Source organism: Micromonospora sp. DH14, assembly GCF_029809455.1.
Taxonomy (GTDB): Bacteria; Actinomycetota; Actinomycetes; order Mycobacteriales; family Micromonosporaceae; genus Micromonospora; species Micromonospora parva.
Window position 1 is genome coordinate 1 of record NZ_JARVKT010000017.1, and the last position, 115,343, is coordinate 115,343.

The following is a 115,343-nucleotide window of genomic DNA, read 5'->3' on the forward strand; positions in this document are numbered from 1 at the left end:
GCACAGACCCACACGGCCCGCTCGGCGAGATGCGTGTCAGCGGCGCGGTTTGGGGGCGACGCGGGGCAGGACGTACGGCGGCCCAGCGAAGATCAGGTCGGACTTCAACTCGTGGTAGGCCCGCTTGGGCTGGTAGTTCTCGTCGTAGATGGTGGCCAGGCCCTCCGGCGGGTCGCTGAACCAGCCGGGCACCCACGAGTGGTTGTCACTGAAACCCCAGACCGTGTACGACAGGCAGCTCCGCACGGCGAGGCACGCCTTCATCAGCACGCTGAAGTTGGCGGCCGACGCCTGGAGCCGCGGGTTGATCTCCTCCGAGTTGCCCGCCTGGACGCCTGCCGTCAGTTGACTGCGGACGTCGACCTCGGTGAACGCCGTCGCGACACCGAGCCCGCTGAACTTCTTCAGCGCCGCTGTCACCTGGAGGGTGTCGAAGTTGCCGTACTGGGTGCCCAGGTGGCCCTGGGCGCCGACGCCGTCGATCGGGACACCCTGAGCGCGCAGGCTCTTGGTCATGTCGTACACGAACTGGGTCTTGTCGTCGGCGTCAACGGTGAAAACTTCCGGAAATTCATCACATGACCTGCGCAACCCCGGGCAGCCAGGGGTCGAAACTTCCGGGATCAGCTTCCGGCCCCGGCGCACGCCGCTGGCATCGTCGACGCGGTGGTCGACGATGCCCCGGTGCCGCCGGGTAGGACCGGTCAGCGCAGGCCGGCGAAGAGGTCGTCCTCGGGGATCGGCGCGCCGGTCCGGTCCCGGACCCGCAGGAAGGTCTCCACGCCCATCAGCTCGGTGAACCGCTCCTGACCGAGTTGCAGGAAGAAGATGTTCTCGGTCTGACTGGCGTGCGTGGCCAGCGCGTTGAACTTCTGCGCGCCGAACTTGCTCGTGTCGACCCAGGTGGTGATCTCGTCGTCGGGGAGGCCGAGCTGCGGCTGCGACGCGTCCGGCTCGGCCCAGTCGACGCCGAGCTCCTTCATGATCCGACCGAACTCCGCGAACGCCGTACGCGGCACCGTGGTCCAGTAGACCTTCGCCGGGACGTCCGTCTGCTCGACGGCGGCCATGGTGATCCGATGCGCCTGGATGTGGTCCGGGTGGCCGTAGAAACCGTTCTCGTCGTACGTGACGATCACGTCCGGCTGGTACTGCCGGATCAGCTCCGCGAGCCGGGTCGCCGCCTCCGCCACCGGGGTCGTCCAGAACGCGCCGGGCTGGTCGTTGGTCGGCCAGCCCATCATCCCGGAGTCGGCGTAGCCGAGGGTCTCCAGGTGGGTGACGTTCAGCGCCGCGCAGCTGGCCTCCAGCTCGGCCTGACGCATCGCCACCACGGCGGCCGGATCGTGTCCCTCCTCGCCCGGCTTGACCCCGCCCGGGCCGTCCCCACATCGCCCGTCGGTGCAGGTCACCAGCACGGTCGTGACCCCCTCGGCGGCATAGCGGGCGAGGACGCCGCCGGTGCTCGTCGCCTCGTCGTCGGGGTGGGCGTGCACCGCCATCAGGGTCAGAGGTCGCTCAGCCATGCCAACACCCTACGTTTCCGCGGCCACCACCCCACGACCTCCACCGGCAACGACGGCGGGGAGCGGGCATCCTACCCAGTTCGGCATCCGCGCAGCGGTCCTTGTGTGAACGGTGATCACGCCCCGGGCGGGTCGCTAGATTCGGCCGTGATCAGCCCAACCGCGCAGGTCCGGACGTGGGGAGAGAGCCGATGGCAAGGGCCGCTGGCGGGTTCACCGACCTGCGACAGGTCGAGGCCGGACTCCTGAACGTGGGGTACGTGGACGCCGGACCGCCCGACGGGGACGCGGTGATCCTCCTGCACGGCTGGCCCTACGACATCCACAGCTTCGTCGACGTCGTACCGTTGCTCACCGCTGCCGGTCACCGGGTCGTCGTCCCGTACCTGCGGGGTTACGGCACGACCCGGTTCCTCTCCGACGACACCACGCGCAACGGCGAACCGGCGGCGATGGGGCTCGACGTCATCGCCCTGATGGACGCCCTGAGGATCGACACCGCGAAGCTGGCCGGCTTCGACTGGGGCGCGCGGACCGCCGATGTCGTGGCCGCGCTGTGGCCCGAACGCTGCCGAGGGCTGGTCTCGGTCAGCGGTTACCTGATCGCCAGCCAGGAATCCGGTAAGGCGCCGCTGCCGCCGAAGGCGGAGCTGGCGTGGTGGTACCAGTACTACTTCGCCACCGAGCGCGGGCGGGAAGGTTACGACAAGAACCGGCGCGCCTTCAACAAGCTGATCTGGCACACCGCGTCCCCCCGGTGGACGTTCGACGACGCGACCTACGACCGCAGCGCAGCGGCGTTCGACAACCCCGACCACGTCGACATCGTGATTCACAACTACCGGTGGCGGATGGCCCTCGCCGACGGCGAGAGACAGTACGACGAGATCGAGCAGCGCCTCGCCGGGCAACCGAAGATCAGCGTGCCCAGCATCTCCATGGAAGGCGACGCCAACGGTGCGCCCCACGTCGAGCCCACCGTCTACGCGAAGCAGTTCACCGGGCCGTACGAGCACCGGACCGTCGGCGGCGGCGTCGGGCACAACCTGCCGCAGGAGGCGCCGCAGGCCTTCGCGGACGCGGTGCTGGAGGTCTGAGTCGCTAGCCTCCCGGCCGCCGGGACGTCGGACGTTCCACCCGCACCGGGTCGCCGCGGACCAGCCCGTCGTGGATGCGCCACCGGGCGGTGGTGACGGCCCGCCGGGCCGCCTCGTCGCCCTGCTCGACGCGCTGGCGCAGCAGCTCCACCGCGATCCGGCGGTTGAGACTGAACTGCCGCTCCTCGTCCACCACGACCACGATGCCCGAGGGGCGGTGCGTCGCGCGTACCGCGGTGCTGGCCTTGTTCCGGTGCTGACCACCCGGCCCGCCGGTGCGGCAGGGGACGACGTCGACGTCCGCCTCGCGGAACGTCGTGGGTCGGGCGTCGCGTTCGGGTGGCTGGGCGGTGACGTACCAGTTCTTCCGGCCGCTGCCCGACCGGTACGGGCTGGGGGCCTGCCAGCACAGCGTCCCGGTCCACGACGCCGCGAACGCCTCGGCGTCGGCGCCGGAGATCCGGATCAGCACCGACCGGTAGGTGCCGGCGCGGTCACCGGACACCGCGCGCACCTGCTGGATCGTCAGACCCCGGCGGGTGCCCTCGCCGCGCAGGCGGTGCAGCAGCTGACCCAGTGCCCAGGCGCACTCCTGCGGCCCCCGGCCGGCCGACAGCAGCAGGAACACGTTCACGACCGCCCCCGCCTGCCGCGGTGTCCCCGCCGGTCCGCTCGGGCGGCGGACCCGGGATCGGGCGTCTTGTAGGTGACCAGTGGCGTCGTGGCGAGCACCGGCGTGGCCAGGCGGTGCTCGACCAGGTCGGCGATCACCTGCTCGATGCGCTTGTACGCGGTGGGCGCCTCCTCGAAGAGCAGCTGCCGGTCACCGCACACCACCAGCGACCCGACCGGGGTACGCCGCAGCTCCTCGACGGTGTGCTTGGCCCGGCCCCGCCGCAGGGCGTCGGCGCGCGACATCTTGCGGCCGGCGCCATGGGCCACGGAATGGTTGGCGTCCGGCCCGGCGTGCGCGGCCACCAGGTAGGACGCCGTGCCCCGGGTGCCGGCGATCAGGACGTCGCGCCCGTCACCCGGCGCCGCGCCCTTGCGGTGCAGGTAGACCCCGTCCCGAACCTCGACCAGGTTGTGGCACTGGTCGACGATCGGCGCGGTGGGCTCGGCCCCCAGCGCGTGCGCCACCCGGGCGGCCAGCACCCGGCGGTTGAGCGATCCCCAGCGCACCGCGTCGTCGTGGCTGCGCAGGTAGGCGGCGGGGTCGACAGCCGGCCCGGCACCGTGGACCTCCGTGTGCGCGCGCAGGATCCGCTCGCCCAGGCCACGGGAACCGCTGTGCACGATGAGCACGAGGTCGCTCGCGTCGAGCCCGAGCCGGCCGGCGTGCCGCCCGTCGAGGATGGTGTCGACCCGGGCCAGCTCCACGAAGTGATTGCCCCGGCCGACCGTCCCGAGCCCGTCCAGGTGACCGGCCGGAACGTCACCGTCAACGGCGGCCCAGGCCGGGTCGTCGGCGTCGCGTACCGGGTCGAGCGCCTGGTCGAGGTCGGGGAACCGGGCGGCGAGCCGTTCCGGTACGGCCCGTTTGAGGTTGATCGGAAACACGGCGATGCCGCAGCCGATGTCGGAGCCCACCAGGAACGGGTACAGCACTGTCGACGCCATGGCCGCGCCGATCGGCGCGCCCTTGCCGGGATGCAGGTCCGGCATCGCGGCGACGTGCCGCATGCCGTCCAGGGCGGCGACCTGTCGACACTGGGCGATCGCCGCGGACTCGATCCAGCTCGTCGGTGAGGCGAACACCGTGACGGTGGCCGGGGCGGACGGGGGCAGGTGCTCCCGAGGGAGGTGGTGCTGGGACAAGGAGGCTCACTTCTCGCTTGCGAACGTGGGAACGGACGGCGTCACGGCCCCGGGAGGCGTCACCGGTGGCGCGGAGCAGGGGATGGTGTCCGTCAGTACGTCATGGCCGCCACTGTGGCCCAGGCGGGTCGGGCCGACAACTGATTTTCCTTCACGACGTACGCTGCCGCGATGAGCGCACCGCGTCGCGTCCTGGTCTACGGGGTGTACGGCTCCGGCAAGTCCACCCTCGCGGCGCGGCTGGCCGACCACCTCGGACTGCCCTGGTATCCGGTGGACGATCTGCTCTGGCAACCGGGCTGGGTCGAGGTGCCGGTCGATGAGCAGCGCAGACGGATCAAGGAGATCTGTCGACGGGACCGCTGGATCATCGACGGGGCGTACCACGGGTGGCGGGACGTCCCGCTGGCCCGCGCCGATCTGGTCGTCGGCCTGGACTATCCGCGGTGGTGCTCGTTCGGGCGGTTGCTCCGCCGCACCGTGCACCGGGTGGTGACGGGCGAGGTGATCTGCAACGGCAACCGCGAGTCGCTGGGCAGCGTGCTGTCCCGGGATTCGATCCTGCTGTGGCACGTCACCGCGTTCGGCCGGGCCCGACGGCGGATGCGGGCCTGGCAGGCCGACCCGTCCGCGCCGCCGGTGGTGTTACTGCGCTCCCCGGCGGAGCTGGACGTCTGGCTGGCCGGGCTGCCCCACCGGTGAGACCGCCCGGCCGAGGACGCAGGGGGAGGACGGGCTGTTGCTGGTGGCCGGGAACCGGAACCGGCGCAGCTCCGCCACCTCGAAGCCGGCCGCCGCGATGGCGGCGACGGTGTCCCGGGCGGGGTGGCAGCCGCCGAACAGCGTCGGCCACAGTGTGGCTTCGGCGAACCGTTGGGTGCGGCGCAGACGGCTGCCCTCCTCGGCGGCCACGTGCTCGAAGAACCGCACCTGGCCCTCGGGGCGCAGCACCCGGCTGATCTCGGCCAACGCGCTCGCCTGATCGGGCACCGTGCACAGCACCAACGCGACCACGGCCGCGTCGAACTCGCCGTCCGCGGCGGGCAGCGCCTGGGCCAGACCGTCGACGACGGTCACCGGAACCGGCGCGTCCGCGGCGGCGCGCTCGGCGGCGGCCCGCAGCCGCCGCTCCGGCTCGACAGCGAGGACCTGGGTGACAGCCGGCGGGTAGTGGGCGAACATCAGCCCGTTGCCCGCACCGATCTCGATCACCCGGCCGGACAGGCCGGCGACCAGCTCCCGCCGGAACGCCGCCGTGCCGGCGCGGTCCATGGCGACGCTGAGTCGCTCGTACACCCGGGCGAACACGGGGTGGGACACCGTGGCCACGTCGACCTCCTGATCTCCGTCGAAGTGTTCTCCGGCGATTGTCCTGCATCCGCGCACGCTTTCCGTCTTACTGGTTGGCGGGCACGATTTCACCCAGCGTAGACAGGACGGTTCGACCATGAAGATCGTCGTCATCGGCGGCAGCGGCCTGATCGGTTCCAAGCTCGTGGCCCGCCTCGACGAGCAGGGCCACGAGACGGTGGCGGCATCGCCGAAGACCGGCGTGAACACCCTGACCGGCGAGGGGGTGGACGATGCGCTCACCGGCGCCGAGGTCGTCGTGGACGTGTCGAACTCGCCGTCGTTCGAGGACAAGGCCGTGCTGGAGTTCTTCGAGACGTCCACCCGCACACTCCTCGCCGCCGCGTCGGACGCCGGGGTGCGGCACTACGTGGCGCTCTCCATCGTGGGGTGCGACCGGATCCCCGACAGCGGGTACATGCGCGCGAAGGTCGCCCAGGAGAAGCTCATCGTCGCGTCCGGAATCCCGTACTCGATCGTGCACGCCACCCAGTTCTTCGAGTTCCTCCAGGGGATCATCGACGCCGCCACGGACGGCGACACCGTGCACCTCGCGCCGGTGCTCATTCAGCCGATGGCGGCCGACGACGTCGCGGCCGCGGCGGCCGAGGTAGCGCTCGGCGCTCCGACGAATTCCGTGGTCGAGGTCGCCGGCCCGGAGCCGTTCCGCCTCGACGAGTTGGGCCGGTCCCTCCTCGCGGACCAGCAGGACCCTCGTTCGGTGGTGGCCGACCCCGACGCCCGGTACTTCGGCGCCAAGCTGGGCGAACGCTCGCTCGTCCCCGCCGACGGCGCCCGCCTCGCCGGTACCGGCCTGGACGACTGGCGTACGCGGGCGAGCCGCGGGCGGTGAGCCGGCCCGCTACCTCGGCGGCCCGGGCGGGTCGCCCCGCCGTTCGAGGCGCTGCGCCAACTCCCGTACCACCGAGGTGAACGGCTCGTTGGACTCGTCCGGCCAGTGTCCGTGGATGGGTGGGGCGACGCTCTCGCCGGGGGGTGCCACCAGGCCGTGGGGATCACGCTGTCGGCGATCCACTCCGGTTGCCGGGTCCCCGGTGCTGACCGACGCGGGTGACCGGCTCTTGGAGAAGATCCAGCCGCCGATGGGGTCGGTGTCGCGCCACAGGTTCACCCAGCGCCACCCCACCTTGCGGCCGATCTCGCGCAGTGCCACGTCGTCCAGGTAGGCGGGGAAGGGCCGTGTGCAGAAACGGCGCAGCGGTGATCCGTGGGTGAGCAGGGCGACCCGGCCGCAGATCTGCGGCGGCAGTTGAAGCACCGCGGCGGCGAGCAGAATCGAGCCGTGGCTGTGTCCGGTCAGCACCACCGCGTGGCCGCGCTCGACCAGGTAGGTGATCCGGCGGGTCAGCTCCGGCACGGCCCGCCTGGAGTAGCAGGGCGGCGCGAACGGGTGTGCGGCCCGGGGCCAGAACGTGCCGAGGTCCCAGAGGACACCGATGTAGCGGCGGTACGGCTCGGTCCGGTACGCGAAGATGGCGCCGATGATCAGGCCGAGGAGTACTGCCGCGATCACCCAGCTGCTGAGCGCGATGATGAACGTGGTCGCCTCCGCCGGCAACCCGATGTTTCGCTCGATGACGTCGCCCGGTTGTTGCCCGAGCAGGCCGACCGTGGTGGTGGCCGTGCCGAGTCCGGCGAGGCAGCTGTAGACCACGGCCAACGGCACCAGCTTCTCGGTGAAGCGAGCCCGGGCTATCGCGTCTCGGACCTGCCTCAGTCGGGGCTCGGCCTCGGCCGGCGGGTTCGGGAAGTCGCGCGCGAGGATCGCCGCCGCAGCCCGGCGTCGACTCCGGCGGGAGATCAGGATGACGAGGCCGGCGACGATCGTGGTGATCAGCACCGCGCGGAAGAAGCCGTAGATGGCCCAGGTGAAGGCCCGGGGCGGGCCGGCGGTGATGCCCTCGGTGGTCGCCACACCGCGATCCAGGTAGTCCGCCACCCGGCAGACCAGCTCCGCGGAGTACGCCACCGCCATGCTGATCCCGGTGGCGGCGACAACGAGAGCACCGAGCCCGAACAGCGGGGTGGTGCCGCGCTCCCGGCGCCGGTGCCAGAGCAGCGCCACGCCCAGGGCGGCCAACAGTGTGGTCTGCGCCGCGAACACACCGACCAGGGCCGGGTCGTAACCGGGCAGCCCATGCTGCTGCGGCCACGGCTGCGTACGGGTCGGCAGGTGCGCCACGACGACCACGGTCAGGACGATGGCGGCGTTCCGGAGGATGCGGGTGATCCCATCGAGCCGCTGGTCGGCGGGGTACCGGTCCAGCAGCTGCGGTGTGCAGAGCAGCCCCACGCAGACCGTGAGGATCACCGCCGTGATCGCCGTCAGCGCGACGCTGACGCCCGACGCGTGGCTCGTGCCCTGGGCCAGGAGCAGGACGAGGGCCAGCGTCGCGAATGCCGCCGCGACGTGGATGGCGCGCAAGCGGCCCACCAACGGCTCGGCGTCCCACTGGCCGACGGCGTCGAGCCGGGACGCGGAACTGCTGTGATCGGGTGCGCGAAACGCCTTGAAGGCTCGCCCCGGACGACTGCTGACCCGCCAGATCGCGCCGATCGCGGCGGCCGGGACCAGCGCGAGCACCGCCAGCCGCAGCCCGATCGTCCGCCCACCCAACCAGGACAACCAGCTGCGTCCGGCGAGGCAGTCCGGTGAGGCCAGGCATTTCCATCCGACGAGATCCAGGGCGACGCCGGCGACGGTGAGCACGTACAGCACGGTGAGCGTGAGCCCCAGCACCCGGCACAGTGACTTGACCGTCGCCTCGGACCCGGGGCTCGCCGGGCGCATCCAGATCGCGACGTTGACCAGCATGAAGGGGAGCATGAAGACCACCGCCAGGGTGCGGGCCACGGTGCCGGAGGGCAGGTCGCCCCAGCGGTACGCCTCCAACGTCACCCCGGGCGTGTCGGTGTCGGAACACGGGGGGCGCGGCCGGTAGAACCCGCCACTGCGGTCACCGGCGACCTGCCTGGTCTGCTGCAGGCCCAGCACCTGCGCGGGGCTCGCGCCGGAGACCCCGTGCACCCGTAGCTCCACGACGCCACCGGAGCGGTCCGGCCCGTTCAACCGCGCTGATCCATCCGACGTCCCCCCGAGGCGTTCGCCGCGCTTGTCCCGACACCCCGCCTCGACGGCACGCGCCAGGGCCGGCGGCCGAGCGGGTCTACCCGAACCGGACCCGCTCAATCTCGGCCGTCCGGGGTGCTGCCACCCGACCGGCGCGCTGTGGTCGACCGGCCCGTGCGTGCGAGGGTTGATCCGGTCCTGGCGGGGTAGGTGCCGCCATGGTCGCTGCCGGTCGGCGCGGAGCGGACGCGGGCCCGTCGACAGCGCGGCGCTGGGACCGCCTGCTGGCCGCCGGGCACGGCCGGGTCCGTCGGGTACGCGCCATCGGCGGCCTCGCCCTGCAGGCCGGCCTGGCAGCGGCGCTGTCCTGGTTGGTGGCGCACTCGCTGCTGCACGTGTCGCAGCCGGTCTTCGCGCCGATCTCCGCCGTCTCGACGCTCGCCGCGTCCGTCGGCCAGCGGTTGCGTCGCACCATCGAGCTGATCATCGGTGTGACCGTCGGGGTGCTGATCGGCGACCTGCTGCTCCTGGTGATCGGCACCGGGTGGTGGCAGCTCGCCCTGATCGTGGTGCTGGCGATCGTCGTCGCGCTCTTCCTCGCCGGCAGCGCGGCGGTGGTGATCCAGGCCGGGGCGACGGCGGTGCTCATCGCCACGCTCAGCCCAACCGTGCGGGACCTGGAGATCCCGCGGTTCGTGGACGCGTTGGTCGGGGGAGGGGTGGCGCTGCTGGTCACCGCCGTGTTGCTGCCGTTGAACCCGCTACGGGTGCTCAACCGGGCCGCCCGGCCGGCGTTCGATCTCCTGATGACCCAGCTCGACGCCACCGCCGGGGCGCTGGCCGAGCGGGACGCCGCCCAGGCCCGTGCCGCCCGGGGTGAGCTGCGGCAGAGCGCGGGCCGGTTGAAGGCGTTCGTCGAGGCGACCCAGGGCGCCCGGGAGGCGAGCACCCTGTCGCCGGTGTACTGGCACCAGCGGCGCGGACCGGTGAGCCGGTACGCGCAGGCGGCGGAGCTGATCGACCGGGCGACGCGGAACAGCGGCACCCTGATCCGACGGTCGGTGACGCTCATCGAGGACGGCGAGCCGGTGCCGGAGTCGTTGCCGAGGGCGGTGGCCGAGCTGGCCGAGAGCGTCCGCCTGCTCAAGGGGCAGTTCGCCGCCGGCGCGGAGCCGAATCGGTCGCGGGAGCAGGCGCTGCGGGCGGTCGGGACGGCCGGGGACGCCTATCGGGACGGTGTGGGCTTCTCCGGTGCGGTGGTGGTGGCGCAGGTCCGGACCACTGTCAGTGACCTGCTGGTCGCCACCGGCCTGACCCAGGAGGACGCGAATCACCTGGTCCGGAGGGCTTTCGGCGATCTCTGAGGGTCAGGCGGCACCCACTGGTGCCAATCGTTGGCGCATATCTGAGCCATCGCTGTTGCTGGCTGAGCCAAAGTGGTGCCATCATGGTGCCATGGAGCTGAGGTCGTACGTCGAGAACCTGCGTAACGAGTTCGCCGTGGCGGCGGAGGGTGTGGACCCGGAGGCCCGGGTGCTGGCCGAACGGCTCTTCACGCAGTTGGAGGCGGCCACCCGTCTCACGCTGCTCGAAGCGCTCTCCGACGCGGCTGACGAGATCACTCGTGACCTCGCGCCGGGCTCGGTGCACGTCCGGTTGCGCGGGCGCGAGCCCGACTTCGTGGTGACCCCGGCCAGCCCGCCGGGCGAGGTGGCGAGCGAGGCCAGCGGCCCGCCACCGCTGGCGGTGCCGGTGTCCGCGCCCGACGGTGACGAGGGCGGCACCTCGCGGATCAACCTCCGGCTGCCCGACCACCTGAAGGCCAGCGTCGAGGAGGCTGCTGGGCGCGCCGGGCTCTCGGTCAACGCCTGGCTGGTGCGCGCCGTCGCCGGCGCCGTCGGGGCGGGCGACCCGGAACGTCGTCCGCCGCGCCGGGTGGAGCCGACCTCCGGCCAGCGCTTCACCGGCTGGGCCCGTTAACTTCCCGCACCCCCTTCCGTCGCGCCGCTGACCAGCGGCAACCTTCGCCGACCACCTTCCGGGAGACCACCATGCCTGTTTTCGAGACGCCAGAACCGATTTCCGTCCAGATCGAGCTGCCGATCGGCGACGCCTGGATCGCCGCGAGCGACCGCACCGACACGGTGGTGACCGTGCGCCCCCGCGACCCGTCGAGCAAGGCCGACGTGAGCGCCGCCGACCAGAGCACCGTCGAGTTCGCCGCCGGGCAACTGGTGATCCGGGTCCCCAAGAGCTGGCGTCGCTACGGGTTCGGCCCCGGGCCGTCGGTCGACGTCCTGGTCGAGGTGCCGACCGGGTCGCGGGTGCACGCCGAGGCGTCGTGGGCGGCGTTCCGCTGCGAGGGCCGGCTCGGCGAATGCCGGATCAAGACCGGCAGCGGCATCCGGCTCGACGAGACCGGGCCGTTGGAGATCGACAGCAGCCACGGCGAGGTCGCGGTCGAGCGCGTCCTCGGACCCGCCCGGGTGAAGGCCTCGTCCGGCAAGGTGCGCATCGGCGCTGTCGACGGCACCGCCGAGATCAAGAATTCGTCCGGCGACTGCTGGATCGGCCGCAGCGGCGGCGACGTCCGGATCAACACGGCCTACGGCGACATCACCGTGGACGCGTCGCTGGCCTCGGTGACGGCGCGTACCGCCTACGGCAACCTTCGGCTGGGTGAGGTCGCCCGCGGCGCGATCGACGTGCAGACCTCCTACGGCGCCATCGAGGTCGGCATCCGTCGCGGGACCGCCGCGTGGCTCGACGTCAGCTCCAAGCACGGCCGCGTGCACAACGCGCTGGAGTCGACCGGCAGCCCGGCGCAGACCGACGAGACGGTCGAGGTCCGGGCGAACACCTCCTACGGCGACATCATGATCCGCCGCGCCTGACCCCCACCGCGCCCGATCCCGAATGAGGAGACCATGACCAGCTCCATGAACCCCGCGATCGTCGCCACCGACCTGCGCAAGTCCTACGGCGACAAGGTCGTCCTGGACGGCGTCGACCTGATGATCACCGAGGGCACGATCTTCGCGTTGCTCGGTCCGAACGGGGCCGGCAAGACCACCACCGTGCAGATCCTCTCCACCCTGATCAGGGCCGACGGCGGCGATGCGCGCATCTTCGGCCACGATCTGACCCGGGAGCCCGACGCGGTACGCGCGCTGATCGGCGTCACCGGCCAGTTCTCCGCCGTCGACAACCTGCTCACCGCCCGGGAGAACCTGACCCTGATGGCCGACCTGTGCCACCTGGGCAGGGCCGCCGGACGGCGTCGGATCGCCGACCTGCTCGACCAGTTCGACCTGACCGAGGCGGCGGCCAAGCCGGTGTCGACGTACTCCGGTGGCATGCGCCGGCGGCTCGACCTGGCGATGACCCTGGTCGGCGAGCCCCGCGTCATCTTCCTCGACGAGCCGACCACCGGCCTCGACCCGCGCAGCCGCCGGGCCATGTGGCACATCATCCGGGCGCTCGTCGCCGAGGGCGTCACCATCCTGCTCACCACGCAGTACCTGGAGGAGGCCGACCAGCTCGCCGACCGGGTGGCGTTCCTCGACCACGGCCGTCTGATCGCCGAGGGCACACCACGCGAGCTCAAGCGGCTCATACCCGGCGGTCACATCGTGTTGCAGTTCGCCGACCAGGAAGGGCTCGACTCGGCGGCCCGGACGTTGCGGGCCGCCACCCGGGACGACGCGGCGCTCACCCTCCAGGTGCCCAGTGACGGTGGGGTCGGGTCACTGCGATCCCTGCTCGACCAGCTCGACAGCGCCTCGATCAGCGTGGCCGGGCTCTCCGTGCACACCCCCGACCTCGACGACGTCTTCCTCACCCTCACCGGTCAGCCGGACACCCGGGTCGGCCGGACCCATCACGAAAGGGCTTCCGCGCGATGAGCACCCTCTCCCTCGCCGTCCGCGACTCGAGCACCATGCTGCGGCGCAACCTCCTGCACATGCGGCGGTACCCGTCGATGACGTTCCTGCTCATCGGCATCCCGATCATCATCCTGCTGCTCTTCGTCTACGTCTTCGGCGGCACGCTCGGCGCCGGCCTCGGCCCGTCCGGCGACCGCTCCCAGTACGCCAACTACGTCACCCCCGGGATCCTGCTCATCACGGTGGTCAGCGCCGCGCAGGGCACCGCCATCTCGGTCGCGATGGACATGACCGAGGGGATCATCGCCCGGTTCCGGACGATGTCGATCTTCCGACCGTCGGTCCTGACGGGTCACGTGCTGGGCAGCCTGGTCCAGACCATGCTCAGCCTCGCGGCCGTCACCGTCGTGGCGCTGCTGGTCGGGTTCCGGCCCACCGCCAATCCGGTCGAGTGGCTCGCCGCCATCGGCGTCCTCGCCATGGTCACCTTTGCGCTCACCTGGTTGTCGGTCGCCCTCGGTCTGGTCAGTGACAGCGTCGAGACGGCCAGCAACCTGCCCATGCCGCTGATCCTTCTGCCGTTCCTCGGAAGCGGGTTCGTCCCCACCGACTCCATGCCGGCCGCCGTGCGGTGGTTCGCGGACTACCAGCCCTTCACGCCCGTCATGGAGACCCTTCGCGGCCTGCTCCTGGGCACCGGGATCGGGAACAACGCCACCATCGCCGTCGTCTGGTGCGCCGTCATCACCGTGGCCTGCTTCCTCTGGGCCAAGGCGCTCTACAACCGCAACCGGACGAGCTGACCCGACCGGCGCGCGGTCTCGTCATCAGCACGCGGAACCGGCGGCTCGGCCCCAGGGGGTCGGGCCGCCGGCTCGTGGTGCCGCGAGGCCTGCGGGTGCGGCGGCGCGCGCACCTGAGCGGGCTGTGGACCTTGTGTCCCGCCACGGTCCGACCCGGGCGGCGAAGACGCCTCAAGACGTTGAATGTTATCGATAACACGGCCGCGTCGGCCGGTTGCGCGCGGCGCGGGCCGCCCGTGCGGAGCGCTCACCCATGAGCCCGCATGGTCATTGCCGGCAGTGGCGCGGATCCGAGCGGGGGAACGCGTGGGCCCGATGATGTTATCGCTGCCATTGCCACCGAAAGTTTAGGTGGTCGCTATCGGACGGTCGTCCCGCAGTGTCCGGCGCGCCGTACCCGTCGCCCCGCCCGTCGACGGCCATCCGGTGGGTATCCGTCCCGCGCCGAGGCCCCGTTCGGCACCTGGTCGGCGCACTTGCCGTCGGAATGGTGCGCTTTGCACCGGTCCGCTATCAACCCTCCCGAGTCGGTCCGCCTTCCGCGTTCCGTTACGGAGCTGTTGCGGCTAGATGTCTTGACGAGGCTGGATGTGAGCGTTAACACTATCCCCGTTAACGGTGGAGGTGAACATGAACCGTGTGGACGGAGCTGACGACCGCTATGTCGTCGGTGTCGATTACGGCACCCTGTCCGGGCGAGCTCTGGTGGTCCGTGTCGGCGATGGTGCCGAACTGGGGACCGCGGTGCACGAATATGGCGATGGCGTGATCAGCACGGCGCTGCCGGGAGGTCGAGCGCTACCCCCGGACTGGGCCCTGCAGAACCCGCAGGACTACCGCGACGTGCTGCGGTACGCCGTCCCGGCGGCGGTGTCCGCCGCGGGGGTGGACCCGGCGGCGGTGGTCGGCATCGGCATCGACTTCACCGCCTGCACCGTGCTGCCGACGCTCGCCGACGGCACTCCGCTGTGCGAGACGCCCGAGCTGCGCGACCGACCGCACGCCTGGGTCAAGCTGTGGAAGCACCACGCCGCGCAGCCGCACGCCGACCGGATCAACGCGCTGGCCCACGAGCGGGCCGAGCCGTGGATCGGCCGGTACGGCGGCAAGATCTCCGCCGAGTGGCAGTACGCCAAGGGCCTGCAGCTCCTGGAGGAGGACCCGGAGGTCTACGACCGGGCCGAGCGATTCATCGAGGCGGCCGACTGGATCGTCTGGCAGCTCTGCGGCACCGAGACCCGCAATGTCTGCACGGCCGGATACAAGGGCATCCTGCAGGACGGTCAATATCCCGCCAAGGACTTCCTGACCGCGCTCAACCCCAACTTCGGTGACTTCGTGGCCAAGTTGGACGGCCCGTTGCTGCCCCTCGGTGCCCGCGCCGGCTCGCTCACCGCCCAGGCCGCCGCATGGACCGGTCTGCCGGAGGGGATCGCGGTGGCCGTCGGCAACGTCGACGCGCACGTCACCGCGGCGTCCGCGCAGGCGGTGCAGCCCGGTCGGCTGGTCGCCATCATGGGCACCTCGACCTGCCACGTGGTCAACGGCGCGGAGGTCGCCGAGGTGGCCGGCATGTGTGGTGTCGTGGACGGCGGCATCAGCCCCGGCGCGTGGGGTTACGAGGCCGGGCAGAGCGGTGTCGGCGACATCTTCGGCTGGTTCGTCGAGCACGCCGCCCCGGCCGGCACCGACTCGCACGAGCGCCTCACCGAGCTGGCCGCGAGTCAGCCCGTCGGCGCGCACGGCCTGATCGCGCTGGACTGGTGGAACGGCAACCGGTCCCTGCTGGTCAACCACGACCTCAGCGGCATGATCGTCGGGATGACCCTGGCCACCCGGCCACAGGACATCTACCGGGCCCTGCTGGAGTCCACCGCGTACGGCACCCGGATGATCATCGAGGCGTTCGTCGACGCCGGAGTCCCGGTGAACGACCTGGTGATCGCCGGTGGTCTGACCAACAACGCGCTGCTGATGCAGATCTACGCCGACGTGACCAGGCGTCCGCTGAACATCATCGCCTCGTCGCAGGGGCCGGCACTGGGCTCGGCGATCCACGCCGCGGTCGCCGCCGGTGAGTTCCCCTCGATCCACGAGGCGTCGCAGGCGATGGGTCGGGTGCACGAGGCCGTCTACCGCCCGGACCCCGAGCGGGCCCGCGCCTACGACGCCCTCTACGCCGAGTACCGGGCGCTGCACGACCACTTCGGTCGTGGCGGCAACGACGTCATGCTCCGCCTGCGGGCGATCCGCAACGCGGCGGTCGAGACCGCCGCCACCCCGCACGAGACCCCGCTGGAGGTGGTGGCGTGAACGCCGAGGTGACCCGACAGATCGCCGAGCTGCGCGAGACCGTCGCCCGCCTGCACGCCGAGCTGACCCGGTACAACCTGGTCGCCTGGACGTCCGGCAACGTCTCCGCGCGGGTTCCCGGCCAGGACCTGATGGTGATCAAGCCGAGTGGGGTGAGCTACGACGACCTCACCGCGTCCACGATGGTGGTGTGCGACCTCGACGGCGTTCTCGTCGAGGGCGACTTCGCCCCGTCCAGCGACACCGCCGCCCACGCCTACGTCTACCGGGCCATGCCCGAGGTCGGCGGTGTCGTCCACACGCACAGCTCGTACGCGACCGCCTGGGCGGCGTGTGGCGAGCCGATTCCCTGCCACCTCACCGCGCAGGCCGACGAGTTCGGCGGGGAGATCCCGATCGGTCCGTTCGCGCTGATCGGCGGTGACGACATCGGCAAGGGCATCGTGGCCACGCTCGCCGGGCACCGTTCGCCGGCGGTGCTGATGCGCAACCACGGCGTGTTCACCATCGGCCGCGACGCCCGCGCGGCGGTCAAGGCGGCGGTGATGTGTGAGGACGTGGCCCGGACCGCGCACCTGGCCCACACCCTCGGGCGGCCGGTCCCGATGGCACAGGCCGACATCGACTCACTCTACGACCGCTACCAGAACGTCTACGGCCAACAACCAGTCGCACCGGCGGGTTCCTGACCCTCACCGAACCCCGGGACCCGTCGGTCTGCACCACGCGCACCAGCACGCACCACCCGCGTACGCCGCTCTTTCGCACCTCGGCGGTCGGCGCGGTCACCCACCACATCCACCAAGGAGATTCGATGGGAAAGATGCGAACGCAGTCCGCTCCGTGGCGTGCTGCCGCGGTCCTCGCCAGCGTGCTGCTGGTCGGCGGCGTGGCGGCCTGCGGTAACAGCGACACCGGCGGCGGCGGGTCCAAGGACGACGGCAAGATCACGATGGGCTTCTCCCAGGTCGGTGCGGAGAGCGGGTGGCGTACCGCGAACACCACCTCGATCAAGGAGTCCGCCGCCGCCGCGGGGATCGAGCTGAAGTTCGACGACGCTCAGCAGAAGCAGGAAAACCAGATCAAGGCGATCCGCAACTACATCCAGCAGAAGGTCGACGTGATCGCCTTCTCGCCGGTGGTGGAGTCCGGATGGGACACCGTGCTCAAGGAGGCCAAGGACGCCGACATCCCGGTCATCCTGACCGACCGCTCGGTGGACTCGGCGGACAAGTCGTTGTACAAGACCTTCCTCGGCTCGGACTTCGTCAAGGAGGGCCGGCTCGCCGGTGAGTGGCTGGTCGAGCAGAAGAAGAGCGCGTCGGGCCCGGTGAACATCGTCGAGCTGCAGGGCAACACCGGCGCGGCGCCGGCGAACGACCGCAAGAAGGGCTTCGGTGAGGCGATCGCCGCCAACCCGAACCTGAAGATCATCGCCTCGCAGCCGGGTGACTTCACCCGGGCCGGCGGCAAGCAGGTCATGGAGCAGTTCCTCAAGGCGTACCCGAAGATCGACGTGCTGTTCGCGCACAACGACGACATGGGTCTGGGCGCGCTCGAGGCGATCACCGCGGCCGGCAAGACGCCCGGCAAGGACATCACCATCATCACGGTCGACGCCGTCAAGGATGGCATGCAGGCTCTCGCCGACGGGAAGTTCAACTTCATCGCGGAGTGCAGCCCGCTGCTCGGCCCGCAGCTGATGGACCTGGCCAAGAAGGTCCACGCGGGCCAGGAGGTGCCGGCTCGGATCGAGACCGAGGAGACCACCTTCACCCAGGAGCAGGCGAAGGAAGCTCTGCCCAACCGTAAGTACTGATCGACGACGGGGCCGCCGCGCTCGCGTGGCGGCCCCGCCGCGTCGCCTCCCTACCCGAAACGGACCGGGCTTGGCCCGCGACGACCTCCTTACCACGCCCGCCCGAGCGACCCCAGAGGCGACCGGGCGGGCGTCGCGGGGGCGTGGCGGCCCTTCCGTGTCGACAACCCAGAAGAGGTCTGATGGGATGACGGATAGCCGTCCGGTCCTGACGATGACCGGGATCAGCAAGTCCTTCCCCGGGGTGCGCGCACTCCACGACGTCAACTTCCGGCTCTTCCCCGGCGAGGTGCACGCCCTGATGGGCGAGAACGGCGCCGGCAAGTCGACCCTCATCAAGGTGCTCACCGGTGTCTACGACACCGACGAGGGCGCGATCACCCTCCACGACGAGCCCGTGTCGTTCACCGGGCCGATGCAGGCGACCGCCGCCGGTGTGAGCACCGTTTTCCAGGAGGTCAACCTCTGCACCAACCTCTCGGTGGCGGAGAACATCTTCATCGGCCGTGAGCCTCGCCTTTTCGGCGCCGTCCGCTGGGGCGAGGTTCGCCGCCGCGCCCGAGCCCTGCTGGCCCGCCTCGACCTCGACCTCGACGTCAGCGCGCCGCTCGGCTCGTACTCCCTGGCGATCCAGCAGATGGTCGCCATCGCCCGCGCGATCGACATCAAGGCCCGGGTGCTGATCCTGGACGAGCCGACGTCCAGCCTCGACGCCGACGAGGTGGCGCAGCTGTTCCGGATCATGCGGCAGCTGCGCGACGAGGGCATCGCCATCCTGTTCGTGACCCACTTCCTCGACCAGGTCTACGAGATCGCCGACCGGATCACCGTGCTGCGCAACGGCGGGCTGGTCGGCGAGTACCTCACCACCGAGCTGCCCCAGCTCTCCCTGGTCGAGAAGATGATCGGCAAGGAGCTCGACGTCCTGGAGGGCATCGAGGAGCACTCCCGGCGGGACCTGGCCACCCTGGAGGAGGGCACCCCCCTGGTGGCGGTGTCGAACTTCGGTCGGGCGGGCGCTGTCGAGCCGTTCAGCCTCACCATCCACGCCGGCGAGGTGGTGGGCCTGGCCGGCCTGCTGGGCTCGGGGCGTACCGAGGTCGCGCGGTTGTTGTTCGGGGCCGACCGGAGCGACGGGGGTCAGGTAGCTGTCGACGGCACGGCGAGCAGCCTGCGCACCCCCGCCCAGGCGATCGACCACGGCGTGGGCTTCTGCTCGGAGAACCGCCGAGCGGAGGGGATCGTCGCCGACCTGTCGGTGCGCGAGAACATGATCCTCGCCATGCAGGCGTCGCGCGGCTGGCTGCGGCCCATTCCGCGTCGTCGCCAGGACGAGCTGGTCGACAAGTACGTCAAGGCCCTCAACATCCGGCCCGCCGACCCGGAGGTTCCGGTCCGCAACCTCTCCGGCGGCAACCAGCAGAAGGTGCTCCTGGCGCGGTGGCTGATCACCGAGCCCCGGCTGCTGATCCTCGACGAGCCGACGCGGGGCATCGACATCGGCGCGAAGACCGAGATCCAGAAGCTCGTGACGCAGCTGTCCGACGGCGGCATGGCGGTGCTGTTCATCTCCGCCGAGCTGGAGGAGGTGCTGCGCCTGAGCCACAAGGTGGCCGTGATGCGGGACCGGCAGATGGTCGCGCAGCTCGCCAACGACGAGAGCCTCGACGCCGACCGCGTCATGCAGACCATCGCCAGCGGATCCCACCGGGAGGAGGCAGACCGATGAACGACACCATGAGCCGCTATCGGACGATGACCGGACACCGGCTGTTCTGGCCCGCCGCCGTGCTGTTCGTCATGCTCGCCGCGAACACGATCTACCGGCCCGGGTTCCTGTCCATCGAGCTCAAGGACGGGCACCTGTACGGGACGCCGATCGACATCCTGCGGCTGAGCGCACCGCTGATCCTCGTCGCGCTGGGCATGACCCTGGTCATCTCGACCGGCGGCATCGACCTGTCGGTCGGCTCGCTCTGCGCGATCAGCGGCGCGATCGCCTGCATGTACATCAGCAAGCAGCCCGACCAGAGCAGCATTGCCGTGGTGGCGACCGCCCTCGCGATGGCGATGGGGGTCTCGCTCGTGCTCGGCGCCTGGAACGGCGTGCTGGTGGCCGTGATCGGCATCCAACCGATCATCGCCACCCTGATCCTGATGGTCGCCGGCCGGGGCCTCGCCCAGTTGATCACCGAGGGTCAGATCATCACCATCAACTCCGAGCCGTACCGGGCGATCGGCCTGGGCCACGCGTTGACCCTGCCGCTGGCCATCTTCATCGCTCTCGCCGCGGCACTGCTCGTCGCCGCGTTCACCCGTCGCACCGCGCTCGGCATGATCATCGAGTCGGTGGGCGGCAACTCGGTGGCCAGCCGGCTGGCCGGCATCCGGTCCGGCCGGGTCATCTTCCTCGCGTACGTGATCAGCGCCGCGTGTGCCGCGGTCGCCGGTTTCATGATGACCGCCAACGTCTCCAGCGCCGACGGCAACGCCGCCGGCCTCTGGGTCGAGCTGGACGCGATCCTCGCTGTCGTCATCGGCGGCACCTCCCTCGCAGGTGGCCGGTTCTTCCTCAGCGGCACCATCATCGGCGCGCTGATCATCCAGACCCTGACCACCACCGTGTACGCGATGGACATCTCGCCGCAGACGTCGCTGCTGTTCAAGGCGGTCGTCGTCATCGCCGTCTGCCTCATCCAGGCGCCGGCCTTCCGGGCCCGGTTCACCCGCCGCAGGCGCAACGCCCCGCCGCCCGCCCCCGTCGCCGACAAGCCGAAGGAGCAGGTGCCGGCATGACCACTGGAACGCTTACCGCCGGTCGTAACCGGTTCCGGCTGCCGAGGAAGCAGATACCGGTGCTGGCGACGCTCGCCCTGCTGCTGGTGATGTACGGCATCGGTGTCTCGCAGTACACGGCGTTCTCCAACGTCCAGGTCATCTTCAACGTGTTCATCGACAACGGCTTCCTGCTCGTCGTCGCGGTGGGCATGACCTTCGTGATCCTCACCGGTGGCATCGACCTGTCGGTCGGTTCGGTCGTCGCCATGACGGCGATGGTGTCGGCCGCGCTGCTGCAGGACGGCATGCCGGCGGCGCTGGTGCTCGTCATCGCGCTGCTCATCGGCCCGACGCTCGGTCTGCTGATGGGCTGCGTCATCCACTTCTTCGAGATCCAGCCGTTCATCGTCACGCTCGCCGGGATGTTCTTCGCCCGGGGCATGTGCACGTTCATCTCCGGCGCGTCGATCCCGATCACCGACGGTTTCTGGACGGCGATGTCGCAGGAGCGGATCGGGAACCCCCGCGGCAACTTCGTGTCGATCAGCGTGCTGATCGCCTTCGTGGTGGTCGCCATCGCCGCGTACGTGCTGGCCTACACCCGGTTGGGGCGCAACGTGTACGCCATCGGCGGCAACCCGCAGTCGGCGCTGCTGATGGGCCTGCCGGTGGGGCGGACCCGGATCGCCGTCTACACGATCAGTGGTCTGTGCTCGGCCATCGGCGGGATCCTGCTGTCCTTCTACACCCTCTCCGGCGCGCCGCTGATCGCCGTGGGGATGGAACTGGACGTCATCGCCGCCGTCGTCATCGGTGGCACGGTGCTCACCGGCGGCGCGGGTTACGTCTTCGGCACGGTACTCGGCGTGCTGGTCCTGGGCGTGATCCAGACCCTCATCACCTTCGATGGGAGCCTCAACTCCTGGTGGACCAAGATCGTGATTGGCGGCCTGCTCTTCGCGTTCATCCTCCTACAGCGCCTCATCGGAATCCGTTACAAGTGACCGCCCCTCTCGCGGAAGGCAACCCCATGGCACCACACACCGAACCCGAGATCTGGTTCCTCACCGGCAGCCAAGGCATGTACGGCGAGGAGACGCTCCGCCAGGTGGCTGAGCAGTCCCGCCAGATCGCGGCAGCACTCGACGACTCACCGCAGATTCCCGCCCGCGTGGTCTGGAAGCCCGTCCTGACCAACAGCGGTGAGATCCTGCAGGTCTGCCGGGATGCCGCCGCCCAGGGTGCCGTCGGGGTGATCGCCTGGATGCACACGTTCTCGCCGGCCAAGATGTGGATCTCCGGTCTGGACGCGTTGCAGACACCGCTGCTGCACCTGCACACCCAGGCGAACGTTCTGCTGCCGTGGAACGACATCGACATGGATTTCATGAACCTGAACCAGGCCGCCCACGGCGACCGCGAGTTCGGGTACATCCAGACGCGCCTCGGTGTGGCGCGTAAGACGGTGGCCGGGCACGTCAGCGACCCTCGGGTGACCACCCGCATCGGGGCGTGGGCGCGGGCCGCGCTGGGGTGGTCGGCGATGCGGTCGCTGCGCCTGGCCCGCTTCGGTGACAACATGCGCGACGTCGCCGTGACCGAGGGCGACAAGGTCGAGGCCGAGCTGCGGTTCGGGGTCTCGGTCAACACCTACGGCGTCAACGACCTGGTCGAGGTGGTCGGCGAGGTCACCGACGCGCAGGTGGACGACCTGGTCAAGGAGTACCAGGACACCTACCGCATCGTCGGCGGGCTGCTGCCCGGCGGTGATCAGCACGACGCGTTGCGCTACGCCGCGCGCCTGGAGTTGGGAATGCGCGCCTTCCTGGACGCGGGCGGGTTCCGGGCCTTCACGACGAACTTCGAGGATCTCGGTGGGCTGCGTCAGCTGCCGGGCATCGCCGTGCAGCGGCTGATGGCGGACGGCTACGGCTTCGGCGGCGAGGGTGACTGGAAGACCTCGGTCCTGGTCCACACCCTCAAGGCGATGTCGGTGGGGGCGAGTGGCGGCACCTCGTTCATGGAGGACTACACCTACGACCTCACCCCGGGCAACGAGCTGGTGCTCGGCGCCCACATGCTGGAGGTCTGCCCGACCATCGCGTCGGACGTGCCCAACGTGGAGATCCACCCGCTGAGCATCGGTGGCCGGGAGGACCCGGTCCGGCTGGTGTTCGACGCCGCGCCCGGTCCGGCGGTGGTGCTCGGGTTGGCCGACATGGGGGAGCGGTTCCGGCTCGTGGCCAACGAGATCGACGTGGTGTCCCCGCCGCAGCCGCTGCGCCGGTTGCCGGTCGCCCGGGCGGTGTGGCGTCCGCGCCCCGACCTGCCGGTCTCGGCCGAGGCGTGGATCACCGCCGGCGCCCCGCACCACACGGTGCTGTCGCAGGCGGTGGGCGTGGAGGAGCTGCACGACCTGGCGGAGATGAGCCGCACCGAGCTCGTCGTCATCGACGCCGAGACGCAGCCGCGCCGCTTCGCCGACGAGATCCGCTGGAACCAGGCCTACTACCGGCTGGCCCGCGGCTTCTGATTCGCGCGCCCTGATCGCGCTCGACACGGGTGGTCCATCCCTGCCTGCGGCTGGGGTGGACCACCCGTTCGCGTGTGGTCCCGGCGTGCCGCGAGGCGGCCGTGTTACGGCTTGACTAACAGCATGTTATCGCTCACAGTCTATAGCCAAGATGGTCGATGTCATTGACTGTCCGGCCACGCGCTCGTTCCACCTCTCCCGGTTGCGGCAGCTCATCGCCGCAACCGTCGGGCTGACGGTGTTAGCGATCACATGGCCGGACGTCGGTCAGCTCGGTGCCCCGCCCGGTGCCGCGGACGCGACCCAGATCGCTCGGTTGACGTCAGCAGAGGAGGATCATGCTTTCCATCGGTCGGGTTCCCCGGGGTGCGCCGCGTCGGCGCGGGTGGCTGTCGAGACTTGCTGTCGCCGCGATGACACTGGTGGTCGGTGGCGCGGCCGCAGCCGTCGCCTCGGCGCCCGCGTCAGCGGCGACTGTCGACACCAGTGCCTGGTACGTGTTGGTGAACCGCAACAGCGGCAAGGCCCTGGACGTGTACAACCTGGCGACCAACGACGGCGCGCGGATCACGCAGTGGACCCGCAACAACGGTAACCAGCAGCAGTGGCAGTTCGTCGACTCCGGTGGTGGCTACTACCGGGTGAAGTCGCGGCTCTCCGGCAAGGTGCTCGACGTCTCGGGCTTCTCGACCGCCAACGGCGGCAGCATCGTGCAGTGGAGCGACACCAACGGCACCAACCAGCAGTTCCGGTTGGCCGACTCCGACGGCGGCTACGTCCGGCTGATCAACCGGAACAGCAACAAGGTGATGGAGGTGCAGAGCGCCTCGACCGCCGACGGCGGCAACATCGTGCAGTACGACGACTGGAACGGCACCAACCAGCAGTGGCAGTTCGTCCGCGTCGACGGCGGTACCAACCCCACCACGCCGCCGCCGTCGAACGGCACGTACTCGAACCCGGTGGTCTGGCAGGACTTCGCCGACGTCGACATCATCCGGGTGGACAACGCCTACTACATGTCGGCGTCCACCATGCACTACTCGCCGGGCGCGCCGGTCCTGCGCTCCTACGACCTGGTCAACTGGGAGTTCGCCGGCCACTCCGTGCCCCGGCTCGACTTCGGGTCGAAGTACGACATGAGCGGCGGTAACGCGTACGTCGACGGGATCTGGGCGTCGACGCTGAACTACCGGCCGAGCAACCGGACGTACTACTGGGCCGGGTGCATCGACTTCGCGCAGACCCACATCTACACCGCGGCCGCCGTCGACGGCGCCTGGAGCAAGCACACCACCATCCCCAACTGCTACTACGACGCCGGGATGCTGATCGACGACAACGACACCATGTACGTGGCGTACGGCAACGGGACCATCAGCGTCGCCCAGCTCTCGGCCGACGGGAAGTCCCAGGTGCGCGCGCAGCAGGTGTACCAGACGCCGTCGAGCATCGGGACGCTGGAAGGTGCCCGGTTCTACAAGCGCAACGGCGCCTACTACATCTGGCTCACCCGCCCGGCCAACGGCCAGTACGTGCTGAAGTCGACGAACGGTCCGTTCGGCCCGTACGAGCAGCGTCAGGTCCTGCTCAACCTGCCCGGTCCGATCTCCGGCGGCGGTGTGCCGCACCAGGGCGGTCTGGTGCAGACCCAGAATGGCGACTGGTACTACATGTCCTTCGTTGACGCGTACCCCGGTGGTCGGATGCCGGCCCTGGCGCCGATCACCTGGACCGGCGACGGTTGGCCGGTGTTGCAGACGGTCAACGGCGCGTGGGGCAGCTCGTACCCGAAGCCGAACCTGCCGGCGCCGCCCCGGGCGGTCAAGCCGCTCACCGGCACCGACACCTTCGCCGGCACCACGCTGGGCCCGCAGTGGGAGTGGAACCACAACCCGGACAACAGCAAGTGGTCGGTCAACAACGGCCTGAACCTGCAGACCGCCACCGTCACCGGCGACCTGTACAAGGCGCGCAACACGGTGACCCACCGCATCCAGGGCCCCACCTCGACCGGGACCATCGAGTTGGACTACTCCACCATGCGCGACGGTGATCGCACCGGCCTGGCGGTGCTGCGCAACTCGTCAGCCTGGATCGGCATCCGCCGGGACAACGGGTCCACCCGGCTGGTCATGCAGAACGGCCTGACGATGGACGGCAGCTGGAACACCACCAGCACCGGCAGCGAGGTGGCGAGCACCGCCATCTCCGGTGGCCGGATCTGGTTGCGCGCCAACGCCGACATCAGACCCGGCTCCGGCCGGCAGGCCCGTTTCTCGTACAGCACCGACGGGGTCAACTTCACCTCGTTCGGCAACGCCCTGACGTTGGAGAACAACTGGCAGTTCTTCATGGGCTACCGGTTCGCCATCTTCAACCACGCGACACAGGCGCTCGGTGGCGCGGTCACCGTGCGGCGATTCGACCTGACGACGCCGTGACACCAGTCACACGACGTCCGGTCTGACCGGTGGCGCCGGCCGCGCACGCCGTACGGCATGTCGAGTCGGCGCCACCGTGTCGGGCCCGCGCCGGCCTGCTCCACGCTCTGTCCAGGAGCGCGGGCGGGCCGGCGTCCCACGTCGGGGGCCGTGCGCCGCACCGGCTGGCGCGCACCTCCGGCGGGGACCGGGTGGTACGGCGTGGGCGGGTTGCGCAGACCCGACAGAGCCATGCCGTGTTCAGGACGGTTGCTGGCGTAGACTGTCGGCGATCCAGCGCTGGTCACCTGGGATTCAGCACCGGCGTGGTGACTGAGCGAGGGGGATCGGGCCGGGCCGCTCCAGTCGACGTCGACGGGCCGCGGGCCGGAGATGTAGCGGGGGGAGTGAAATGGCCGTCCACGGTCCCGCGATGACGGACGTTGCTCGTCTCGCCGGTGTCTCCCATCAGACGGTGTCGCGGGTGCTCAACGGGCATCCCAACGTCCGTGAGCAGACCCGGCTTCGGGTACGAGCGGCGATCGCCGAACTCGGCTACCGCCCCAACGGCGCGGCGCGCGCCCTGGTGACCGGCCGATCACAGGTCATCGGCGTGGTCGCGCAGAACACGACGCTCTACGGTCCGGCGTCGCTGCTGGCCGCGTTGGAGCAGACCGCCGCGGAGGAGGGCTTCGCGGTCAGCGTCGGCAGCGTGCGCAATCTCGACCACCGGTCCATCTCGGCGGCCGTCGAGCGGCACCTGTCGCACCGGGTCGCCGGCATCGTGGTCATCGCCCCGGTCGAGTCGGCCGGTGAGGCGTTGGAGCGCCTGCCCAAGGACGTCCCGCTGGTCACCGTCGACGGCGACCCGAGCCGGCCGGTGCCGCTGGTGACTGTCGACCAGGTGGCGGGAGCCCGGGCGGCCACGCAACATCTCCTCGACGCAGGGCACCGCACCGTCTGGCACGTCTCCGGGCCGACCGACTGGTTCGACAGCGTCGGCCGGATCGACGGCTGGCGGCAGGCGCTGCTGGCCGCCGGGCTGGATCCGCCGCCGCCGATGCCGGGGGACTGGTCGGCCGCGTCGGGCTACCGGTGCGGGCAGATGTTGGCGCGGATGCCGGAGGTCACCGCCGTCTTCACCGCCAACGACCATCTCGCGTTGGGCGTGCTGCGGGCGCTGCACGAGTTCGGCCGGCGGGTGCCGGACGAGATCAGTGTGGTCGGCTTCGACGACGTGCCGGAGGCGGCGTACTTCATTCCGCCGCTGACCACCGTCCGACCGGACTTCGACGCGGTGGCGCGGGCGAGCCTGCAGATGTTGCTGTCGCAGATCGAGTCGGGCACCGGCGGGGCGCTGCGGCAGACCGTCGCCCCGGCTCTGGTCGCCCGCCAGAGTGTCGCCCCACCGCGCTGACGACCAGAGGTGCCCCTGCGGCGGGAATCGCTCCCGCCGCGGCTGCCCGCTGAGCGGGTGCGGGTGCGGCCGGGGGTGCGGGCCGGCGTCGGCGTGCGGCAATTTCCGGCTTCGTGACCGATAAGACGCGTCTCGATGCGTGGCGGAGTGTAGTCAATCGACCTCGGACGATGCGGCGTCGTGAAGGTATTGAACCTCGTGAAATGTCGCCGTAACATGATGGGCGTCTCTGTTAACGCTAACAAAAATTGGCGTACGACTATCGGCGCACCAACCGGAGATCGTAGTCACGGCCGGGCGCCACCGACAAGGAGGCTCGATGAACCGCACTACCCGAGGTCGTCGCTGGGGGAGCGTACTGGCCGCCGGAATACTGCTCGCCGGCGCACTGGTCGGCCTTCGCGCCACGACGGCGCAGGCACTGGACAACGGCGTGGCGCGCACTCCCCCCATGGGGTGGAATTCGTGGAACTCGTTCGGCTGCAACATCAACGAGGCGCTGATCCGGCAGACGGCGGACGCGATCGTCAGCAGCGGTATGCGGGACCTGGGCTACAACTACGTCGTCGTCGACGACTGTTGGTTCAACCCCAACCGGGACTCATCCGGCAACATCCAGGGCGACCCCGGTCGGTTCCCCAGTGGCATGAAGGCGCTCGGCGACTACCTGCACGCCCGGAACCTGAAGTTCGGCCTCTACCAGGTGCCGGTCGACAAGACCTGCGCGCAGTACTTCGGCGCCTACCCGGGCGCGACCGGCAGCCGCGGTCACGAGGTGCAGGACGCGCGCCAGTTCGCCGCCTGGGGCGTCGACTTCCTCAAGTACGACTGGTGCTCGCCGGAGGGCAGCATCAACGACCAGGTGGCCACCTTCGCCAAGATGCGTGACGCGCTGGCCGCCACCGGCCGGCCGATCGTCTACAGCATCAACCCCAACAGCATCCACGCCAAGACCGGCCCGCAGCGCAACTGGGGCGACGTGGCCAACATGTGGCGAACCACCGAGGACATCACCAACGCGTGGGACACCGGCCAGACCAACGGCTACCCGATGGGCATCCAGAACATCATCAACGTGACCGTTCCGCTGGCGTCGTACGCGAGGCCGGGTGGGTTCAACGACCCGGACATGATGGAGGTCGGCCGCGGTGGCATGAACGACACGGAGATGCGCAGCCACTTCGCGATGTGGGCGATCATGGCGTCTCCGCTGATCGCCGGCAACGACGTGCGGAACATGAACGCCGCGACGCAGACCATCCTCAAGAACGCCAACCTGATCGCGATCAACCAGGACTCGCTCGGGTTGCAGGGGACGCAGGTGTCGTTCGACGGCACGCGTCGGGTGCTGGCCAAGCGGCTCGCCAACGGTGACGTCGCCGTCGCCCTGTTCAACCAGGGCGGCTCGACGACGACGATCTCGACCACCGCCGCGGCCATCGGCAAGTCCGGCTCGTCGTTCACGCTGGTGGACGCGTGGACCGGCGGCACCAGCTCCAGCAGCGGGACCATCAGCGCCAGCGTCCCGGCGCACGGCACCGTGGTGTACCGGGTCAGCGGTGGCGGGACGACTCCTCCGACGACGCCGCCGCCGACCACGTCGAGTGCGTACGCCAGCGCGGCCTCCGGGCGCTGCCTCGACGTGCCGAACAGCAACACGACCAACGGCACCCAGCCGGTCATCTGGGACTGCAACGGCGCCGCCAACCAGCGCTGGACCCGCAGCGGTCAGACCCTGCAGGCCCTCGGTAAGTGCCTGGACGCGCCCCTCAACGCCACGGCCGGCGTCAAGGTGCAGATCTGGGACTGCAACGGCGGGACCAACCAGCAGTGGGCGGTCAACGCCAACGGCACGATCAGCGCCACGCAGTCGGGGCTCTGCCTGGACGTCAACAACAACGGCACCGCCAACGGCACCACGGTGATCCTCTGGACCTGCACCGGTGCGGCGAACCAGCGGTGGTCGCAGCGGTAGCCGATCGGGTCCGCCGGCCGACGGGGCCCCGGCGACCCACCTGACCCGGCGGTAGTGCTGGTGCCCGCGGACGGCAGACGTCGTCCGCGGGCACCGGTCTGTCGGTGCCGTGGACGACCACGCTGAGTTGTCGCGTCCTGCCCTTCCGGCTGGTCGGTCGTATGGCTACGCTCGCCTGGATGCTCCGTTACGAGACCGTGACACCGGTATTTCGGATCAGGTGTTGACGCAATGTTTGTGAGCGCTAACACTACCCGAAAGATGACAGTTGGCCCCGGGCAGTCGGCGGGGGAGTCCTGAGAGGAGAAGCCGGTGGGCAGGAAATTCCTGGTTGCTCTCGGCGGCGCGGCACTCGCGCTGAGCTTGGCGGCATGCAGCGGCGGGGGTGCGGGCAGCGGTGAGAAGACCGGCGACGAGAAGCCCAGCGATCTGACCATCGGCGTGTCGATGCCGACCCAGACCTCGGAGCGGTGGATCGCCGACGGCAACGCGGTGAAGTCGAAGCTCGAGGCCAAGGGTTACAAGGTCGACCTCCAGTACGCCGGCGACGACATCCCCACGCAGTCGCAGCAGGTCGACCAGATGATCACCCAGGGCGCGGATGTCCTCATCCTCGCGGCGATCGACGGCACGGCGCTCAGCAGCCAGCTGCAGGCCGCCGCGGCCGCGAAGATCCCGGTCATCTCCTACGACCGGCTGATCCGCGGCAGCAAGGACGTCGACTTCTACGTCAGCTTCGACAACTACAAGGTCGGCGTCGCCCAGGGCACCGCCCTGCTGGTCGGTCTCGGCCTGCTGAACAAGGACGGCACGAAGGGCACGGCCAAGGGGCCGCTGAACGTCGAGCTCTTCGCCGGGTCGCTGGACGACAACAACACCCAGTACTTCTTCAGCGGCGCGATGGACACCCTGAAGCCGTTCATCGAGGACGGCACGCTGGTCGTCAAGTCCAAGCAGACCACCCCCGAGCAGGTCGCCACCCTGCGGTGGCAGCAGGAGACCGCGCAGAAGCGGATGGAGAACCTGCTCACCTCCAGCTACAACGACGGCTCCAAGGTCGACGGGGTGCTGTCGCCGTACGACGGCATCTCCCGGGGCATCATCACCGCCCTGCAGAACGCCGGCTACGGCAAGGGCGCGAAGAAGCTCCCGGTCGTGACCGGCCAGGACGCGGAGATCGCCTCGATCAAGCTGATCAACGACGGCGTGCAGAGCTCCACGGTCTTCAAGGACACCCGACTGCTGGCCGAGCAGGCCGTGAACGCGGCCGAGGCGTTCCTGCAGAAGAAGCAGCCGCAGGCCAACGACACCGAGACGTACAACAACGGCGTCAAGGTCGTCCCGGCGTACCTGCTGCCGATCGCGACCGTCTACAAGGACGACATCAAGGCGACGCTGATCGACTCCGGCTACTGGACGGCGGAAGAGGTCGCCGCCGGTCAGGCCAAGAAGTAAGCCACTCGTCGGGCCCGGCGGTCATCCGCCGGGCCCGACGCCTGGGCGTGTACCGCGTCCAGACCTGACGGAGGACAGTGACCATGGACGACACCATCCTCGAGATGCGTCGCATCACCAAGACCTTCCCCGGCGTGACCGCGCTGGAGGACGTCACCCTCGCAGTGCGCCGCGGCGAGATCCACGCCATCTGCGGTGAGAACGGCGCCGGCAAGTCCACCCTGATGAAGGTGCTGTCCGGCGTCTACCCGTCCGGCTCGTACGACGGCGAGATTCTCTTCGACGGCAAGCCGATGCAGTTCCGCGGCATCCGCGACAGCGAGGCCAACGGCATCGTCATCATCCACCAGGAGCTCGCCCTGGTGCCGTACCTGTCGATCGCGGAGAACATCTTCCTCGGCAACGAGCGGCGTGGCCGCAGCGGGCTCATCGACTGGAACTTCGCCAACGCCGAAGCGGCGAAGCTGCTGGCATCCGTCGGGCTGCACGAGAACCCGGTCACCCCGGTCATCCAGCTCGGCGTCGGCAAGCAGCAGCTGGTGGAGATCGCCAAGGCGCTGTCGAAGAAGGTGCGCCTGCTCATCCTGGACGAGCCGACGGCCGCGCTCAACGACATCGACTCGGCGCACCTGCTCGACCTGCTGCGGGCCCTCAAGGAGCAGGGCATCACCTGCATCATGATCTCGCACAAGCTCAACGAGATCACCGCCATCGCCGACTCCACCACGGTGATCCGCGACGGGCGCGCGGTGGAGACCCTCGACATGACGTCCGACGACGTGAACCAGCAGCGGATCATCCGGGGCATGGTCGGGCGCGACCTGGACAGCTTCTACCCCGACCGCGAGTCGTCCCCCGGTGACGAGGTCCTGCGCATCGAGGACTGGACGGTGCGGCACCCGGTCCAGGACCGGATGGTCGTCGAGGGCGTCGGCCTGTCCGTACGCGCCGGCGAGGTCGTCGGCATCGCGGGCCTCATGGGAGCTGGTCGCACCGAGCTGGCGATGAGCGTGTTCGGTCGGTCCTACGGGCGCGACATCCGGGGCCGGCTCTTCGTCCACGGGCGGGAGGTGCAGGCCCGCACGGTCGCCGAGGCGATCGACAACGGCATCGCCTACGTCACCGAGGACCGCAAGCACTACGGGCTCAACCTCATCGACGACGTGCGGCGCAACGTGTCCGCCGCCGCGTTGGACAAGCTGTCCCGCCTGGGCTGGGTGAACGGCAACGAGGAGATCAAGGTTGCCGAGACGAGCCGCAAGGAGATGAACATCCGTACGCCGAGCGTCATGGCGGTGGTCGGGAAGCTCTCCGGCGGCAACCAGCAGAAGGTCGTGCTGTCGAAGTGGCTGTTCACCGACCCGGACGTGTTGATCCTCGACGAACCGACCCGCGGTATCGACGTCGGCGCCAAGTACGAGATCTACACGATCATCAACCGGCTGGTGGCGGCCGGTAAGGCGGTGATCGTCATCTCCTCCGAGCTTCCCGAGCTGCTCGGAATGTGCGACCGCATCTACACCCTCGCCGCCGGCCGGATCACCGGCGAGATGCCGGTGGCCGAGGCGACTCAGGAGAGCCTCATGGAGCTGATGACCAAGGACAAGGAGCTCGTCGGATGACCAGCATCAAGACCCCTTCGACGGAGCGCCCCACGCCCCCGGACAGCACACCCACCACCGCCCTGCACAGCGGGACGAACGACCTGCGGTCGCTGGTGTTGAACAACCTGCGGCAGAGCGGCATCTACGTCGCCCTGGTCGTCATCGTCGCTCTCTTCGCGGTCCTGACCGACGGGGTGTTGCTGAGCCCCGGCAACATCACCAACATCGTCCTCCAGTACTCGTACATCCTGGTCCTCGCGATCGGCATGGTCATCCTGATCATCGGCGGGCACATCGACCTGTCGGTCGGATCGGTCGTCGCGCTCACCGGAGCGGTCTCCGCCGTCCTGGTGATCCAGCAGGGCCATCCCTGGTGGATCGGCGTCGTGGCGGCGCTTGTCGTCGGCGTCGCGGTCGGCGCCTGGCACGGGTTCTGGGTGGCGTACGCCGGCATTCCGGCCTTCATCGTGACCCTGGCCGGCATGCTGCTGTTCCGGGGTCTCACCCTGCGGGTGCTCGACAACATCTCGCTGTCGCCGTTCCCCTCCGAGTACCAGCAGGTCGCGGCGGGCTTCCTCAACGGCCTGCTCGGCGGCGAGGGCTTCGACGCCTTCACGTTGCTGATCGGCGCCATCGCCGTGGCCGGCTACGCGGTCAGTGGCTTCCGCACCCGCGTGGCGCGGATCCGCTACCAGCAGCCGGTCGAGTCGTTCCCGCTGTTCGTCGCCCGGGTCGTGCTGGTCGGCGCGGTCCTCATGTACTTCGCCTGGCAGCTGGCGCACGCCCGAGGCCTGCCGATCGTGCTGATCATCCTGGCGGTCCTGGTGCTGGTCTACGGCCTGCTCACCCGGCGTACGGTCTTCGGCCGCCAGGTCTACGCGATCGGCGGCAACCTGTCGGCGGCGGCGCTGTCCGGGGTGAAGGTCCGCACCGTCAACTTCTGGATGTTCGTCAACATGGGCTTCCTGGCGGCGGTGGCCGGCGTCATCTACTCGTCGCGGTCCAACGGCGCCCAGCCCGCCGCGGGCAACATGTTCGAGCTGGACGCGATCGCCGCGGCCTTCATCGGCGGTGCGGCGGTCACCGGCGGCGTGGGCACCGTGGTGGGCGCGATGGTCGGTGGTCTGATCATGGCGGTGATGAGCAACGGCATGCAGCTCATGGGCATCGACCAGTCGACCCAGTCCGTGGTGAAGGGCCTCGTCCTGCTCGTCGCGGTCGCCTTCGACGTCTACAACAAGCGTCGCGCGGGCACGTCCCGCTGACCCGGAGGTACGGACCGTCCCGGTGAGCCCGACGTGGATCAGGCCGCCGGGACGGTCCGTTTGAGCATGGATCGTGACCGTAATACTTGTCATTGACCAACCCCGATACGCGGATGCGATCATCTCGCCACGCCCGCGTCGCCGGTCACGAGCCGGCGTCGCGACTGGAGAGGAGCCCGTATGCATCCCCGTTCGATCCGGCTCGCCGCGTTGTCGCTGGCACTGGCGGTAGCCACCCTGATCGCCGCGACCCCCGCCCAGGCCCGTCCCGCCGGCACCATCCCGGCCGCCGACGTCACCCCGTCCGACACCGGCCCGGTCTACTCGGCGACCGACCGACTCGCCCGCGAGGTGGCTGGTGCGCTCGCCGATTCCGCCACCCGGGGCCGAGTGCTCGCCGGCACGACCGCCGGTCCGGTGGACCTGCTGCGTGCCCGGCTGGGCTCCCGGGCGGACCGTGCCGCCCAGGCCGCCAACGAGGCGGTGCTGGCGGCGAAGGGCCTTCCGGCAGCAACCGGTTCCGTGCTGCAACTCCGGCTCGCGGACTCCGCCACCACGGCTGCGTCTGCGGCCCTTCCGCTCGTGGCGGCGGCCCCGACTGATGATGCGGTGGCCAGCGTGGCCGCGTACGACCCGGCCGGCGCACGGATCCTGCTGGACCCGGTCCGGGTGCCCGGCCGCGCGGTGCTGGTGGTCGAGGTCAACGTGGCCAGGGCGATCGAGCAGGGTCTCGCGCAGGTACGGCAGGAGTTGGCCGACCGAGGGCTGACCGGCGCGCGGGCCGCCCGGACGACGCAGGCCGGCTACTGGGCCACCAAGGTCAATGCCATCCGGCTCAGCAACGACCAGGAGACCTGGATCAAGGGCAGTGCGGAGATCTTCAACGTCGTGGCCGGGTTCGGGCTCGACGGCCAGCCGACGGTCAACCTCGTGGAGATGCCCTACCTGGACAACGACGGCACGGTCTACTACCCCAACCAACTGCTGGTCCACTTCAACACTTACAAGTACAACCTGGCCGACGTGGTGATGTGGGAGGACGACGGCGACACCAACTACCGCGACCTGGCCACGGCACTGATCACCGCCTTGCTGACCATCGTCGACTACGGCACCTACACCCCGCTGGTCACCGCAATCATCAACGCGATGCCGGCTAGTTGGTGGACCGACGACCCGGATTACGTCGACTCCTGGTACACCCTCAGCACCGGCAGCTCCGGCCGGCTCAACGGTGCGGCCGCCAACGGCTGGATGGACGTCACCCCGTACTGGGTGCAGCAGCTCTGAGCGAGAGTCGCCTCCCCCGGGCCGACGCCCGGGGGAGGCGACCGAGGACGATCGCGCTGCTGAGGGGTCCGGTACGACCACCACCGCTCAGGTCGCCGACGACGCGCCGAAGAGCAGGTCCAGCTGGGCGTCCAGCGCGCCCAGCGCCTGCTCGGCGGTGTACTGCCCGCCGAGCAGGTAGACACCCAGCCCTTCCATCAGCGCCAGCAGACCGGAAGCGGCGGCGTCGTCGTGCCGGTCGGGCAGGAGACCGGCGATGAACTCGGTGAGCTGCCGGGTGCCCTCCCGCAGGCCGGTCGCGGCGGCCGGACGCACCGCCGTGTACGCGAGGAACGCCAGCGCCACCCGACCGTCGTCGCGGGTGTGCGCGTCGACCGGCAGCAACGCGGCGAGCAGGGTCCGCAGCAGCAGTCGGGGCGGTGGGTCAACACCCAGCCGGGCCACCGCCTCGGTGACCCGGATCTGGCTGCGCTCGCGGACCACGCTCAACGCGAACGCCATCATCTCGTCCTTGGTCCGGAAGTAGTGCTGGACCATGCCGGCGGACACGCCGGCCGCGGCGGCCACGTGTCGGAGGCTGACCGCTTCCAGCCCCTGAGCCGCGGCGACCCGCATCAACGCGTCCGCGATGAGGGTGCGTCGCTCCTGGTGGTCGACCTTCTTCGGCATGGCCTCGATCGTTTCACAGTGGTTGGCCCGGGCACCCCGCCAGCGGCGGTGGTCACCGGCTGACGGTGCCGCCCGTGGGGGTGCCCCGGGCGCTGCGCAGCAGGCCGTCGGGGTCGTCGGCGTACAGTCGCAGCTCGTTCGTCGGCGCTGACCCGCCCCTCGGCAGGTCGAAGGTCAGCGGCCGGCGCAGCAGGACGTCGACGCTCGTCTGGCTGCCGACGGCGATGGACACCACCCGGCGGTCGCCGTCCTGCTCGACCTGGACGGACCTGCTCGACGGCAGCGAACGGTACCGCTTGCGCAGCGCCTCGACGTCGGTCCACGGGATGAAGATGTCGATGCCCGAGTTGAGCCGCACCCGCAGGCCACCGTCACCCACGACGTGGGGGTGGATGGTCATGCCGGCGTACAGCCCGATCATCCAGAGCAGACCCCAGACGCCGAGGCCGAGCACGATCCAGCGGGCGGGCCGCCAGGGCACCACGTGGGTGACCACGACATCGAAGATCGGGATCTCCACGGCCGACAGCCCGATGAAGATGCCCAGGATCGGCTTGACCACGCCGAGGTAGCCGAACGGCTCGTCGCCGGGCCGCAGCGGCAGCGTGCGCCGCCGCGCCCACGCGTAGAGGTTGCGCCACGTCGCGGCTTCGGCCTCGGCCGCGCGACGCAGCAGCGGGCCCACCCGCGCCCTGGTCGTCGCCGTGGTGTCGCTCATCGTCGTCCTTTTCGGTAGCGGGTGGACGGTCAGTGGACCGTGACGGTGCCGGCGCCGCCGTCGACAGTGACGAGTTGCCCCGTGGTGATCGTCCGGGTGGCGTCCGGCACGCAGATGACGGCGGGAATGCCGTACTCGCGGGCCACCGTCGGGCCGTGCGCCATGATCGCGCCGGTCTCGGTGACCAGCGCCGCGGCGGTGAGGAACAGCGGCGTCCACCCGGGGTCCGTGGTCGCGGCCACCAGGACGTCGCCGGGCTCGACGTGGGCGGTGCCCGGGTCGTGGACGACCCGGGCGGGGCCGGTCACCCGACCGGCCGACGCGCCCACGCCGGCGAGCGTCCCGTCGCCGGCCGCCGTGGCGGGCAGGACCGCCTCGACGTCGGTGCCGTCGGAGAGCAGCGCCACCGGCACCGTCCTGCGGCCTAGCTCCCGCCGGTGCACGGCCCGCCGGGAGGTCACTGTCGCTCGCGGGTCGACACCCTGGTGTACGGCGGCGTGCACCTCGTCGAGGGTCAGGAACATGATGTCGTCGGGTTGGTCCAGCAACCCGGTGCCGTGCAGGTCGGCGCCGATGAGCAGCAGTTGCCGGCGGGTCTCGCGCAGTGGGTACAACCCGGCGAACTTGCCCGTCTCGCGCAGACCGGCCAACGACCGCGCCCGGCGCAGCAGGAAACCGGCGATGGTGCCGCGCACCGGCCGCCGACGGCGGGCTCGCCCGATCAGCTCCGCCAGCGCCCGCTCGGCGGCGACGGCGGCCTGTCGGAAACGTTCGTCGGGACCCTGCCGCGGATCGGTGACCCGCAGGTAGTTGGCGACAGCGGCGAAGACCGGAGCGGGGTCCTCCTCCCAGCGCGGCACGCCGAGGTCGACTTCGGCGACGCCCCGGTGGCCGTAGGCCTCCAGGAAGGCGGCCATGCCGATGTCGGGCAGGGTTCCGCGCAGGTAGCGCGTGGCCAGCTCGGCCGGCGGGGTGTCGAGGAGGAGCCGGCGGTGCTCGCCCGCGCCCTGGGCCAGCCGCCACAGCGCCAGGTCCATCTCGATCGTGACGTTGTGCGGCATGCCGCCCAGCACGGTGTGGATCTCGTCCGGCCCGGCGAGGCCCTTCAGCAGCGCGGCCGGCAGTGCGGCGGCCAGCATTCCCGCGACGATCGGCCACATGATCGCGTCAGCGCTGTCGTCGGCCTCCTGCGCCACCTGCACGAAGCGCAGCCGGTCGGCGGCGGTCCGCAGGTCGGCGGGGGCTGTCGACCGGGTCCTCAGCCGCTCGACCGCCTCGAACATCCGAATCCGTGCGGTGTCGGGACGGGCCAGCGCCCGCAGGATCCCGACCACCGCACGGCGGGCCGTCCGCAGCGAGGCCGCCCCCGCCGCCCCGCCGCGGCGGGGGCCGCCGTTGGTCGGGGCGAAGCGGGGGTCGTCCAGCACGTGCTGCATCACCGCCTGGGCGCGCGGCCCGAAGTCGACAGCCATGAGCTTGACCAGCCGTTTGCGCGACGACCGGTCCCGGGTCAGGTCGGTCAGGTCGCCGTAGAGCCGCCCACCGATGTCCACGATCTCCACCCGCACCCCGAGCGCGGCCAGCATGGCGGTGATCTGCGTCCGCAGTGTCGCCATGCCCATCGGGGTGACCGGTCGCAGCATGCCCTGGACGTGACCGAACTCCAGGTAGACGCGGGGGAGGGGCTTGTCGGTGGCCGGCGGCTGCGGAAACATCGTGGTGATCGGCCGGGACTGCAGGAGCCACTGGACGTCGTGCGCGTCGATCGCCCACTCGATGTCCTGCGGGCAACCGAAGTGGGCCTGCAACCGCTCGCCGGTGGCGCGCAGGTCGGCCAGGTGCGCGGAGGTCAGGCAGCCGGTGTCGGGTCGGCTGACGCCGTCGAGGACGTAGTGGTCCACCGTCGCCGCGCCGTCCACCACCGCCGTGCCGAGACCGGGGGCCGCGTCGACAGCCATCTCGTCGCGCCGCCCGGTCAGCGGGTTCGCGGTGAACAGCACCCCGGCCACCGTGGGCGTGATCATGCGTTGCACCACGACGGCCATCCGCACCTGCCGGTTGTCGATCTGCCGGGCGTCGCGGTAGGCGGTCGCCCGGTCGCTGTGCAGCGAGGCCCAGCACTTCTCGATGGCGGCGATCAGCTCGGGGCCGCCGACGACGTCGAGCACGGTGTCCTGCTGCCCGGCGAAGCTCGCGTCGGGCAGGTCCTCCGCGGTGGCGCTGGAGCGCACCGCCACCGGGCCCGCGCCGAGCCGCTGGTACGCGGTGACGACCTCGGCGGCCGGTACCACGCCGAGTCGGTGTGCCTCGGTGGTGACGCAGAAGCCCTCGGGGACCCGTTCGCCGCGCCGGATCAGCTCGCCCAACCCGGCGGCCTTGCCACCGACCAGGTCGAGCAGGTCGGTGGTCGCCTCGGACAACGGGATCACGTGCATGGGGTCCCACTCTCTTTGCAATACAACTGCATTGAATGCGACGGTACCTCGTTCGCGATGCGACTGCAATGTCACCGCTCGGGGGTGCGACCGGGCGTCGAGGCGCTGACCCGGCGTCGTGGCGTTGCCGGGATCTGCCATGCTCGGGCCGGTGACGACCGGCCGCCCCGCCAGAGCCCGTACCCACCGCCGCCCCCGACGCCGTGCCATCCGCGTCCTGCTCGCGCTCGTCGCGGTGGCGGCCGTCCTGGGCATCGCGGTGGTCGCGGTGCCGATGCTGCGACCGGCCGGGCCGCGCCCGCTCTTCCAGATGCCGGTGACCTGCGGGGAGACGTGGCAGCTCAGCACCTATCCCGGCCACGACGACTACGACGTCGACTTCTTTCCCGTCGAGGGCGAGACGTGGGGGCGGCCGGTGCTCGCGTCCTATGCCGGAACTGTCACAGTGGCGGGCGTCAACGGGTCGCTCGGTGGCCGCAACCCGGAGAACCCGGACGGCCCACGGGGGCGCGGCGGCGGCTACTGGGTGAAGATCGATCACGGCGGCAAGTGGGAGACGCAGTACCTGCACCTGCTCGAACCGCCGCTCGTCGAGGTGGGTCAGAAGGTCGCCCAGGGCGAACAGATCGGAAAGCTGGGCAGCACCGGCAATTCCGGTGCGCCGCACCTGCACTACGAGCAGCGTCGAGGCTGGGAGAAGGTCGAGACGCACTTCGACGGCGAACCGTCGGGCATCACCACCGACGAACGCGAACAGATCCTGCGGCGGGTGAGCAACAACTGCCCGGCCGTCTCCTGAGGGCGGCGGTTTGCCCCGTGCTTCTCGGGGCACTGATTCGGGGAACAGTTCGGACCCAGGGAGGAGCCGGCCATGGTCAAGGGTGACGTTGACACGTACCACGAGGACGGGCAGTGGAAGAACAAGCCGGAGGGCAACGAGCGGGCCAGCAGCACGCATGACGTGAAGGCCGACGCGCAGGCCCAGGGCCGCGAGATGGCGGCCGACCGGGGCGTCGAACACGTGGTCAAGAAGCAGGACGGCACGATCGGGGAGAAGAACACCTACCCCCGCAGCCGTGACCCCCGCGACATCGAGGGCTGACCGCCCTCGTCCGGAATCTCGCACGGACCGACCCCTTCGGCAGGAGTGCCGGCGGGGGTCGGTCCGTTTCCGCTGGCGGTCGTCGGCCTGCCGCGGTCATCCGAGTACCGAAATTGTGGGTGTTTTGGGGGCTATAGTCCGAATCGGTGCTGAAGTGAAAGCTGGGAGTGGGCATGTCGTTGTGGAACCGGCGTGGTCCGTCGAGCGCCGGGGCGCTGGTCATCGTCGTGCTCGCCGGGGGGCTCGTGGTCGGACCACTCCCGGCGTCGGCGGCCGGCTCCGTCCTGTTCGACCAGCCCTTTCACCAGAACACCGGGAACGGCATCGGCGCGGTGTCGCTGCCAGCCGTGCCCGGCACCGGGTCCACCAACGCCGCCTGCCTGAGCGCGGCCGGCAACTCCACCGCCGGCCCGCTGCTGAGTTGCACCACCTCCACCGATTCGCAGGGTACGGGCAAACTGCGCCTCACCCCCACCACCGTCAACCGGCAGGGTGGGGTGTTCAGCGCGGTGAGCGTGCCCACCTCGCAGGGCCTGCACCTGACCTTCAACACCTACCAGTACGGCGGCAGCAACCCGGGCGCGGACGGCCTCGCCTTCGCGCTGGCCGCCGTCGACCCGGCCAACCCGCGGTCCCCGTCCACCCTCGGCCCGTCGGGCGGCTCGCTAGGCTACTCGGCGGCCTTCAACGGAGTGTCGGCGGGACTCTCCAACGGCTACCTGGGCATCGGCCTGGACGTCTTCGGCAACTTCAGCAACAGCACGTACCAGGGCACCGGCTGCACGAACCCGCCGTACATCTCGACCACCAACGGGCGGGTCACCGGCCAGGTGGTGGTCCGTGGACCGGGCCGCAACGGGGTCGGCTACTGCGCGCTGAACAGCACCGCCGAAAGCACCTCAGCTCCTGCGCTGCCGCTGCGGGCCAGCACCCGGGCGGCGTCAGTGGTGCCGGTCGAGGTCGTCGTCAACACCACCTCGTCGTCGTACACCACCGACACCGGCATCACCACTCCCGCCGGCCAGTACCGGGTCAGATTCACCCCGGTCGGCGGGCAGGCGCGAATCCTGGAGGGCCCGCTCCCGGTCGTGTCGCCCAGCCTGTACCCGTCGTCGACCTGGCTCAACGCCAACGGCTACCCTCGGCAGCTCGCCTTCGGCTGGGTGGGCTCGACCGGCTCGGTCACCGACTTCCACGAGGTCGACGACGCCCGGGCGGTCAGCTTCAACCCGGTACCCGACCTGAACGTGGCGCAGACCAGCGCGGTCGGTGCCACCCCGCAGCCCGGTGACCCGGTGACCTACTCGATCACCGCAGGAGTCGACGCCGGAGCCACCGAGACCGCACCGATCTCGGTCACCCAGACCCTCCCCGCCGGTGTCGTCCCGCGCGGTGCGTTCGGCTCCGGTTGGATCTGCGCCGCACCCTCCGGGCAGAGCGTCACCTGCACGAACAGCAACGGCCCGTTCTCCGGCGGAACCTTCCTGCCGCCCATCACGGTCGCCGCGACCGTCACCGGCACCGGCGTGACGCCGGCGCAGATCCAGACCGCGACGGTGGCAACCTCGTCGTCGATCGACGCGAACCCGGGTCTCGCCACCGGCGCCACCCCGGTCGCGCCGGCCACCGCACCGAGCGGCGTCACCGTCACCCCGGCGCAGAGCACGGTCTCCGGGGGCATCCCGGTCACCGTCGGCGGCAGCAACCTCACCGGAGCGACAGCGATCACCATCGGTACGGCCGCCGAGCAGCAGGCCGGCACGTCGGTGCTGCTGGTGCCGTGCACCTCCGGCCCGGCCGCCGGCTGCTTCACCGTGAACCCCGACGGCACCCTCGGCATCTCCGCCATGCCCGCCCGGTCCAGCCCGGCGACGGTCACGGTCAGCGTCGTCACCCGAGGCTCCGCCGGATCGGCGAGCTACGTCTACGCGTCCGCGCCCGGCACGCCGACCACGCCCACCGCTGTCGCTGGTGGCGCCAGCGCCACCGTGAGTTGGACCGCGCCGGCGAACAACGGCAGCCCGATCACCAGTTACCTGATCACCCCGATCCGGGACGGCGTCACCCAACCGACCCTCACCTTCGACGCCTCCACCACCAGCCGCACCCTGACCGGGCTGACCGTCGGCGCGTCGTACACCTTCCGGGTGGCGGCGGTGAACGCCTACGGCACCGGTGCGGCCAGCCCACCCTCGGCGGCGGTGGTCCCGTACACGGTGCCCGCGGCCCCGACGAACACCTCGGCCACCGCGGGCACCAACGCCGCCACGGTGAGCTGGACGGCCCCGGCCAACGGAGGATCGCCGATCACCGGATACACGGTGACGCCCTACCTCGGTGCCGTGGCGCAGACCTCCCGGGTCTTCACCGGCACCGCCACGACCCAGATCGTCACCGGGCTGACCGCCGGCGCCTCGTACACCTTCCGGGTGGCCGCGACGAATGCCGCCGGCACCGGTCCACAGTCGGCCGCCTCCGCGTCGGTGACCGTCAACTCGCCGCCGACGCTGACCTTCCCACCGCCCCCACCCGGCAAGGCGTACGACCCGTACCAGTACCAGCTGACCGTCACCGGAGGCACCGGCCCGTTCACCTGGGCGGTCAGCGCCGGGAGCCTGCCGGCCGGGCTGACCCTCGACCCGGTCACCGGCCTGCTCTCCGGCACGCCCACCGAGGCCGGGACGTTCCCGTTCACCGTGCGGGTGACCGACTCGTTCGACCAGTCCGCGACCCGACCGGTCGACCTGGTCATCACCCCGCTCGGCGGGCTCTCCATCAGCGTCCCGGCGGTCTCCGCACTCGGCACCGTCACCTCGGGCACGACCGGCCTCTCAGGCCAACTCGGTTCGGTGACCGTCACCGACGACCGGGGTCCGTTCTCCGGAAACTGGGTCAGCGTCGTCTCCAGCACGAGCTTCACCACGGGTTCCGGCTCGGGCGGCGAGACCATCCCCACCAGCAACATCACGTACGCCTCCGGGCCCGCCCTGGCCAGCACCGGGATCGGAACCTTCGTGCCGCAGCCCGGGGCGTCGCTGAGCACCCCGCGCACCGCCGCCGGGTGGTCCGGTCAGGCGGGGGGCCCGAACGCCGCCACCTGGAACCCCACCCTGTGGGTGGCCATCCCGTCCGGGGTGGTGGTCGGCGACTACGTGGCGGTCGTGACCCACTCCGTCATCTAGGGTCGCTTCGCTGGCGGGACGCCGCTGCCCGGCCGTTGGAAGGAAACGGCCGGGCAGTCTCTGCGGTGGTGCGGGCGTCAGGCCGACCGGGTCCGGTGCCTGCGGACGAGATGCCAGCCACCAAGGGTGCCCAGCACCAGCAGGGCGATCCCGCCGACCAGGTAGACCAGCCAACTCGGCCCGCTGGAGGCCGAGACCGTCATCGGCGCCGCGACGGGAAGGACGATCTTCCCGGTCGCGGTGCGCTGCACAGTGCCGCTGGCGAGCGTCGCGTGCACGTCCCAGGTCCCTGCGGGCAGCGTCTGGTTGACCTCGATCCGAACCTGACCGCTCTGGCCGGGCAGGATCGTCACCCCGTTGGTCACCTTGAACGGTCCGGCCTGGACCGCGGTCTTGGTCAGCGACAGGGTGCCGGTCATGTCCAGCGCGCGTCCACCGGTGTTGGTGACCTTCGCGGTGACGACGGGGAACTCGCCGGTGCCCGGCTCCGCGGCCAACCCTTCGATCCGGAAGTCCGTTGGCGGCTCACCACCGGGACCGACGTCGAGGTAGACCCGGATGCCCACCCGGTGGATCTGGGTGACGTTGCCGGTGCCTTCCGTCGCGCTGGTGACCTGCGCCCAGATCGCGGCGTACCGCTCGCCCTTCGAGGCCTTCTCCGGCACGGCGACGTCGATCTCGACCGGTCGTCGCTCGCCCGGGTCCAGCCGCATCGCGGCGGTCCTCAGCCGGATCCACCCGCTGAGTTCGTTGCCGGTGCGCCCCTCGGGCACGGCGAAGGCGTTGTTCTCGACCGACGCGGCGCCGGCATAGAACTCGATCTTCTGCGTCTCGGCCGAGGTGTTCTGCACCTCGACCCGGCGGTTGATCGTCGCCCCGGGCTTCAGGTGGTCCACGATGTAGACCCGGGCGCGGGGATCCTGCACCCGACTCGCCGGGATGTCCAGCATCCGGATGCTGATCGCGGCCTCCTCGGCCGGATCGTGTCGCTGCTCCTGCACGGCAACGGCCGGTGCCGCCGAAACCCCGAGCGCCACGAGGGCGACCGAGGCCAGCAGCACCAGCCGGCCGAGCGGCTCAGAACACCGAATGTGTCACCGTCCCGGTGTAGACACCCTGGACGGTGCCGACGGGCACGTTCACCACCAGGGTGGGGTTCCAGGTGGCGAAGTTGTTGCCGGTGCCGCCGGTGTGGGTCATCGCCGTCCGGGGCACGTTGATGATCACCGCGTCGGCGGCGGTCGGCTGGCCCGGTGTGAAGGTGCCGCCGCCGGCGGTCGCCGTCGCGTTGCCGGACCAGTACAGGACGTTGATGTTCGGGATCGTCTCGCCGGAGCTGCCGCCGCCGGTGGTGAAGTCGGTGGAGATGACGTTGGCGGTCCAGTTGGGGGTGAGCGACCCGCGTTGGTCCAGCACGGTGACCGGGCCGAGTTGACCGGAGACGGTCGCGCCCTCCACGCCGTTGCCGATGTTCGCCGTCGACGGCACCGTGATCGACAGACCACCGGCGGCGTCGACGGTGAGGGTGACGACAGTGTTGCCCGTGGTGTCCGCGGCGGCGGGTCCGGCGAGCGCGGCGACGGCGGCAACGCCGGCCAGGCCCGCGAGAATCTTTCTGCGCATCGAGTCTCCTTCGTCCTAGAAAACCTGGGAAGCGCTTCCGAGACTAACTACGCAAAACGCCCATAACGGGCTGAACGACGCGAACGTCACCCGGTCGTCGGCCGGTGGTCGTGTTCGGTCCCGGCGATGGTGGGGCACCGCGCACGGCAGGGGCCGGCGCCCTGCTGATCAGCGAGCCCCGCGTGCAGCCTCAGGCCGGAACCACGTACGGGAACGTGGCGGAACGGGCGGCCTTGGTGACGTCCGAGGTGAGGCCGGAGGTGGTGGCGGTGTTGAGAACCAGGGAGAACATCACCTCGGGCGCGTTGTCGGCCAGGCCTCGGCCGTTGCGGCCCGCGAAGCCGAAGTTCGCTGCCGTGCCGACCGTGTACGACAGCAGGTCGGGGTAGAGCTGCCGGGCGACGCTCCAGCCGTACGCCTGCGGGTCCGGCGCGGTGCCGTTCGCCTTGACGACCCCGGCGACCGCGTTCGCGATCTCCTCGCCGCCTTCGGCGAGGTCGCTGCCGGGGTGCCGGAAGTTGGCGGGGTTGGAGAAGTCGGTGTCGTGGGGCCAGAAGATCGGCCACATCATGGGGTGGCCGGCGCGGTTGATCTGGCGCCATCCGCCGGCGTCGGTGGCCAGCAGGGTGCGACACCACACGCCGATCTCGGTGCCCTCGCGCAGCAGTGGCTCGTCATGGGAGACCTCGAGGACGATCGACTCGACGGTGGTGCCGGCGAAGCTGTTCCTGGCCTGGTCGGCCCGCCACGCGGAACGGTCCACCACTGAGCCGTTCTTGACCGCGCCGTTGATGATGGCGAGTTCGTCGAGGTCGATGAAGAAGGGGTCGGTGATCCGGCCGGTCCAGATCCGCACGTTGCCGCCGGCCTTCACCTCGCCGGTTCGCCCCTCGGCGATGGGGGTGCCCATCGCGGCGTCGTCGCGGGCGTCGGCCCCGGTGAGCTCGTACAACTGGAAGGCCTGCCGGGCGTCGCCGTCCGGCTCGCCGAAGGCGAACCGGTAGGTCAGGTCCTCCACCTCGGCGCCATTGATGTGAATCTTGATCTCGTAGCGCGCCTCAGCGTGGAAGCCGCGCTTGATGTCCGCCCTGGTCACCGAACTGTTGACGTCCATGACGAAGACGGTGGCGCGGTCGCCGTTGAAGACGAAGAGGTCGTCGATGTACAGCTGGCCGCCCTGGGCGGCGAGGGGCGTATCGAGGTGGTGCGACATGAGCTCACTCCCGGAACTGCCAGATTGCGAATTAATCAGAACATAGAGGGCGTAAGCCTGGCCGCTGCGTTCATCGAGCCAATCGGTCTGCCGAGATACCCGGACACACAGCGGTGGGCCGCCCGAGCTGCGCTCGGACGGCCCACCGGTGAGCGGGTGGTCAGATGCGAGACCACTTCTGGTTGGCCGCGCCGAGGCAGTCCCACAGGTGCAGCTTGCCGCCGTTGTTGGGGTTGGCCTCCCGTACGTCCACGCACTTGTTGGCGTTCAGGTTGACCAGGTCGCCGGCGGCGTTGAGGGTGAAGCGCTGGGCGCTGTTGCCGTTGCAGCTGACCAGGTTGACCTCGGTGCCGTTGGCGGTGCCGGCCCAGGCCGGGTCCATGCACTTGCCCATCGCGCGGATGGTCCCGTCGGAGGCGAAGGTCCAGCTCTGGGCCGCCGTGGTGTTGCAGTCCCAGATCTGGAGTTTGGCGCCCTCCACCGGGTTGGCGCCGGGGATGTCGATGCAACGACCGCTCTGCGCACCCCGGATCCGGCTGGTGCCGGGAGCCGGGTCGCCCCCGCCCGAGGTGTAGCTGGACACCCGGACGTAGTCGACGAGCATCTGCTGCGGGAACTGGGTCGAGCCGTCCGGGTAGCCGGGCCAGTTACCACCGACCGCCACGTTGAGGATCATGAAGAAGGGGTGGTCGAACACCCAGCGGTTGCCGCCGAGCCGAGCGGGATCGACCCGGTGGTACTGCACGCCGTCGATGTACCACGTGATCACGTTCGGTTCCCAGTCCACCCGGTAGGTGTGGAAGGTGTCGGCGAGCGGCGCGCCGAGGGTGCGGCTGCCCGTGATGCCGCCGCCACCGGAGTAGCCGGGCCCGTGCACGGTGCCGTAGACGGTGTTCGGCTCCCGGCCGATGTTCTCCATGACGTCGATCTCGCCAGCGTCGGGCCACCCGCCACCGGTGCCGAGCATCCAGAAGGCCGGCCAGATGCCCTGGCCGCGCGGGATCTTGATCCGGGCCTCGAAGCGCCCGTACGTCTGGGTGAAGGTGGCCGCCGTCAGCAACCGCGCCGAGGTGTACTCGCAGCGCCCGTAGTGGCACTGGTAGTTGGCGGGGTTGTCCCGACGGGCGGTGATGACCAGGTTGCCCTGACCGTCGTGGACGGCGTTGCTGGTGCTGTTCGTGTAGTACTGCCGCTCGTTGTTGCCCCAGCCGCCGCCGCCGATGTCGAATCGCCACTTGTTCTGGTCGACGGGGGTGCCGGCGGGGGAGTTGAACTCGTCCTGCCAGGTGATGGGACCGATGGCGGCCTCGGCCCGGTCGGGGTGCGCCGGGAGGACGAGCGCCGTCGTGGTCGCGACGAGGGCGACCGCCAGGAGTACGAGGGGGCGGAAGCGGAGGCTGGGCCGGGCTGTGAACACGGGAGGCTCCTCAGCGTGGGGGTGGTGGAGGCGGTTGACCAGGATAGAGAGCGCTCTCTAAAGCGAAGCATGTCGATATCGTGGCTTTCTGTCAATAGTGTTTCCAATACCACGACCGTCCGTTACCGCCCGATGCTGACCAGTGAGCGGCAAGCGCCGGACCGCTGGCGTCGAGCTGCGGTCGATCGATGCCTCCGAGATGGACGGCGCTGAACCGTCGACGGAGTTCGGCGGCGGCACGACTGTTACTCGATAGCGGTCGAATCGACCCTTCCTATTGCCGTGGGGCGTCCACCCGCGACAGGATGGCGAGGCGTGCCGGAAACGTTTCCGTAACCTGCGCGCTGCTGGTCTCTGTCACAAGGAAGTGGGAGTCAGTCATGAGCGAGGCGTCGACGGCGCTGGGTGTGCGCCTTTACCCGGACCTGGTCGAGCGGGGTGGCCTGGCCCCCGCGCTCATCGACACCGCTGCCCGACACGGGCTCGATGTCGGCCGGGTGACCGCGCCGGAGCAGGGGCGGGCCCGGTTCACCTGCGCCGAGCTGCACTCCGACGAGGGCGTGGTCTGCGTGGGCCTGGGATCGCAGGCCCGATACTTCATGATCGACCTACGGGTCTCGGGAGAGGTCCTCGCGCGCGGTGACGTCATGGACCTCGCGCAGGTCGCCCACGTGGCCGCGGCCTGGCGGGCCGGCCTGACGATCGCCCAGCTGACCGCCCGGTTCCCGTTCATGGAGGAGATCAAGCACCGCCCGGCACCGGTGGCCCAGGTCGGCTGACCGGCCGGCCAGGTCAACAGCGCAGCCGAGGGGGCAGTGGTGACTCGGCACCGGCCCCACGGTTGAGGTAGGTCGACTGGACGAAGGCGACGAAGCGTTCCGCGTCGGTCGCCGTGGACGCCAGTCCGAACGAGACGCGGACCGCGCCGCCCGTCGGCAGCCGCAGCGCCGCGAGGTACTGGTCGATCGTGTCGACCCCCGCCAACAGCCGCTGCCGCGTCGCGGCCCGGCTGATCCCGAACGCGCCCTCGCCCGCGCCGGGATTGCAGAAACAACCGGTACGCAGGGAGAAGCCGGCAGCTGCCGCCTCCCGCGCCACGAGCCGTTCGTCGACCACCGTGCCGTCCGGGTGGCGCAGGTTGAACGTCACAGTGCCACCGCGCCCCGCACCCGTCGTCGGCCCGTACACCTCAACCAGCGGCCCGCCCGTGTCGTGCCGCAGGGTGGCCAGCCGCTCCAGCAGCCAGGCGGTGAGCAGGCCGACCCGGGAGTGGATGAGGTCCACGCCGATCGAGTCGAGCCAGCGCAGGCCGAACTCCACGTCCGGGATGCTCAGGAAGTTGAGCGTGCCGTCCTCGAACGCCGACTCGTCGTCCATCGGCCGGTGCCAGTCACCCTGCACACTCACCGCCCGGATCGTGCCGCCGGCGAACCACGGCCGCCGCAACCGGGCCAGCGCCGAACGGCGGGCCAGCAACGCGCCGACGCCGGTCGGGTAGCCGAAGAGCTTGTACCAGCTCAGGCACACGAAGTCCGGCCGGACGACGCTGAGGTCCAGCCGGTTCGTCGGCGCGAAGGCGGCAGCGTCGAGCAGCACGTCGTAGCCCCGCTGGTGGGCCAGCTCCACCCAGCCCAGCGGGTGCTGCACGCCGGAGAAGTTGCTCTGCGCCGGATAGGCGAACAGCCCGCGCCGACCGGACCGACGGGCCAGGCGGCCCCGGCCGGCGTCGAGCGTCGCGACCAGGTCCGACTCGGCGACCCGTAGCTCCGGCCCGTCCAGCGGCACGTAACGCACGGACCCGCGGGCCGACCGGGCGTACTCGCGGATGCCGTTGACCGAGTTGTGATTGTCCCAGGTCAGCACCAGTGGCGCGGTCCGGCCGAAGTCGTACGCCTCGCCGACCAGCCGGCAGGCGCCGCTGGCGTTCGGGGTGAAGACGACCGCGTACTCGGCCGGGTCGGCGCGGAAGAAGCCGAGCACCGCGCGTCGCGCCGACTCCACCAGCGAGCCGGCCGCCGCGCTGGTCGGGTTCTCCGAGTGCGGGTTGCTGTACAGGCCGGCGAGCAGTCGATCGTGGTGGGCGCGCACCTGGGCCTGGGCCGTCACCCCGGCCCCGGCGTAGTCGAGGTACACCCGCCCGTCGGTGTCCAGGTGTCGGTACTCGGTGGCGCGCAGCTCGTCGATCCGGCCGGTGGCGGCGTACCCCGGCAGCGCGGTGGGGGAGGTGTTCGGGACCGGCTCACTACGCACGACGGAAGTCCCTCCGGACCAGCACCGCCCAGGCCGCGCCCAGGAAGAGCAGCACGAAGCCGCCGAGCACCAGCCAGTCGACCCACACCGGTCGGGAGAAGCTGTCGCCGTACGTGGCCAGCAGCGGCGGGCCGAGCGGGGAGCCGCCGTCGCGCCAGAGCCGCTCCACCCCGGCGGTGTGCCCCAGGCCCTCGAACGCCCACCGGTTCGACATCGCGTAGCTGAGCCACTGACCGCCGACAGCCATGGCCGGCACCGGCAGGATCGCGCCGACGAAGAGTACCTGCGGGAAGCAGAGCATCGGCAGCATGAGCGTCGCCTGCGCCGCGTCGGACACGGCCGCCGAGCACAGCAGGCCGAGGGCGAGCGCCGCCGCCGAGGAGAGCAGCAGGGTCGCGTACAGGGCGGCGAAGTCGGCGCCGCCGACCGGCGGGAGCCGGTCCATGCCGCGCAGCACCCCGAGCAGCGCCAGGTCCACCAGGGCCAGCAGCGGCAGCAGCACCGCGACCTTCGCCAACAGGTACGGGACCAGACGGACACCGGCCAGCCGCTCCCGGCGCAGGATCGGCAGCTCGGTGCAGATCTGGAGGAGCCCGTAGGTCAGCCCGAAGAAGAAGCCGCCGAACGCGATCCAGAACAGGATCATCACGGTCACCGTCGGGCTGGGACTGCTCGGCTCGAACGCCCCCGGCTTGAACAGCAGCGCGAACATGCCGAGCACCATCAGCGGGGAGCCGAGCAGGATCGCCAGCGTCAGCCGGTTGCGGGCGACGATCTCCGCGTTGCGCGCGGTGAGGACCGCCCACTGGCGCAGCCGGCCGGCGCGCCGGGGCGGCGGCACGGCGACGCCGTTGTCGGCGGTGCTCCGGGCCGGCTGGTCGGCGGTGCTGCGGGCCGGCTGGTTGGCGTCGCGCTGTTCGGCGAAGCGGTCGGGCCACTCGGCGGGCCGGGTGGTGTCGTCGAGTCGGAGGTGCAGCTCGACGAGGGACCGCAGGCCGAAGAACTCCCGGGCGGCGGCCGGGGTGCCGGTGAAGGCCAGCCGGCCCTGACGGGTCACCACGACGACCCGGTCGCAGTGGTCCACGTCGGTGACCTGGTGAGTGGTCAGCACGACAGTGGCTCCCGTGTCGGCCAGCGCGCGGAGCACCCGGAGCAGCTCCACGGCGATCGCCGGGTCCAGTCCGGAGGTGGGTTCGTCCAGGAAGAACACGCCGGGTCGGGTGAGCAACTCGACGGCGATGCTGGCGCGCTTGCGTTCACCGCCGCTGAGCAGGCCGACCGGCGTGCCAGCCCGCTCGGTGAGTCGCAGCTCGGCGAGCACCTGTGCGACCCGGTCACTGATCTCCTCCGGCTCGGTGGCGGAGGGCAGGCGCAGTCGGGCGGCGTAGCGCAGGGTGCGGGCCACCGGCAGCTCGCGGTGGATGATGTCGTCCTGCGGCACCACCCCGATGGCGCCGGTCGCGGCGGTGCCGTCGTACGTCACGGTGCCCGCTGTCGGGTGCCGCACCCCGGCGAGGATCTCCAGCAGGGTGGTCTTTCCGGCGCCACTGGCGCCGACGATCGCGACCAGCTCGCCCGGCGCGATGCTCAGGGAGATGTCGGCCAGGATCTGGCGGCCGCCTCGCACGCTCTGGCCCAGCCCCTGAGCGGCGATGCCGACACCGGCTCGCGGGGGAGACGTGGTCTGCTCGGTGGTCATGGCGAGTGCTCGATCCGGTCCGGGAGTCCGCGTGAAAATCGTGACTCGTCGATGCTACTGAGTGGCCGCGCAGTGTTGCCCGGAGTGGACGGTCAGTGACCGTTGTCCGGTCGGCCGATGGTGGTCCGCGCCTGCGCCGGCACCTGCAGGAGATCCAGGCAGTTGCGCCACAGCGTCTCGAGCTGGGTCGGGTCGTTGAGCAGCTTCGCGAGGAGGACCCGCCCCTCGATCTGCGCGACGATCGATCGGGCCGCCTCCCGGCTGTCGACCGCCGGACCGGCCAGGCCGCGCTGCTGCGCCTCGACGACGACGTGCTCGATGAGGCTGATCTGCTCCTCGAAGATCTCCTGGAGCCGGCCGCGGATCTCCTCGGCCTGGTTGCTGAGTTCGAGGGCGAGGTTGCCGAACAGGCAGCCCGCGACCACGCCGGCTTTCTGCTGGCCGACGCGCTGGACCTCCTCGGTGGCCTCGAACAGGTCCCGGAGTCGCCGCAGTGGGTCGCGGTCACTGCCGAGCAACTGCTCCCACTGGCGGCGCTGGGTGACCCAGTGCTCGTCGATGACGGCCAGGGCGAGCACCTGCTTGGACTCGAAGAAGTAGTAGAAGCTGCCCTTCGGCACACCGGCCGCCGCGCAGATCTCGGCCACGCCGAGCGCGGTGTAGCCACGCTGCTCGATCAGCGCGGCGGCCGCGGCGAGGATCTTGTTCTTCGCGTCACTGGTCCGACCCATGCCTCGACGATACACGACCGGTCGGCTAGCTTCTAGTAGACCAGTCGTCTAGTTGGAAGGTTCCTCATGAACAGCAGTCGGGAACACAAGGTCGTGGTGATCACCGGCTCACCCGACGCGTGCTGCCGCACCTGCTGGCCGGCGGCTCCGGGCACATCGTCAGCATCACCACCAGCTTCGTCGACCAGCCCAACTCGAACGTCCCGTCGGCGCTGGCGTCCCTGACCAAGGGCGGCCTCAGCTCGGCCACCAAGTCGCTGGCCATCGAGTACGCGAACCGCGGCGTACGGGTCAACGCCGTCGCGCCCGGCATCATCAAGACCCCGATGCATCCGGTCGAGACGCACCAGACGCTCGCGGGCCTGCACCCGGTCGGCCGGATGGGCGAGACCAGCGATGTGGTCGACGCCGTCCTCTACCTGGAGTCCGCACCCTTCGTCACCGGCGAGATCCTGCACGTCGACGGCGGCCAGAACGCCGGTCACTGACTCCGACCCCGAGAGCGGATCACCCAACGGCGGGTCCGTGGCGGCGGCCGGTGCACCACCGGCCGCCGCCGTTCGGGCGGGTGTTGTCAGAGCGGTGGGGCCTCGGCGAAGAACCGCCGCAGCGCGTCGGCGACCAGGGTGGGCGCCGTCATCGTCACGAAGTGCGACTGACCGGGCCAGACGAGGTATCGGGCCGCCGGGATCGTCGCCGCGAGGGTGGCCATCGTGGTGGGCATCGGCTCCCAGGTGTCCGCGCCGGCCATGAGGAGAGTCGGTACGGCGATCGAGGACCACCGGCTGATGTCCGTGCTGTCCTGTGTGAGAGCCTCCAGGTCGTGCAGCCAGCCGACCGCCGAGCGGCGCGCCTCGACCGGGTCGGGCACCCGGTCGCCCGCGCTGGCGGTGATCGCGGCGACGACCTCGGCCGGAACCCGGGTGACGTCGTTCAGGGCCGCGGCCATCGTGGCGGCGTCGTCGCGCTCGAAGGCGGCACGGTACCGGTCGAGCGGCGGCGTGATCTCCGCACCGGCCGCGAAGAGCGGCGGCTCGAAGACGGCCAGCGAGCGGACGTGGCGCGGATCGGCCAGGGCGGTGTGCAGCGCCGCCGTCGCTCCGTAGGACGCGCCGACGAGATGGACCGGCCGGTCCGAGGATCGGCGGGCCGACTCGATGACGGCGATCAGGTCGGCGGTCTCGTCCCGGAAGGACTTGGTGCCGGCCGGGACGTCACTGGGACCGTAGCCGCGCCGGGCCGGCAGCCACACCGCGTGGTGGTGGGCGAGGTGCTCCGCGACGGCGGCCCAGGAGTGCAGCCCGCCACCCGAGCCGTGCACCAGGACGACGGGATCCCCGACGCCCAAGCGTCGTACCACCAGGCGGGTCCCGTCGGTCGACTCGATCGACTCGTCGTGGCTGTTCACTGCTGCTCCCGGGTCTTGGTCGGCCAGTTGCTCAACGTGCTGTGCACCGCGTCGAGGATCGACTGCCACGAGGCGTCGACGCTGCGCGGATGCCCGAAACCGTCGACCGTTTCGAGGCTGGTGAAGCCGTGGAAGGTGCTGCGGACGAACCGCATCGCGTCGGTCAGTGCCGGTTCGTCGAGTCCGTACCCGCGCAGCATCGCGTAGCTCAGCTCGATCAGGCGCAGGTGCCCCGCCGACCGGGTGCCGACCTCGGGCGGCAGATGAAGCTGGGTCGCCGCGTACTGCCCCGGGTGTGTCACGGCGAAGGCGCGCCAGGCGTCGGCGAACCCGATGAGGGCCTGGTGGCCGGCCCGCCCCGCCACCGCGAGCGCGAGCGCGTCGGCGAACGTGGCCGCCGCACGCACCGCGACGTGCTCGATCAGCGCGTCGCGGCTGCGGACGTGGACGTACAGGGCGGCGTCGGAGACCTCGAAGTGCCGGGCGACGGCCGCGACGGTCAACCGGGACAGGCCGACCGCGTCCGCCAGCTCGGCTGCGGCGGCCGAGACGCGCGCGCTGGTCAGACCCTGCCGTGGCATACCGAACCTTTGTCTCGTTAAGCGGAAACTTAGGGCTCCTAAGATAGCACCGGCGGCGCGCCGCGTGGGGCCGGCCCGGCATGAACGGCGCAGCCGGGGGAAGACCGCCGGGCCCAGCGCCGAACAGGAGACCCGTGATGAGAGCCGTCGTGTACGCCGACGTCCGGACGGTCGAGGTGCGCGAGGTGCCCGACGCGACACTGGAGGCGCAGACCGACGCGCTGGTGCGGATCACCTCCACCGCCCTGTGCGGCACCGACCTGCACATGTACGACGGCCGAACCAGCGCCGAGCCGGGTCTGGTGCTCGGTCACGAACCGTTGGGTGTCGTGCAGGAGGTGGGCACGGCGGTGCAGACCGTGCGGCCGGGCACCCGGGTGGTGATCCCCACGCACCTGTTCTGCGGAACGTGCGTGATGTGCGCCCGAGGGCTGTCGGCGGCCTGTCTGCGGGCCCGGGCCGAGGGGCCGGGCGCGGCGTACGGGTACGCGGGGATGGGTCCGTACCGGGGTGCGCAGGCCGACCTGCTGCGCGTGCCGTGGGCCGACGCCAACTGCGTGCCGCTGCCCGGCGAGCCGGGGGACGCCTACGAGGACGACTTCGTGCTGCTCGCCGACGCGTTCGTCACCGGCTGGCACGCCGCCGCCACCCTCGCCGAGGTCGAGCCGGGTGACACCGTGGCGGTCTTCGGCGCCGGCACCATCGGTCTGCTCGGCGCCTACTCGGCACTGCTGCGCGGCGCCCGGGTGGTGTACTCCGTCGACGGCGTCGACGCCCGCCTCGACAAGGCCGGCGAGGTCGGCGCGGTGCCTGTCGACTTCCGCCGGGGTGACCCGGTCGAGCAGATCCGCGCCGATCGGGCCCGGGCCGGGTTGCCGCTCGGCGAGGAGAAGCTGCGTGGGGTCGACAAGGTCATCGACGCGGTCGGGTTCCAGGCACGTGACCGGGAGCACCCGGACCGGGAGCGTCCGAACCAGGTCATCACCGACGCCGCCCGGCTGGTCAACGCCGCCGGTGCGATCGCGGTGGCCGGCGTCTACCCGGACCGGGACCCGCACCCCGCCCCCGGCGCTGACGACCAGGAGAACCTGGTCGCGCCGTGGGGAGCGCTGTTCGCCAAGGGGGTCGCGGTCCGGTTCGGTCGTACCCACGACCGCCGGTACACCACACTGCTGCGCGACCTGGTCGTCGCCGGTCGAGCACGGCCCAGCATGATCGTCACCCAGCACGGCACCCTCGCCGACGCCCCGGAGTTGTACCGGCGCTTCGATCGCCGGGAAGACGGGGTGATCAAGGCCGTGCTGCGCCCGTCCTGACCGGCGGGCCGGCCGCGATGGACCGCCCCGATTCGCCCTTAAGGGACGTTGGGGAGCAGTCCGCTTCCTGGTCGGGGGCCTGACGGGACGATCATCGTCGATTCGCCCCGTGCGTAGAGGCGTGGGTCACACCGGCGGCTGACGGCTGTCGTGCCGTCCGGGGGGCGTCGATCGCGTCGCGGCTCGATCAAGATCATTCAATGCTGGCGAGCGCGTGGCCCGCTGCCCTGTTCGGGCGCGTGGCGGGATCGTGCCTGGTGGCGGGCCCGGGGAAGGTGGCGGGAGTCGATAGCGCCGTCGCGCTCCATTTGACAACGTTGCCACCGACAGGCGAAGGTGCCCGGAGGGGCTGCTGAGGTGGCTGTGACGGGCGAATACTGTGCTACGTCTATATTGCCGGATTGTTACTTTTTCAACAGTCTCTCGCCTTGCGGATGGCCCTCCGGCCGCAATACGTTGCCGTCAACAACAAAACCAAGTGAAGGTTCAACCTTCCGGAGGCAACCGATGACGTTGGCGAGGTGGTACGAGCTATGAGCGACGTGCCGATCCTCCTTGAGATGCGCTCCATCACCAAGGAGTTCCCCGGAGTCAAGGCCCTCTCCGACGTCAACCTGGTGGTTCGCGCCGGCGAGATCCATGCCATCTGCGGCGAGAACGGTGCGGGCAAGTCCACCCTGATGAAGGTGCTCAGCGGGGTCTACCCACACGGCAGCTACGACGGCAAGATCGTCTACCAGGGGTCGGAGAGCAAGTTCTCCGACATCCGGTCCAGCGAGAACGCCGGCATCGTGATCATCCACCAGGAGCTCGCGCTCATTCCGGGGATGTCGATCGCCGAGAACATCTTCCTCGGCAACGAACCGCGCAAGCGGGGCGCCATCGACTGGAAGGCCGCGAACCGCATGGCGCTGGACCTGATGGCCCGGGTCGGTCTGGAAGAAGACCCGGACACTCTGGTCAAGGACATCGGCGTCGGCAAGCAGCAGCTCGTCGAGATCGCCAAGGCGTTCGCCAAGGACGTGAAGCTGCTCATCCTCGACGAGCCGACGGCGGCGCTGAACGAGGCCGACTCCCGGCACCTGCTGGACCTGCTGCGCGGCTTCCGCTCCCGCGGCATCACCTCGATCATGATCTCGCACAAGCTGAACGAGATCGAGGCGATCGCGGACCAGATCACCATCCTGCGCGACGGCCGGACCGTGGAGACCCTCGACGTCAAGGCGGACGGGGTCGACGAGGACCGGATCGTGCGGGGCATGGTCGGTCGCGAGCTGAGCAGCCGGTTCCCGGACCACACCCCGAAGATCGGTGAGGTCTTCTTCGAGGTGCGCGACTGGAACGTCCGGCACCCGATCTCCGCAGACCGGCAGGTCTGCAAGAACGAGAGCTTCGTGGTGCGCCGCGGCGAGATCGTCGGCTTCGCCGGTCTGATGGGCGCGGGCCGCACCGAACTCGCGATGAGTGTCTTCGGCCGCTCCTACGGGGTGTACGAGTCGGGCACCATCATCAAGGACGGCAAGGAGATCGTGCTGAAGTCGGTGGCGGACGCCATCGACAACGGGCTCGCGTACGTCAGCGAGGACCGCAAGGCGATCGGCCTCAACCTGCTCGACGACATCAAGACGTCGACGGTGGCGGCCAAGCTGTCCAAGATCTCGCACCACGGTGTCCTGAACGAGGTCGAGGAGTACCAGGCGGCCGAGGCGTACCGCAAGGAGTTGCGGACCAAGGCCCCGACGGTCGACGAGGGCGTCTCCAAGCTCTCCGGTGGCAACCAGCAGAAGGTCGTCCTGGCCAAGTGGATGTTCACCGATCCGGACCTGCTGATCCTCGACGAGCCGACCCGCGGCATCGACGTGGGCGCCAAGTACGAGATCTACGGCATCATCCAGCGGCTCGCCGACCAGGGGAAGGGCGTCGTCGTCATCTCCTCGGAGCTGCCTGAGCTGATCGGGCTCTGCGACCGCATCTACACCGTGTTCGAGGGCGCCATCACGGGCGAGATCGCCCGGGCGGACGCGACCCCGGAGACCCTCATGAAGCAGATGACCTCAACGAAGAAGTTGGCCACCCGATGAGCCGTATCAAGGACCTTCAGAAGAACCTGTTCGGAGGCACGACCTCCAACGCCCGTCAGTTCGGCATGATCTTCACCCTGGTGGCGATCGTCGTCCTGTTCCAGATCCTGACGGACGGTCTGACGCTGCGATCGGACAACCTGATCGCGCTGTTCCAGCAGAACTCGTACATCCTGATTCTGGCCATCGGCATGCTCATGGTGATCGTGGCCGGGCACATCGACCTCTCGGTCGGCTCGGTCGCCGCCTTCGCGGGCATCCTGGTCGCCAAGTCGATGGCCGAGTGGTCGCTGCCCTGGCCCGTCGCCATCCTGTTCGGCCTCGCCATCGGCGCGATCATCGGCGCCTGGCAGGGCTTCTGGGTGGCGTACATCGGGGTGCCGGCGTTCATCGTGACCCTGGCCGGCATGCTGCTGTTCCGTGGTGGCAACCAGTTCATCGGTAACGCCAACACGATCCCGGTGCCGGAGGGCTTCCGGGAGATCGGCTCGGGCTTCCTGCCCGAGTTCGGCCCGAACACCGGCTACAACAACGCGACGCTGCTGCTCGGGCTGGCCGCGGCGGTAGCCGTGGTGTGGCGGGAGCTCCAGGCCCGCAAGACCCGTCGGGCGATGGACGCCGACCTGGCACCCATGTGGATCTCGATCCTGCGGATGGCCGTCATGGTCGGGGTGATCGCCTTCGCGGCGCTGCGCTTCGCCAGTGGTCGCGTCGGCACCAGCTTCCCGATCTCCGGCATCATCCTGGTGCTCCTCGTGATCGCGTACTCCTTCTACACCCGCAACACGGCCGGTGGCCGGCACATCTACGCGGTGGGCGGCAACTCCCGGGCGGCCGAGCTGTCCGGCGTGAAGCTCAAGCGGGTCAACTTCTTCGTCATGATGAACATGTCCGTCCTGGCCGCGCTGGCCGGCATGATCTTCGTGGCCCGTTCGGCGGCCTCCGGACCGCAGGACGGCAACGGCTGGGAGCTGGACGCCATCGCCGCGGTCTTCATCGGTGGTGCTGCCGTCTCCGGTGGTATCGGCACCATCAGCGGTTCGATCGTCGGCGGTCTCGTCATGGCAGTGCTCAACAACGGCCTGCAGCTGATGGGCGTCGGCACCGACCGGGTCCAGATCATCAAGGGTCTGGTCCTGCTGCTGGCCGTCGCCATCGACGTCTACAACAAGAGCCAGGGGCGCTTCTCCATCATCGGGAGCCTGATGCGGCCGTTCCGCCGCGACGACTCCGCCCCACCCGCCTCACCGCCGGACGCGGAGCGCGAGCCCGCCAAGGCAGCGGTGTCCGGCTGACGGCCACCGACCTCTCCACCCGTCTCACATCCAGAAAGGCAAGTCCTCACCATGCGTAAATTCTTCGGCACGTCGGTGGTCGCGGTCAGCGCCGCCGCCATGCTGGCCCTCGCGGGCTGCGGCTCCGGCCGCGACGGCGACAGTGGTTCCAACGGCGAGGCCGCCAAGGGCTTCGCAGCGAACTCGCTGATCGGCGTGGCCCTCCCGGCCAAGACCTCGGAGAACTGGGTCCTCGCCGGTGACCTGTTCACCAACGGCCTGAAGGAGGCCGGTTTCCAGGCTGACGTGCAGTACGCGGGCGCGTCGACCACGGTCGCCGACCAGCAGGCCCAGATCACCGCCATGACCACCAAGGGCGCCAAGGTCATCGTCATCGGCGCGACCGACGCCGCGCAGCTGTCGACCCAGGTCGCCGCGGCGCACGCCGCCGGTGCCAAGGTGATCGCGTACGACCGCCTCATCACCAACACGCCGGACCTCGACTACTACGTCGCGTTCGACAACTTCAAGGTCGGCCAGCTCCAGGGCCAGGCCCTGCTGGACGGCATGAAGGCCAAGAAGCCGAACGGCCCGTACAACATCGAGCTGTTCTCCGGCTCGCCGGACGACAACAACGCCGGTGTCTTCTTCAACGGCGCGATGGACGTGCTCAAGCCGGAGATCGACAAGGGCAACGTCGTCGTCGCCTCGGGTCAGAAGGACGTCAAGCAGACCGCCATCCAGGGCTGGAAGGCCGAGGGTGCGCAGGCCCGCATGGACCAGCTGCTGACCTCGACCTACGGCAACAAGGAGCTGGACGGCGTCCTCTCCCCGAACGACACCCTGGCCCGCGCCATCCTGACCTCGGTCAAGGGCGCTGGCAAGCCGGTCCCGGTGGTCACCGGTCAGGACTCCGAGGTCGAGTCGGTCAAGTCGATCGTCAAGGGCGAGCAGTACATGACGATCAACAAGGACACCCGCAACCTGGTGAAGGAGACCATCAACATGGTCAAGGCTCTCCAGGCCGGTAACGCCCCGCAGGTGAACGACACCAAGTCCTACAACAACGGCAGCAAGGTCGTCGACACGTTCCTGCTCCCGCCGGTCGCCGTCACCAAGGCGAACGCGGCTGAGGCGTACGCCAACGACCCGAAGCTCGCGCCGCTCACCAAGTAATCACCGCACGGTAGGTAGCAACGCCGATGGGTCCCGGGTCTCCTCTTCCGGGACCCATCGTCGTCTCTGCGCCCCCGCACCAGCCGGCATCGATCCGGAAGGAGGTCTGACCGTGGCGGCACCAGTACGGTCCAGGCCAGCCGGCGTCGGCCGTAACGCTGAATCCCCGCTGCCGTCGCTGCCCGGCGCCAGCCAGGAGGAGATCCGGCGGCAGAACCTCGGCGCTGTCCTGCGCTACGTCCACCTGCACGGACCGACGTCCCGCGCCGAGCTGACCAGCCGGCTCGGGCTCAACCGAAGCACCATCGGCGCCCTCGCGGCCGACCTGGTCACCAGCGGCCTGGTCACCGAGGAGGCGCCGGCCACCACCCGCCGCGCCGGCCGTCCCTCGCTGGTGGTCAGTCCCCGCTCCGACCGGGTCTACGCCCACGCGTTGAGTGTCGACGCCGACCGGCTGCGTGCCGCCCGGGTCGGCCTCGGTGGGCAGATCCTCGATCGGCGGGAGCTCCCTCGACCCAGCGGCATGTCGGCGATCGACGCCGTCGGACCTCTCGCGGACCTGGTCCGGGACATGGAACGCGCCGTGGTGGGCGACGCGCTGCTGGTCGGCGGCGCCGCCGGGGTCACCGACACCACCCGCGGCCCGGACGGCAGGATTCGGATCGCCAGCATGGACGAGACGCTCGGCGTCGCGCTGGGGGCGGAGTTCAGCGCCGGCCCCGGTTTCGTGGCCGGCGACCTGGCCGACATCGCCGGCCTGGCCGAGCACGTGCGCGGCGTCGCGGTCGGCGTCGACGACGTCATCTACCTGCACGGCGACCTGGGCATCAGCGCCGGCATCATCATCGGTGGCCGACTGGTGGTCGGCCACCGCGGTCACAGTGGCAAGGTCGGCCACATGGTCGTCAACCCCAACGGCCTGCCCTGCGGCTGCGGTTCACGCGGCTGCTGGGAAACCGAGATCTCCGAAGCCGCGCTGTTGCGCCACGCGGGCCGTGACCCGAGCGATCGCGCGGCGGTGGCCGAGGTGCTGCGCGCGGCGGCGGACGGCGACCCGACCGCCCGCGCGGCGGTCGAGCAGGTGGCCGACTGGCTCGGCTTCGGCGTGGCCAACCTGGTCAACGTGGTCAACCCGGACCTCGTGGTGTTCGGCGGCGCGCTGCGCGACATCTTCACCGCCGGGGCGGACGTGGTCCGGGACCGCCTGGACACCATGCCACTACCGGCCTCCCGTGAGCACCTGCGGTTGCGCGCGGCGGCACTCGGGCGCGACGCGGTCCTGATCGGTGCCGCCGAGTTGGCGTTCGACAAACTCCTGGCCGACCCGCTGAACGTCGGCGTCGCGGGCCAGGTCGGGACCAACGAGCCCGGCTAGCCGCGAACTGCCCGCCGGCTCCGGCGGGCTCCCGCTTCTCACCTCTCTCGCTGTGCTGTGGGCTTCGACGCGTCCAGCACTCCCGTACGGACTACCGTATGTTGTACGGTAGTGGCGTTGGCAACGTCGTGAGGGAGCGCTGTGACGACAAGAGGCGACGCGATAGCGGCCCAGGGGCTGCGCAAGCGATACCGGGACCGGTACGCGCTGGACGGCTTCGACCTGCGGGTGCCGCAGGGAACGGTGTGCGGCCTGCTCGGCCCGAACGGCGCCGGCAAGACCACCTCGGTACGGATCCTGTCCACCCTGCTGCGGCTGGACGAGGGTCGTGCCGAGGTCGCCGGGTTCGACGTGACACGCCAGCCCGACCAGGTGCGCTACCGCATCGGTCTGGTGGGGCAGCATCCCGCGCTCGACGAGGCGCTCAGCGGTCGGCAGAACCTGGTGCTCTTCGGCCGGCTGTTCCACCTCGGTCGCCGGCGGGCCCGGCAGCGGGCGGTCGAGCTGCTGGAACGCTTCGGTCTCGCCGACGCCGCCGAGCAGCCGGTCAGCACGTACTCGGGAGGGATGCGCCGACGGCTCGACCTGGCGGCCGGCATGATCCTGGCCCCCGCGGTCCTCTTCCTCGACGAGCCCACCACCGGGCTGGACCCGCGCGGGCGCAACGAGGTGTGGGAGTCGGTCCGGGAGTTGGTGCGAACCGGCACCACGGTGCTGCTCACCACCCAGCACCTGGACGAGGCCGACCAACTCGCCGACCGGATCTCGGTGCTCGAGGCCGGCCGGGTGATCGCCGAGGGTACGCCGGACGATCTGAAGACCCGGCTCGGCGGCGACCGGATCGAGGTGGTCGTCGCGGCGCCGACCGACCTCGCCGTCGCCGTCGCCGAGGTCCGCCGGGCGGTCGACGACGAACCGACCGTCGACGTGGACCGGCGGATGGTGAGCGTCCGGGTCGGTCACCGGGCCGGTGCGCTCGTCGACGTGTTGCGGGCGCTCGACGCCGTGAACATCGCGGTGGCGGACGTCGCGCTGCGCCGACCGACCCTGGACGACGTGTTCCTGCACCTCACCGGAGACCGGGCACCGACCGCCGAGGTGGTGGCATGAGCGCGGTGAGCATGCGGGCGCCGGCGGTGGACCTGACGCCCGGCCGTCCCACCCTCCTGGCCGACAGCGGCACCCTGATCTGGCGCAACCTGGCCCGGTGGCGACGCGACCCCGGCCCGCTGATCGCCTCGCTCGGCTTCAACATCCTGATCGTGCTGATGTTCGCCTACCTGTTCGGCGGCGCGTTGCAGGTGCCCGGCGGCGGCAGCTACCGGGAGTTCCTGATGCCCGGCATGTTCGTGATGACCATGGTCTTCGGCATCAGCCTCACCACGATGGCCGTCGCGGAGGACCTGGAGCGCGGCGTGACCGACCGGCTCCGATCGATGCCCGTTTCCCCGCTGGCGCCGCTGGCGGCCCGGGCGGTCGCCGACATGCTGTTCGCGCTGGTCACCCTCGGAGTCCTGCTGCTGACCGGTCTGGCAATCGGGTGGCGGGCGCACGGCGGGGCCGCGGCCACCCTGGCGGCGGTGGGGTTGATCCTGCTGCTGCGCTTCGCCCTGATCTGGGTCGGCATCTTCCTCGGGCTGGTCACCCGTGGGCAGACGGCCGTGGTGGCCGTGCAGACCCTGGAGTTTCCGCTCGGCTTCCTCTCCAACGCGTTCGTGGCCCCGTCCACCATGCCCGCCTGGCTCGGTGCGGTGGCCGCGTGGAACCCGCTGTCGGCGACCGTCGGCGCCACCCGCGAACTGTTCGGCAACCCCGGTTGGGGCGGTGACTCCTGGGCGGCGCAGCACTACCCGTGGCTGGCGGTGCTCTGGCCGCTCGTCCTGGTGGCGGTCTTCCTGCCACTCTCGGTTCTCCGGTACCGGCGGCTGGCCGACTGAGCGCGAGCCGCCGAGGAATCCGACTCGCTGGGCCCGGTCGATGTCGGTGAGCGCCGTTAGGCTCGCCGGCGTGGACGTGCACCGACTCGATCGGGCCCAGGCGCGGCGGATCGCCATCCGGGCCCAACTGCTGGCCGCCCCGCGCCCGAGCGACCTCATCACAGTGGTCCGTCAGCTGACCCTGGTGCAGCTCGACCCGACGGCCGCCGTCGCCCCCAGCGCCGACCTCGTCTGCTGGAGCCGGCTCGGCTCGTCGTACCAGCCGACGCAGTTGCGCGACGCCCTCGAACGGGACCGGACGCTGTTCGAACACCAGGCGATGGTGCGTCCGATGGACGACCTGGGGCTCTTCCTCGCCGCGATGGCGGCGGCGCCCGGCCACGAGCGCCACCGCGAGTGGCTGCGCGCCAACGACTCGTTCCGGCGCGACGTGCTCGACCTGCTCGGCCGCTCCGGTCCGCTGCTGTCCCGCGACATCCCGGACACGAGCGTCGTGCCGTGGCCGTCGTCCGGCTGGACCAACAACCGCAACGTCACCCAGATGCTGGAGTTCCTGGTCCTGCGCGGCGAGGTCGCGATCGCCGGCCGCCAGGGCCGACAGCGGCTCTGGGACGTGGCGGAGCGGGTCTACCCGGCCGGCGTGCCCGTCGTCGAGCTGGAGCAGGCACGCCGGCTTCGCAACGAGCGGCGGCTGCGGGCGCTGGGCATCGCCCGCGAGAAGGCGGTGGTGGTGCCCGGCGAGCCGGCCGAGGTCGGTGACGCCGGCGAGCCAGCGGTGATCGAGGGAGTCGCGGGCCGGTGGCGGGTGGACCCGGCCGCGCTCGGGCAGCCCTTCACCGGGCGTACGGCGCTGTTGTCGCCGTTCGACAGGTTGGTGCACGACCGGGTCCGCCTCTCGGACCTCTTCGCTTACGACTACGTGCTGGAGATGTACAAACCCAGGGCGGGTCGGCGGTGGGGCTACTTCGCGTTGCCGATCCTGCACGGCGACCGGCTCGTCGGAAAGCTGGACGCCACGGCCGAGCGTCGGCGCGGCACCCTCACCGTGCACGCCATCCACGAGGATGTGCCCTTCACCCCCGACGTGACCACCGCCGTGCACGACGAGGTGCGCGACCTCGCGTCCTGGCTGTCGCTGACCGTGGAGTTTCCCCGCTGACGGGTGATCGCCGAGGCCCCCGCCGCCCCGACGAGCACCCGTCAACCGGCTAGGCGATCCCGCGGACCCGGCGGACGGCGAGATAGAGCAGGAGCAGGGCCAGGGCGACGAAGATGCCCGTCTCGATGCCCTGGAACAGCCAGAACCGGTCCGCCGGCTGGTACAGCTGCCAGTTGTACGCGCCCGGTTCGAGGCCCAACTCGGCCCCGCAGACCCGACCGGTCGGCCCCTTTCCGCCCGGCGGGCACTGGATCTGGGTGCCCTCCGCGATCATCGTCCCGTCGGGGTTCCGGACGCCCTGGGTGAGGATCCAGTTCCCTCGGTTCATCTCCGGTGGCCCTTCCGTCTCGATCGGGAAGGTCTTGGTGCGGGCGGCCTGGTAGTGCGACCGGGCCAGCATCTCCACCGCCGCCCGTACGCCGATGAAACCGGCGAGCGTGATGCCCATGGCGGGCAGCATCCGCTTCCACACGGTGCCGGCGAAGACGCCGAGCGCGACGGCGAAGAGGGTGTAGCCGATCGGGACGATGCCCTGCAGGTCGAAGACGATCATGCCGAGCCGGCCCTCGTCCGCGACCTGGGTGAGCGGGTCGACCCACCACGACATGCCCAGCCCGTAGATCGCCGCGAGGACCAGCGCGGTCCCGCCCACCAGCCCGAACTTCACCAGGGCCCAGCGGGTCCGGCCGACGCCCTGGGTCCAGACGAACCGGTGCGTGCCGTGCTCCACCTCGCGGGCGACCAGTGGCGCGCCCCAGAAGAGGCCGACCAGTGCCGGCAGGGCGATCAGCAGCACGGCCACCAGGTTGAGGCCGCTGTACTGGTTTCCGAAGCGGCGGAAGCCGGCGTCGCAGGTCTCCCGGGTCGCCATCGCCACGTCGGGGTCCGCGAGCTGGCGGACGCAGTCCGTCAGCCCGAGGTCGGCGAAGGTGTGCCGCATCGACAGCCCGATCGGCACCAGCAGAGCGGCCAGCGCCGCGAGCCCCAGCACTGTGTAGAACGCCTGCTTGCGGTGTTGCCGCCAGGTCAACCAGATCATGCTGCCACCCCCCACTCGCTGTGACTGGTCTGCGTGGTGCCGTCGGCCAGGTGGGCCAACACGACGTCCTCCAGGCTGACCTCGCGGATCGTCCAGGCCGGATCGGTGACCGGCCCGTCGGTGCGGACCAGCAGGGTGGACTGCCGGTCGGTGTGACTGGCCCGGATCACGGCGGTGACGCCCCCGATAACGCCGCCGTCGTGGCGGGGGCCGACCAGTTGCCGGTGCTCGGCGACCAGGTCGTCGACCGCGCCGGTGAGCTGCACCTGGGAGGCGTTGAGCACGATCAGGTAGTCGCAGACGCGTTCCAGGTCGGCCAGCAGGTGTGAGGAGAGCAGGACGGTGGTGCCTGACTCCGCGACGCTGCCCATCAACGACTGGAGGAACTCCCGTCGGGCCAGTGGGTCGAGGCTGGCGACCGGTTCGTCGAGCAGCAGCAGCCGCGGCTGCTTGGCCAGTGCCAGGGCGAGCGCGACCTGGGCCCGTTGCCCGCCGGAGAGCTTGCCGACCGGCTTGTCCGGCGGTATGCCGAGCTGGGCCAGCCGCTTGCGGGCCAACCCCGCGTCCCACCGCTTGTTCAGCTTGCCGCCGGCGGTGACCAACTCGGACGCCGTGAAGTCCCGGTACAGCGGGGTGTCCTGGGCGACGAAGCCGATGTCGGCCAGCCCTTCCGTGTCGCCGTAGGGAGACCGGCCGAACACCCGGATCGTGCCCTCGGTGGGCTTGAGCAGCCCGACGGCCAGGTGCAACAGCGTGCTCTTGCCCGCGCCGTTGGGCCCGACCAGCGCGGCGATCCGTCCGGCCGGCAGATGCAGTGAGCAGTCCCGCAGCGCCCAGGTGCTGCCGTACCGCTTGCCGAGCCGGTCTGCTTCCAAGACCATGTCCATCCCTTGTCCTTTCGTTGCGTTCACGCGGGCTCCTTCTGCGGGGCGTCGTCGGCGAGGGTGGCGCGCAGCGTCGTCTCCACCAGGGCGATGACGTCCTCGGCCGTGAGGCCGGCGGCCTGCGCCCGGTGCAGCCAGGCGACCAGGTCGTCGCGCAACTCGGCCTGATTGGGCAGGGACGCCCCGGCCAGGGTGCGTTGGACGAAGGTGCCCACCCCGGGCCGGCCGCCGACCAGACCCTCGATCTCCAACTCCCGGTACGCCTTCAGCACCGTGTTCGGGTTGATCGCCAGGGATTGCGCGACGTCCCGGACCTTCGGCAACTGGTCTCCCGGCGTCAGCAGGCCGACCCGCAGCGCCTGTTTCACCTGCTGCACGAGCTGCATGTAGGTGTTCACCTTCGACCGGCTGTCCAGTACGAACTCGATCACTCGCGATGATCCTTCCTGTTGTCCTACGACAGTAGGACTAATAGACAGCTTCATCGTTGCCCGGTGAGCTGTCAAGCCCACCCCGGCCCGTTCACCCCCGCGCGGCACTTGTCGGCTCGCGGGTGCCGGGCCGGCCCAGGTGGCACCGGCAGGCCAGCGGTTGGCACCGACGGGCCAGCCCGACGGGAAGGGACCGGCAGCGATCCGCGTGGACGGGGAGGGGTTCGATGGTCACCAACGAACTGACGACGTCGAGGACGACCCCACTACAGGCCGCTCGCGCCCGGGGCCGGGTACGCGGCCGGCTGATCCTGCTCGGCCCGGCGTTCGTCGCCGCCGTCGCCTACGTCGATCCGGGCAACTTCGCCACCAACTCCGCCGCTGGTGCCCGCTACGGCTACCTGCTGGTCTGGGTCGTGGTGGTGGCCAACCTGATGGCGATGCTGGTGCAGACCCTCACCGCGAAGCTGGGTCTGGCCACCGGGCGCAGCCTGCCCGAGCTGTGCCGGGAACGCCTGCCCCGGCCGGTGAACCGGATGATGTGGGTGCGGGCCGAGCTGGTCGCCATGGCCACCGACCTGGCCGAGGTGATCGGTGAGGCGGTGGCCCTGTACCTGCTGTTCGGCATCCCCCTGCTACCCGGCGGGATCATCATCGGCACTGCCGCGTTCGGTCTGGTGCCGCGCCTGCAGGGCACGGACACGTGCTGCTGGCCGCCGGCATCCTCGGCGCGACAGTGATGCCGCACGTCATCTACGTGCACTCCGCGCTCACCCGATGGGCAACCTGGTCAACCACCCGCTCACCACCGCCGCCGCGTCCCTGGTGGCGGTGCTGGTGGTCGCGCTCAACGCGTTCCTCCTCCGGCAGGTGGCTGCCGGCTGAGCCGGCGGGTCGGCGCTGCCGGCTGAGCCGGCGGGCCGCCTGGGTTCGACTCCCCACGAGCGTGATGCCTGTGAGTCATCTTTATGACCCACAGGCATCACCCGTTGAAGACCAGGTCGGCTGGGCCCGTGTGGTGGCGGGGCGGGCGTGGCTCAGGTGCGACGCCCCTCGTCGCGGGCCGGGATCTCCTGACGCTGTTCGAGGGCGTCCGCCGGGTTGGCGTCGGCCGGCAGCGAGGTCACGTCCTCGAGCGTGCCCGCCGGGAAGGCGCCCTGCTCGGCCAGGTCGGCCTCGGCCGCCTCCGGGTCCACGTCACCCGACACCCGGTCCGGCGGCCCGACGTCGAACGCGTCCTGTCGTTGCTCAAGGGCATCCGCCTCCGGAGGAGGGATCGTGCCGCCCTGTTCATCCCGGTACGTGCTCATCGGAGCCTCCCACCCGGCGGGTGTCGACATGCCGCCGGGCCGCTGCCTACCCACCAGCGCCGCACTCAGGCCGCCATGCCGCTCAAGAGTTGGGCAATCCGGAACGGGCTCCGGCAGCCAGCCCCAACGCCAACAGCACGCACCCGGCGCCGACCAGGAAGAGCAGCGAGGCGGTCGGCTGGCCCAACCACTCCCAGTACGGGTGCCAGGCCTTCACCGCGCCCCGGCGTCGACGCCCCTCGGTGCGCCGGCTGACCCAGCCGAAGACCATCCAGCCGGCCACCGCGCCGAGCACCGTGCCGGGCGGCCGAGGCGCAGCAGCCGTCGCCCGAACCGGTCGGCCGGCCTGGTGTCCGCACGGTCATGGACATCCTCCGGCTGCAGAATCGGGCGCAGCGACAGTACATCGACCAGGGTCCGGGCGCGTCCCCCGGATGACCGCCGCCGGTGGCCGGGATCGGCCAGGATGGGCGGGTGGCCGTTCACGGCCGCGACGAGGAGGGTGGGCGATGCGGGTACGCGGACGGTTGACCTGGGGGCGGCGTGCTCGCGCGCTGGCGGTGCTGACCGTGTTGCTCGCCGGCGTGCTGCCGCCGGCGGTGGCGCTGGTGCCGGGCACCGCCTCGGCGGGCGCGGCGGCGGGCACGCCGGTCTGCGAGGTGCGGGACAACCGGCTCCGCGAGATCTCCGGGATGGTCGCCACCGACGACGGGTACGTGGTGATCAACGACGGGGCCGACGACGAGGCGCGCCGCCGGATCTTCTTCCTCGACGAGCGGTGCGCGGTGCGGCGAACCGTCTCCTTCCCGTCCCGACCCCGGGACACGGAGGACCTGGCCATCGGCCGGGACGGCACCGTCTGGGTCGCCGACATCGGCGACAACGACCGGTCCCGGCCGACGGTCGGGGTGTGGCGACTCGCGCCGGGGGCGGAGCAACCGGTGCTGCACCGGATGACCTACCCGGACCGTCCGCACGACGCCGAGGCGCTGCTGCTCGACGCGTCCGGTCGGCCGCTGATCATCACCAAGGGTGGCAGTGGCACCGTCTTCCTGTACGCGCCGACCACCGCGCTGCGGGCGGACGCGACGACGCCGTTGACCGCGCTGGGCCAGGTGACACTGCCGACAACCACCACCAGCAACCCGTTCTCCTTCCTGGGTCGCGGGGTGGTCACCGGCGCCGCGTCCGCCCCGGACGGACGGCGGGTGGCGCTGCGCAGCTACGCCGACGCCTTCGAGTACGACGTGCCCGACGGCGACGTGGTCCGCGCGTTGACCACCGGCACCGCGCGGATCACCCCGCTGCCGGACGAGCCCCAGGGGGAATCGATCACCTACAGTCGCGACGGCCGGTCGTTGCTCACCGTCTCCGAGTCCGCCGGCCAACCCGCCAGCCGCCCGACGATCCTGCGCTACCCGGCCACCGCCACCACGGCCACCGCCACTCCCGCCACGGAGTCCGTCGGCCCGGTGTCGCCCACGGCGGTCCGTCCGGCCGCCGGGCAGGTCGGCGGCGCGGGTGGGCGGACGTGGCCGCTGGTGGCCGGAGCGGGGACGCTGGTGTTCCTGCTCGGGCTGGCCGGCGTGCTGCGCTGGAGGCACACCGCGCGCCCGTGAACGGCCCGGGCCTGCGGCAGGATGGGGGGATGTCCGTCCTGTCCACGTTGCGCCACCCGATCATCGCCGCCCCGATGGCCGGCGGCCCCTCCACTCCCGCGCTCGTGGCCGCCGTGTCCGGGGCGGGTGGACTGGGCTTCCTCGCCGCCGGAATGATCGACACCGAACGGTTGGTCGCCGACGTCGCCGAGGTCCGCGCCCGCACCGACCGGCCGTTCGGTGTCAACGTCTTCCTGCCCGACCCCGGCGGCGTCGACGAGGCGGCCATCCAGGCGTACGCCAAACGACTCGCCCCGCAGGCCGGACAGCGCGGGGTGAGCCTCGGCGAGCCGGTGGGAGGCGACGACGCGTACCCGGAGAAGCTGGCCGCGCTGCTCGCTGACCCGGTCCCGGTCGTGTCCTTCGTGTTCGGTCTGCCCGACCGGGCGGCGGTGACCGCCCTGCGCGAGCGGGGCACCGAGGTGTGGGCCACCGTCACCCGCCCGGACGCCGCGACCGCCGCCGCCGACCTGGGTGTGGACGCCGTGGTGGTGCAGGGCACCGAGGCCGGTGGGCATCGTGGCGGCCTGCCGGACGACGACGACTACGGGGTGCTGCCGCTGCTCCGGCTGACCGCCGCCCGCTGTGACCGGCCGCTGGTGGCCGCGGGCGGCCTCGTCGACGGTCCCGCGGTGGCCGCCGTGCTGGCCGCCGGCGCCGCCGCCGCGCAACTCGGCACGGCCTTCCTGCGCTGCCCGGAGGCGGGCAGCTCGCCGATGCACCGGGCGGCGGTGGCCGGTGCCACGCCGACCGCGTTGACCCGGTCGTACACCGGTAAGCGGGCCCGTGGGGTGGCCAACGACTTCCTGCGCCAACACGACGCGGTGGCACCGCGCGGTTACCCCCAGGTGCTCCACCTGACGCGCCCACTGCTGGGCGCCGCCCGGCGCGACGGGGACGCGTCGGTGGCCAACCTGTGGGCCGGGCAGGCCCACCCGCTGGCCCGGGAGCTGCCGGCGGCGCAGGTGGTCGCCGAGGTGAGTGCCGACGCCCGGGCGGCGCTGGCCACAGTGGTCGCACGGTCCGCTCGCTGGGGCTGATCAGGACGCCGGCAACCGGCTCGGGCGGGCCGGACAGGCCCGGCGGGCAACCGGTTAGAGTCTCGCCGTGATCGAGATCGGTGCGCAGGTCGACCTGTCCCACCCGGCTGAGCGGGTCTGGCTCGCCCTGACCGACCGGCAGTTGCTCGGCCGGTGGTTCGCCGAGGCCGAGACGGTCGAGGGCGTGCCGGACCGGCTGCTGCTGCACACCGCCGGCCTGCCCGGCTTCGACGCCAACGTCGAGGTCGAGGTGACCGAGCGACAGGAGCCGGACCTCCTCGTGCTGTCCTGCGACGAGGCCGGCCGGCTCAGCGAGCTGACCTGCACTGTCACCGCCACCAAGCAGGGCTGCCGGTTGGAGCTCCGGGAGGTCAGCACGCACGGCGCGTGGTCCGGCGAGCAGCACGAGCCCCGTGAGCAACAGCTGCGGCAGGCGCTGACCGTGCGGCTGCCGGCCATCCTCGACTGGCTCGCCTTCCAGCAGGTCGACCTGCGCCGCGCCGACGGTGGGATGACAGCGGAACTGCCAGTGCTCGGCGTACGCGGCAGGGCCGGCCGCAACCCCCGCCGGCGTCGCACGCTGGTCGCCGTTGTGGCCGGGGCGGTGCTGCTGGCGGGGACGGCGGCCTGGGTGACGTTGCCGCCGGACCCGAAACCGGTCGCCGCGCCCGCACCGGCCCCGAGCGCGTCGCCGACGGTGACCCCCGCCCGGAGCACCGTCGCCCCCTCGGCGACCCCCTCGGCGCGCCCCACGCGGGTCACCGCGTCGCCGACCACCCGGCCGAGCCGGACCCCGTCGGCGAAGCCCTCGCGCACCACCGAGTCGGCTGCGCCACCCACGCCACCGACGCCCGTGACGGCCCGCTACCAGACCGACTCCAGCCGGTTGTTCGGCTACACCGGCGAGATCGTGGTCGGCAATCCCGGCGCCACCGCGGTGGCGGACTGGTCGGTGGTGGTGACCCTCGCCGAGGGCACCACTGTCGACGACGTGGACGGCGCGAACTGGCGACAGGACAAACGGGTGATCACCTTCACCGGAACCGCCGTGCCGGCCGGGGGATCCCAGACGATCAGCTTCGACGTCCGCGACAGCCGGCCGAAGGCCCGGGAGCCGGAGAGCTGCACGATCGGCGGGCAACAGTGCGCGGGTCTCTGACTAGGCTGCCGTCATGGCACTGCTGCACAGGGCGACCCTGCACCCCACGAAGCTGGACCTGCTGACGGCCTGGCTGCCCGACCGACAATGGTTCGCCGGACCGAAGGGCGTCGAGGTGGTGAGCCGGGGCGCCTACCGCTTCGACGACCCGGCCGGCGAGGTCGGCATCGAGACGATGCTGGTCGCCGCCGCCGACGGGCCGGTCCACCAGGTACCCCTCACCTACCGCGCCGCCCCTCTCGACGGTGCCGAGCAGTGGCTGGTCGGCACCACCGAACACTCGGCGCTCGGCCGGCGCTGGGTGTACGACGGCTGCGCCGACCCGGTGTACGCCGCCGCGCTCGCCCACGCGATCCTCACCGGTGGCGGCCAGGCGGAGCAGTACTTCGAGGTCGACGGCCGGCGCGAGGTACGCGAGCCGACGATGACGATCGAGGTCGGCGAGACCGGCAGCGACAACCCGCCCCCGGTCGGCACCCTGCGCCGGGTCGTCGACGGGGACGGCACGCTCATCAGCACCGACACCGTCGAACTGGTGGTCGTCCGGCGGCCCGGGGCCGGTGCCGACGGGGCCACCGGGGCCACCGGGGCCACCCTGAGCGGCAGGTGGGATGGTCAGCCGACGAGCGTGCCACTGGCGTACGCCCGGGTGCGCTGACCCGCCTGTCCCGAGTGCGCGGTGGGCGGCCCGGATGCCGGACCGCCCACCGCGTTCACCACCGCGCAGGAGGCGGGGGCGGCGACACGGGCGGCCGGTCGTCGCAGGTGATGGTGTTGGGCAGCAACCACGGTGCGAGCCAGCCGCCGTCGTTGCCGCCGAGGTCGGTCAGGGCGAATTCCGAACCGGTCGGGGCGAAGTGGAACGACCCGCAGTTGTTGACGCCGACCGCGCCCACGTTGCGGGCGTCCACGTTGGCGAACGAGGCGGACCCGGCCGTGCGGGCGCTGACCACCGAGGTGCCGGTGCCGTCGACCCGGACGTCGGAGAACCGCACGTCGGAGATCGAGTAGAGGTCCTTCACCGGCCAGTCGCTGACCAGCATGATCGCGTTGTAGGTGTTGTCCAGGTACGCGTCGCCGGTCACCTCGATGCCCGCCTCGATGCTGCGGTCCAGGGCGAAGAGCCAGATCGCCCCGAGGCCGATGTTCCAGTTCAGCTCGTACGTGCCGGCGCGGGCGGTGGTGTTGTTGGTGAACCGCAGGTGCCCGGTGAACGGCTCCGCGCCGAAGCGGGACCCGGCGTGCAGGCCGCTGCCCTCCCGTACCGGGTCGGCGACGAGGTTGTGCGAGACGGTGGTGTCGGTGCCGCCGTAGATGGCGATGCCGTTGGCCAGGGTCGGCGACTGCACGGTGTTGTGGTCGAACGTGTTCCGCGCGTTGGCCGTCTTCTCCGACCACATCGCCAGGCCGTCGTCGCCGGTGTTGCGGACGAAGTTGTGCGCGACCAGGGAGTCGGTCACCCCGGTGTGGAAGTTGAGGGCGTCGGCGATCTGGTCGACGATGATGTTGTTGGTGACCCGGACGTTGCGCATCCGGCCGTCGAACCACAGGCCCGCCTTGGTGTGGTGCAGGTAGAGCCCGTCGATGGTCGAGTCGCTCATCGCCCCGCCGATCGCGTTGACCTGGTCGGTGTCGATGCGCTCCCGCACGTCGCCCTCGATGGCGAAGCCGGAGAGGTGCACGTTGCGGCTGCCGCCGTCGGCGGCGTCCCGACCGTAGAACCCGACTCCGGTGTGCACCGAGCCGTCCGGCGCGGGGGTCGGCAGGGCGACCTCGCGGCCCTTGATGACGGTGTGCCAGTTGCCGGCGCCCTCGATGGTCACGTCGTCGACGATGACGTGCCGGTTGACCTGGTAGGTGCCCGGCGGGAGGTACACGGTGAGGTGGGCTCGCCGGGCGAAGGCGATGGCCCGGTCCAGCGCGTCGGCGGAGTCCCGCCGGCCGGTCGGGTCGGCGCCGAAGGCGAGCACGTTCGCCGCGAGCAGCCGGACACGCGGCGGGGCGACCAGTTCGGAGTCGAGCAGGTCGATGACCGTCCAGGCGGCGGCGCTGCCGGGCGGCGCGGTGAGCCGGACAGTGTCGCCGGCCCGGTACGTACGCCCGAGCAGGAGTCGCTGCTCGTCGTAGAAGTGGGTGGGCCGGAACGGTGTGCTGATGCTCGGGTACGGCGTGGTGGCCGACGGCACGCACTGGCACTCGGTGATCCACCAGTCCGGGTGCAGCAGCCCGGCCTGCGGGTCGTTGGTGAAGGGGTACTGGTTGTAGAGCCACGAGTACTGCGAGGTGAGCGTCATGGTGCGCAGATGCGTGCCGTTCACCGCGACCCGCAGCGGCGCGGTGATCCCACCTCCCTGCGGCGCGTCCGGGATGCTGTACCGCACGGTGATCCCGTTCGCCGCGCTGGGCAGGACGAACTCCACGTACTCCCCGGGGGTGAGCCGGACCGCCCGGCGGCCGGAGGCCTCCGCGGGCAGGGTGTATGCGGACCGGTCCGGCCCGATGATCTCGCCGTTGGTGCGGGCGTTCTCCGCTTCCTGCTCCAGGAAGCGGACGTCCGCGCCGCGCCCGGCGACCAGCGCCGGGTCGAGAGCGGCCCGGGTGACCACCGGCCGCGCGCCGGTGGACCCGGGTGGACTGGCGGCGGCCGAGGTGGGCCCGGCGACCAGCACGGCGAGACCGGCCGCGAGCGCGACGGCGGTGCCGCCGGGCCGTCCCCGCGTCGGCGTGAGGCTGCGAAACATCGGTGACCCTCCTGAGTGGGTGGTGGTGGAGGTCCGCCCGGCGCCCGACATTGATCGTCATGATGCAGCACCGAACAGGGCACTGCAAGACACCTATCGAACAACGAAAATAAACGACCGCAAGGCAGCAAGAAATGGACGGTTGTCGAGTTGAGGTGGCGCGCGTCGCCCACCCCGACCAGCTCACGCCCGGCGTAGGCTGATCCGCGTGGATCAAGAAGACCGGATCGCCCTCTTTCTCGACTACGAGAACCTCGCGTTGGGCGCGCGTGACCATCGCGGCGGCGTGGCCTTCGACTTCCGGCCCATCGCCGACGCGCTGGCCGAACGGGGCCGGGTGGTGGTCCGCCGGGCGTACGCCGACTGGTCCTACTTCGACGAGGACCGCCGGATGCTCACCCGCTCCCACGTCGAGCTGATCGAGATCCCGCAACGGATGGGCGCGTCCCGCAAGAACGCCGCGGACATCAAGATGGCCGTCGACGCGATCGAGTTGGCGTTCGAACGCGACTACATCTCCACCTTCGTGATCTGTAGCGGTGACAGCGACTTCACCCCGCTGGTGCACAAGCTGCGCGAGCTGAACAAGCGGGTCATCGGCGTCGGGGTCGAGGGGTCCACCTCGGGGCTGCTGCCCCCGGCGTGCGACGAGTTCCTCTACTACGACCGGCTGGAGGGCGTGGACATCCCGCCGACCCGGGGTGGGCGCGCGCGTCCCGCCACCCGGCAGGCCGGCGCGGACCAGCGCCCGCCCGAGCCGGAGCAGGAGGTGGACCGTCGGCCGCAGGAGGCGGAGCCCGACCGGGACGCGGACACGCTCGCCGTGCAGGTCGCCCAGTCGGTCGCCGGCCTGCAGGGCAGCGCCAACGGTGAGGTCACCGCGTCCCGACTCAAGCGCACCCTGCTGCGCAAGGACCCGACCTTCAGTGAGTCCGACTACGGCTTCCGCACCTTCGGTGAGCTGCTGCGTCACCTCGCCGAACGCAACGTGATCGAGCTGGCCGAGGGGCCGGCCAAGGGTGACCCGGAAGTCTCGTTGCCCGAGCACGGCGACCGCGAGGTGGCGTTCGGCCTGCTCCGGGGCGTGGTGGCGGACCTGGGCAGCGGCGGCAACCCGGTGGCGCTGTCCGGTCTGAAGAACCAGGTACGCCGGGCCCGCCCGGACTTCAGCGAGAAGAAGCTCGGCTACCGCAGCTTCCTGCAGTTCTGCAAGGCCGCCGCCACCGCCGGCGTGCTGGACCTTCGCTGGAGCCCCGAAGCCGACGACTACCTCCTGACAACTCATCCCTGACCCCACCGCCCTTGATCAACAGGGGCTGGGGGTGGGGAGTTGCGGGGTGGAGGCACAGTAGGGCTTCCCTGATTTGCAACTCAGGAGGGGGAGAACCGCCCGTTATGGTTTCGAACCGTCAACGGTTGGGCGGAAATGCGCCCGGATTGTCACTCTTGCCCCGGTCCGGTCATTCCTGCGCCGTACCCTCGGCGCGGGAATTGCTATACGGTCGGCGAATGAAGGTGGAGGAGCACTGGTGGAACGGAGACACGACCCCGCGCGGGCGCCGGGACGTGTACATCCGTACTGACGGGCAGGGTTGGGAGGTCCGCGCCCAGATCGGTGGGGCGTCGGGTCGTGAGCGGGTGCAGCAGTGCCCCAGCCGGGCCTCGGCGGCCATCCTCGCCGACGCCTGGCGCGGCACCCACCCATCCTGGCGCGAGCTGAAGCAGCGCTGATCCGGCACCGGGCCGGGTCGGCAACGCTCCCGGGTTCCAGCCCGGCGCGCCCGCCGACCGGCCCGGCGCTCGGTACGTTGGTCCAGCCGCAATCGCTGAGCGGTTCACCCGCCGACCACGTCCAGCTCACAGGTCACCTAAGGTAATGTTGGTCTTGAAGGCGTGTGGGCGGCGTGATCCGATGGAAGGTGCCGAACGAAGGAACCTTCACATGCCCATACCTACCGGCGGATACCGCGAGGTGGCTGAGGATCTTGCCGCTCGCATCAAGAGCGGCGAGTACGCGGCGGGGGAGCGTCTGCCCACGTACAGCGAACTATCGGACCTCTACGACGTCAGTGTGACCACGGTCCAGCGCGCGATCATCGTTCTTCAGACACGCGGCTTGGTGGTGGGACTTCAGGGCCGTGGCCTGTGGGTCGCCGAAGACCTGGGATCTCTGTGATCAAGTGATGAGAACTAGGTCCAGGTAGGCGGATTCAGCTCAGTCTCCTCACCTGATGAAGGGATGGCGGCAGATCTCCGTGTCTCCGCCCGCAGGTCGGGTACTCGCAGGTCTGCCGGTCGCGCCCGATGGAGGTCGCCCATGTCGCAGGGCCCCGACGAGGAGAACCGCAGGCTCGACGAGGAGATCCGGGAGGCCGAGCGCCGGCTCGCCGACCTCACCGCCTCGTCGGATGACGCGCTGGCCGACGACGACGCGCTCACCGACGACGACGCCCGGGCACCGGACGACGCCCCCTCGGAGAGGAACGCCGACTAGGGGCCTGCCCAGCGTCACGCCGGACAGGCCCCGAGGCCGGGTCAGCGTTTCAGCGTGAAGGTGAAGTCGCCGGAGAGCTTGCCGCTCAACCGGGCCACCGAAACGACCTTCCCCTCGGTGATGAGTCGGTCGACCTCGGCCCGCGACAGACCAGAACCCTCAGCGATCAGTCGTGCCGGGCGGACCGGTATCCGCGCCGCGTTGCGGACCTCGACCTCGATCACGTCCAGGTCCAGGTGATCCGATCCGCCGGTGTCGAGACGCCAGGCGTCGGTCCAGTCCAGGGCGAACCGGTTGCGATGCCGAACGTCCGGATCCTGGAGCAGTTCGGCGGTCAGGCCGGGGTCGTTGGCGTGGAGCCGGTCCAGCGTTTCGCTCGGGATGGTGCGTACGGTCATCCGCTCCAGGACGGTGAGCTTGACCGTGTCCCCGCACATGGTGCAGAGCGCGAGCAGCCAGACGTCGATGAGCTTGTGGTTGGCGTTGACCCGGAACTTGCCGCTCGCCCGAAGGCGCTGGGACGCGCACCCGTGGCAACGGCGGTGAATGATGGGCAGGCAGGTGGGCACGACGGCCCAGTTTTTGAGCACAGAAGTACACCGGTTTCAGTGAGAAGTCCGCAGCAAGAAGGAGCGCGGCGCAGCTGCGCGACGCGCGACAGATCAGTTCTTGGGGGGTCTCACAGGGTGTACAACGGCACGTCCTCGCCTAAGGCCTGTTTCACAAGAACTGGCCGGCCTGCGGCGGAGTCCGGACGACGACCGGCGGCGTTGCGGTTCCGTCCGGATACAACATCGGTATCCGGACGAAACCGCGCCTTGCCGGATCGCCGCCCGGACTCCGCCTCGGCTCGACCGCCCTTATGAAACAGGCCTTAGCCGACCAAGGTTGCGCAGCACCGTATCGACGCACGGGGGCGCCGTTCCACTGGTTTTCGCGTACGCCTCAGCCGCCCAGGTGGCGGGACGTGCGGACCGGTCAGACGGTCGGGACCGGCAGCACCACGCCCTCGGCCGCCGACCGGTGCGCCAGCTCGATCAGCTCGACGGTGTGGACCGAGTCCCGTGGGTCCACCGGCATCGGTGTGCCGTCGCGCAACGCGGCCGCCACCTGTGCGTAGAAGCTCTGGTACGCGCCGGGCGCGGTCGGCACCGGCCGCAGGTCACCGTCGACACCGAGCAGGCCGTAGCGCTCCGGCGGGACCTCGCCCCAGCCCGGCTGGTCCGGTCGGCCGCCGTCGTGCAGCGCCGCCTCCTGCACGTCCAGCCCGTAGCTGGTGTAGCCGGCCCGGTCGCCCAGCACCCGCAGGCGCGGCCCGAGTTGGGCGGTCACCGCGCCCATCCACAGGTGCGAGTGGACCCCGTTGGCGTGGGTCAACGCCACGAAGGCGTCGTCGTCGACGGCTGCGCCCGCGCGGCGACGGTCCACCTCCGCGTAGACGCGGTCGACCCGGCCGAACAGCTGCACCGCCTGGTCGACGAGGTGGGCGCCGAGGTCGAAGAGGGCACCACCGGCCTCCTCCGGACCGGCCAGCTCCCGCCAGCCCGGCTTGATGGTCGGGCGGAACCGCTCGAACCGGGACTCGAAGCGCAGCACCCGCCCCAACTCGCCCCGCTCGACCAGCTGGCGGACGGTCAGGAAGTCGCCGTCCCAGCGGCGGTTCTGAAAGACCGTCAGCGGCACCCCACGCTCGGTCGCCTCGTCGACCAGCGTGCGGCCCTCCGCGGCGGTCGGGGAGAGGGGCTTGTCGACGACGACCGGCAGGCCGGCGGCGAGCGCCGCGCGCGCCATCGGCACGTGCTGCCGGTTCGGCGTCGCCACCACGACCAGGTCCAGGTCGTCAGGGGTACGCCACAGCTCGTCGGCGTCGTCGACCAGGCGGGCGTCCGGGAAGTGCTGTCGGGCCTGCTCGCGCCGCTGCGGATCACGGGTCACGATGGCGTCGAGCCGCAGCCCCGGGGTCGCGGCGATCAGCGGCGCGTGGAACACCCGGCCCGCCAGCCCGTACCCAAGCAGACCAACCCGCAGCGCCTTCGCCATGCCGTGCCCCCGTCTCCCCGGGCCGTGCCCTGGTGACGGCGGCCCCGCTGATCGAATCTACGCCCCGGACGGTCGTGCTCGGCCGCGGCCCGGCGCTGGTCAGCTCGCGGGGTCGGCGCGCAGGTAGGTGAGGACCGCGAGCACCCGCCGGTTGGTGTCGTCGCTGGGGGGCAGGTCGAGCTTCAACAGGATGTTGCCGACGTGCTTGCCGACCGCCGCCTCGCTGACGTGCAGGCGGCCGGCGATCGACGCGTTGGAGCGCCCCTCGGCGAGCAGCGCCAACACCTCGCGTTCCCGGGCGGACAGCGCGGCGAGCGGGTCACGGGGGCGGTGCAGAAGCTGCCGGACCACGTCCGGGTCGATGGCGGTGCCGCCGTCGGCGACCCGGCGCAGCGTGTCGACGAACTCGGTGACCTCGGCGACCCGGTCCTTGAGCAGGTAGCCCACCCGTTGGCCGTCGCCGCTGTCCAGCAGCGCCGCCGCGTACCCGGTCTGCACGTACTGGCTGAGCACCACGACCGGGAGGTGGGGTCGGTCGGCGCGCAACGCGACGGCCGCGCGCAGCCCGTCGTCACGGCGGCCCGGCGGCATCCGGATGTCGGTCAGCACCAGGTCCGGTTGGTGTTCGCGCGCCGCGGCCAGCAGCTCCGGTGCGGAGCCGACGGCGGCGCAGACGGTGAAGTCGAAGCGGGTCAGCAGCGCCACCAGACCCTCGCGCAGCAGCACCTCGTCCTCGGCGAGCACCACCCGGGTCACCGACGGCATGGCAGCTCCACCCGGACCACTGTAGGCCCGCCGGCCGGGCTGGACAGCAGCAGCCGGCCGCCCACGGCGGCGACCCGGTCGGCGAGACCGGTCAGGCCGGTGCCCCGCGCCGGGTCGGCGCCGCCGTGGCCGTCGTCGGTCACCTCGACGACGAGGTCACCGTCGGCCCGGGTGAGGTGGACGTCGGCGCGGGTCGCCCGGGCATGCCGGGCGACGTTGCCCAGCGCCTCGGAGACCACGAAGTAGGCGGTGGTCTCCACGATCTCCGGCAGCTCGCCGTGCAGGTCGGCGCGCACGGTGACCGGGATGGTGGCGGCGTCGGCCAGTTCGCGTACCGCACCGGCCAGGCCGAGGTCGGTGAGGCTCTGCGGGCGGATGCCGTGCACCAACTGCCGCAGCATCACCATCAGGCCCCTGGCCTGGTCGTGCGCCACGGCGAGGGGCCGGGCGGCGGGGGAGTCCTCGGGTACGTCCAGCCGGGCCAGCCCCAGCTGCAGGGTGAGGCTGGTGAGTCGGGGCTGCGCGCCGTCGTGCAGGTCGCGTTCGATGCGGCGGCGTTCGGCCTCGTACGCCCCGACCAGTCGGGTGCGGGAGCGGGTCACCTCGCGCAGCGCCGCCGCGTCCACCGGGTGGGCCAGCAGCCACCGGGCCACGGCCGCCTGCACGGCGGCGAGCAGGCCGACGGCGTACCAGAGCACCGGGATCAGCAGCACCCCCACGATCGCGTACGGGACGGCCTCGCCGGTGCTGTCGATCGGCTGCCAGATCACCACCGGCTCGTTGGCGTCACCGGTCAGCCAGGGGCTGGAGATCATTCCAAGGTCCAGCAGGACCAGCAGCAGGAACACCCAGTACGCGACCGGCGCGAAGCCGCCCAGCCAGAACAGGTACGCCACCTCCCGCCAGGTGGCGGCGCTGCGGTAGCGGGCCACCAGGCCCGGCCACGGCGACGAGGGCAGCGGACGACCGTCGACGAGCCCGACCCGCCACCGCTCGACGGCGGCCACCGGAAAGCTCACCAGCGGGGCCAGCGCCAGCAGGATGAGGCTGCCGGTGGCCAGGAACAGCGTCAGCGCGACGCTCGGCGGCCGGCCGTGCAGGCGGAACGCGTTGACGGCGGCCAGCAGGGGCGCGCCGATGACGAGCAGCCCGACGGTGAGCACGCCGGCGATCGGCACGGTGGTCACCAGGTAGGCCAGCGCGCGCCAGGGCCACGCGGTGAGCAGCCAGCGGCGGCGGCGCAGCGCCTCGGCCAGGCGCGAGGGGGGTTCCGTGGTCATGCCGCAGACGCTAATCGGCAGCGACCGGGCGCCCCAGCCGTCCAGATCCACTCTTCGAGGTATGCCCAGCACTACCCGGCGAACGGGTGTGCGGGGTCCGGAAAGGGGAAGAACGGGCCGTCACGCGGTCCGCGTGACCGGTGTCGGCGGCGGCTGGAGAGACATGGGTGCCAGAACCTTCGTGGTGGTCGGCGGGACCAGCGGTCTCGGCCTCGCGGTGGCCCGACTGCTCGTCGACGAGCACCGGGTTGTGGTGTTCGGCAACGTGCCGGCCGAGGTCGCCGCCGCGACGGACGAGTTGGGTTGCGACGGGGCGGTCTGCGACATCTCGTCCTACGAGCAGGTCCGCGACTCCTTCGCCGGGGTGGTCGAGCGCTACGGCACCATCGACGGGGTGGCGGCCTGCGCCTCCATGTGGGCGGGCGGCGACCTGGGGGACCTGTCGGTGGAGCACATCCGGCGGGCCGTGGAGATCAACGTTCTGGGCATCACGTACCTGCTGCGGGAGGCGGTGCGGCATCTTGACCGGCAGGGCCACGGCAACGTCGTCTACATCGGCGCGCTGGCGTTGGCGGCCCCCCGGCCCGGCATCCCCGTCTACCGGGCCACCAAGAGCTACGGCAACAGCCTGGTCGACTCGCTGGCCGAGGCGCAGCACAGCAACCGGGTGAAGGTGATGCAGCTGCACCCCGGGCCGATGCCGACCCGACTGCAGGAACGGGTGGGCGCCGAGTTCCTGGACGAGGTGTACGCCATGCCCGAACAGGTCGCCACCGAGGTCGTCCGGTTGCTGCTGCTCGAACCCGACGACCTCTACGTCTCCGGTGAGCGCGTGCTGCGCGCGGACGGGCGGTGGTGACGGCCGCAGCCGGACCCGCCGACCGTCCGGCCTCGGCGTGGGCGCCGCTGCGGACGGCGGTCTACCGCAACCTGTGGCTGGCCCTGCTCGCCGCCAACATCGGCACCTGGATGCAGACCGTCGGCGCGCAGTGGCTGCTGATCAACCATTCCAACGCCCCCACCCTGGTCGCGCTGGTGCAGACCGCCAGTCTGCTGCCGGTGCTGCTGCTGGCGTTGCCCGCCGGGGTGCTGGCCGACAGCTTCGACCGCCGGCACCTGCTGATCGCCGTGCAGCTGTTCCTGGTGGCGGTGGCGGTGGCGTTGACGCTGCTCACGCTGACCGACCGGATGCCGCCGGCGCTGCTGCTCACCCTCACCTTCGCGTTCGGGGTCGGGCAGGCGCTGACCCTGCCGGCCTGGGCGGCGGTGATCCCGGAACTGGTGCCGCAGGACCAGCTGCGATCGGCGTCCGCGCTCGGTTCGATCAGCGTGAACGTGGCCCGGGCGGTCGGGCCCGCGGTGGCCGGTGTGCTGATCGCCCGTACCGGCGTCGCCCCGGTCTTCGGCATCAACGCGGTCGCCTTCGGCGTCTTCGCGTACGCGCTGTGGCGCTGGCGGCCCCACAACGCCCGCGCGGTCGAGGTGCCCGAGCGGTTCACCGCCGCGTTGCGGGCCGGCAGCCGCTACGTCCGCCACTCGCCGACGGTGCGCCGGCTGTTGCGCCGCGCGTTGGTCTTCGTGATCCCGGCCAGCGCGTTGTGGGCGTTGCTGCCGTTGGTCGCGAGTCGCCGGCTGGGACTGGGCTCCGGTGGGTACGGGGTGCTGCTGGCCGCCCTCGGCGTGGGCGCCATCGGTGGCGGTGTGCTGCTGGCCGTGATCCGCACCCGACTGTCGGCCAACCAGCTCCTGCTGATCGCCGGGGCTCTGTTCACGGTGGCGCTGACCGTGGTCGGCACCGTGCCGGTGGTGCCGCTGGTGCTGCTCGCCCTGCTGCCCGCCGGGATGGCCTGGGTGACCGTGCTGGCCAACGTCAACGCCGAGATGCAGCTCTTCCTGCCCAGCTGGGTACGCGCCCGGGGCCTGGCCGTCTACCAGGTGTGCTTCGCCGGTGGGCAGGCGGTCGGCGCGCTGCTCTGGGGTCTGGTGGCCGACATGGGCGGGTTGGTCCTCGCGTACCTGGCGGCGGCGGCGCTGATGCTGCTCGGCACCCTGACGAGCCGGATCTGGCCGTTGCCCAACCTGCGGTCGGTGAACCGCGAACCGGCGGCGTACTGGCCACAGTTGCACCTGGCGCACGAACCGGACCCGGGGGTGGGGCCGGTGCTGGTGACGGTGCAGTACACCGTCCGGCCGGAGCGGGCCCAACAGTTCCTGGCGGCGATGGACCTGGTGCGTGGCGCGCGGCAGCGGACCGGCGCGATGCGCTGGGGGCTGTTCCGCCCGGCCGAGACGGTGGATCGCTTCGTCGAGGTGTATCTGGTGCCGTCCTGGGACGAGCACCTGCGCCAGCACGGCGGCCGGTTGACCGGTGAGGACCGCGCGGCCGAGCAACGGGCCCGGGAGCTGACCGACGGGGAGCCCGAGGTCCGGCACCTGGTGCCCGCCGCCGCCGGCCCCACGCTCTCCGACGACCGCGAGGCGCTCTGACCGGGCACCGTCAACGCGAGCAGCGGTCCACACCGGACGTCGACCGGTTCGCCCAGCAGCGCCGCGCCCAGCCAATCGGCGAAGGTGGGCGCCCGCTGCCGGTACGACGTACGGCACCGGCGGTTAGCATGGCGGGACTATGGCGACTGAGCGTAAGGCGACCGCGGACCCGGCCCGCAGCCTGGCCCTTCTCTGGCGCACCCGGGAGCCGACCAGCCGCAGCGCCGGCCCGGCGCTCAGCGTCGACCGGGTGGTCCGGGCCGCGATCGACATCGCCGACGCCGAGGGGCTCGACGCGTTGACCATGCGCCGGGTCGCCGAGGCGCTGGGCGTCGGCACCATGTCCGTCTACACCTACGTGCCGGGCAAGGCCGAACTCGTCGCCGTCATGATCGACACCGCGTACGGCGAGATGCCGCGACCCGCCGTCGAGGGCGACTGGCGCACCCGGCTGGAGCGGATCGCCCGGGACAACCTGGCGCTCTACCAGCGGCACCCCTGGATGCTGCGGGCCGAGACGACCCGACCGGTCCTCGGCCCGCACCTGATGGCCAAGTACGACTACGAGCTCGCCGCGATCGTCGACATCGGGCTCACCGACGTCGAGGTCGACGCGGTGCTCACCCTCGTGCTGGGTCACGTCAAGAGCGCCGCGCGCGCCGCCTCCGAGGTGGTCGACCTGGAGCGCGAGACCGGCATGACCGACGGCCAGTGGTGGCAGTCGCACGCGCCCTGGCTGGAGCGGTTCATGACGGCCGGCGCCTACCCGATCGCCTCCCGGGTCGGCACCGCCGCCGGCCAGCAGCACGGCGCCGCGTACGGCCCGGAGTACGCGTTCGAGTTCGGTCTGCAACGCGTCCTCGACGGCATCTCGGTGGTGGTCGCCGAGCGGGCGGCCAACCGGTAGCCCGGCCCGGTTCGGGTCAGCGCGACGCGCCCCGTTCCGCCGCCCTGCCGACCCTGCGGGCCAGCCGGGCGAGTGACCGCGCCGACGGGCTGCCCGGCTCGGCGTGGTAGATCACCAGCGACTGGGTGGTGCCGCTGATGGTCAACTTCTCGTAGCGCAGCGCCAACTCGCCAAGCTGTGGGTGTTGGAACACCCGCACCCCACCGCCGGCACGGGCGGTGACGTCGTGCCGGGCCCACAACCGCCGAAACCGCTCACTGCCGGCCGTCAGCTCCTCGACCAGCTCGACGAGGCGGGGGTCGTCCACCTCCGGGCCGACCTGTGCGCGCAGGCCGGCCACCGCGTTGGCCGCGACCGCCGTCAGAGCCGGGTAGAGCGCGGGCACGCTGGGGTCCAGGAAGACCGCGCGCAGCAGGTTCACCCCGGCGGTGAAGATCGGTGCCAGCGCGGTCGCGACGGGATTGGCGAAGAGCACGTCCAGGTGCCGCCCGTGTACGAAGGCGGGCGTCTCGGCCCACGAACCGACCAACTGCCGGATGCCCACCGGCACCCGCTCCGACGGTCGCGCCCTACGGCGGGCCGGCACCGGCCGGGCCAGGCCGTGCAGATGCGCCGCCGCGTCCGCGTCCAGCAGCAGCGCGCGGGCCAGCGCCTCGACCACCTGCGTCGACGGGTGTCGGTCACGCCCCTGCTCCAACCGCAGGTAGTAGTCGGCGCTGATGCCGGCGAGCAGGGCAGCCTCCTCGCGCCGTAGGCCGGGGACCCGTCGACGGCCGTGCGCGGGCAACCCGACGTCACCCGGCCCGATCAGCTCGCGCCGGGCACGCAGGTATTCGCCGAGCGGGCCGGCCGTGCTCACCCGCCCATCGTAGGAGCAGCCACCGTCCGCCCAGCCTGGTCCTGTCACTACCAGGAAAAGCAGGGAACCGGCTAGCCCTGGCCCCCGGGGTGACAGTGTCGGGGTAAGCGTGATCGAGAGACGGGACAGCAATGACAGAGCGCATCACCACCCCCTTCGGTTTCGCCTCGACCGCCGACGAGGTCCTCGCCGGGGTCGACCTGACCGGCAAGCAGGCCGTCATCACCGGCGGCGCCGCCGGAATCGGCGTCGAGACGGCGCGTTCGCTCGCCGCCGCTGGCGCCGACGTCGTGCTCGCGGTCCGCCGGGTCGCGGCGGGTGAGCAGGCCGCCGCCGACATCGCGGCCAGCATCGGCGCGCAGCGGGTCACCGTCCGCGCGCTGGACCTGGCAGACCAGGATTCGGTACGCCAGTTCGTCGCCGACTGGGACCAGCCACTGCACATCCTTGTCAACAACGCCGGGATCATGGCGTTGCCCGAGCTGGAGCGCACCGCCGAGGGCTGGGAGATGCAGTTCGCCACCAACTTCATGGGGCACTTCGCGTTGACCGTCGGCCTGCACGACGCCCTCGCCGCGGCCGGCGGCGCCCGGGTGGTGTCGGTCAGCTCCAGCGGCAACCTCTTCTCCCCGGTGATCTTCGACGACCTGCACTTCGCGTTCCGGCCGTACGACCCGCTGCTGGCCTACGGGCAGTCCAAGAGCGCCGAGGCGCTGCTCGCCGTGGAAGTCACCCGCCGCTGGGCGGGCGAGGGCATCCACGCCAACGCGCTCAACCCGGGCGCCATCGCCACCGGCCTGCAGAAGCACACCGGCGGCCTGCGTACGCCCAAGGAACGGCAGAAGACCCCGCAACAGGGCGCGGCGACGTCGGTGCTGCTCGCGGCCTCCCCGTTGCTGGACGGCGTCGGGGGTCGCTACTTCGAGGACTGCGCCGAGGCCCCGATCGTCAGCGAGCGGCCGGCGGACTACAGCGGCGTGGCCGGTTACGCCGTCGACCCCGGCAACGCCGAGCGGCTCTGGACCGTGGCGTCCGACCTGATCGCGCGGCGCGGCACCGGCCGCTGACCACGACGGCCGGGCTCGGCGGAACCCGCCCAGGCCCGGCCGTCCGGGTGGTACGACTGGGGCGGCGGTGGCAGCTGCGGCCGGGGAAGGATGGCGATGGCGGGCAGGCTCCCGGGACGGCTGCTGCTCCGGCGGGAGAACCCGGGCAAGGCGTCATTCCTGGAACTCTTCTTCGACCTGGCGTTCATCTTCGCGCTGACCCGGTTGTCCCGGGCACTGCTCGACGACCTCAGCTTCACCGGTGGCTTCCAGGCGTTGCTGATGTTGGCGGCGCTCTGGTGGGTGTGGTTCGTGACCGCCTGGTCGGCGGACTGGTTCGATCCCCGGGCCCCGCTGATCGTCACCCTGCTGATCTGGGTGATGTTCGGCGGCCTGCTGATGGCCGCGGCGGTGCCCACCGTGTTCGACGGGGGACACGCCATGGTGTTCGCCCTCGCCTACGTCGCCATTCACCTGGGCCGGGCGGCGATCCTGATCCCCGCCCTGCGTGGGCATCCGCTACAGGTGCGCAGCCTGCGGGTGGCGGTCTGGTTCGCGATCTCCGGCGTGCTCTGGGTGGTCGGGGCGGCCGTGGCCCCGGCCCGGGAGGTGCTCTGGGCGCTGGCCCTCGTGCTGGAGTACTCCCTGGCCCGCCTGCGCTGGCCGTTCCCGGGGCTCGGACGGAGCACCTGGCCGGAACTGCAGGTGAACGGCAGACACCTGTCCGAGCGGTACCAACAGATCTTCATCATCGCCCTGGGCGAGTTGATCCTGACTTCCGGCGTCACCTACAGCGATTCCGGCCTGGACCGGGACAGCACTGTCGCCTTCGCCCTGGCGTTCGTGACCGCGGTGGCCCTGGCCCGGCTCTATCTGGTGCCCGCCGGCGCACGGCTCGGTGCCAGGATCGAGGCGGAGGGCCCACCCGGCAGCAGGTTGACCCTGCTAGCCGGCTACCTGCACCTCGTCATGATCGCCGGGGTGCTGGCCACCTCGGTGGCCATGCAGGTGACTATCGACGACCCCCGCGCAAGCGACTCGGGGCAGCTGGCCGTGGGCGTCATCGGCCCAGCGCTGGCCCTGACCGCCCGGATCCTGCTCGCGGCGGCGGTCGACGGCAGCAGGCCCTGGGCGCGCCTGGTCGGCGTGCCGGCGATCATCGTGGGCGGGCTGGCCACCGTACGGCTTCCGCAGGTGGCCAACAGCGCTGTCGTCGCCGGGTTGCTGCTGCTGATCGTCAGCATCGACGCGATGCCGGGAATGTGGCGATTCATCCGTCAGGTCCGTGAGCGCGACGCACCCGACCAACGGCTAGCCGGGTAGCCGCCCCGATGCCGGCGAAAGGACCGCTGCACGACGACCAGCCGCGACGATCCGACGTGGTGGAGTTGCGGGTGCACGGCGTGTCCGGGGCCGACCCCACTGTCATCCTCGACCGGCCGCAGGTCCGGCAGGTCGCCGGCGACGACAGCGGGGGCTTCCACCGTGACGCCCGATCGGACGACACCGAACCGGGCGGGGTGACGCTGGAGGCGTACCGCTGGGGTGACCTGCCCTCCGGCACCGTCGGTCGGACCCTCGCCATGGTCTTCCTGCTGCCGTTCATGCTCGGCAACGTGGCGGTGTGGATGCGACCCACGGGTCGCCGCCGCGCAGCCGGGGTCGACGTGCTGTGTCGGCTCCTCGCGCTCAACCTCACCGTGTTGTACGTGGTGTCCGTCGCCGGGGTCGCCCTCGACCTGATCGCCTGGCGCTGTCTCGGCGCGGCCCGCTGCCGCCCGCCCTTCGACACGATGGCCGGACTCGACGGCCGGCACGTCGGGGAGCGGCTGGCCGTGCTGGCGCTCCTGCCGATCGCGGCCGTGGCGCTCCTGCGCCTGCTGGGTACCCGTTGGTCCGGCCCGACCGACCATCCACTGTGGGCGATGGAGCCGCTGGTGCGCCGGCTGCGCGCGATCCATGTCGCCGCCGCGCTCACCGTACTCGATCTCGTGCTGCTCACGGCCCGCCGCGTCGGCGGCGCGACGTTCGGGACGACGCTGCTGCTGGCGCTCAACGCGGCGGTGCTGCTGGCCTGCGTCGGCCTGCTCGTCGCTCCGGGCGTGATCGACCGGCCGGCGACCATGCGAACGGCCAGCTGGACCGCCCGCACGGCGGTCGGCCTGTGCGCGGCGACCCTGGTCGTCGTGGCGGCCGACCCGCGGGGCTGGTCGCCGGCGACCGGGCTGCCCGGCTACGGCGGAATCGCCGGTGCGGCACTGCTCGGCCAGATGGCTCTGCTGGTGCTGCTCAGCGGGGTGGTGCTGGGGCACCACGGTCGGGTGGGCGGCCGGTCCGCGCTGCCCGGTGGGCTGGGGGCGGCGGTCCTCGCCACCATCGCGGTCGGCCTGGCCGGTGGGCTCTCCGCCGACCTCGTCTACCAGAGCGGGGAGTTGCTCGGCGGCTACGGTGGTGACGGAGGGCCACCGTTGCCGTACCGCTGGACTCTGCTGGCCTTCTTCCTGCACTTCGTCGTGGCGGCGCTGCTGTCTGCCGCGATGACGGTCGTGTCCCGGCGGCGTCGGCTGCGGGCGGCGGCGGCGATCACCGCCCGCGACTTCCCGGACGTAGCACCGGAGGCGGTCGGTCGGCTGCGGCTGACGACGAAGACCGTCGCCCGGGCCCGGTTCACCGAGTGGTTCGGTCTGCTGGCCGTCACGTACGCGGCGCTCGGCGTGATCGGCCTGACCACGACTCTGGTGGGGGGCACCGGGCGTGATCCGGAGGAGTTGGCGCGGCAGTTCCTCGGGCTGCCGGCCGGAGTGATCGAGATGGGGCTCAACGGGAGCAGCTACCTCATCGCCGCGTTGGCGTTCACGCTGTTGGCCGGTGGCGTGTTCGCCTATCGGACCAACTGGTTCCGTCGGCACGTCGGCATCCTGTGGGACCTGGGCACCTTCTGGCCCCGGGCCGCGCACCCGTTCGCGCCGCCGAGCTACGCCGACCGCGCGGTGCCGGAGTTGGCCGACCGGATCAGCCAGCTCGCCGAGCGTCACGTCGGGGTGCTGCTCTGTGGGCACAGCCACGGGTCCGCGCTGCTCGCTCTCGCGGTGCTGCGGCTGCCCCCGCAGGTAGGTCAACGGGTCGCCCTGCTCACCTACGGGTCACCGCTGGACCGCCTGTACGCCCGGCTCTTTCCGGCCTACTTCAACGAGGAGATGCTTCGTGAGGTGGGGGAGCGGGTCGGCTGGCGGTGGCTCAACCTCTGGCGGGACACCGACCCGGTCGGCGGGTGGGTCTTCGCCGCACACCGGCCCGGCGATCCGCCTGCCGACCCGGCCGATCCGGCGAACCACGTCGACCGGCGGTTGCGGGACCCGATGGACCTGCTGCCGGCACCGGGGGAGCGGTCTGCGCCAGCGCTACGGGGGCATCATCCGGGGGAAGACGACCCCGACTTCCGGGCGGCGGTGAACGAGCTCATCGCACGCCTGCGTGCCGCAGGCTGAGCTGCGCCGGACGCCGGGCGGGCGCTGAGCTGCGCCGGGCGCGAGGGCGGGCGCTGGGCCGCGTCGGCGTCAACGGTCCATCTCGGGGATCCGGTCGGACTCCGCCACCGTCGCGCGGACCTTCCGCAGCGTGGCGTCCGGGGCACGGATGGCGGCACGCCAGCGGTCCAGCGTGCGGGTGAGCACCCGGACCACGAACTGCAACTGGTTGACCTGCTCGCGGAGCGTGCCCAGCTCGGACCGGGCGCTGAGCGCCTCACCCTCCAACTGGGTGATCCGGGTCTGCAGCGGCTGCACGAGGGTGAGGGCGGCCTCGGTGAGCGTGTCGGCGGCATCGGCCTTGAACTTGCCCCGCTGCACCACGACGGCGGCGATCGCGGCCAGGCCGGTGCCGCCGCCGAGGATGCCGAGCACGCTGAGCGCCACCTGCACCCAGTGCGGTGCGGCTGGCGGGGGTGACGTGTTCACGTGACACCTGTCCGCAACTGTTCGTAGCTGACGAGTTCGCAGGCGCGGGCCAGACGGCGCAGGTCGATGGCGATCTGTGCGGCCCGCCAGAGCGATCCCACCGTCACCGCCATCACGAACGAGATCGCGACGAGGGAATTCCGGCCGGACATCACCAGAACGGCTACCGCGTACATGCCGGTGATCGTGCCGAGCACCAGCACCGACGCGAGTTCGAGGCCGAGCCCGGTGGAGAGCCGGCCGGGCCACACGATGCCCAGTAGCCCACCCACGCCCACCGCGATCAGCCCCAGTTCCCAGGCGACCTGGATGGGTGCCGGCATGGACGTCTGAACCGATGTCGGACGGACGTTGAGGGTCAGCATCAGCACGCCGCACAGCGGCGCCGCGGCCAGGACAGCGATCTCGTACGGCTGGTGGCGGGATCGGATACGGAGGTTTCCCACGGCAACTCCTTGGTCCAGGACCGACGTCCGGCAGTGGCCGGCGGACCAGTGCCGTTGGGTGGGCCGCGCTGTCGGGCGGCGATCCGTGCGGCGAGGCCCCAGTGGTGCGTTGCCCGCTGACGGTCGTTGGGCGAGAAGAGGGAGCGACCAGACGTCGTTGGCTGCCGTTATCTGCCTGTGTAGCACCGATGACCGGTTGTCGTCCACCTGGTGTAACGTCGTATTACCGCAGGTCAGAGCACATTCCTGCCGTCTCTGGGCGGTCGGGGCGCGGCAAGTGGCGACCCGGTCGCCCCACCACCTCGCCGACGGTCGGTGTCGGATATCCTACCGAGGGTGACAGTGGGGTGACCGAGTCGCCGATCGGTCAACGCGCGAGCAGGGCGCGCACCGCCCGGAGCACCTCGGCCGGGGCCTCCTCCGCCATGAAGTGTCCGCAGCTGACCGTCTGGTGCTCCAGGTCCGGCGCCCAGGCCCGCCACACCGCCGCCGCGTCGTAGCCCAGCGCCGCGCCCCAGTCCTGCTGGAGCACCGTCACCGGCATCCGCAGCTGGTTGCCGGCCGCCCGGTCCGCGGAGTCGTGCGTCACGTCGATCCCGGCCGACGCCCGGTAGTCGGCGACGATCGAGGGGACCGCCTCGCGGGACGCCCGCAGGTACGCGGCCCGCACGTCCGCCGGCAGGGCCTCCGGGTCACGGGTCCAGATGTCCAGGAAGTGACCGAAGAACGCGTCCGGGCTGCCGGCGATCAGCTTCTCGGGCAGGCCGGGCGGCTGCGCCATCAGGTACAGGTGGAACGCGACAGCGGCGCTGGTGCCGTGCAGCACGTCCCACATGTCCAGGGTGGGTAGCACGTCGAGCAGGGCCAGCTGACTGATCGCCGCCGGGTGGTCGAGGCCGGCCCGGAACGCGACCAGGGCACCCCGGTCGTGCCCGGCCAACGCGAACCGGTCGTGACCGAGCGCGCCGGCCAGCGCCACGATGTCGGCGGCCATGGTGCGCTTGGCGTACCCGGTGCCGTCGGTGTCGAGCGGCTTGTCGCTGTCGCCGTAACCGCGGAGGTCGGGGCAGATGACAGTGTGGTCGGCGGCCAGGTCGGCCGCGACGTGCCGCCACATGAGGTGGGTCTGCGGAAAGCCGTGCAACAGCACGATCGCCGGCCCGGAACCGCCCACGGCGGCGTTGAGCGTCACCCCGTCGGCGACGGTGACGCGTCGGTAGTCGAATCCGTTGATCCTGGGGTCCACGGGAAACCTTCCTGGTGAGCAGTGCCGGCGCGGGCGGTGGCCCGTCGCCGTCGTACCTCGTCGAGCCTGCCCGCCGGTGATCAGCAGCCGGTCAGCGTCGGATCAGTGCCGGCCGGGCCGCCCGCCTACTGTGGTGCCATGACCAGGCAGCTGACGGCGCCCGTCGCGGTGACCTTCGGCGTACTCGGGCCGGTGATCGCCGCGACCGAGCACGGCCCGGTCCCGTTGCGGGGACACCGGCAGCGTCTGGTGCTGGGCCGGCTGTTGATCGCCCACGGTCGGGTGGTGCCGGTGGAACGCCTCGTCGACGACCTGTGGGAGGTCGCACCGGACGGCGCGGTGGGCGCCATCCGGACCTTCGTCGCCGACCTGCGCCGGGCACTGGAGCCCGATCGGCCACCCCGGCAGCCGCCCCGGATCCTGGTCACCGAACCACCCGGGTACGTGCTGAAGGTCGCCCCGGACGCGGTGGACGCCGGACGGTTCGAGGCCGCCGTCGGGGAGGCGGCCGACCTGCTGGCGGCCGGCCGTCCCACACCGGCCCTGGCCGCGCTGGACGCGGCGCTCGACCTCTGGCGCGGGCCCGCGTACGCCGACTGCGCCAACGAGTCCTGGGCGGTCGCGGAGATCAACCGGCTGAACGAGCTGCGGATGCTCGCCGTCGAACGGCGGGCGGAGGCGCTGCTGGCGGTGGGCCGACCGGACGAGGCCGCCGCCGACCTACCGGCACACCTGGCCAGCTACCCGCTGCGCGAGGACGCCTGGCGACTGCTCGCCGTGGCCCGCTACCGCGCCGGCCGGCAGGGCGACGCGCTGGCCGCGCTGCGGGAGGCCCGCCACGTCCTGGTGACCGAGCTGGGCGTGGACCCGGGGCCCGAGCTGCGACGACTGGAAGCCGACATCCTGGCCCAGGCCCCGCACCTCACCCCACCGGTCGACCGGCCGGCCCTCCCCGGCCTCGGCGACCCGGCTCGACCCGGCGCGGCCGGGCAGCGCCCGTTCGTCGGACGCGACGACGAGTTGGAGCGGCTGCGGCGCGCCGCCGAGGCCGCGTCCCGGGGCCATCAGCCCACACTCGCCCTGCTCGGCGGCGACCCGGGGGCCGGCAAGACGGCGCTGGCCGAGGCGGTGACCCGGCAACTCGCCGCCCAGGGCTGGACCACGGCGTGGGGACGCAGCCCGGAATACGAGGGCGCCCCGCCGGCGTGGCCCTGGACCCAGATCACCGACGCGCTCGCCGGGCCGAACGCCCCCGTCGTCACCGCCGACCCGGAAGACGACCCGGCGGAACCGGCCGACCCCGCCACGGTGCGGTTCCGCCGGCACCGGGCGGTGGCGTCGCTGCTCACGGCGGTCGCCGAGCGGGGGCCGGTCCTCCTGGTCCTCGATGATCTGCACCGCGCCGACGGTGACACCCTGGACCTGTTGACTGCGCTGCTCACCGGCCCGCAACCGGCCAGCGGGCCGGTGCTGATCCTCGGCACCTACCGGGCCACCGAGATCAGCCCGGAGCTGACCGCCACCCTGGCCCGCGCCGCCGGGCTGGAGCCGGTCCGGGAGTACCTCGCCGGCCTGCCCGCCTCGGCGACCGGTGAGCTGGCCGGCGCCATCGTCGGGGCGGAACTGGACGAGGCCACCGCCCGGTCGATCCACAACCGCAGCGGCGGCAACCCCTTCTTCGTCCGCGAACTGGCCCAGCTGTACGCGGCCGCCGGGGAGTCGGGGCTGGCCGCCGTGCCGCCCGGCGTACGCGACGTGATCCGGCACCGGTTGGCGCAGCTGCCCGCCCCGACCCGTACCGTGCTGCGCCAGGCGGCCGTGCTCGGCCGGGACCTCGACCCGGACGTGCTGGGCGTGCTGGCCGGTGACCCGGCGGCGGCGCTGGACGCCGTGGACCGCGCCCTGGCAGCCGGATTCCTCAGCGAGCGGGAGCCCGACGGGCGGCTGCGCTTCACCCACATCCTGGTCCGCGACACGCTCTACGCCGACCTGTCCTCGTCGCGCCGCTGCGCCTGGCACGCGGCCGTCGCCGAGGTGCTGCGACAGCGGGAACCCGTCGAACCGGCGGCCCTCGCGTACCACCTGCTGCGCGCCGGTGGGCCGGTCGCGGCCGCTGAGGCGTCGGGGTACGCCCGGGTGGCGGCCGAGCGGGCCGAACGGGGCGGCAACCCCCATGGGGCGGCCCGGCTGTGGGGTCAGGCGATCGACGCGTACGACCGCGCCGGTGGGGTCGAGCCGGGCGGGCGGGTGACCGCGCTGCTCGGCCTGGGGCGGGCGCTGGCGGTGACGGGCCGGTTGGCCGAGGCGCGGCGACGGCGCGCCGAGGCGATCGCCGCCGCCGAGTCCACCGGCGACCCCCAGCTGATCCAGGAGGCGCTGGCCGGCTTCGACGTGCCCGCCAGTTGGACGCGCAACGACGACGACGTGCTCTCCGGGCACATCGTCCGGGCCGCCGAACACGCGCTGACCGCGCTCGGTCCGGTCCGCTCGGCGCAGCGCAGCCGGCTGCTGAGCACCCTCGCGCTGGAACTGCGCGGCACCACCACCGATCGTGGCCGCCGTGCCGCCGACGAGGCCGAGACGATCGCCCGCAGCGTCGGCGATCCGGGGCTGGTGGCCTTCGCGCTCAACGCCCGCTTCATGCACTCCTTCCACCGCGTCGGCCTGGCCGACGCGCGGGCCCGGATCGGCGTCGACCTGGTCGACCTGGCCGTCCGGCACCGCCTGGTGACCTTCGAGGTGCTCGGTCACCTCGTCCTGGTCCAGTCCAGCTGCGCGCTGGCCGACCGGAGTGGCGCGGACACCCACGCGCGCGCCGCCGACGATCTCGCCGAGCGGTACGAGCTGCCGTTGGTCGGCGTCCTCACCAGGTGGTACGCCGCACTGCGGCTGGCGCTCGACGGCGACTCGGCGGCGGCAGCGCAGGCGTACGCCTCGGCAGCCGACCGTACGAGCGCCGACGGCATGCCGGGGCTGACCCGGGGCCTGCTCCCGTTGGCACTGCTCGGCCTGCGGCTGGCCGACACCATCGGCGCCGACCGGCCGGCCACCGGGCCCGGCGGTGCCGACCGGCTGATCACCGGCGCTGACGACCGGGCGGACCTGGACTGGGGTCCACACGAACCGTGGGTCCGACCACTGCTGCTGCTCGCCGCCGGTGAACGGGACGCCGCCGCGGCCGCCCTGCGGGCCCTTCCCGAGGGACCGCACGACCTGCTGCGCGAGGTACGGCTCTGCCTCGTCGGTCGGGCGGCGCGCGTGCTCGGCGACCGGGCCACGATGACCCGGGTTTACGCCGAACTGCTGCCGGCCGCCGGTGAGTTGGCAGCGGGCAGCGGGGTGCTCACCGTCGGACCGGTGGCCGGGCACCTCGCCGACCTGGCCGCCGCCCTGGGCCGGGACGAGGAGGCGGCCGAACACCGTCGTACGGCCGGTGCGGTGACCGCCCGCGCCCGTGCCGTGGCCTGATCCGCACCCGCGATCAGCACAACTTGCCGGTTTCCGCCGGAACGCCCCGACCGGTGCGGTCAGATGGAGCCACCGGCGCGTCCGCCGTCGGCCATGGTCCGAGGGGGTAGGCGTGGAGGCGCTCGTCCTGATCGTGGTGCTCGGTGTCACCGTCCTCGTCGGTACCACCGTTGGCGGTCGGTACCGGGTGGCCCCGCCGGTCCTGCTCATCGCGTTGGGCGTGCTGCTCGGGTTCGCGCCGCCGCTGTCCGAGGTCACCCTGGAACCGGAGCTGGTCCTGCTGATCTTCCTGCCGGCGATCCTGTACCGGGAGAGCCTCACCATCAGCCTGCGCGAGATCCGCGCCAACCTGCCGGTGATCGGGATGCTCGCCGTGGTGCTGGTGGTGCTCACCATGGTCACCGTGTCGTACGCCGCGCAGGCGTTCGGGGTGAACCCCGCCGCCGCCTGGGTGCTCGGCGCGGTCCTCGCGCCGACCGACGCCGCCGCGGTCACCGGTCTGGCCAAGCGGTTGCCCCGCAAGCTGCTCACCACCCTGCACGCGGAGAGCCTGATCAACGACGGCACCGCGCTGGTGGTCTTCGCGGTGGCAGTGGGTCTGCTCAGTCAGAGCGCCGAGCCGGGCGTGCTCGGCGTCGGCGAGGAGTTCGTCGGCGCCAGCGTCGGCGGTGTGCTCGCCGGTCTGCTGGTGGGGGCCGCCGTGGTGCTGGTCCGCAAACGGCTCGACGATCCGCTGCGCGAGGGCGCGCTCAGCGTGCTGACCCCGTTCGGCGCCTTCCTGCTCGCCGACTCGGTGCACGCCAGCGGTGTGTTGGCGGTGGTGGTCGCCGGCCTGGTGCTCTCCTACGCCGGCCCGCGGGTGATCCGCGCCCGGTCCCGGGTGCTGGCGTTCGCGTTCTGGGACCTGTCCACATTCCTGATCAACGGTGGCCTGTTCGTCCTGCTCGGCACGCAGATTCCCCGCGCGGTGCGGGGTATCACCAGCACGTCGCCGCAGCGGGCGCTGCTGATCGCGCTGGTGGTCACAGTGGTCGTCGTGGCCACCCGGCTGCTCTTCATCTATGCCACCGCGCAGTCGGCGCGACTGCGCCGCCGCCGGATGGTGGACGTCGTCGGTCGAGGTCCCTCCGGCTGGCGGGTGGGGACCGTCGGGGGCTGGGCCGGTTTCCGGGGTGCGGTGTCGCTCGCCGCCGCCCTGGCCGTCCCGACGGTGACTGTCGATGGCCGGCCGGTGGTCGAACGCGACCTGATCATCTTCGTCACCGCGCTGGTGATCGTGCTGATCATGCTCGTGCAGGGCACCACACTGCCGCTGGTGGTGCGCTGGGCCGGGCTGAGCGGCGACCCGGGACGCGTCGACGAGGCCCGGCACGCCCGGCGGCGGGCCGCCGAGGCGGGCCTGGCCGCCCTCCCGCAGGTCGCCGCGGAGATCGGTGCCCAGGGTGATTCGGTGCGTCGGCTGGAAGCCGAGTACCAGCGGCATCTGGAGGACCTCAACGAGAGCGGTGGGGCCATCGCCGATGAGCGCCGGCTGGAACGGCGACTGCGCCTCGGCGTCCTCGCGCACAAGAGGCGGGAGGTCACCCGACTGCGCGACAACCGGGAGATCGACGACCTGGTGCTGCAGGAACTCCAGTCCGCGCTGGACAACGAGGAGATCCGGCTGCTGGGGCGCGAACCCAACGAGTGACCGGGTGCCGGCGACACCCGTCGGGCCGAACGGTCGAGGCGAACGGCTGGTGAACGGCGTACGTCGGTCAGCGGCGCCGAGGGCACCGGGCCAGCCGCAGGTCAGCGGCTCGCGGTTCCCGCTCGAACCGACCTGACCTGGGCCGGTGGGGTCGTCCGCAGTTGATCTCAATGATGACCAGATGTTCGCCCTCCGGTGGCCCGGACGGCGGGTTGATCTTCGTACGGTGTCGGCGCCGTCCGCTGGACGGGTCGAAGGCCGAGGAGAGATCCGTGTCCGTCATCCCCACCGTCAGGTCGCCCGAACCGGGCCGAAGCGTCGTCGCCCAGCACGCGGTCTCGGCGTACCCGCCCGCCGGAGTGCTCGACCAGATCGAACAGCACGCCCGTCGGTCCCCCGACCGGCCGGCGCTGTGCGACGACGCCGGTGTGCTCGGCTACGCCGACCTTCTCCGGCGGATCGACGCGCTGGCCACGGTGCTGCACGGGCACGGGATCGGCCGGGGCGCGCTGGTCGGCGTCTGCCTGCCCCGGGGGCGTGACGCCATCGTGGCGATGCTGGCCGCGATCCGCGCCGGGGCCGGCTACCTGCCGCTGGATCCCGCCTACCCGTCGAACCGGCTGGCGCTGATGGTCGCCGACGCCCGGCCCGCGTTGGTGCTCACCGGCCAGGACGGGGCGAAGCTGCCGGACGGTACCCCGCTGCTGGTCCTCGACCGGGAGTTGACCGTCTCATCCGGCAGCGCGCCCGCCGGCGTGGCGCCCGACCCCGAGGACCCGGCGTACGTCATCTTCACCTCCGGGTCGACCGGCCGACCGAAGGGGGTCAGCGTGCCCCGGCGGGCCCTGGAGCACTTCTGCCGGGCGGCCCGTGAGTGCTACGACCTGGGCCCCGACGACCGGGTGCTCCAGTTCGCCTCGCTCAGCTTCGACGCCAGCGTCGAGGAGATCTTCCCGCCGCTGTGCGCGGGCGCGACAGTGGTCGTCCGGGACGACGACGCGATCAGCAGCCCTCGCCGGTTCCTCGAGCACTGCGCCCAGCACAAGATCACCGTGCTGGACCTGCCGACCGCGTACTGGCACGAGGTGGTCGGCGCCGTCGACAGCGGTGACGCCACGCTGCCGTCCAGCGTTCGGCTGGTCATCATCGGCGGGGAGGCGGCACAGGCCGGCGCGGTCACCCGCTGGCAGGCCCGGGTCGGCGCCGGGGTCCGGCTGCTCAACACGTACGGACCGACCGAGGCCACTGTCGTCGCCACCTGCGCCGACCTGACCCGGTGGCCCGGTGCCGGGCCGGTCCCGATCGGCCGTCCGCTGCCCGGGGTGAGCCTCCGGGTGCTCGGCGAGGACGGCAGTCCGGTACCGCCCGGCGCACCCGGGGAGCTGCACATCGGCGGACCGGGAGTGGCCACCGGCTATCTGCGTCGTGCGGAACTGACCGCCGACCGTTTCCCGCTCGATACCGATGGGCGGGTCACGTACGCCACCGGTGACCGGGTGCAGGAACTGCCCGACGGCCAGTTGACCTACCTGGGCCGGCTGGACGACCAGGTGAAGATCCGCGGGTTTCGGGTCGAGCTGGGCGAGATCGAGGCGGCGTTGCGTCGGCTGCCCGAGGTCACCGACGCGGTGGTGCTGGTCGAGCAGAACAGCGGGCAGCCGCGACTGGTGGCGCACCTGCTGAGCACGGCCAGCACCACCCCCGATCCGGCCACCGTACGCCGAAGGCTCGGTGTCGACCTGCCCGCCCACCTGGTGCCGGCGGCGGTTCTCGGACACCGTGCGTTTCCGCTCACCGCGCAGGGCAAGGTGGACCGCGCGGCGCTGGCCCGTCTGCCGCTGCCCGCCCCGGCCGCGTCGACGGCTGCCCCGGGCACCGACGTCGACCCGCTGGTGACGGCCCTGGCCGCCCGCTGGACCGACGTGCTCGGCCTGCCAGCGGTCGGCCCGGACGACGACCTGTTCGCCCTGGGCGTCGACTCGCTCGACGCCATCCGGCTGATCAGCGCGGTCCGCCGCGACCACGGAGTCGAGCCGACGCTCACCCAGCTCTACGCCGCGCCGACACCGACCCGGCTCGCCGCGCTGATCCGTACCCTGGCGACCGCCACCGCCCCGACGGACCCGCCTGCCGTGACCGTCACTGTGGAGCCGGACGGTGCCGTGCGGCTGCCCCTCACCGGCCTGCAACAGGACTTCTGGATCGCCGAGCAGGTCTGCGCCGACCTGCCCGCGCACACCCTGGGCATCCGCTACCGGCTGCCGGACGAGGCCCGTGCCGACCTGCTCGCGGCGAGCCTCGATGATCTGGTGCGGCGGCATCCGGCCCTGCGCTCGCGCGTCCCGCTCGTCGGCGACGAGCCGCACCTGCGCGTCGAGCGGACCGGGCGACTGGCGCTGACCGAGGTGGACCTGCGCGACGTCGAGGTGACGCAACGGGCGCGGCACGCCGCCGAGGTCCGCGACAGGGCGGTACGGGAACCGATCGACCTCGCCGCCGGGCCGCTGGCGCGGGCCGTGCTGATTCACGACGGGTCGGCCGACGAACTGCTGCTCGTCGCGCACCATCTGGTCTTCGACGGATGGTCGGCAGGTCTGTTCGGCGACGAGCTGGCCGAGCGGTACGCCCACCACAGCGCGCGTACCGGCGATTCCGGGACCGCCCCGGTCGAACCCGCCGCCGACCCGACGGCGCTGGCCGAGCTGGTCCGGCTGCGCGTCGCGAGCGCGGCCGACCCGGCTCTTGTCGACTACTGGCGCGAACGCTTCGCCGACGCGGACCTCGACCTGGAACTTCCCGCCGACCGGCCGCGTCCGGCCACGCGGTCGTTCGTGGCCGGGCGGGTGTCCCGGCAGGTCGACCCGAGCCTGCTCGACGCGCTGCGCGCGCACGGACGAACGCACCAGGCCAGCCTCTTCATGGTGCTGCTCGCCGGGTTGCAGACGGTGCTGTCGCGCTACACCGGGCGCACCGACGTGACAGTGCTGGCCCCGGTGGCCGGCCGGAACCGGCCGGAGCTGGAGCGGGTCGTCGGCGCGGCCCTGAACATCCTGCCGATGCGCGGCGACGTCAGCGGCGAACCGAGCTTCACCGACCTGCTGGGACGGGTCCGCGCGGCAGTCCTGACCGACCTGGATCACCAGGACCTGCCGTTGCCCCGGATCATCACGGCCACCGGGCGGCAGGCGTCGGCGAACCGCAACCGGCTCACCGGGGTGATGCTCACCGTGCACAACACGCCGGTGCCCCGTGCCGACGGCCTGCGGTACGCGGGCGAGGTCGCACCCGCCGCGACCATGGTGGACCTCGCCGTCGGTCTGGACTTCCCGGTGGACGGCCCGGTGCTCAGCATCGACTACGCCACCGAGCTGTTCGACGCGGAGCGGGTCGACGCGCTGCTGGATCACCTGCTCACCGTGCTCGCATCCGCCGTCGCGACGCCCGAGACCCCGGTCACCCGGCTGCCGATGCTGACCCCCGCCGAGACCGCCCGGATCCTGCACGACTGGAACGACAGCGCCGCGCCGCTGCCTCCCGCCACCGCACTGCACCAGCTCTTCGAACGGTGGGTGGCGCAGCGTCCGGACGCGCCCGCGCTGACCTGGCGGGACGAGACGATCAGTTACGCCGAGTTGAACCGGCGGGCCAACCGGTTGGCCCGGGTGCTGCGCGCCGACGGCGTGCTGCCCGGTAGCCGGGTCGCGATCTGCCTGGACCGGGGCATCGAGCTGTTCGTCGCCATGTGGGCGGTGCTCAAGGCCGGCGGCGCGTACGTGCCGTTGGACCCGGCGTACCCGGCCGACCGGCTGCGCTACATGATCGACGACAGTCGGGCCGCCGTCCTGGTCACCCGCCTGGACCTGGCCACCGCGCCGGCCGCCGGAGCGTCGGTGCGGGTGGTCGCCCTGGACCGGGACACGGACCGGCTCGCCGCTGCCGACGACCGCGATCTCAGGGTGGTCACCTCCGCCGCCGACCCGGCGTACGTCATCTACACCTCCGGTTCCACCGGACGGGCCAAGGGTGTGGTGGTCAGCCACCGCAACCTGGTACACGCCGCCGACATGTGGCAGCGGGCGTACCACCTCGAACCCGGCTGGACCTACCAGCAGGCGGCGAGTTTCTCGTTCGACATGTTCGTCGGGGAGACGCTGCGGGCGCACTGCACCGGCGGTCGACTGGTGGTGGTGCCCCGCGAGACCCTGCTCGACCCCGCCGCCCTGTACGCGCTGATGCGTGCCGAGCGGGTCGAGTGCACCGAGCTCGTTCCGGCGGTGCTGCGCACCCTGCTCGCGTACGTGGCACAGGCGGGGCAGCGGTTGGACTTCGTCCGCCTGCTCATCGGCGGCGGCGAGAAGTGGCACGTGCGGGAGTACCGGCAGGCCCGCGACCTGGTCGGGCCGGGCGGTCGGGTGGTCAACGCGTACGGGGTCACCGAGGTCAGCGTCGACAACGTCTACTTCGACGGGGACGTCGACGCGCTGCCCGACGACGCTCCACTGCCGATCGGCCGACCGTTCCCCAACAACCGGGTCTACGTGCTGGACGCGCACCGCCAACCGGTGCCGGTGGGTGTGGTCGGCGAGTTGTACCTGGGTGGGGTGGGGGTGGCGGTCGGATACCACGACCGGCCTGAGCTGACCGCCGAGCGTTTCGTCACCGACCCGTACGCGCCGTCGGCGCGGATGTACCGCACCGGCGACGGCGCGCGATTGCGCCCCGACGGCACCGTGGACTTCCTCGGTCGGCTCGACGACCAGGTGAAGGTCAACGGTTACCGGGTGGAGTTGGGCGAGATCGAGGCGACCCTCGCCGCCCTGCCCGACGTGCTGGCCTGCGCGGCGGCGGTCCACGAAGGGCAGCACGGGCTGGCCCGGCTGGTCGCCTACCTGGTGCCCCGACCCGGCGTCACCCTCGACGAACGGGCGGTACGCGACGCGGCGGCCGCGACCCTGCCGGCGCACATGGTGCCGGCCCGGCTGCTGACCCTGCCCTCCCTGCCGCTGACGCCGAACGGCAAACTCGACAGGCGGGCACTGCCCGCGCCACCGGAGGTCGAGGCCGACGCCACCCGAACGCCGCCGGGCACCGACACCGAACGCCGGATCGCCGACGTCTGGTGCGCCGAACTGGGTCGCGACACCGTCGGCATCGACGACAGCTTCTTCGCCCTCGGCGGCGACTCGTTCGCCGCGCTACGGCTGGTCCGTCGAATCGGCGGCGGGCTGGCGCTGGTGGAGTTGTACCAGCACCCCACCGTCCGCGCCATCGCCGCTCTGCTCGACGAACGGGCCGCCGGCGCGGACCGGGGCGAGGGTCTGCTGCACCGGCTCACACCGAGCGACGCCGACCCGGCCAGCGGCGGGATGACCGTTGTCGCGGTGCCCTACTCCGGGGGCAGTGCCATCTCCTACCAGCCGCTCGCCGACGCGCTGCCCAGCGGCTGGGCCCTGTACGCGGTGGAGTTGCCCGGACACGACCGCAGCCGACCGGACGAGGCGCCGCAACCCGGTGCCGAGGTGGCCGAGCGGGTGCTCGCCGAGTTGCGCGACATCGCCGGCCCGGTGGTCCTCTACGGGCACTGCCTCGGCACCGCGGTCACCCTCCAGATCGCCCACCGGGCCGAGGCGCAGGGAGTGGACCTGCGGGCCGTCGGGCTGGGCGCGAGCTTCCCCACGGCGCGGCTGCCCGGCCGGCTCTTCGACTGGTTCTACCGGCTCGTGCCGACCGACCGGTTCACCTCGAACCGCGAGTACCTGTCGTACCTGCGGGCCCGGGGCGGTTTCACCGACGTGGCCGACCCGGCCGACGAGGCGTTCGTGCTGCGCAACGTCCGGCACGACGCCCGCGACGCCGAGGAGTACTACACCGCCGCCTACCGGGACCCGGAGCACCCCCGCCTGCGTGCGCCAGTGCTCGCCGTCATCGGCGAGCGGGACCGGGTCACCGAGCTGTACCAGGAACGCCATCAGGAATGGACGCACGTCGCCGAGCGGGTCGAGCTGGCCGTCCTGCCCCGGGCCGGGCACTTCTTCGTGCGTACCCACGCCGTGGGTCTGGCCGAGGCGTTGGTGGGGCACGCGTCGCCGACGGTGACGACGGCCGACGTCGCGCCCACCCCACCGCCCGGGCCCACGCCGGCCGTCGTGGCGCAGCCGCGTGGCCCGGCGCCCAGCCTGTCGCGGTTCGCGGTGGTCGCGTTCGGCCAGTTCGTGTCGATGATCGGCAGCGGGCTGAGCACGCTGGTGCTGAGTATCTGGGTCTACCAGCAGACCGGCGCGATCACCGACTTCGCGGTGGTCAGCGCGGTCGGCATGCTGCCCGGCATCCTCGCCGGGCCGATCGCCGGCGCGGTCGCGGACCGTTGGGACCGGAGACGGGTGATGCTGGTCAGCGACGCCGTCGCGGCAGCGGCCATGGTGGCGCTCGTGCTGCTGGTCACCGTCGGCGGCGGACTGCGGCTGTGGCAGATCTACCTGGCCGTGTCGGTCACCTCGCTGGCCGGTGCGTTCCAACGCCCGGCGTACCTGGCGGCGGTGGCCCAACTCGTGCCGAAGCGCTACCTGGGGCACGCCAACGGGATCAGCCAACTCGGCGTGGGCGTGGGCCTGGTCTTCGCGCCGTTGCTCGGCGCCGGCCTGATCGGTGTCATCGGCATCCGGGGCGTGATCCTCATCGACGTGTCGACGTTCTGCGTGGGCGCGCTCACCCTGCTCCTGGTCCGTTTCCCGGACCGCCTCTTCCGCCGCCGGGAGGAAGCCTTCCGCACCGAGGTCGCCAACGGCTGGCGCTACGTCGCCCGCCGACCCGGGCTGCGGGCCGCGCTGCGGTTCTTCGTCATCGACCACGCCTTCTACACCCTCGGCTTCGCGGTGATCACCCCGATGCTGCTGATCGAGCAGTCCCCGGTGGCGCTCGGCCTGGCCCTGTCCGCCGGCGGCGTCGGGGGTCTGCTCGGCAGCCTCACCATGGGTCTCTGGGGCGGCACCGCGCGGCGAGCCACCGGGATGATCCTGTTCATGGGCGTGGCCAGCCTCGCGATGGCCGTGGTGGGCATCGGCGCCGGCCCGGCCTTCGCGGTGGTCGGCATGTTCGCCCTCACCTTCGCCGAGTCCCTGATCGACGGGCACTGGATCGCGCTGATTCAGACGAAGGTGGGCTTCGACCTGCAGGGTCGCGTTCTGTCGATCTTCATCACCGTGATGATGCTGACCATGCCGCTGGGCTACCTGGTGGTCGGCCCGCTGGCCGACCACTACGTCCAGCCGCTGCTGGAGCCCGGCGGTGCGCTGGCCGGCACCGTCGGAGCGGTCATCGGCACCGGGCCGGGTCGCGGTCTGGCCCTGCTCGTCGTCCTCAGCGGTCTGCTCCAGCTCGGCTGGGCGATCCGGGGCTGGTGCAACCCCACCCTCCGGCTGATCGAGGACGACCTGCCCGACGCCCTGCCCCCCGCCGAGATCGGCGACCGGGACGACCTGCAACGCCAGGCCGACGCCCTGCTCGCCGCCGGTGCCCCGGCCCGGTCCTGACCCCACCACCCTCTCACCTAGGAGCAGCATGTCCACGGTCAGCATGGCGTCTGTCGACGCGCCCACCGACGCCTTCGGAACCCCACTGATCGAGGCGACCGGCCTGGTGCCCGGCGTCCACATCCTGATCAAGGACGAGACCCGGTACGCGTCCGGCAGCCACAAGGAGCCGGCCGCGCGCGCGGTGGTGGCCCGAGCCGCCGCCGAGGGTCGTACCGAGGTGGTCGTCGCCACCTGCGGCAACTACGGGCGGGCGATGGCGATGGCCTGCCGGGCAGCCGGCATGACCTGCATCGTCGTGCTGCCCGCCGGGTGGAGCGACGGCGGCGAGTTCATGCGCGCCGCCGGCGCCCGGGTGCACCTCGTCGAGGGCAGCTACGAGGACGCCGTCGACGAGTCACGCCGACTCGCCCAGGCGCCCGGGGCGGTCGACGGCAACGTGGACGGCCCGTACGTCGACGCGGTCCTCGCCGGGCACGGAGTGGTGGTCGGGGCGCTGCGCGCGGCACTCGACGAACCACCGGCGCAGCTCTGGATCCCCGTCGGCAACGGCACCACCGTCATCGCCGTGCACCGGCGGCTCCGTGAGCTGGGCTGGCCGACAGTGCTCCAGGGCGTCTGCTCGGCCGCGAACAACCCGGTGGTCACCAGCTGGCCCGGCCCGTACCGGATGCTGCCGCCGGACGCGGTGACCACCACCGACCACAACCAGCCCCTGGTGAACTGGCATGCCCTCCAGGGCCCGGAGGCGATGGCCGCGATCTCCGACACCGGCGGGGCGGTGCACGGGGTCGACGACGACCAGCTCCAGCGCGCCCGGGATGCGCTCGCCGGCCACGGCGCGTACCCCACCGCTGCCGGCGCGGTCGCCCTCGCCGGGCTGCTGGCCCGCGCCGAAGCGCCGGGCGGGCTCTCCGCCGGCACCCACGTCGTGCTGCTCAGCGGTCGCTGAGCGCCCTGCCCACTGCTAAGGACCTCGGATGACGATCACCGCCCAGCCCGCCGCGACCCGGCCACCGGCCACGGCGACCGGTGCACCCGCCCTGCTCTTCCGCCGTGCCCGGGTCAGCCGCGCCGATGAGCGGATCTTCGTCGGCAAGCTGGCCCTGCTCGCGGTGCTGACCACGGTCGGTGCGGTTCTGGCCCTGCGCTCCGAGCCGCTGTCGATCGTGGCCGGCGTGCTGCTGCTTGCCGCCATGTACACGCACGCTGTCGAGTTGCAGCATCAGTGCCTGCACCACTCCGCGTTCCGCCGCTCGTTGCCGCACCGGCTGGTCGGTGTGCCACTGGGCGTGCCGCTGCTGGTGGTCTACTCGCACTACCGGGTGCGGCACCTGCAGCACCACCGCTACCTGGGCACCCCGCAGGACACCGAGTTCTTCGGCTTCGACACCCGTCGGCCGTTGACCGTCGGGATGCTCGTCCGCGGCCTGCTCGACTACCCCCGACTGGGTGCTGTCGGTCTGGAGGTCCTGCGCGCCGCCGCCGGCCGCTGGCGTTACGCCCACGGCGAGATCGCCCCCGCCATGCGGCGGCGGATCGTCGCCGAGCACCTGCTGCTGGGTGTCGCGGTGCTGGCCGCTGTCGGCCTGGCCCTGACCGGGCACGGCGTGTACCCACTGCGGCTGTGGGTGCTGCCGCTGCTGGTGGCGGTGCCGTTGCACTTCCTCGTGGAACTGCCCGAGCACCTGCTGTGCGAGACCGACACGACCGACGTGCTGCGCAACACCCGGTCGATCCGGGGCAGCTGGCTGAGCACGTGGTTCACCAACGGCAACAACCTGCACATCGAGCACCACGCGGCGATGAGCGTGCCGATCAACCAGCTGCCGTCGCGGCACGAGGAAACCCGCCGCCACGGTCAGCATGTGCAACGCAGCTACGCCGAGTTCTACCGCCTGCTCTGGGAGGCGGTACGTCCCCGCGCCCGGGCCTGACGGCCGCCCGCGGCTCAGAGCACCTGGTCGAGGAACCGGCGCAGCCGCGGATGTTCGGCCCGCTCGAAGACGGCCTCGGGCGGGCCGGCCTCCAGCACCACACCCCGGTCCATGAAGGCGACGGTGTCGGCGACCTGCCGGGCGAAGCCCATCTCGTGGGTCACCACCACCATGGTCATCCCGGCGGCGGACAGGTCGGCCATCACCCCGAGCACACCCTTGACCAGCTCCGGGTCGAGCGCCGAGGTCGCCTCGTCGAAGAGCATCACCTCGGGCCGCAGCGCCAGCGCACGCGCGATCGCCACCCGTTGCTGCTGACCACCGGAGAGTTGCGCCGGCCGGGAGTTCGCCTTGCCGGCAAGCCCCACCAGCTCCAACTGGGCGCGGGCGAGCGCGTCCGCCTCGTCCTCACCGAGCTTGCGCAGTCGGCGCAGTGCCAGCGTGACGTTGCGCAGCACGCTCATGTGCGGGAAGAGGTTGAACTGCTGGAACACCATGCCCACCCGCTGCCGCAGCGCGTCCGGGTCGTCGCCCAGCACGCTGCGCCCGTCCAGCAGCACGTCGCCCCGGTCCGGTTCGATCAGCCGGTTGATGGTGCGCAGCAGGGTGGACTTGCCCGACCCGGACGGGCCGATGACACAGGCCGTCGCGCCACGCGGCACCGACAGGTCGACGCCGCGCAGCACCCGGTTCGGTCCGAAGGCGAGGTGCACGTCGCGTACGTCGAGGCTGACCGAGGTCGTGCTGGCGGCGGTCATCGCCGGTCTCCTTCCATCGCGTACGGCGTGGTGTCGTCGTCCTCGTCTGTCGGCGCGGTGGCCGGCCGACCGTTGCGCAGCCGGCGGTCGATCCAGTTCACGACGTGCGTCAACGGAACGGTCAACGCCAGGTAGCACAGCCCCGCCAGCAGCAGCGCCGACTCGTTGCCGGTGGTGGCCGCGTAGTCCTGCCCGATCCGGAACAACTCCCGCTGGCTGGCCACCAGGCCGAGGAAGTAGACCAGGCTGGAGTCCTTGATCAGCGCGATGAGCTGGTTCACCCAGGCCGGCAGCACCCGCCGGATGCCCTGCGGGACGATCACCAGGCGCATCGCGTCGGCCCAGGAGAAGCCGAGCGCCCGGGCGCCCTCCAACTGGGCGGCCTCCACCGACTGGATGCCCGAGCGGAAGATCTCCCCGATGTACGCGGCAGCGATGAGCGACAGCGCCAGGATGCCCAACGGGTAGGGGTCCGGTCCCCAGACCTGCATGCCCAGCGGGGCCAACCCGACGCCGATCAGCAGGATCGTCGCGGCGGCCGGCAGCCCCCGGAACACGTCGGTGTAGACCCGCGCCGGCCAGCGCAACCAGCGGCTTCGGGAGATCCCCGCGACGGCCAGCAGCAGGCCCAGCACCGAGCCGAGCAGGGCGGCGGAGACCGCCAGGATCAGCGTGTTGGGCAACCCGACGGTCAGCATCTCGGGCAGCGCCTCGCGCATCGAGTCCCAGTCGAAGAACGTTTCCCACAGGGTGCTCAACGGATCCATGTGTCGCCTCTCCTACCGCCCCGCTCGTTCGTCACCGGTTCAGGACGCCGCCGACGCGGACGCCGACGGCGCCACCGTGACCGCGCCGCTGCCCGGCTTGAAGTCCGCCGGGATCGGCCGACCCGGGTAGTACTGCGCCTGCAACCGGGTCCAGGTGCCATCGGCGATGACCTCGTCGAGGCTCTTGTTCAGCGCCTCGCGCAGCTTGTCGTTGCCCTTGGCCACGGCGTACGCGGTCGGTGCCGGGCTGAGCTGCTTGGCCGCCACGGTGATCTTGCCGTTGCTGTCGGCGGCCGACTTCTCGCCGATCTCCGCCGGGGCGATCCACGCGTCGGCGGTGCCCGCCTTGAGCTGGTTGATCGCACCGTTGTAGTCCGGCACCCGCACCGGGTTCAGCTGCTTGCCGGTGGCGTAGTCGTCCTGGACGGTGCCCTGCACCACCACTACCCGCTTGCCGGTGAGCTGGTCGAAGCTGGTGATCGGCGAGCCGGCCGGGACGTCCAGGCCGAAGTAGCCGAAGTCGTAGCCGTTGCCGAAGTCGACAGTCTTCTTGCGGGCCTCGGTGATGGTGATCGAGGAGCTGCCGACGTCGAACTTGCGGTTGTTGACCTGGCTGAGCAGCGCGGAGAAGTCGGTGCCGACGAACTCCACAGTGAGGCCGAGCTTGCCGGCCACGGCGGTCAGCAGGTCGTTGTCGAAGCCGGTGAACCTGCCGTCCTTGAGGTACACGTTCGGCGGCGCGTCGGTCAGCGTGCCGGCGCGCAGTACGCCCGGCTGGGCCAGGCCGTACGGGTTGGCGTCGGACGAACTGTCGTCGCCGCAGGCGGTGAGGGCGGTGGCGGCCAGGATCGCCGCCGCCCCCAGGGCGGCGGCACGGGTCACTGCGGGAAGGAATCGCACTGGTGTCTCCGAAGGGTGGTGTCTCGGCGGGCGCGGGTGTGCGCCACCGACGGCGCGCCCGATGGGCGTACCGGTGGAAAGGGGTTTCGGGAGGGTGGTGCTAGAGCGCGGTGCCGCGACGACAGGCGGCGCTGCACATTCGCATCGTGTCCACGTGCCGTCGCCGCGTCAGTGCGGGCGAGGGTCGACCGGTGCGGAGGTCCGCGACGTCAGTCGGTGGGGTGGTGCTGAGGATGCGCATGGTTCTCCCGGGTCTGTGCTGACCTGGGTGCCAGGCCACGCTTGCGCCGACGTCGTGCCGGTGCCTGGTCTTCACCCGGGGCACCCCACCGCGGAGGAGGGTTGCCGGCCAGCGAGCCGGGGCTTCGCGCTGGCGCTCATGACCTGCGCCGAGGCTAGCAGCACCGACGGGTGCCGCGTCCAGTCGGTATGACCACGCTCACCGTGCGCGACGGTCCGCCCCGCGCCCAGGTCAGCCGGCGTGCACGTGCGGTCGGCGGTGTGGGTCGGGTTCCTGGCGGCGCAGGATCTCCCGGGTCACCGAGGCGATCGCGCCCTGCCCGAACGCCAGGTAGCGCAGGAAGTTGCGGACCGGCCCTCCCTCGGACCACTCGAAGTAGATGCGGGGTCGCCGACGGCTGCGGTCGCGGATTTCCAGCAGCAGGGCGGCCAGCGCGGTGGGCACCGACGAACTGGCCAGGCTGAGCACCGGGAAGCGGCCGTCGACGACGCTGCCGCGGACCAGCACCCCGGTCTCGAAGTCGGACGGGTCGGTGACCTCGACCTCGACGAAGATGACGTCGCTGTCGTCGGGGAAGTCGTTGTCCGCCATGGTCTGGGCGAGCTTGGCGCGGTACTCCGCCTCGTCGCGCCGGTCGGGTTCGTGTGCGATGAGGCGGATCCGCCGGCCGGCGCGTTCGTCGATGATCCGGGCCGCGGCCGGATCCAACTCGACGTGGTTGACGCGCAGCTCGTAGGCCCGCATCAGCCGGGACAACACCGACACCAGGATGATCCCGCCGATGAAACAAGCGGCGATCTTGACGCCACTGGGGCGTTCCACCACGTTCGCCAGCGTCGTGTAGACGAAGATCACCGCGATGATGCCGAACGCGATGCTGCGACCGCGCTGACGCTGCCGCAGCGCCGCGAGCGTCACCGCCGTCGCGGCCGAGGTGATCAACACCAGCACCCCGGTGGCGTACGCGCCGCCCTGCGCGTCCACGCTGGCCTTGAAGACGATCGTGATCAGGAACGCCACCGAGGTGAAGACCAGGACCAGCGGCCGGACGGCTCGCGCCCAGGTCGGCGCCATGCCGTAACGGGGCAGGTAGCGCGGCACGAGGTTGAGCAGACCAGCCATCGCCGACGCTCCGGCGAACCAGAGGATCCCGATGGTGGACAGGTCGTAGATGGTGCCGAACACCTCGCCGAGGTGGGCGTGCGCCAGGTAGGCCAGCGCCCGGCCGTTCGCCGGCCCGCCCGGCTGGAAGGCGTCCGGCGGGATCAGCACCGTTGTCGTCACGCTGCTGGTGATCAGGAAAGCGCTCATGATCAGCGCTGCGGTGGTGAGCAGCCGGCGCGCGCCACGGATCCGGCCCAACGGTCGTGCCTCCGAGTCCTGCGGGTCACCCCGTACGCTCGGCATGACGGCCACCCCGGTCTCGAAGCCGGACAGGCCCAGCGCCAGCTTCGGAAAGACCAGCAGCGACAGCCCGACCACCAGCCACGGGTCGCCGTGCCCGGTGGTCAGCGCGGAGGTCCAGTCGTCGACCGCGCTCGGGTGCGTCACCACCCGCCACAGCGCGTCGGCCACCACCACCGCGTTCAGCGTCAGGTACACCGCGACCAGGATGACGGCGATCCCGATGGCCTCGCTGAATCCCTTGAGGAACACCGCGCCCAGCAGCGCCAGGAGCAGCAGCGTGAGCAGCACCTCGTGCCCCTTGAGCGCACTCGGCCAGAAGGGGTTCTCGTCGATGTGCGCCGTCGCGTCGGCCGCCGAGAGGGTGATGGTGATGATGAAGTCGGTGGCCGCGAAACCGAGCAGCACCAGCACCAGCAGCTTGCCCGGCCAGTAGCTCAGCAGGCGGACCAGCATCGCGATGGAGCCCTCACCGTGCGGGCTCTCCACCGCCACCCGCCGGTAGACCGGCAGCGCGCCCAGCAGGGTCACCAGCACCAGCACCAGCGTCGCCACCGGCGAGAGCGCCCCGGCGGCCAGCGCCGCGATGCCCGGCTGGTAGCCCAGCGTGGAGAAGTAGTCCACACCGGTCAGGCACATCACCTTCCACCACGGGTGGAGCCGGTGCTCCGGCGGGCGCCCGTGCGGTCCCGGGTGCTGCACGGCCTGGTCCGAGCCGGCGTCGAGCAGCCACCCCCGCAACCGGCCGGCGCGTCTGTCGAACGTCACCGGCGCGTCCCCCGTCATCCCGCTCACGGTCACCGTGAGTATCCGCCCGCCGGGCCGCCGCCGTCCGCCGGTGCGCGGAACCCAGCCGACGCCCCGGCGGGTTTCGGGCCCAGGGCACCGGGGATGCAGCCTCCCGGTCCGGACCGGACGGCACCGGGGGAGGGGACAGGGCATGGTCGGCGGCCGTCGCTTCCGCCCGGGTGGTGGCTTCGGCCGTCAACTCGACGAGTACGAGACGAGGGTCGGCGTGGTGCCGTCCCCGGAGTCGCCCGCAGCCTCCCACGGCCTGGTGGACAGCGCGGTCTACCTCCGGGGGCACCGGTTCGCCTCGCCGTCCGGCCTCGCCGAGACGTACCGCTGCCTGCAGGAGCAGGACGACGCGATGGCCTGGATCGGGTTGTACCGGCCCGACATCGAGCAGATCACCTCGCTGGCCCGCGAGTTCCGGCTGCACGACCTGGCGGTCGAGGACGCGATCAACGCCCACCAGCGGCCCAAGCTGGAGCGCTACGGCCACACCCTGTTCGTGGTGCTGCGCGCCGCCCGCTACGACGACCTCCGGGAGGAGGTCGAGTTCTCCGAGCTGCACCTGTTCATCGGGCCGGGCTTCGTGGTCACCGTCCGCCACGGTGAGGCACCGGACCTGGCCGCGGTGCGGCGGCGGATGGAGACCGAGGCGCAGATGCTCGCCCGGGGCCCGGAGGCGGTCCTGTACGCGATCCTGGACCAGGTCGTCGACGGGTACGCGCCGGTGGTGGCCGGGCTGGAGAACGACATCGACGAGATCGAGACCCAGGTGTTCGGTGGCGACCCGAACGCCAGCCGCCGCATCTACGGCCTCAGCCGCGAGGTCATCCAGTTCCAGCGGGCCGCCCGCCCCCTGCTCAGCGTGCTCGACGCGCTGGCCGTCGGCGCGGGCAGCGCCAGCGCCGACGAGGAACTGCGCCGCTACCTGCGCGACGTGACCGACCACCTGACCCAGGTGGTGGAGCGGGTGGACGGTTTCCGGCACCTGTTGCAGAACATCCTCACCGTCAACGCGACCCTCGTCTCCCAGCAGCAGAACGAGGAGATGCGCAGTCTCACGGCGGCCAGCTACAGCCAGAACGAGGAGCTGAAGAAGGTTTCCTCCTGGGCGGCGATCCTCTTCGCTCCCACACTCATCGGCACCGTGTACGGCATGAACTTCGTGCACATGCCGGAGCTGAACTGGCGCTTCGGTTACCTCTTCGCGCTGCTGTTGATGCTGCTGGTCTGCGGCACCCTCTATGTGATCTTCAAGCGGCGCGGCTGGCTCTGAGCCCGTGGTCGCGGCTCACTCGATGCCGCGCAGGATGTGCCGTTCGTCCTCGACGTCGTCGTCGCCGGCACCGATCCGGCCGAGCAGTACGGCGGCCGCCCAGATCGTCAGGGGGGTGGCCGCCCCGGTCATTCCGCCGCCGGTCCGGTCGTCCCGGGTCTGGCTCCGCTCCGTGCGCGGTGGCCTGCGCTGAGCCTGCATGGGCCCTGCCTCTCCTCGTCGAAGCCGCCGTGGGCGGCGCGGGGTGAATTCGCGCCACCGGCCGGGTGGGACCGCCCGTGAGCAGCCCACCACCGGTACGACAGCCACTCGAACCTTCCCACGCCCGGCCGCATCCGCACCGCTTGTTTTCGGGTTTCCGACTGCCGCCCGCCAAACCGGACATTACGCAGCGACGGTCGAGCCACGGTCAAGGCAGCGGGTGGGCGATGCCCCGGGCGTGGTCGGTGAGCGCCGCGCCGACCACCGTCGCGGCCAGCGGCAACACCTCCAGACAGCGGCGCACCGCGGCGGCCATCAGTGTGTTCGGCACCCGCATGGAGAGCGTGCAGTGCGGCACCCAGCGCCCCGGCTGGTAGTGCTCGGCGAGGGGGATGCCGGCGGCGGCGAGCCGGTCGTGCACCAGCCGGTGGTGCGCCAGCAACTCCGGGGTGGGCGTCGGACCGAGCCAGAGCACCCGACCGACGAACTGGCCGGCGTGCTGGAATTCGAGCCGCAACGGGGCGGCCACCACCGTCCCCTGTAACGCCTCGGCGACCTGCTCCGGGTCGAACCGGGGCGCCACCGTGAGCGAGACGTGCGGACGGTGGCGCTGCTCCAGCAGCGAGCGCATGCTCTGCACGCCCTCGGCCTCCAGCGCGTCCCAGAGCACCCGGATCCGGCGGGTGGCGTCCGGGTCCAGGTACAACTCCAGCGCGGCGACCATTTGATCACCGTAGCGGCCGAGGTTTGCCCGCCCATGTCCGGCGGTACCTGATCCGCAACCGATCAGGAAGGGGCAGCACGTGAATGTGAGTGACCTGCTGACCGAGGCGTACGACCGACTGCCCGACCTCGTCCGCGCGGCGGTCGACGGCCTCAGCCCCGAGCAACTGCGCCACCAGCCCGCCCCGGGCGCCAACCCGATCGGCTGGCTGGTCTGGCACCTCACCCGGGTGCAGGACCATCATGTCGCCGAGGTCCTCGACGCCGACCAGATCTGGGTCAGCGGCGACTGGGCGGGGCGGTTCGGGCTCGCCGCCGACCCCGACAACACCGGCTACGGGCACTCGCCCGCCCAGGTCGCGACGGTGCGGCCGGTGAGCGCGCAGGCGCTCATCGACTACTACGAGGCGGTCGCCGCGCGTACCGGAGACTTCCTGGCCGGGCTGGCCCCGGCGGACCTGGACCGTGTGGTCGACGAGGCGTGGGATCCGCCGGTCACCCTCGGCGTCCGGTTGGTCAGCGTGGCCGAGGACGACCTGCAACACGTCGGCCAGGCCGCCTACCTGCGTGGCCTGATCGAGGCCGGCTGACGGCCGGGCTCACGGCACGATCACCGCCCGGCCTTCCAGGGTCCCGTCGCGCAGCTGGCGGTACGCGTCCAGGGCGTCGTCCAGCGCGAAGGTGGTGATGTTCGGCCGGACCAGGCCCCGGGCACCCAGGTCGAGCACCTCCACCAGCTCGGGTCGGCTGCCCCAGTAGGTGGTGGCGATACTCACCTCGTACGGCACGGAGAAGAACGACACCCCCAGTGTGCCGCCGCCGAGCCCCACGATGGTCAGGTCGCCCACGGTGCGGGCCGCCGCCACGCCGAGCGCCAGGGTGCTGTCCGCGCCGACGAAGTCCAGCACCACGTCGGCGCCCCGCCCTCCGGTGGCGTCCCGGATCTCCTCGGCGGCGGTCGGTCCGGAGGTCACCGTGCGGTCGGCGCCGCACTCCTCGGCCAGCCGCAGCGCCTCGGCCCGGGTGTCCACGGCGATCACCCGCGCGGCGGTGGTGGCCTTGAGGATCTGCACGCCCACGTGACCCAGCCCGCCGACCCCGATCACCACGGCGGTGCTGCCCGGTGGCAGCTTCGGCCAGGAGCGCCGGACGGCGTGGTACGGGGTGAGCCCCGCGTCGGTCAGCGGTGCGGCCTGCGCCGGTTCCAGACCCTCCGGCAGAGGTACGACGTGCCGCGCGTCCGGGACCAGTTCGAACTCGGCCATTCCGCCGTCCAGTCCGAGCCCACCGCCTCCGCTCGGCACCGGTGCGGCGGACGGGTTCTCGCAGTACGGGTCGATCCCGAGCCGACAGCGGGCGCAGGTGCCACAACCCCACGATCCGAACACCGCGACCGGTTGCCCGACGGACAACCCGGTCACCCCGTCGCCGAGGGCGTGCACCCAGCCGGCGTTCTCGTGGCCGAGGGTGAACGGCGGGTTCCAGGGCATCGTGCCCGGCTCGAACTCGTCCATCAGGTGCAGGTCGGAGTGGCAGGCGCCGGCACCGCCGATCCGGACCACCACCTGACCCGGCCCGGGCGTCGGGTCGGGGACCTCGACCAACTCCGGTTCTGACTTCCACTCCCGCAACCGCAGTGCACGCATGCCGGTGCTCCCGTCTGTCTCGGCTGAACCACTGGCCTGCCCGCCTCGTCGCCCGGCAAACGGGCCGCCGCGGCGCGCCCCCGGGGCACCCTCACCCGTTCCGGGTGAACCGGCCTCACCCCGGCGCGGGTGATCCTGCGGGGAACCGTGGGGAGGGGATCTGATGGGTGCGACGGCGGAGCAGTACCTGCGACAGCTCGACACCGGTCGGCGACCCGACCTGCCGGAGACCACCGCGGGGACGCTGCGGTTGGATGTCCGTGACGAAGGCAGCACCGACCACTGGTACCTGACCATCGCCGACCAACAGGTCCGGGTGACCCGCTCGGCCGAGGACGCCGAGTTGGTGGTGCGGGCCGACCGGGCGGTCTTCGACCGGATGGTTCGCGGCGAGCTGCACCCGGGAGCGGGTCTGCTGCGCAACGAGGTGACA

95 protein-coding genes, 2 pseudogenes and 1 riboswitch (1 of these 98 running past the window's edge) are annotated in these 115,343 nt (G+C 71.4%); of the genes and pseudogenes, 58 read left to right on the top strand and 39 right to left on the bottom strand.

Annotated elements, in window-relative coordinates:
• Positions 1-36: 36 nt before the first annotated feature.
• Together QCZ28_RS21440 and QCZ28_RS21445 are read right to left on the bottom strand one after the other, a co-directional pair.
• Positions 37-645, bottom strand: a complete 609-nt coding sequence (locus tag QCZ28_RS21440) for an endo-1,4-beta-xylanase (RefSeq protein ID WP_279518316.1) — start codon at positions 643-645, stop codon at positions 37-39.
• 59 nt (positions 646-704) lie between these two features.
• A complete protein-coding gene (locus tag QCZ28_RS21445; RefSeq protein WP_279518317.1) occupies positions 705-1,526 on the bottom strand; it encodes a PIG-L family deacetylase in 822 nt (273 codons plus the stop codon).
• Positions 1,527-1,717: 191 nt separating this feature from the next.
• Between QCZ28_RS21445 and QCZ28_RS21450 the strand changes: the two genes are divergently transcribed.
• Positions 1,718-2,623 carry an alpha/beta hydrolase gene (locus QCZ28_RS21450; protein ID WP_279518318.1) on the top strand — a complete coding sequence of 302 codons (906 nt, stop codon included), beginning with the start codon at positions 1,718-1,720 and terminating at the stop codon, positions 2,621-2,623.
• Between the two features lie 4 nt (positions 2,624-2,627).
• Here QCZ28_RS21450 and prfH read toward each other — a convergent pair whose 3' ends face one another.
• Together prfH and QCZ28_RS21460 are read right to left on the bottom strand one after the other, a co-directional pair.
• Positions 2,628-3,257: a peptide chain release factor H gene (gene prfH / locus QCZ28_RS21455; protein WP_279518319.1), complete on the bottom strand. Its 630-nt coding sequence runs from the start codon at positions 3,255-3,257 to the stop codon at positions 2,628-2,630.
• On the bottom strand, positions 3,254-4,441 hold the full coding sequence (locus QCZ28_RS21460; protein WP_279518320.1) for an RNA ligase RtcB family protein: 1,188 nt from the start codon (positions 4,439-4,441) through the stop codon (positions 3,254-3,256). The genes prfH and QCZ28_RS21460 overlap by 4 nt, the downstream gene beginning before the upstream one ends.
• Before the next feature lie 171 nt (positions 4,442-4,612).
• On the opposite strand from QCZ28_RS21460, the gene QCZ28_RS21465 reads away from it, so the two are divergent.
• Positions 4,613-5,143 carry an adenylate kinase gene (locus tag QCZ28_RS21465; RefSeq protein WP_279518321.1) on the top strand — a complete coding sequence of 177 codons (531 nt, stop codon included), beginning with the start codon at positions 4,613-4,615 and terminating at the stop codon, positions 5,141-5,143.
• Here QCZ28_RS21465 and QCZ28_RS21470 read toward each other — a convergent pair.
• Positions 5,087-5,770: a class I SAM-dependent methyltransferase gene (locus QCZ28_RS21470; protein WP_279518322.1), complete on the bottom strand. Its 684-nt coding sequence runs from the start codon at positions 5,768-5,770 to the stop codon at positions 5,087-5,089. The two genes, QCZ28_RS21465 and QCZ28_RS21470, sit on opposite strands and share 57 nt — an antisense overlap.
• A gap of 118 nt (positions 5,771-5,888) precedes the next feature.
• Between QCZ28_RS21470 and QCZ28_RS21475 the strand changes: the two genes are divergently transcribed.
• A complete protein-coding gene (locus QCZ28_RS21475; RefSeq protein WP_279518323.1) occupies positions 5,889-6,644 on the top strand; it encodes an SDR family oxidoreductase in 756 nt (251 codons plus the stop codon).
• Positions 6,645-6,653: 9 nt separating this feature from the next.
• On the opposite strand, the gene QCZ28_RS21480 is transcribed toward QCZ28_RS21475, so the two are convergent.
• Complete coding sequence (locus QCZ28_RS21480) at positions 6,654-8,882, bottom strand: hypothetical protein (protein WP_279518324.1); 2,229 nt, start codon at positions 8,880-8,882, stop codon at positions 6,654-6,656.
• A gap of 218 nt (positions 8,883-9,100) precedes the next feature.
• Here QCZ28_RS21480 and QCZ28_RS21485 point away from each other — a divergent pair, with 218 nt between their 5' ends.
• The 19 genes from QCZ28_RS21485 to QCZ28_RS21575 all read left to right on the top strand — a co-directional run bounded on the left by QCZ28_RS21485 (position 9,101) and on the right by QCZ28_RS21575 (position 34,444).
• Positions 9,101-10,246, top strand: a complete 1,146-nt coding sequence (locus QCZ28_RS21485) for an FUSC family protein (protein WP_279518325.1) — start codon at positions 9,101-9,103, stop codon at positions 10,244-10,246.
• A 91-nt stretch (positions 10,247-10,337) separates the two neighbouring features.
• Positions 10,338-10,862, top strand: coding sequence for a hypothetical protein (locus tag QCZ28_RS21490; RefSeq protein ID WP_279518326.1), 525 nt, complete (start codon positions 10,338-10,340; stop codon positions 10,860-10,862).
• Between the two features lie 71 nt (positions 10,863-10,933).
• Complete coding sequence (locus tag QCZ28_RS21495; RefSeq protein ID WP_279518327.1) at positions 10,934-11,776, top strand: DUF4097 family beta strand repeat-containing protein; 843 nt, start codon at positions 10,934-10,936, stop codon at positions 11,774-11,776.
• Positions 11,777-11,809: 33 nt separating this feature from the next.
• Positions 11,810-12,787, top strand: coding sequence for an ATP-binding cassette domain-containing protein (locus QCZ28_RS21500; RefSeq protein WP_279518328.1), 978 nt, complete (start codon positions 11,810-11,812; stop codon positions 12,785-12,787).
• A complete protein-coding gene (locus QCZ28_RS21505) occupies positions 12,784-13,572 on the top strand; it encodes an ABC transporter permease (protein ID WP_279518329.1) in 789 nt (262 codons plus the stop codon). The genes QCZ28_RS21500 and QCZ28_RS21505 overlap by 4 nt, the downstream gene beginning before the upstream one ends.
• A gap of 630 nt (positions 13,573-14,202) precedes the next feature.
• Complete coding sequence (gene araB, locus QCZ28_RS21510) at positions 14,203-15,885, top strand: ribulokinase (protein ID WP_279518330.1); 1,683 nt, start codon at positions 14,203-14,205, stop codon at positions 15,883-15,885.
• Positions 15,882-16,574 carry an L-ribulose-5-phosphate 4-epimerase gene (locus QCZ28_RS21515; protein ID WP_279518331.1) on the top strand — a complete coding sequence of 231 codons (693 nt, stop codon included), beginning with the start codon at positions 15,882-15,884 and terminating at the stop codon, positions 16,572-16,574. The genes araB and QCZ28_RS21515 overlap by 4 nt, the downstream gene beginning before the upstream one ends.
• Positions 16,575-16,708: 134 nt before the next feature.
• Positions 16,709-17,704, top strand: a complete 996-nt coding sequence (locus tag QCZ28_RS21520) for an ABC transporter substrate-binding protein (RefSeq protein ID WP_279518411.1) — start codon at positions 16,709-16,711, stop codon at positions 17,702-17,704.
• Between the two features lie 187 nt (positions 17,705-17,891).
• On the top strand, positions 17,892-19,433 hold the full coding sequence (locus QCZ28_RS21525; protein ID WP_279518332.1) for a sugar ABC transporter ATP-binding protein: 1,542 nt from the start codon (positions 17,892-17,894) through the stop codon (positions 19,431-19,433).
• Entirely contained in the window at positions 19,430-20,500 is a 1,071-nt protein-coding gene (locus tag QCZ28_RS21530) for an ABC transporter permease (protein ID WP_279518333.1), read from the top strand. Before QCZ28_RS21525 ends, QCZ28_RS21530 begins: the two co-directional genes overlap by 4 nt.
• The gene (gene yjfF, locus QCZ28_RS21535) at positions 20,497-21,486 is read left to right on the top strand and encodes a galactofuranose ABC transporter, permease protein YjfF (protein ID WP_030333976.1); all 990 of its coding nucleotides are present in this window, start codon (positions 20,497-20,499) and stop codon (positions 21,484-21,486) included. The genes QCZ28_RS21530 and yjfF overlap by 4 nt, the downstream gene beginning before the upstream one ends.
• Before the next feature lie 26 nt (positions 21,487-21,512).
• Complete coding sequence (araA, locus tag QCZ28_RS21540) at positions 21,513-23,015, top strand: L-arabinose isomerase (RefSeq protein ID WP_279518334.1); 1,503 nt, start codon at positions 21,513-21,515, stop codon at positions 23,013-23,015.
• A gap of 338 nt (positions 23,016-23,353) precedes the next feature.
• Positions 23,354-25,459: a family 43 glycosylhydrolase gene (locus QCZ28_RS21545; protein WP_279518335.1), complete on the top strand. Its 2,106-nt coding sequence runs from the start codon at positions 23,354-23,356 to the stop codon at positions 25,457-25,459.
• A gap of 412 nt (positions 25,460-25,871) precedes the next feature.
• A complete protein-coding gene (locus tag QCZ28_RS21550; RefSeq protein ID WP_209444598.1) occupies positions 25,872-26,855 on the top strand; it encodes a LacI family DNA-binding transcriptional regulator in 984 nt (327 codons plus the stop codon).
• Positions 26,856-27,174: 319 nt separating this feature from the next.
• The gene (locus QCZ28_RS21555; RefSeq protein WP_279518336.1) at positions 27,175-28,830 is read left to right on the top strand and encodes a glycoside hydrolase family 27 protein; all 1,656 of its coding nucleotides are present in this window, start codon (positions 27,175-27,177) and stop codon (positions 28,828-28,830) included.
• Between the two features lie 312 nt (positions 28,831-29,142).
• On the top strand, positions 29,143-30,285 hold the full coding sequence (gene chvE, locus QCZ28_RS21560; RefSeq protein WP_279518337.1) for a multiple monosaccharide ABC transporter substrate-binding protein: 1,143 nt from the start codon (positions 29,143-29,145) through the stop codon (positions 30,283-30,285).
• Between the two features lie 83 nt (positions 30,286-30,368).
• Positions 30,369-31,907, top strand: a complete 1,539-nt coding sequence (mmsA, locus tag QCZ28_RS21565) for a multiple monosaccharide ABC transporter ATP-binding protein (protein WP_279518338.1) — start codon at positions 30,369-30,371, stop codon at positions 31,905-31,907.
• Entirely contained in the window at positions 31,904-33,154 is a 1,251-nt protein-coding gene (gene mmsB, locus QCZ28_RS21570) for a multiple monosaccharide ABC transporter permease (protein WP_279518339.1), read from the top strand. Before mmsA (QCZ28_RS21565) ends, mmsB (QCZ28_RS21570) begins: the two co-directional genes overlap by 4 nt.
• Before the next feature lie 180 nt (positions 33,155-33,334).
• Positions 33,335-34,444 (top strand): DUF3103 family protein, encoded by a 1,110-nt coding sequence (locus QCZ28_RS21575; RefSeq protein ID WP_279518340.1) that lies wholly within the window; start codon positions 33,335-33,337, stop codon positions 34,442-34,444.
• An 87-nt stretch (positions 34,445-34,531) separates the two neighbouring features.
• Here the strand turns inward: QCZ28_RS21575 and QCZ28_RS21580 are convergent, their stop codons facing one another.
• Genes QCZ28_RS21580 through QCZ28_RS21590 form a run of 3 tightly spaced genes read right to left on the bottom strand, consistent with a single transcriptional unit; the run spans position 34,532 to position 38,266 of the window.
• A complete protein-coding gene (locus QCZ28_RS21580) occupies positions 34,532-35,113 on the bottom strand; it encodes a TetR family transcriptional regulator (RefSeq protein ID WP_279518341.1) in 582 nt (193 codons plus the stop codon).
• Between the two features lie 52 nt (positions 35,114-35,165).
• Positions 35,166-35,831: a hypothetical protein gene (locus tag QCZ28_RS21585; protein ID WP_279518342.1), complete on the bottom strand. Its 666-nt coding sequence runs from the start codon at positions 35,829-35,831 to the stop codon at positions 35,166-35,168.
• A gap of 29 nt (positions 35,832-35,860) precedes the next feature.
• Positions 35,861-38,266 (bottom strand): PEP/pyruvate-binding domain-containing protein, encoded by a 2,406-nt coding sequence (locus tag QCZ28_RS21590; protein WP_279518343.1) that lies wholly within the window; start codon positions 38,264-38,266, stop codon positions 35,861-35,863.
• 139 nt (positions 38,267-38,405) lie between these two features.
• On the opposite strand from QCZ28_RS21590, the gene QCZ28_RS21595 reads away from it, so the two are divergent.
• From QCZ28_RS21595 to QCZ28_RS21605, 3 genes are all read left to right on the top strand, one after another.
• Positions 38,406-39,065 carry a M23 family metallopeptidase gene (locus tag QCZ28_RS21595; protein WP_279518344.1) on the top strand — a complete coding sequence of 220 codons (660 nt, stop codon included), beginning with the start codon at positions 38,406-38,408 and terminating at the stop codon, positions 39,063-39,065.
• A gap of 72 nt (positions 39,066-39,137) precedes the next feature.
• Positions 39,138-39,368 carry a DUF2188 domain-containing protein gene (locus QCZ28_RS21600; protein ID WP_030335996.1) on the top strand — a complete coding sequence of 77 codons (231 nt, stop codon included), beginning with the start codon at positions 39,138-39,140 and terminating at the stop codon, positions 39,366-39,368.
• 173 nt (positions 39,369-39,541) lie between these two features.
• Complete coding sequence (locus tag QCZ28_RS21605; protein ID WP_279518345.1) at positions 39,542-42,550, top strand: fibronectin type III domain-containing protein; 3,009 nt, start codon at positions 39,542-39,544, stop codon at positions 42,548-42,550.
• 77 nt (positions 42,551-42,627) lie between these two features.
• Here the strand turns inward: QCZ28_RS21605 and QCZ28_RS21610 are convergent, their stop codons facing one another.
• The 4 genes from QCZ28_RS21610 to QCZ28_RS21625 all read right to left on the bottom strand — a co-directional run bounded on the left by QCZ28_RS21610 (position 42,628) and on the right by QCZ28_RS21625 (position 46,803).
• The gene (locus QCZ28_RS21610) at positions 42,628-43,611 is read right to left on the bottom strand and encodes a hypothetical protein (RefSeq protein WP_279518346.1); all 984 of its coding nucleotides are present in this window, start codon (positions 43,609-43,611) and stop codon (positions 42,628-42,630) included.
• A gap of 16 nt (positions 43,612-43,627) precedes the next feature.
• Complete coding sequence (locus QCZ28_RS21615; protein ID WP_279518347.1) at positions 43,628-44,173, bottom strand: hypothetical protein; 546 nt, start codon at positions 44,171-44,173, stop codon at positions 43,628-43,630.
• Between the two features lie 190 nt (positions 44,174-44,363).
• Positions 44,364-45,386, bottom strand: a complete 1,023-nt coding sequence (locus QCZ28_RS21620) for a DUF4331 family protein (protein WP_279518348.1) — start codon at positions 45,384-45,386, stop codon at positions 44,364-44,366.
• Between the two features lie 160 nt (positions 45,387-45,546).
• Complete coding sequence (locus QCZ28_RS21625) at positions 45,547-46,803, bottom strand: glycoside hydrolase family 16 protein (RefSeq protein WP_279518349.1); 1,257 nt, start codon at positions 46,801-46,803, stop codon at positions 45,547-45,549.
• Positions 46,804-47,183: 380 nt separating this feature from the next.
• On the opposite strand from QCZ28_RS21625, the gene QCZ28_RS21630 reads away from it, so the two are divergent.
• Positions 47,184-47,582 carry a hypothetical protein gene (locus QCZ28_RS21630; RefSeq protein WP_279518350.1) on the top strand — a complete coding sequence of 133 codons (399 nt, stop codon included), beginning with the start codon at positions 47,184-47,186 and terminating at the stop codon, positions 47,580-47,582.
• A gap of 13 nt (positions 47,583-47,595) precedes the next feature.
• Here the strand turns inward: QCZ28_RS21630 and QCZ28_RS21635 are convergent, their stop codons facing one another.
• The 3 genes from QCZ28_RS21635 to QCZ28_RS21645 all read right to left on the bottom strand — a co-directional run bounded on the left by QCZ28_RS21635 (position 47,596) and on the right by QCZ28_RS21645 (position 51,483).
• Positions 47,596-49,053, bottom strand: coding sequence for an aminotransferase class V-fold PLP-dependent enzyme (locus tag QCZ28_RS21635; protein WP_279518351.1), 1,458 nt, complete (start codon positions 49,051-49,053; stop codon positions 47,596-47,598).
• Positions 49,046-50,752 (bottom strand): ATP-binding cassette domain-containing protein, encoded by a 1,707-nt coding sequence (locus QCZ28_RS21640; RefSeq protein ID WP_279518352.1) that lies wholly within the window; start codon positions 50,750-50,752, stop codon positions 49,046-49,048. Before QCZ28_RS21640 ends, QCZ28_RS21635 begins: the two co-directional genes overlap by 8 nt.
• A 92-nt stretch (positions 50,753-50,844) precedes the next feature.
• Entirely contained in the window at positions 50,845-51,483 is a 639-nt protein-coding gene (locus QCZ28_RS21645) for a TetR/AcrR family transcriptional regulator (protein WP_279518353.1), read from the bottom strand.
• Between the two features lie 104 nt (positions 51,484-51,587).
• On the opposite strand from QCZ28_RS21645, the pseudogene QCZ28_RS21650 reads away from it, so the two are divergent.
• A pseudogene (locus QCZ28_RS21650) lies at positions 51,588-51,971 on the top strand (SDR family oxidoreductase); the annotation flags it as partial.
• Positions 51,972-52,057: 86 nt separating this feature from the next.
• Here QCZ28_RS21650 and QCZ28_RS21655 read toward each other — a convergent pair.
• Both QCZ28_RS21655 and QCZ28_RS21660 read right to left on the bottom strand, forming a co-directional pair.
• Positions 52,058-52,891 carry an alpha/beta fold hydrolase gene (locus QCZ28_RS21655; protein ID WP_279518354.1) on the bottom strand — a complete coding sequence of 278 codons (834 nt, stop codon included), beginning with the start codon at positions 52,889-52,891 and terminating at the stop codon, positions 52,058-52,060.
• Positions 52,888-53,472: a TetR/AcrR family transcriptional regulator gene (locus tag QCZ28_RS21660; RefSeq protein ID WP_279518355.1), complete on the bottom strand. Its 585-nt coding sequence runs from the start codon at positions 53,470-53,472 to the stop codon at positions 52,888-52,890. The genes QCZ28_RS21655 and QCZ28_RS21660 overlap by 4 nt, the downstream gene beginning before the upstream one ends.
• A 137-nt stretch (positions 53,473-53,609) precedes the next feature.
• Here QCZ28_RS21660 and QCZ28_RS21665 point away from each other — a divergent pair, with 137 nt between their 5' ends.
• The 8 genes from QCZ28_RS21665 (at position 53,610) to QCZ28_RS21700 (ending at position 63,790) form a co-directional block, all read left to right on the top strand.
• Complete coding sequence (locus QCZ28_RS21665) at positions 53,610-54,788, top strand: alcohol dehydrogenase catalytic domain-containing protein (protein WP_279518356.1); 1,179 nt, start codon at positions 53,610-53,612, stop codon at positions 54,786-54,788.
• Positions 54,789-55,321: 533 nt separating this feature from the next.
• Positions 55,322-56,869, top strand: coding sequence for a multiple monosaccharide ABC transporter ATP-binding protein (mmsA, locus tag QCZ28_RS21670; protein ID WP_279518357.1), 1,548 nt, complete (start codon positions 55,322-55,324; stop codon positions 56,867-56,869).
• A complete protein-coding gene (mmsB, locus tag QCZ28_RS21675; protein ID WP_279518358.1) occupies positions 56,866-58,164 on the top strand; it encodes a multiple monosaccharide ABC transporter permease in 1,299 nt (432 codons plus the stop codon). Before mmsA (QCZ28_RS21670) ends, mmsB (QCZ28_RS21675) begins: the two co-directional genes overlap by 4 nt.
• 51 nt (positions 58,165-58,215) lie before the next feature.
• A complete protein-coding gene (locus QCZ28_RS21680; protein WP_279518359.1) occupies positions 58,216-59,319 on the top strand; it encodes a sugar-binding protein in 1,104 nt (367 codons plus the stop codon).
• Positions 59,320-59,488: 169 nt separating this feature from the next.
• The gene (locus QCZ28_RS21685) at positions 59,489-60,694 is read left to right on the top strand and encodes an ROK family transcriptional regulator (RefSeq protein ID WP_279518412.1); all 1,206 of its coding nucleotides are present in this window, start codon (positions 59,489-59,491) and stop codon (positions 60,692-60,694) included.
• A gap of 141 nt (positions 60,695-60,835) precedes the next feature.
• Positions 60,836-61,804 carry an ATP-binding cassette domain-containing protein gene (locus QCZ28_RS21690; RefSeq protein WP_279518360.1) on the top strand — a complete coding sequence of 323 codons (969 nt, stop codon included), beginning with the start codon at positions 60,836-60,838 and terminating at the stop codon, positions 61,802-61,804.
• Positions 61,801-62,631, top strand: coding sequence for an ABC transporter permease (locus QCZ28_RS21695; RefSeq protein WP_279518361.1), 831 nt, complete (start codon positions 61,801-61,803; stop codon positions 62,629-62,631). The genes QCZ28_RS21690 and QCZ28_RS21695 overlap by 4 nt, the downstream gene beginning before the upstream one ends.
• Positions 62,632-62,701: 70 nt before the next feature.
• Complete coding sequence (locus tag QCZ28_RS21700; RefSeq protein WP_279518362.1) at positions 62,702-63,790, top strand: crosslink repair DNA glycosylase YcaQ family protein; 1,089 nt, start codon at positions 62,702-62,704, stop codon at positions 63,788-63,790.
• Between the two features lie 49 nt (positions 63,791-63,839).
• Here the strand turns inward: QCZ28_RS21700 and QCZ28_RS21705 are convergent, their stop codons facing one another.
• From QCZ28_RS21705 to QCZ28_RS21715, 3 genes are read right to left on the bottom strand one after another with little or no spacing between them, the layout of a single operon-like run.
• Entirely contained in the window at positions 63,840-64,829 is a 990-nt protein-coding gene (locus tag QCZ28_RS21705; RefSeq protein WP_279518363.1) for a transporter, read from the bottom strand.
• Positions 64,826-65,716 (bottom strand): ABC transporter ATP-binding protein, encoded by an 891-nt coding sequence (locus QCZ28_RS21710; protein WP_279518364.1) that lies wholly within the window; start codon positions 65,714-65,716, stop codon positions 64,826-64,828. The genes QCZ28_RS21705 and QCZ28_RS21710 overlap by 4 nt, the downstream gene beginning before the upstream one ends.
• 20 nt (positions 65,717-65,736) lie before the next feature.
• Complete coding sequence (locus tag QCZ28_RS21715; RefSeq protein WP_030335957.1) at positions 65,737-66,144, bottom strand: GntR family transcriptional regulator; 408 nt, start codon at positions 66,142-66,144, stop codon at positions 65,737-65,739.
• 227 nt (positions 66,145-66,371) lie between these two features.
• Between QCZ28_RS21715 and QCZ28_RS21720 the strand changes: the two are divergent.
• A pseudogene (locus QCZ28_RS21720) lies at positions 66,372-66,922 on the top strand (Nramp family divalent metal transporter); the annotation flags it as partial.
• 259 nt (positions 66,923-67,181) lie between these two features.
• Here QCZ28_RS21720 and QCZ28_RS21725 read toward each other — a convergent pair.
• The gene (locus QCZ28_RS21725) at positions 67,182-67,454 is read right to left on the bottom strand and encodes a hypothetical protein (RefSeq protein WP_279518413.1); all 273 of its coding nucleotides are present in this window, start codon (positions 67,452-67,454) and stop codon (positions 67,182-67,184) included.
• Positions 67,455-67,536: 82 nt separating this feature from the next.
• Complete coding sequence (locus tag QCZ28_RS21730; RefSeq protein WP_279518415.1) at positions 67,537-67,737, bottom strand: hypothetical protein; 201 nt, start codon at positions 67,735-67,737, stop codon at positions 67,537-67,539.
• Between the two features lie 226 nt (positions 67,738-67,963).
• Here QCZ28_RS21730 and QCZ28_RS21735 point away from each other — a divergent pair, with 226 nt between their 5' ends.
• The 4 genes from QCZ28_RS21735 to QCZ28_RS21750 all read left to right on the top strand — a co-directional run bounded on the left by QCZ28_RS21735 (position 67,964) and on the right by QCZ28_RS21750 (position 71,969).
• Positions 67,964-69,073 (top strand): hypothetical protein, encoded by a 1,110-nt coding sequence (locus QCZ28_RS21735; RefSeq protein ID WP_279518414.1) that lies wholly within the window; start codon positions 67,964-67,966, stop codon positions 69,071-69,073.
• Positions 69,074-69,102: 29 nt separating this feature from the next.
• Positions 69,103-70,152 carry a nitronate monooxygenase gene (locus QCZ28_RS21740; protein ID WP_279518365.1) on the top strand — a complete coding sequence of 350 codons (1,050 nt, stop codon included), beginning with the start codon at positions 69,103-69,105 and terminating at the stop codon, positions 70,150-70,152.
• Positions 70,153-70,219: 67 nt separating this feature from the next.
• Positions 70,220-71,311, top strand: a complete 1,092-nt coding sequence (locus QCZ28_RS21745) for an SRPBCC domain-containing protein (RefSeq protein WP_279518366.1) — start codon at positions 70,220-70,222, stop codon at positions 71,309-71,311.
• 13 nt (positions 71,312-71,324) lie between these two features.
• Positions 71,325-71,969 carry a hypothetical protein gene (locus QCZ28_RS21750; RefSeq protein ID WP_279518367.1) on the top strand — a complete coding sequence of 215 codons (645 nt, stop codon included), beginning with the start codon at positions 71,325-71,327 and terminating at the stop codon, positions 71,967-71,969.
• A 55-nt stretch (positions 71,970-72,024) separates the two neighbouring features.
• Here the strand turns inward: QCZ28_RS21750 and QCZ28_RS21755 are convergent, their stop codons facing one another.
• Complete coding sequence (locus tag QCZ28_RS21755; RefSeq protein WP_279518368.1) at positions 72,025-74,052, bottom strand: glycosyl hydrolase family 28-related protein; 2,028 nt, start codon at positions 74,050-74,052, stop codon at positions 72,025-72,027.
• Positions 74,053-74,260: 208 nt separating this feature from the next.
• Between QCZ28_RS21755 and QCZ28_RS21760 the strand changes: the two genes are divergently transcribed.
• The 4 genes from QCZ28_RS21760 (at position 74,261) to QCZ28_RS21775 (ending at position 76,546) form a co-directional block, all read left to right on the top strand.
• The gene (locus QCZ28_RS21760; RefSeq protein WP_279518369.1) at positions 74,261-75,343 is read left to right on the top strand and encodes a PIN domain-containing protein; all 1,083 of its coding nucleotides are present in this window, start codon (positions 74,261-74,263) and stop codon (positions 75,341-75,343) included.
• Between the two features lie 218 nt (positions 75,344-75,561).
• Positions 75,562-75,783 (top strand): hypothetical protein, encoded by a 222-nt coding sequence (locus tag QCZ28_RS21765; RefSeq protein ID WP_030335934.1) that lies wholly within the window; start codon positions 75,562-75,564, stop codon positions 75,781-75,783.
• A 211-nt stretch (positions 75,784-75,994) separates the two neighbouring features.
• Positions 75,995-76,228 carry a winged helix-turn-helix domain-containing protein gene (locus tag QCZ28_RS21770; protein WP_279518370.1) on the top strand — a complete coding sequence of 78 codons (234 nt, stop codon included), beginning with the start codon at positions 75,995-75,997 and terminating at the stop codon, positions 76,226-76,228.
• 141 nt (positions 76,229-76,369) lie between these two features.
• The gene (locus QCZ28_RS21775; RefSeq protein WP_279518371.1) at positions 76,370-76,546 is read left to right on the top strand and encodes a hypothetical protein; all 177 of its coding nucleotides are present in this window, start codon (positions 76,370-76,372) and stop codon (positions 76,544-76,546) included.
• Positions 76,547-76,587: 41 nt separating this feature from the next.
• On the opposite strand, the gene QCZ28_RS21780 is transcribed toward QCZ28_RS21775, so the two are convergent.
• The 4 genes from QCZ28_RS21780 to QCZ28_RS21795 form a co-directional block, all read right to left on the bottom strand.
• Entirely contained in the window at positions 76,588-77,136 is a 549-nt protein-coding gene (locus tag QCZ28_RS21780) for a DUF1062 domain-containing protein (protein WP_279518372.1), read from the bottom strand.
• A gap of 388 nt (positions 77,137-77,524) precedes the next feature.
• Complete coding sequence (locus QCZ28_RS21785) at positions 77,525-78,586, bottom strand: Gfo/Idh/MocA family oxidoreductase (protein WP_279518373.1); 1,062 nt, start codon at positions 78,584-78,586, stop codon at positions 77,525-77,527.
• A 99-nt stretch (positions 78,587-78,685) separates the two neighbouring features.
• Positions 78,686-79,351, bottom strand: coding sequence for a response regulator transcription factor (locus QCZ28_RS21790; RefSeq protein ID WP_279518374.1), 666 nt, complete (start codon positions 79,349-79,351; stop codon positions 78,686-78,688).
• Entirely contained in the window at positions 79,339-80,631 is a 1,293-nt protein-coding gene (locus QCZ28_RS21795) for a sensor domain-containing protein (protein ID WP_279518375.1), read from the bottom strand. The genes QCZ28_RS21790 and QCZ28_RS21795 overlap by 13 nt, the downstream gene beginning before the upstream one ends.
• A 163-nt stretch (positions 80,632-80,794) precedes the next feature.
• Between QCZ28_RS21795 and QCZ28_RS21800 the strand changes: the two genes are divergently transcribed.
• From QCZ28_RS21800 to QCZ28_RS21810, 3 genes are all read left to right on the top strand, one after another.
• Positions 80,795-81,490, top strand: a complete 696-nt coding sequence (locus tag QCZ28_RS21800; RefSeq protein WP_279518376.1) for an SDR family NAD(P)-dependent oxidoreductase — start codon at positions 80,795-80,797, stop codon at positions 81,488-81,490.
• Entirely contained in the window at positions 81,484-83,118 is a 1,635-nt protein-coding gene (locus QCZ28_RS21805) for an MFS transporter (protein WP_279518377.1), read from the top strand. The genes QCZ28_RS21800 and QCZ28_RS21805 overlap by 7 nt, the downstream gene beginning before the upstream one ends.
• A 139-nt stretch (positions 83,119-83,257) precedes the next feature.
• On the top strand, positions 83,258-84,025 hold the full coding sequence (locus tag QCZ28_RS21810; RefSeq protein ID WP_279518378.1) for a TetR/AcrR family transcriptional regulator: 768 nt from the start codon (positions 83,258-83,260) through the stop codon (positions 84,023-84,025).
• Between the two features lie 16 nt (positions 84,026-84,041).
• Here the strand turns inward: QCZ28_RS21810 and QCZ28_RS21815 are convergent, their stop codons facing one another.
• Positions 84,042-84,884, bottom strand: coding sequence for a helix-turn-helix transcriptional regulator (locus QCZ28_RS21815; protein ID WP_279518379.1), 843 nt, complete (start codon positions 84,882-84,884; stop codon positions 84,042-84,044).
• A 131-nt stretch (positions 84,885-85,015) separates the two neighbouring features.
• Here QCZ28_RS21815 and QCZ28_RS21820 point away from each other — a divergent pair, with 131 nt between their 5' ends.
• The 3 genes from QCZ28_RS21820 (at position 85,016) to QCZ28_RS21830 (ending at position 89,418) form a co-directional block, all read left to right on the top strand.
• The gene (locus QCZ28_RS21820) at positions 85,016-85,951 is read left to right on the top strand and encodes an SDR family NAD(P)-dependent oxidoreductase (protein ID WP_279518380.1); all 936 of its coding nucleotides are present in this window, start codon (positions 85,016-85,018) and stop codon (positions 85,949-85,951) included.
• 96 nt (positions 85,952-86,047) lie between these two features.
• Positions 86,048-87,253, top strand: coding sequence for a low temperature requirement protein A (locus QCZ28_RS21825; protein ID WP_279518381.1), 1,206 nt, complete (start codon positions 86,048-86,050; stop codon positions 87,251-87,253).
• Between the two features lie 8 nt (positions 87,254-87,261).
• Positions 87,262-89,418, top strand: a complete 2,157-nt coding sequence (locus QCZ28_RS21830; RefSeq protein WP_279518382.1) for a hypothetical protein — start codon at positions 87,262-87,264, stop codon at positions 89,416-89,418.
• 69 nt (positions 89,419-89,487) lie between these two features.
• Here the strand turns inward: QCZ28_RS21830 and QCZ28_RS21835 are convergent, their stop codons facing one another.
• From QCZ28_RS21835 to QCZ28_RS21845, 3 genes are all read right to left on the bottom strand, one after another.
• Complete coding sequence (locus tag QCZ28_RS21835; RefSeq protein WP_279518383.1) at positions 89,488-89,886, bottom strand: hypothetical protein; 399 nt, start codon at positions 89,884-89,886, stop codon at positions 89,488-89,490.
• A complete protein-coding gene (locus QCZ28_RS21840) occupies positions 89,883-90,332 on the bottom strand; it encodes a hypothetical protein (protein ID WP_279518384.1) in 450 nt (149 codons plus the stop codon). Before QCZ28_RS21840 ends, QCZ28_RS21835 begins: the two co-directional genes overlap by 4 nt.
• 367 nt (positions 90,333-90,699) lie before the next feature.
• On the bottom strand, positions 90,700-91,578 hold the full coding sequence (locus QCZ28_RS21845) for an alpha/beta hydrolase (protein WP_279518385.1): 879 nt from the start codon (positions 91,576-91,578) through the stop codon (positions 90,700-90,702).
• A gap of 138 nt (positions 91,579-91,716) precedes the next feature.
• On the opposite strand from QCZ28_RS21845, the gene QCZ28_RS21850 reads away from it, so the two are divergent.
• The 5 genes from QCZ28_RS21850 to QCZ28_RS21870 all read left to right on the top strand — a co-directional run bounded on the left by QCZ28_RS21850 (position 91,717) and on the right by QCZ28_RS21870 (position 106,202).
• On the top strand, positions 91,717-95,046 hold the full coding sequence (locus QCZ28_RS21850) for a BTAD domain-containing putative transcriptional regulator (protein WP_279518386.1): 3,330 nt from the start codon (positions 91,717-91,719) through the stop codon (positions 95,044-95,046).
• 112 nt (positions 95,047-95,158) lie between these two features.
• Complete coding sequence (locus tag QCZ28_RS21855; RefSeq protein WP_279518387.1) at positions 95,159-96,736, top strand: Na+/H+ antiporter; 1,578 nt, start codon at positions 95,159-95,161, stop codon at positions 96,734-96,736.
• A 272-nt stretch (positions 96,737-97,008) separates the two neighbouring features.
• The gene (locus QCZ28_RS21860) at positions 97,009-104,265 is read left to right on the top strand and encodes a non-ribosomal peptide synthetase (RefSeq protein ID WP_279518388.1); all 7,257 of its coding nucleotides are present in this window, start codon (positions 97,009-97,011) and stop codon (positions 104,263-104,265) included.
• Between the two features lie 28 nt (positions 104,266-104,293).
• On the top strand, positions 104,294-105,217 hold the full coding sequence (locus tag QCZ28_RS21865; RefSeq protein ID WP_279518389.1) for a pyridoxal-phosphate dependent enzyme: 924 nt from the start codon (positions 104,294-104,296) through the stop codon (positions 105,215-105,217).
• 28 nt (positions 105,218-105,245) lie between these two features.
• A complete protein-coding gene (locus QCZ28_RS21870; protein WP_279518390.1) occupies positions 105,246-106,202 on the top strand; it encodes a fatty acid desaturase in 957 nt (318 codons plus the stop codon).
• A gap of 14 nt (positions 106,203-106,216) precedes the next feature.
• On the opposite strand, the gene QCZ28_RS21875 is transcribed toward QCZ28_RS21870, so the two are convergent.
• From QCZ28_RS21875 to QCZ28_RS21890, 4 genes are all read right to left on the bottom strand, one after another.
• Positions 106,217-106,960: an amino acid ABC transporter ATP-binding protein gene (locus QCZ28_RS21875; protein WP_279518391.1), complete on the bottom strand. Its 744-nt coding sequence runs from the start codon at positions 106,958-106,960 to the stop codon at positions 106,217-106,219.
• Positions 106,957-107,727 carry an amino acid ABC transporter permease gene (locus tag QCZ28_RS21880; RefSeq protein ID WP_279518392.1) on the bottom strand — a complete coding sequence of 257 codons (771 nt, stop codon included), beginning with the start codon at positions 107,725-107,727 and terminating at the stop codon, positions 106,957-106,959. The genes QCZ28_RS21875 and QCZ28_RS21880 overlap by 4 nt, the downstream gene beginning before the upstream one ends.
• Positions 107,728-107,766: 39 nt before the next feature.
• Positions 107,767-108,627 carry an ABC transporter substrate-binding protein gene (locus QCZ28_RS21885; RefSeq protein WP_279518393.1) on the bottom strand — a complete coding sequence of 287 codons (861 nt, stop codon included), beginning with the start codon at positions 108,625-108,627 and terminating at the stop codon, positions 107,767-107,769.
• Positions 108,628-108,900: 273 nt separating this feature from the next.
• A riboswitch (SAM riboswitch) is annotated at positions 108,901-109,012 on the bottom strand.
• An 87-nt stretch (positions 109,013-109,099) separates the two neighbouring features.
• Positions 109,100-111,058, bottom strand: a complete 1,959-nt coding sequence (locus tag QCZ28_RS21890) for an amino acid transporter (RefSeq protein WP_279518394.1) — start codon at positions 111,056-111,058, stop codon at positions 109,100-109,102.
• A gap of 154 nt (positions 111,059-111,212) precedes the next feature.
• On the opposite strand from QCZ28_RS21890, the gene corA reads away from it, so the two are divergent.
• Positions 111,213-112,340: a magnesium/cobalt transporter CorA gene (gene corA / locus QCZ28_RS21895; protein WP_279518395.1), complete on the top strand. Its 1,128-nt coding sequence runs from the start codon at positions 111,213-111,215 to the stop codon at positions 112,338-112,340.
• Positions 112,341-112,355: 15 nt separating this feature from the next.
• Here corA and QCZ28_RS21900 read toward each other — a convergent pair whose 3' ends face one another.
• Both QCZ28_RS21900 and QCZ28_RS21905 read right to left on the bottom strand, forming a co-directional pair.
• Positions 112,356-112,541, bottom strand: coding sequence for a hypothetical protein (locus tag QCZ28_RS21900; RefSeq protein WP_091401337.1), 186 nt, complete (start codon positions 112,539-112,541; stop codon positions 112,356-112,358).
• 208 nt (positions 112,542-112,749) lie between these two features.
• Positions 112,750-113,265, bottom strand: coding sequence for a 2'-5' RNA ligase family protein (locus QCZ28_RS21905; protein WP_279518396.1), 516 nt, complete (start codon positions 113,263-113,265; stop codon positions 112,750-112,752).
• 79 nt (positions 113,266-113,344) lie between these two features.
• On the opposite strand from QCZ28_RS21905, the gene QCZ28_RS21910 reads away from it, so the two are divergent.
• Entirely contained in the window at positions 113,345-113,854 is a 510-nt protein-coding gene (locus tag QCZ28_RS21910) for a DinB family protein (protein WP_279518397.1), read from the top strand.
• A gap of 9 nt (positions 113,855-113,863) precedes the next feature.
• On the opposite strand, the gene QCZ28_RS21915 is transcribed toward QCZ28_RS21910, so the two are convergent.
• Positions 113,864-114,910, bottom strand: a complete 1,047-nt coding sequence (locus tag QCZ28_RS21915; protein ID WP_279518398.1) for an NAD(P)-dependent alcohol dehydrogenase — start codon at positions 114,908-114,910, stop codon at positions 113,864-113,866.
• Positions 114,911-115,073: 163 nt separating this feature from the next.
• On the opposite strand from QCZ28_RS21915, the gene QCZ28_RS21920 reads away from it, so the two are divergent.
• Positions 115,074-115,343: the 5' portion of an SCP2 sterol-binding domain-containing protein gene (locus QCZ28_RS21920; protein WP_279518399.1), read on the top strand. Its footprint extends 156 nt past the window's final position; the window shows 270 of its 426 coding nt (coding positions 1-270); its start codon is at positions 115,074-115,076; its stop codon lies beyond the right edge, outside the window.

Bases quoted from the DNA above. Each gene is read 5' to 3' on its own strand.
- QCZ28_RS21600 (WP_030335996.1), top strand. From the start codon at position 39,138: ATGGTCAAGGGTGACGTTGACACGTACCACGAGGACGGGCAGTGGAAG.
- QCZ28_RS21645 (WP_279518353.1), bottom strand. From the start codon at position 51,483: ATGGGTCGGACCAGTGACGCGAAGAACAAGATCCTCGCCGCGGCCGCC.
- mmsB (WP_279518339.1), top strand. From the start codon at position 31,904: ATGACCAGCATCAAGACCCCTTCGACGGAGCGCCCCACGCCCCCGGAC.
- QCZ28_RS21785 (WP_279518373.1), bottom strand. From the start codon at position 78,586: ATGGCGAAGGCGCTGCGGGTTGGTCTGCTTGGGTACGGGCTGGCGGGC.
- QCZ28_RS21590 (WP_279518343.1), bottom strand. From the start codon at position 38,266: ATGCACGTGATCCCGTTGTCCGAGGCGACCACCGACCTGCTCGACCTG.
- QCZ28_RS21595 (WP_279518344.1), top strand. From the start codon at position 38,406: ATGCTCGGGCCGGTGACGACCGGCCGCCCCGCCAGAGCCCGTACCCAC.
- QCZ28_RS21485 (WP_279518325.1), top strand. From the start codon at position 9,101: ATGGTCGCTGCCGGTCGGCGCGGAGCGGACGCGGGCCCGTCGACAGCG.
- QCZ28_RS21870 (WP_279518390.1), top strand. From the start codon at position 105,246: ATGACGATCACCGCCCAGCCCGCCGCGACCCGGCCACCGGCCACGGCG.
- QCZ28_RS21705 (WP_279518363.1), bottom strand. From the start codon at position 64,829: ATGATCTGGTTGACCTGGCGGCAACACCGCAAGCAGGCGTTCTACACA.
- QCZ28_RS21875 (WP_279518391.1), bottom strand. From the start codon at position 106,960: ATGACCGCCGCCAGCACGACCTCGGTCAGCCTCGACGTACGCGACGTG.
- QCZ28_RS21530 (WP_279518333.1), top strand. From the start codon at position 19,430: ATGAACGACACCATGAGCCGCTATCGGACGATGACCGGACACCGGCTG.
- QCZ28_RS21795 (WP_279518375.1), bottom strand. From the start codon at position 80,631: ATGACCACGGAACCCCCCTCGCGCCTGGCCGAGGCGCTGCGCCGCCGC.
- QCZ28_RS21900 (WP_091401337.1), bottom strand. From the start codon at position 112,541: ATGCAGGCTCAGCGCAGGCCACCGCGCACGGAGCGGAGCCAGACCCGG.
- QCZ28_RS21575 (WP_279518340.1), top strand. From the start codon at position 33,335: ATGCATCCCCGTTCGATCCGGCTCGCCGCGTTGTCGCTGGCACTGGCG.
- QCZ28_RS21500 (WP_279518328.1), top strand. From the start codon at position 11,810: ATGACCAGCTCCATGAACCCCGCGATCGTCGCCACCGACCTGCGCAAG.
- QCZ28_RS21765 (WP_030335934.1), top strand. From the start codon at position 75,562: ATGAAGGTGGAGGAGCACTGGTGGAACGGAGACACGACCCCGCGCGGG.
- QCZ28_RS21850 (WP_279518386.1), top strand. From the start codon at position 91,717: ATGACCAGGCAGCTGACGGCGCCCGTCGCGGTGACCTTCGGCGTACTC.
- QCZ28_RS21755 (WP_279518368.1), bottom strand. From the start codon at position 74,052: ATGTTTCGCAGCCTCACGCCGACGCGGGGACGGCCCGGCGGCACCGCC.
- QCZ28_RS21710 (WP_279518364.1), bottom strand. From the start codon at position 65,716: ATGGACATGGTCTTGGAAGCAGACCGGCTCGGCAAGCGGTACGGCAGC.
- QCZ28_RS21475 (WP_279518323.1), top strand. From the start codon at position 5,889: ATGAAGATCGTCGTCATCGGCGGCAGCGGCCTGATCGGTTCCAAGCTC.
- yjfF (WP_030333976.1), top strand. From the start codon at position 20,497: ATGACCACTGGAACGCTTACCGCCGGTCGTAACCGGTTCCGGCTGCCG.
- QCZ28_RS21620 (WP_279518348.1), bottom strand. From the start codon at position 45,386: ATGTCGCACCACCTCGATACGCCCCTCGCCGCCCAGGGCGGCCAGCTG.
- QCZ28_RS21725 (WP_279518413.1), bottom strand. From the start codon at position 67,454: ATGAGCACGTACCGGGATGAACAGGGCGGCACGATCCCTCCTCCGGAG.
- QCZ28_RS21830 (WP_279518382.1), top strand. From the start codon at position 87,262: ATGCCGGCGAAAGGACCGCTGCACGACGACCAGCCGCGACGATCCGAC.
- QCZ28_RS21585 (WP_279518342.1), bottom strand. From the start codon at position 35,831: ATGAGCGACACCACGGCGACGACCAGGGCGCGGGTGGGCCCGCTGCTG.
- QCZ28_RS21605 (WP_279518345.1), top strand. From the start codon at position 39,542: ATGTCGTTGTGGAACCGGCGTGGTCCGTCGAGCGCCGGGGCGCTGGTC.
- QCZ28_RS21665 (WP_279518356.1), top strand. From the start codon at position 53,610: ATGAGAGCCGTCGTGTACGCCGACGTCCGGACGGTCGAGGTGCGCGAG.
- QCZ28_RS21545 (WP_279518335.1), top strand. From the start codon at position 23,354: ATGCTTTCCATCGGTCGGGTTCCCCGGGGTGCGCCGCGTCGGCGCGGG.
- QCZ28_RS21640 (WP_279518352.1), bottom strand. From the start codon at position 50,752: ATGACCACCGAGCAGACCACGTCTCCCCCGCGAGCCGGTGTCGGCATC.
- corA (WP_279518395.1), top strand. From the start codon at position 111,213: ATGGTCGGCGGCCGTCGCTTCCGCCCGGGTGGTGGCTTCGGCCGTCAA.
- QCZ28_RS21800 (WP_279518376.1), top strand. From the start codon at position 80,795: ATGGGTGCCAGAACCTTCGTGGTGGTCGGCGGGACCAGCGGTCTCGGC.
- QCZ28_RS21465 (WP_279518321.1), top strand. From the start codon at position 4,613: ATGAGCGCACCGCGTCGCGTCCTGGTCTACGGGGTGTACGGCTCCGGC.
- QCZ28_RS21660 (WP_279518355.1), bottom strand. From the start codon at position 53,472: ATGCCACGGCAGGGTCTGACCAGCGCGCGCGTCTCGGCCGCCGCAGCC.
- QCZ28_RS21790 (WP_279518374.1), bottom strand. From the start codon at position 79,351: ATGCCGTCGGTGACCCGGGTGGTGCTCGCCGAGGACGAGGTGCTGCTG.
- QCZ28_RS21580 (WP_279518341.1), bottom strand. From the start codon at position 35,113: ATGCCGAAGAAGGTCGACCACCAGGAGCGACGCACCCTCATCGCGGAC.
- QCZ28_RS21740 (WP_279518365.1), top strand. From the start codon at position 69,103: ATGTCCGTCCTGTCCACGTTGCGCCACCCGATCATCGCCGCCCCGATG.
- QCZ28_RS21680 (WP_279518359.1), top strand. From the start codon at position 58,216: ATGCGTAAATTCTTCGGCACGTCGGTGGTCGCGGTCAGCGCCGCCGCC.
- mmsA (WP_279518338.1), top strand. From the start codon at position 30,369: ATGGACGACACCATCCTCGAGATGCGTCGCATCACCAAGACCTTCCCC.
- QCZ28_RS21495 (WP_279518327.1), top strand. From the start codon at position 10,934: ATGCCTGTTTTCGAGACGCCAGAACCGATTTCCGTCCAGATCGAGCTG.
- QCZ28_RS21880 (WP_279518392.1), bottom strand. From the start codon at position 107,727: ATGGATCCGTTGAGCACCCTGTGGGAAACGTTCTTCGACTGGGACTCG.
- mmsA (WP_279518357.1), top strand. From the start codon at position 55,322: ATGAGCGACGTGCCGATCCTCCTTGAGATGCGCTCCATCACCAAGGAG.
- QCZ28_RS21770 (WP_279518370.1), top strand. From the start codon at position 75,995: ATGCCCATACCTACCGGCGGATACCGCGAGGTGGCTGAGGATCTTGCC.
- QCZ28_RS21615 (WP_279518347.1), bottom strand. From the start codon at position 44,173: ATGCGCAGAAAGATTCTCGCGGGCCTGGCCGGCGTTGCCGCCGTCGCC.
- QCZ28_RS21450 (WP_279518318.1), top strand. From the start codon at position 1,718: ATGGCAAGGGCCGCTGGCGGGTTCACCGACCTGCGACAGGTCGAGGCC.
- mmsB (WP_279518358.1), top strand. From the start codon at position 56,866: ATGAGCCGTATCAAGGACCTTCAGAAGAACCTGTTCGGAGGCACGACC.
- QCZ28_RS21890 (WP_279518394.1), bottom strand. From the start codon at position 111,058: ATGACGGGGGACGCGCCGGTGACGTTCGACAGACGCGCCGGCCGGTTG.
- QCZ28_RS21750 (WP_279518367.1), top strand. From the start codon at position 71,325: ATGGCACTGCTGCACAGGGCGACCCTGCACCCCACGAAGCTGGACCTG.
- QCZ28_RS21825 (WP_279518381.1), top strand. From the start codon at position 86,048: ATGGCGGGCAGGCTCCCGGGACGGCTGCTGCTCCGGCGGGAGAACCCG.
- QCZ28_RS21550 (WP_209444598.1), top strand. From the start codon at position 25,872: ATGACGGACGTTGCTCGTCTCGCCGGTGTCTCCCATCAGACGGTGTCG.
- QCZ28_RS21810 (WP_279518378.1), top strand. From the start codon at position 83,258: ATGGCGACTGAGCGTAAGGCGACCGCGGACCCGGCCCGCAGCCTGGCC.
- QCZ28_RS21630 (WP_279518350.1), top strand. From the start codon at position 47,184: ATGAGCGAGGCGTCGACGGCGCTGGGTGTGCGCCTTTACCCGGACCTG.
- QCZ28_RS21505 (WP_279518329.1), top strand. From the start codon at position 12,784: ATGAGCACCCTCTCCCTCGCCGTCCGCGACTCGAGCACCATGCTGCGG.
- QCZ28_RS21520 (WP_279518411.1), top strand. From the start codon at position 16,709: ATGCGAACGCAGTCCGCTCCGTGGCGTGCTGCCGCGGTCCTCGCCAGC.
- QCZ28_RS21775 (WP_279518371.1), top strand. From the start codon at position 76,370: ATGTCGCAGGGCCCCGACGAGGAGAACCGCAGGCTCGACGAGGAGATC.
- araA (WP_279518334.1), top strand. From the start codon at position 21,513: ATGGCACCACACACCGAACCCGAGATCTGGTTCCTCACCGGCAGCCAA.
- araB (WP_279518330.1), top strand. From the start codon at position 14,203: ATGAACCGTGTGGACGGAGCTGACGACCGCTATGTCGTCGGTGTCGAT.
- QCZ28_RS21865 (WP_279518389.1), top strand. From the start codon at position 104,294: ATGTCCACGGTCAGCATGGCGTCTGTCGACGCGCCCACCGACGCCTTC.
- QCZ28_RS21445 (WP_279518317.1), bottom strand. From the start codon at position 1,526: ATGGCTGAGCGACCTCTGACCCTGATGGCGGTGCACGCCCACCCCGAC.
- QCZ28_RS21695 (WP_279518361.1), top strand. From the start codon at position 61,801: ATGAGCGCGGTGAGCATGCGGGCGCCGGCGGTGGACCTGACGCCCGGC.
- QCZ28_RS21735 (WP_279518414.1), top strand. From the start codon at position 67,964: ATGCGGGTACGCGGACGGTTGACCTGGGGGCGGCGTGCTCGCGCGCTG.
- QCZ28_RS21490 (WP_279518326.1), top strand. From the start codon at position 10,338: ATGGAGCTGAGGTCGTACGTCGAGAACCTGCGTAACGAGTTCGCCGTG.
- QCZ28_RS21905 (WP_279518396.1), bottom strand. From the start codon at position 113,265: ATGGTCGCCGCGCTGGAGTTGTACCTGGACCCGGACGCCACCCGCCGG.
- QCZ28_RS21915 (WP_279518398.1), bottom strand. From the start codon at position 114,910: ATGCGTGCACTGCGGTTGCGGGAGTGGAAGTCAGAACCGGAGTTGGTC.
- QCZ28_RS21555 (WP_279518336.1), top strand. From the start codon at position 27,175: ATGAACCGCACTACCCGAGGTCGTCGCTGGGGGAGCGTACTGGCCGCC.
- QCZ28_RS21525 (WP_279518332.1), top strand. From the start codon at position 17,892: ATGACGGATAGCCGTCCGGTCCTGACGATGACCGGGATCAGCAAGTCC.
- QCZ28_RS21820 (WP_279518380.1), top strand. From the start codon at position 85,016: ATGACAGAGCGCATCACCACCCCCTTCGGTTTCGCCTCGACCGCCGAC.